Origin of the sequence: Granulicella tundricola MP5ACTX9, assembly GCF_000178975.2 — a bacterium.
In the GTDB taxonomy this organism is placed as follows: Bacteria; Acidobacteriota; Terriglobia; order Terriglobales; family Acidobacteriaceae; genus Edaphobacter; species Edaphobacter tundricola.
This window is the reverse complement of the sequence record NC_015064.1, coordinates 3,672,218-3,786,475: the sequence shown is the minus strand read 5'-3', so window position 1 is coordinate 3,786,475 and position 114,258 is coordinate 3,672,218. Positions and strand designations below refer to the sequence as shown.

Here is a 114,258-nt window from a genome sequence, read left to right as displayed (position 1 = left end):
AGCGGAAGACTCGCGAACCACGGCCCGAAGTTGCTGCGACGCATCAGTAATTGGCCGATGAGCAGTACGGGGCCGACGAGAGCGAGTTATGAAGGAATCGTCTGTGGCCCGCTGAAGGCTTGTGCCGCGAACGGGAAGAGGTAGCGCCTGATCATGAGCCACGCTACGGGGAAGTTGGGCGAGCGGAAGAGTATCCAGCAGAGGCAAACGAAGTTGAGCGTCAGGAACCAGCCTGCCAAATTGCGCCAGGGCTGTTGTCGTTCCGTGATTGGGAAGTGGCGTTTGAACTCCTGATGGATCACCTGTGAAGCGCCGTGCGCACCGCCCCACGCCACGAAGGTCCATGCCGCGCCATGCCAGAGACCGCCGGCGAGCATCGTGATGAGCAGGTTGCGATAGGTGAGGATGCGCCACTTCATGCGGCCGCCGAGCGAGATGTAGATGTAGTCGCGAATCCAGCTTGAAAGCGAGATGTGCCAGCGCCGCCAGAAGTCCTGGATGGAGACGGCGAGATACGGCGCGTCGAAGTTGAGCACAAGCTTGTACCCGAGCAGGCCGGCGACCGCAATGGCCATATCGGAGTAGCCGGAGAAGTCGCAGAAGATCTGGATCGTATACAGCCACGTCGCGTTGATGGAGGAGAAGGCGCTATAGGCGGCGGGGTGGTTGAAGACCTGATCGACGAACGGCGAAAGATTGTCCGCGATGCAGACCTTCTTGATGTAACCCAGAAGGAAGAGGTACATCATCGCCTTGACGTCAGTGAGCGAGATGCTGCGGAGACCGTCCATCTGCGGCACGAAGTACTTGGGCCGAACGATGGGGCCGGCGACGAGCTGCGGGAAGAACGACGAGAACATCAGGTAGTCGCGCAGGCTGGGGACGGCGGGGATCTCATTGCGGTAGACGTCGATGGTGTAGCTGAGCGACTGGAAGGTGAAGAAGCTCACGCCGACGGGCAGGATAATCTTCAGTGTCGGCTCGTCGAGATGGAACTTGAGTGCTTCCGCCAGCGCAATCGCTGAGCCGGTGAAGAAGTGGAAGTACTTGAAGAAGGCCAGCACGGAGAGGTTCATTGTCAGGCTGGCGATGACGTAGAGCTTGCGCGGGCGTCTGGCTTCAGTCTGCGAGATGCGCAGGGCGAAGAACCAGTCGGCCGCGGAGAGGGCGAGCAGCATGGCGGCGAAGCGCCAGTCCCACGACCCGTAGAAGTAGTAGCTGGCAAAGAGAATGAACCATTTGCGGTGGTCGTTCGAGCGCAGGGACCAGTAGATGGCCAGGACAACTGCGAAGAAGAGGAAGAAGCGGAGTTCGACGAAGAGCATTTAGGGGGTGCCCTCCGGGCCTGGTTTAGTTGCAGAAACGGAGCATGGGGGTGGGCCGCCGTGGGTGGCGTACCAGGCCTTGAGCTGTTGGGCCAGGGTCTGGCTGAAGGCGTCGGCGCCGGCCTTGCTCAGGTGGCCGATGTCATGGAACATGTCAGTCTGGAAGAGGGCGGGGAAGAGATCAGGGCGGCCGAGGTTGAGGATGGGGACGTCGCGGCCGGAGACGGTGAGGTGGTCGGGGTAGGTTTCGGCGAGGGCGAGGTCGCCGGTCACGGGAAGGGTGAAGTAGGCGAAGGAGAGGTTCCGGGTTGGGTTGGCGGCGATGAGGTCGGCGATGAGGTCGCTGTTGCCGGGGGTTAGGTTGCCGGGTGTCAGCTCCGGTTGTGCGGGCCGCTGGCGGAATCGCTCGTCGATGCCGGGCCGTTCGTGAGCGGAGAATGGGTCGATCTTGAGGCCGCGTTGGTTGTCCTTGAGTTCGTCTGCAAGGATGTCCTGGTCGAGTGGCGGGGTGAAGACTTCGTTGCTGATCATGCCGATGTTGAAGTAGTGGAGGGCGGTTGCGGCCAGGGCGAAGCCGGTGCGGCCGACGCGCTGGATGAGCGGCATCCGGGAGTTGCTGAGGTGGGCGATGAAGCGGGCAGTGGACCAGTCGTAGATGTTGATCGCGCGGGGGTGAACGAGATGCTCGTTCTGGAAGTTAGCGCCGGCGGTGAGTTCGAGGAGGATGAGGCAGGGGGTGCCGGGCTGGGGTTTGAGCTGGCGGGTGAACTCCAGGGCCATGGTGCGCTGCTCGGCCTGGCTGCCGCCTTCAATGCCGAGGTTCATGGACCGGGTGCCGAGGACGGCGTCGAAGGCTCGGGGGTCGAAGCCGTTGTGGACGCGGCTGGTGCCGAAGGCGGCGGAGGAGACGGGGCCGTGGAGGCGCTCCATCATGACCAGCTTCTCGCTGCGTACATCCGCGTGCAGGTGAAGGGGGTCGCGCAGCGTGAGGTGCAGGAGGCTGGCGACGAGGATAAAGCCTCCGCAGAAGAGCGCAACGGCACCCGTCAGGGCGCTTGCGTTCACTCTTTCTTGAGGCTGGGGATCCTGCTGGTTTTCGGGATCCGGCATCGTTTCCTCGGGTGGGTCTTTGGTGTCGATTATAGCAATCCGGCTGAGGTTGAAGGAGTTAGCAAGGATTCACGGGGAGAGGAGGTAAATCCACGGTAAAATAGGAGAAATATCATGATTTCCGTATCCAACGTCACAATGCGCTATGGCTCGAAGCTGCTCTTCGAGGATGTCTCCGTCACCTTCACCACGGGCCGCCGTTACGGCCTGACCGGGCCTAACGGCGCGGGTAAATCGACCTTCATGAAGGTTCTGACGGGCGAGATCGACGCGCAGAAGGGGACTGTCGTCCGTCCGCGCAAGTTCGGTGTCTTGAAACAAGACCAGTACGAGTTCGACGCCTACCGCGTCATCGATACCGTCATCATGGGCAACAAGGCCCTGTGGGCGGCGATGGAAGAGCGCGAGATCATCTACGACAAGCCGGACATGACGGATGAGGACGGCTCCCGGCTGGGTGAGCTGGAAGGCATCGTCGGCGACGAGGACGGCTACGAAGCCGAAGCCAACGCCGCCATCTTGTTGCAGGGTCTCGACATCCCGGATGAGTTGCATGACCGCAAGATGAGCGAACTGCAGGGCGGCCAGAAGGTTAGGGTGCTGCTTGCGCAGGCTCTCTTCGGTAACCCGCAGGCCCTAATGCTGGACGAGCCTACGAACTATCTCGACCTTGAGTCCATCCACTGGCTGCAGGACTTCCTGCTGCGCTATGACGGCACCGTCATCACCATCTCGCACGATCGTCACTTCCTCAATGCCGTCTGCACCAACATCGCAGACATCGACTACGAGACGATCATCACGTACAACGGCGGCTACGACGACATGGTGCTGCAGAAGACCAGCGTCCGCACCCGCATCGAGAGCCAGAACGAGCAGCGAGAGAAGAAGATCGCGCAGTTGAACGACTTCATCGCCCGCTTCTCGGCCGGTACCCGGTCCAGCCAGGTGAACAGCCGCAAGAAGGAGGTCGAGCGTCTCGCTACGAGTGAGCTCGCCCGCTCCAACATCGCGCGTCCGTTCATCCGGTTCGACATGCTGCGACCCTCCGGCAAGACCGTCATGGAGTGCGAGCTCGTCAACAAGAGCTATACCCAGAAGGACGGCAAGATCGAGCACGTCATTCAGAACTTCTCCGCCGCCGTGAACCGGGGGGACAAGGTCATCCTGATGGGCCGCAACGGCCAAGGTAAGACGACCATGCTCAAGGCGCTGCTGGCCAACGGCCCCGGAATCGAAGAGACGGACGTCTCGATCGACTCGGGTTCGGTGAAGTGGGGCCATGAGACCTCCATCGGGTACTTTGCGCAGGATCACAAGGGCTCCATCCAGCTCGGCATGACGGCCAGCGATTGGCTGCACCAGTTCGATCCGGCGGCGACCAAGGAAGACATCCGCGGCATTCTCGGGCAGATGCTCTTCAAGGGCGAGGAAGGCCTGAAGAAGACCGACGCGCTCAGCGGAGGCGAGGCGGCCCGGCTGCTGTTCTGCAAGATCATGCTGCAGAAGCCGAACATTCTGGTGCTGGACGAGCCGACGAACCACCTTGATCTCGAAAGCATCAACGCGCTGAATCAGGCGATCCAGAAGTACGAAGGTACCGTGTTCCTGGTGACGCATGACCAGGAGCTGATCGAAGAGGCCGGGACGCGCATCTGGCACTTCGAAGGTGGGCCGACGAACTTCAAGATCACGGACCACAAGGGGCCGTTCGAGGAGTATCAGCAGCAGTTGGCGATGTCGAGCAAGTAGTTTCAACCGAGCGCTCCGATCCTTATGATTGGGGCGCTTTTGCTTTAAGGGTTGCAGGGGGCCGTATGTCGGATCTGGATACGAAGGTGACGGGTAAGGGTAAGAACGTTTTGGGTCAGCCGCTGGCGGTGTGTGGGTGCGAGCCGATGACCGGGTTCTACCGGACGGGTTGCTGTGAGACCGGGCCGGACGACTATGGCGTCCATACCATCTGCTGCCTGGTGGACGCCAAGTTTCTGGAGGCCTCCAAGGCTCTGGGGAACGACCTTTCTACGCCGATGCCGCAGTACGGGTTCGCCGGGCTGAAGCCGGGGGATAAGTGGTGCGTCTGCGCGGCACGCTGGTTGCAGGTGCAGCAGGCTGGCGCGGGGTGCCCGGTGGTGCTCGAAGCGACGCATGAGAATACGTTGAAGATCGTTCCGTTCGAGCTGCTGATTCAGTATGCGGTGATTCCGGATCAGCTTCACTAAGGGTACCCCCCCCTCCCCCCTCGATCGATCCAAAGTATTCAAAATAAATGACTTAGGTCTGGACTTTGGTGTGGCCGAGATGCAAGATCTTGTCAACAAAGGATTTACGGGTGGAGGGTGCCGTAAAGTCTTCTCTTCATTGGGTTTATAGATTCTCTGATGCGAGAAAAATGATGGGCCACGACAATGCTTCGTCCTGACTTTTTCTCTGCTTCTATTTTACCAAGGCCGCAGGGGTAAAGACCCCAACTATTTTTGAGAGCTAAGTGTATTATTTTGTAGCTTTTAGGAGAATTTTTCCTTGCTCAGGGGCTTGACAGAGCATTTTGCTGGTGTTTTTGAGAAAAATAGTTGTAAGTTATTGTTTTAATTGCGTTTGGGATGAGCTTCCAAAGGTGCTATGCTCCCAAAACACGGAGCTTCCCCGATGCCTCTTCCTCGCCTTGCGATTTTTGTTCTTCTGCTGATCGGAGTCTTTCGTTCCTGCTTCGCCCAGGCTGCGATGCGCCCCTGTGCTCCCGCCGCCGAGCAAACCGACGATCCCGGCCCTGCCTGTTTCACGGCGAAGGAAGAGATCGGAGAGCTCCCAGGCGGCAGCTACTTCTGGCATCTCTACACCTTTCCGGATCGTGCCACGGCTGAGGCGGCCAAAGGACGTACACTCCACCGTCGTGCAGTCGTTTGGCAAGGTGTGGCTTTTTACGGTGGCTGAGTCGTCCTGGAAGTCGCCATCTGGAACCCTAGTTGCGAAGCTGGGACCGCTGACCACTCAAACCGGCGTGAAGTATGAGGCTGTTTACATGCAGTCTATTTTCTCGCCGGGGATGACTGCTCCGCTGCACACCCATTCGGGAATGGAAGCCTTTTATACCCTCACGGGTGACACGTGCCTTGAGACCTCGGAGGGTGTCACAAAGGCTCGCGGGCCAGGGAACGCCGTCCTCGTCCAAGGTGGGTTGCCCATGCTGCTGATGGCTACAGGAAAAGAGAAGCGCCGGGGAGTCGTCCTCATCCTTCACGATGTGGCGAAGCCACCGACCACCCTCAACCCGGAGTGGAAGCCGAAAGGTCTTTGTGTCCCCTAATGACTGATTCATTTGATCTTGGGTATGTTGCGATTGGAGTTGCCGATAACCCGACTTTCAAGGAGTCACCTAACGCCAGCCACAATGCCATAGGAAAAGGCATTTGACTGAGCGAGCTGAATTCTTTGAGATCGTCGCAGCATAATCACATGTTCCGATTGGTCGCTCAGTAATACTGATCGCATCGTCTGAATGAGTGACTTGCAGATACGTCGCTTTCTCGATGAAAGCGGTGGAAGACTCCTCGGCTGCTGGGCAAGGTCTAACCTCACCCAGTGTGTATTGCACGGTTACATGGGTTTGCGTTGTTGCCTCGTCGCAATCATGACAATCAAAACGGGCTTGCTGGACGGCACCTAACGCAGCCTGTCTGAGCATAGCGGGGCCACTAATCACATCAGCAGATTGAATCGTTCCATCGTGGCGAACCGCCAGGTCTAGTTTCACAACTCCCGATACATGCGCGGCGAACGCGAGTTGAGGATAAGGCGAAGGCTTTACATCGACTATGACGGGTGCGGGGCGCGACTCGCCGGTGAATGGTTGCTGCTGTCCCATCGCAGTTAGCGAACAAGCAGTTACGGCTAAATAAGAGAGCCTTCTTAGCATACGGGGAGTATAGGGTTCCACGGCAGCGCGTTCAAACGCCCGCAAATGTATGGTCCGCCGCACGACTGCAAGGGAAAAGCGAAGGGCGACATCGACAGGTCTGCGCAAATGTATTCGGCCTTTGGGTGGAGGGTCTAGTCTCCTGGCCATGATGAGTTGCGCTGCGTGCTCTACCTGATAAACGGCACGGTCATGGAAGACCATTTTCGGGAGCAGGTTTTGAGCACGCCGTTGGGAACTGTTCGGTCGTCTTAGCTGTCCAGTGCAGACCTTGGTGGGAACTCTAAATCGTCGTCGTGGTGCGGTAAAGTGGGAGCGCGATTCTGCGCTTCCAAGCCGAAGGCGTCTTTTCCGCGCCTGCTCAGGCCGGCATCGGAGCCGTTGCTGGGCGGTAGTCATTGCCGCTTGAGAGCACCGCCCAGGCCATACGAGCAAGCTTGTTGGCTGCGGCTGTAATGACGACCTTCACCGGTGCTCGTTGTTCCAGACCATCAAGCCAAGGCCCAAACGGGGAACGCGTCTCGCTTGACGATGAGAACTGCTGATCGGGCGCCATGGACGAGCAGCTTTCTCAGGTAGCGGTTACCTCGCTTGCTGATGCCGAAGAGTCTCGCCTTGCCGCCGGTCGAGTGCTGTCGGGGTACAAGTCCAAGCCATGCGGAGAACTCTCGGCCCTTATGGAAGGCTGCTCCGTTGCCGATCGCAGCGACGATTGCGGTTGCGACCAAGGGGCCGATGCCGGGGATTTGTCTCAGCCGTTGGCATGCGGGGTCGGAAGAAGCGATCTGCTCGACCTCTTCGTTCATCGCAACGATCTGCTGCTGAAGATCCTTCCACTCGCTCCAGAGCAGGCTGACAAGGTTGCGCATGCGTGGCGTCAGGTTCGACTCCGCGTTCTCGAGTATCTCTGGCATCGCTTGTCTCAACTTGATGGGAGTCTTGGCGAAAACCATGCCGCGCTCCAGCAGAAAGGCTCGCAGCTGGTTGATCACGGACGTCCGGCGAGCGACAAGCCTGTCACGCACACGATGCATGGCTTGCAGGTCGAGCTGATCGTCGGTCTTGATCGGAACGAAGCGCATGTTCTGTCGGTCGACGGCTTCAGCGATCGCCTCAGCATCCAGGAAGTCGTTCTTATTCGACTTCACGAACGGCTTTACAAACTGCGCTGGAATCAGCTTCACGTCGTGGCCTTGCGCTCGCAAAGCCCGGCCCAGGAAGTGCGCTCCTGAACATGCCTCCATCCCGATCAAGGAGGTCTGCATGTTCGCGGTGAAGGTGATCAGTTGCTTCTGAGTGAACTTCTTGCGCAACAGCACCTTGCCAGCTGCGCTCAGGGCTACGAGGTGAAAGGTCGTCTTACCCAGATCTATGCCAACCGAATGAATCTGCATGTCGATGATCCTCCTTGTACCTGCCAACACAATCGCCTACCTTCCGGGTGGAGATCAAGCGGCGGACCATCTCATTAACGGTGTTTTGGGAAACGTGGAGGAGAACGGTCGTTTGCTTCCGCAAACGATGCCCACCCTAACCGACGATAGAACCGTCGGTTAGGACGCCGCACACGGAGGTTGTGATTTGATCATATAAACGGGGTCTCCGGCAACCTGGAAGAAAGTGGTCGGGCTGCGCGCGATACCCTAGCCTTTCCGATGCGGCCGGAAGGAGTGGGCACCCCGGTTGAGGTTGGATCAGGCGATTTGGACTGAGTTCCCTTCGCTGTGCGGTGGAGGTTGTCCATCCCACGTCCCAGGTTCGGGACATGGGGCACCCGGAGTTGTGCGAGGTCCGGAGAACTGAGCTTATGGCACGTCTGGAAGCGTGCGCTGCGGGAAAGAGCTCCCGCGAAACGTGGGTTACGGCAATTGGGAGGGCGGTCGATTTCTACCGAAATCGATACCCCACCCTATCCGACGGTGAGACTGTCGTCTGAGGATGGGGCACCCGGCGGTGTGATGGATTAGTGGGCGGGTTTTGCGGTGGGGTCGTTGGCGTCGATGTGGTCGTCTGCTTCGACCAGAAGCGCCTCGACGAGATGGCGAATTGCCTTCTGCAGCCGGGACGAAACCTCGTCCGGGGCTGTGATCGCCAGACGCCATTGGCTTTCGATGGCCGGAGGCGTGGGTGGGCCGGAACGGCGGCTGAAGCAGCCGACGCGCTCCGTGCAATCCATGAAGAATGAGGTATGCTGCCCCTGCTTGGTCCAGCTTCCGATGCCGATGAGGTGCAGGCTGAAGATGGGAGCGGTCAACGTCTGGACGGTATCGCAGCTTCCGCCATCCACCGGCATCACCGACGTCTGCCTGATGATGATGCTGCGGCGGTCGTCGGAGATGGAGACGGTCTGCTCATCGCCGGGGCATCCGGATTTTACAAACTCCAGGGTTGGATATTTGTGCAGGGTCGTATTGATGAAGGCGACCGTGTCGTCGGCAGACAAGACCGGGGATTTAGCTTGGGCTTCGGCGGCCTGGCCGAAGCAGAGTGCGAGCGCGAGGAGCGCCAGGGTCTTGAACGATTGTGCCAATGCTCTTCTCCGCGGGAACAGAAATTCTAGGGACAGGAATTTTCATCAGGACTCTGGATGCAGCGTTCGATCCCTGAAGCTGGTTCCTACCGCTACGGCAATCGAAGCGGATTCTCCTAAGAATGAGCGCGGATGGACCACGCGTCCATACGTCCTGGGCGCGGGAAAGTACCACGTTCGTGTGATCGTGCCGGTTGCTACTTCTTCAGAGGCTCTGGGGTTGGGATACGCGGGAGCATCTCCGCGCGGGTGGCTGCATTGTAGGTGAACCAGGCTTCGATCATGGATCCCTGCATGACATCGTCCTGCTGGACGCGGTCGTAGAGATCCATGTTGGACTGGTGGGTGCGCGTGCCGTATTCCAAGCCGTCCTGCTGGAAGCCGATGCCGTTTAGGCCGATCCAGGAGAAGGCGCTGGAGTCCGTGCCGCCGGGTGTGAGGGTGGGGCGGAAGGTGTCGGCGTTGGAGACGGCGACGATGTGCTGGTCCTTGATGGGCTCGATCCAGGACTTGAAGATGGCGGCCATCTGCGGGCTGCCGCCGGCGGAGACTCCGCGGAACCTGCCGGAGCCGCCGTCGTCGTTGAAGTAGACGTCGAGCTTGGCGTAGTCGGGGGTCTGCTTCATGGTGTCACGCGGGGCAAAGTGCTGCTGGACGTAGGCTTTGGAGCCCCATTCGCCCTCCTCTTCGCCGCCCCAGAGGGCTACGCGGACGGTGCGAGCCATGGGCTGGTGCAAGGTGGTCAGGATGCGGACTGCCTCCATGGCGACGGAGGAGCCTGTGCCGTTGTCGGTGGCTCCGGTGCCGCCTTGCCAGGAATCGAAGTGACCGCCGAGCATGACGACTTCGTCTTTTTTGGTGGTGCCGGGGATCTCGCCGATGACGTTGTAGGCGCGCTGGTCATCCTTCTGGTAGTCCACGGCGACGTCGAAGGTCAGCTTGGGCGTGGTGCCGTGCTGCAGCAGGCGGACGATGCGGTTGTACTGCTCCGGCGTGATGGCCACGATGGGCGGGGGGACCGGGTCTTTGGGGTCCTGCGAGCCGCCGTAGGAGGAGAAGATGGTGCCGCCGTCTCCGTTATAGCCGGGCGTCAGGACGACTGCGGGGGCTTCGTCATGGAGGTAGGCGTTGATCTCGTTGCGGAGATCGTGGTTCTTCTCGTCTGCGAGGGCGAGGGAGGTCGGGGTGTACTCCCATGTTCCTTCGTCGACTCTGCCTCGACCGCGGGGGGTGGGGCCGCCGGGTGCAGCACCGCGCCCAGCGGGGGCAGCGCCGCCACGCGGAGCGTTGGCGCGGGCCAGGATCTCTTCGTCCGTGGGCGATTTCGTCGCATCCTGCGTGGTATGGAGCAGCAGATGGGGCGGGTCAAACATGAGAACGATCTTGCCCTTCAGCTTGCCGTGGTATTTGGCGAAGTCGTCCTTGGAGTGGATGGGCGCGTACATGGCATCTGCGGTGATGGGGCCGTTGGTGCCTGGCGTCCAGGCGAGCGGGAAGCCGATCAGCGCGGCGTAGGCTGGTGCTTCCATGGCGGCGTAAAACTTCTTGATCTGCCATCCGTAGCCGAAGTCGAACTTTTCCAGGTGGACGTTCTGCAGACCCCATGCCTTCAACTGCGTGACAGCCCACTCGGCTGCGGCGCGGTGGTTGCGGCTGTTGTTGACGCGGGGGCCGTAGACCTCGGAGATGGAATAGAGGTTTTCCATGACCTGCGAGTGGTCGTACGCCTGGCTCTTGATCTTTGCCAGAACATCAAGGTCAACCTTGTCGCCGGCCTGTTCCTGCGCGGGTGCGGAAGAGAGAAGGAACAGAGCCGTGGCGATTGCGGCAGCAGGCCTGAGGAGGGACCGATTCATGGGAGATACTCGCTTTCAAGAAGTAAGCCGATTGAGGGGACAGCAAGAGCGGGGCGGACACGGACAGGCAAAGCTGCGGTACGAGGCTGCCTGATCATGATTAGAACGGGGTGATGGCATAAAGCTATCGAAAGAGGGCTTACGACGCAAGACGATGTTGAAGGCATTGGCCTTTGCTGCTTGTGATCTGGTCGATACGGCAAGGGATGTGAGGTCGTTGCCGCGGGAGCTTCAGTTCTGCGAAATAAATTGTTTCAACAGCGAGCCAACGTGCGAATCCATTCGTCTATCGGGGAAACGATCAGAAAGAAGCACTTTGCAACCAACCTCCTTTGCGTCAGTGCGCGAGGAGGAGCCGGGTCGCTCCGCAGAAAGAAGGACTATGAACTCTTTGTTCAAGCTTGTATCTCTTCGCCGAACTTTCCTTATGGCCGCAGCTGTGGTGGTTGTTGCTCCTATCGCGATTCACGCCCAGGTCCCTCTGGGGCAGGCGGCTGCGTCGTACGATGTGGTCTCCGTCAAGCCGAACAAGAGCGGCCCGAACGGCATGAGCTGGGGTAGCACTGCCGACGGTTACAGGGCCACCAATGTCTCGCTGGGTATGCTGATCCAATCCGCCTGGAACCTGAAGACGGAGGATCTGATCTACGGCCTGCCGAAATGGGATCATGACGCGCGCTTCGATGTAGAGGGCAAGATGGACGCGGATGCGGTCGCAACGCTCAAGCAACTGCCGCCGAAAGAGGCTCGCGTTCAGCGCGACCTCATGATGCAGAATATGCTGATCGAGCGCTTCCATCTCCAGATTCACCACGACATCAAGCAGCTTCCGGTCTATAACTTGAATGTCGCCAAGGGTGGGTTGAAGGTCAAAGAGGCAGACCCTGCTAACGCTTACCCTGAGGTCAAGATGGGCTCGTCCAGGGTTGCGGGTGCCGGCAGCATGATGTTCGGTCCGGGGCAGTTCACGGGCAACGCGGTCACGCTGGCTGCGCTGGCCGACAACCTGTCCGGTACCCTGAGTCGCCTCGTGATCGATAAGACTGGCCTGACGGGGAAGTACGACTTCGCACTCAAGTACGCTCCCGACGACGCCCCGACCACGAATGACCCAGGCCCATCGCTCTTCACTGCGCTGGAAGAGCAGCTTGGTCTGCATCTGGAGTCCACGAAGGGGCCGGTCGACACGATCGTCATCGACCACCTGGAGCAGCCTACGGAGAACTAGCGCCGCTGCGGAGTGCTTTGGCTAAAATCGTCTTGCCTTGAGTGGGCGAGGGAAATAGGCTTGGTGGCATGAGCGGACGAACGAAGACTGTGGTGATGAATCCTGCGGTGGATGCTTATATCGACCGGGCGAAGCCGTTTGCGATTCCGATTTTGCTGCACCTGCGCGGGTTGATCCATAAGGCGTCCACTGAGGTGGTGGAAGAGATCAAGTGGTCGAGGCCGTTCTTCTCTTACAAGGGGGCGATTCTTTGTAATATCTCCGGGTTTACGAAGCATTGCAGCATAGGGTTCTGGGGGACGGAGATTGGCGCGGTGCTGCGGGAGGCCGGGGCGGTGAAGGATGAGGGGATGGGGTCGCTGGGGAAGATCACATCGTTGAAGGATCTGCCCAGGGATAAGGTGCTGGTGGGTTGGCTGAAGCAGGCGATGGGGTTTGTGGATTCGGGCGAGTATACGAGTCCGATCGCGGCTCGGCGACAGGTGGTGAAGGCCGCTAAGGCGGAGATCGAGGTGCCTTCAGATTTCTCCGAGGCGCTGGGGAAGGGGACGAAGACTGCCGGGGTCTGGGCGGGGTTCAGCCCGAGTTGCAAGCGGGAGTACCTGGAATGGATTACAGGGGCGAAGCGGGCGGAGACCCGGGCGGCGAGGATTGTGAGTGCCGTGGGGTGGATTGGGGAAGGGAAGCAGAGGAACTGGAAGTACCAGGGGTGAGGATGGGGGGCGAGTGTTCGTCTCGCCCCCGGGCTGGATGAGGGTTAGGGCTGCCAGCCTTTGCCGAGCTGCCAGGTGGAGAAGCCATGGGTCGCGGGGCTGTCGACGCCGTCGATGTAGAGGTAGTTTCTGGGGATGTTGCCTTTGTAGGCCCAAGCGCCGTTGGTGGAGGGGCCGCCTGGCGGCTTGTTCTGCATGGTGTCGCCTTTGAGTGTTCCGGGAAAGATGATGCCGGACTCGATCAACTTGTCCCAGCGAACTTTGACGGTGATGGTGTTGCCCGCATTGATGATGCCGAGGGAGCCGGTGATTCCCTTGATGCTGTCGTCCCAAAGGAAGATGTGCAGATGGTGCTCAAGGGCTACGGAGCCAGCGGAGAGCTGGATTCCACGGCTGTGTGCGGTTTCAAGTCCTGAGACATTGAGAGAGGTGCGCAAGGCATCCAATCCGACGCCCATTTTGTCGATGACGATGTGCTTATATTCCTTCACTGTTACCTCAAGGGCAGATTATAGAGGTCGGCCATTGTGGTAACAGGATTAGCTTTCGAGGAATGGGGCAAGCTGGGCTTCGGTGGGCTTGGATGTGAGGAGGCTCACCGCGAAGAGGCAGATGAGCGAGGCGATGAGCGCGGGGAAGATGGCGTCGCGCTCTGCGAGGGCCGGGGGCAGATGGGTGTGGACGATGTCCGAGGCCCAGAAGACGGTGACGACGGTTCCGGCGGCGATGCTGGAGACGGCACCCGCGGCGGTGGCCCTGCGCCAGAAGAAGGCGGCCAGGATGACCGGGGTCAGGGCTGCGCTATAGATGGTGTAGGCGTAGAGAGCTTTCTCAAGCACGGAGCGGGTGCCCAGCGACTGCGCCAGCGACCAGAGACCCAGGAAGACGACCATGAGGCGGCTGACGAGAAGGATGGTGCGGTTGGAGGCGTCGGGGCGGATGTAGCGGACGAAGACGTCGTTGATGAGATTGGTGGCGGGGGAGAAGAGGAAGTTGTTGGCGGTGGAGATGACCTTGGCGAAGATGGCTCCGACCATGATGGCGCCGATGATGTGCGGGAGGCCGTGGAGGGCGGTGTAGGCGAGGACCTCGCGTGGGTTGTCATGGACCTCTCCGGTGCGGAAGAGGGCTGAGCCTACGACGGCGAGGGCGACGATGACGGTCTCGAGGATGAGGATGCCGATGAACCAGCCGACGACGGCCCGGGTGGCGTCCTTCTCTGATTTGGCGGAGAAGAACTTCTGGTACATGGACTGGTTGCCGAGCATGAGGAGGCAGGTGGGGATAAGGAGCTCGAAGCAGTGCAGGAGGGAGAAGTCACCCATGAGCTGGAAGTGCGAGGCGGGCAGGACGGCGGCGACCTGGTGCCAGCCACCAGCGGACTTGGTAAGGATGGGCAGTGCGACGAGGAGGGTAACGGTGGCGAGGATGCCGATGGCGACGTCCATGTACGCGACGGAGCTCATGCCTGCGATGGCGGTGAAGACGATGACGAAGGCGGCGATGATCTCCTGGCCGTGGCGCGCGGAGATGTTGGGGAAGATGAGGTGAACGATATCGCCGCCGCCGATGAGCTGGTAGCTGGTGATGGCGGTATAGGTAAACAGTACCGCGATGACGCCGAGCACGCGCGCGGTCTGGGAGTAGCGTGCTTCCAGCAGATCCGGGATGGTGAACTGCGCGAACTTGCGGGCGCGGGGCGCGATGAAGTAGATGAGGATGAGGCCGGCCCATCCGCCGGCGGCTTGCCAGAGTGCGGCAAAGCCGTGCTTGTACGCGTTTTCCGCGCCTGCGAGGAGCGAGCCGGAGCCGATCCATGAGCTCAGCAACGTGAAGACGAGGACGAAAGCGGGGAGCGATCTGCCTGCGACGAGGTAGTCGGCTTTGGTCTTCACCTTGCTGAAGCGGGCGAGGGAGACGGTGAGCAGCGTGATGACGATGAGGCCGATGACGATCGCGTAAAGATTCATGAGTGGTGCGGACAGTTTACCGGACGGGGTATAAGGGAGGGGCTGGATTCGGCGGGGAGAGGAGTCGTTTCAATGAAGAAGCTGATGGTTGGGATGCTGGTTGCTGCGCTATGTGTAGGGTTTATGGGGGCTTCCGAGAGCCCTGAGGCAAACTTCAAAGTCTGGCGGTTGGAGATCCGGAAGGCGCTTTATGTGCCGGACAAGCTGCCGGCGCTGGAGGCGAAGACGTGGTCTACGTTTCCGGTGATGCCGGGTGTGGTGGCTGACCGGGTGACGTACCAGACGGCGGACGGAATGCTGGTGCCTGCGGTGGTGTATCGGCCTGAGCGGTGGGACGTGAAGGTGAAGGGCAAGCTGCCGGGGATCGTGGTGGTGAATGGGCATGGAGGCGACAAGTTCACCTGGTACGCGATGTACAGCGGGATGATGTTTGCGAAGGCGGGTGCGGTAGTGGCGACGTATGACCCGATCGGCGAGGGTGAGAGAAACGTTGAGCGGAAGAGCCATGCGGGTGCGCATGACAAGATCCAGGCAGCTCCGGCGGGGGTGGATGCGGATAAGTTTCACCAGGACTGGGGGCAGAGGCTGGCGGGGCTGATGCAGGTGGATGAGATGCAGGGGGTGGCTTATCTCGCTTCCAGACCCGAGGTGGATGCCAAGAGGATTGCGACGGTGGGCTACTCGATGGGTGCGTTTGTGAGCGGCATCACGGGGGCCATCGATCCGGCGATCCATGCCGTGGTGCTGAGTGGCGGTGGGACATTTGATGATGAGGCGGATGGAGGCAAGAGCTTCGATACGAGTGCGCTGCCGTGCCAGGGGCCGCCGTGGCATGCGTTGAGGGTGCTCGGGGACGGGCCGGATGAACGTGGGGCGAAGCTCTATGCGCTGAACGCCGCGCGCGGGCCGATGTTCGTCGTCAACGGGTCACTGGATACGGTGATGGATATCCCGCATCGCGGGCCGGATTGGTTTGTTCAAATACGGGCGAAGGCAGTGGCGCTGGGCGGGCCGGAGAAGACGATGTTCACGACGCATGTGGATGCCGGGATGAGCCACAGGACGGCCTGGGTGGAGAGGCCCGCGGTGGAGTGGCTGAACGAGCAGATACGCTTCGGGAGTTGGACGGCGGCGGAGATTGCCGCGATGCCCACGACGCATGTGAGCGAATGGATCACCGCGGGGAACGTGGATATTTCGAAGGGGTATATCCGGGAGGATCGGGAGGGTGGTCTGCAGGCGCTGGGGACAGGCTTTCCGGGTCTGCAGCGGCCGCAGCTTACCGTGCTCCCGGATGCGGACTGGGAGAGGCTGAAGGGGAGGCTGACCTATGAGGCGTGGGCGGAGAAGACAATGAAGGTGGCGGGGCGTAGCTAGAGGCGGTGGCGGAGGTAGCGGTTCCAGTACATGAGCAGGCCGGTGAGGGTCAGGACTGCGAGGGAGACGCCTAAGAGCGACCAGAGGATCTTGATGGGGGTGCCCCAGACGGTGCCGAAGTGGATGGGGTGCATGGCCCAGAGGACCCAGTCGCCGAGGGTGTGGTTCTGGCCGTAGTGCCAGTCGGTGAGGATGCGGGCGTCGCGGGTGGAGAGGGAGATGATGTCGCGGTGGGAGAAGTCTCCGGGGGCGCGGAGGTCTACGAGGGCGTAGACGGTGGGGGTGGTGAGGGCGGGGTCGCTGAGGGAGTAGAGGTGGCCTTGTGGGGCGGCTTGGTGGATGGCTTGCAGGATGGCTTCCAGCGAGGCGTGCTGGTTGGATGTCGGCCGGGGTGGGGCGATGGGGGCGGCCATGCCTCTGATGGGCGAGACGATGGCTACGGCGGCGGCGACCTGCTTGTACCAGGCGAAGTAGATGCCGGAGAAGGCCCACCAGGAGACGAGCAGGAGAGTCCAGAAGCCAATGGCGCTGTGGGCGTCGAAGTTGATGCGACGCCAGTTGTGGCGGAGGCTGATGCGGAGGCCGCGCGTCCAGAGCTTGAGGCCGGGCCACCAGAGGACGAGGCCGGTGATGCAGAGGAGCATCAGGATAGCCGCGCCGATGCCGTTGACCTGCATGCCGTGAGCGGTGCCGAGGAGGAGATAGACGTGGAGGTCGTAGGTCCAGTCGATCCAGGTGCGGTGGCGTGGGTAGAGGGTGGCGGTGGTGGGATCGGCTAAAAGGTAGAAGGAGTGGTGATCGGGGTTTTGTGCGGCGATGACGAAGGCGGGGGAGATGGACGACGGGAGGGTGAGGTCGGCGATGTGGGCTGCGGGGTAGGTGCGCTGAACTGCTGCTATGACCTGCGCGATGGAGGCTGTCTGAGATGGGTTGTAAGAGGTGAGGGTGGATGGGAGTTGAGCGCGGACGATCTCGCTACGGAAGACGAGGATGGAGCCAGTGAGGGCGATGACGATGACATACAACGAGAGCAGGACGCCCGCCCAGAGATGTACCTGGAAGAGCGCCCAGCGAAGGAAGAGCTTGCGTGGATGGTGGAGGAAGGTTTGAACGAAAGGCATGGCCAGGTCCGATTAGAACGGAGTCGGGGTGGGATAGAACAAACAACGGCAAATACAACGACAAATACGGAGGCTCTGAGCTTCGCTCAGAATGACGGCGATGTTTGTGGTGCGGCTTGATTAGAAATGGTATTTGGCGGTGCCGATGACGTTTCTGGCATAGCCGTAGTAGCAGTAGCTGGCACCGGAGCAGGTGGCGACATAGCGCTTGTCGGCAAGGTTGGTGGCGTTGATGCTGAAGAGCGTGTGTCGATAGCCGAAGCGTAGGCCTGCATCCGTCAGGGCGTAGTTGGGGATGAAGAAGCTGTTGATGCTATCGGCTGCGTTGGTCCCGACGAAGCGGACGCCGAAGTTTCCGCCAAGGCCGGCGAAGCGGCCGCCGCGCTGGGTGTAGTCGATGAGTCCACTGACCTGATTGCGTGGAGTCTGGGGGAGCCATTTGCCGATGTTGGCTTGGGTGATGTCCTGGACGGTGTTGGTCGCAGTCAGGGTGTAGCCGGCGTGGAGGTTGAGCCCGTGGGAGAGGCTGGCTACGCCTTCGATCTCGACGCCGCGTGAGCGAACTTCACCGGACTGATGGTTATTGAACGCGGCATCCGCGACCAGGACATTCGTCTCATTGATCTGGAAGACGGAGGCGGTGATGAAGCTGTTGGTCGTGCGGGGCTGAATCTTGACGCCGCCTTCCAGCTGGCGTGCGTCGGATGCCTTGGCCGGGTCCGTGGGGAGATTGGTGACAGCGTTGACGACGAAGCTGCCGGCGTTGGGCAGGAAGCTGGTGGAGTAGGCAAAGTACGGTGCGATGCCGGAGCCTGTGAGCCAGGTGACGCCAGCGCGGCCGGTGAAACGCACGTCGGAGTGCGAGGTGTTGGAGTTGGCGGCGAGGAAGTTGGAGATATCGTTGCGTGCGAAGTCCTGACGGCCGCCGAGGGTGAAGACGAAGTGCTGCTTGAACTTGATCTGATCCTGGGCGTAGAGACCGTGCTGCTGCAGAAGCGAATCGTTGTTCTGATAGAAGAACAGCGCGGGGATGGTGGTTACGCCGTAGACCGGGTGAAAGATGTTGAGGTCCGCGACGGAGCTGGAGCCGGCTTGCTGTTTGATGTCGATGTGCTGGTAGTCGTAGCCGAAGATAACGGTCTGCTGCCAGTTACCGGTGACAAAGCGGCGCAGAGCGCGCGTGTCGACGGTGTTGATGCGGTTGATGTTGGGCAGGGCGTAGGCAGTGCGTGTGACGAGGGTGGTGTTGTTGGGGATGGTGGTGTCAAAGCCGTTGCCGTAGATGGTGCGGCCCTGGAAATTGATGTACTGGTAGCGATAGTTGCTATGGACGTTCCAGCCGTCCGAGAAGAGATGATCGCCGGTGTACCCGACGGAGGCCTGGTTGCGATGGACACCGTCGAAGCCGGGCTCTCCGAGGAAGGTGCTGACGGGGATGATGCCGTTAGGGTTGGAGTTGAGGGTGCCCTGGGAGGGAAGAAACTGGCTCCACGCAGTCTTGTCGTGCTGATAGTCGGCGAGGAGGGTGAGGTTGGTGCGGTCGCTGGGGTGGAAGCTGAGGGACGGGGCGATGAGGCGGCGGTCGTCCGGGGTGAAGTTGGTCTGGGTGTTGCTGTTGCGGATGAGGCCGAGAAGACGGTAGCGGAAGACGCCGGCGCGGTCGATGGGACCGGTGGTGTCGACGGCTCCCTGGCGGCGATCGTACTGGCCGAACTGCCCTTCGATCACCGTGCTGCGCTCTGACGACGGGCGCTTGGAGACCTGGTTGATGAGGCCGCCGGGAGGGACCTCACCGTACAGGACAGAGCTTGGCCCCTTGAGCACTTCGACGGACTCAAGCTCGAACGGATCGAGCTTGCCTGCGAGCGAGTTGAAGCGCATGCCGTCGCGATAGACGCCGAAGGTCTGGGCGTCGAAGCCGCGGATCTTGAGCCAGTCGAAGCGCGGCTCGACGCCGTACTCGTCGGCCTGGATGCCGGGGGTGTAGCGGAGGGCCTCATTCATGGTGATGACGTTGCGTGCCTCCATCTCCTGCTGGCTGATGATGGAGATGGACTGCGGCACCTCGATGAGGAGCGCATTGGTCTTGGAGCCGGCGTTGGAGGCGTAGGGGACGAAGCCGGAGTCGCCGGAGACATTGATAGTGTCGGTGGCGGAGCCGAGAGGCATCTGGAGGTCGATGGGTGCGAGGACGGGAGCCTGCACGGGTTGCGTTACGTCAGCAAAGCCGGGGGCCTGCGCAGTGAGGATATAAGAGCCGGGATGTAGGCTGAGGGTGACGGAGCCGTCCTTGCCGGTGATGCCGTTGAGGACGGTGGACCCGCAGCGGAGTTCGATGGCGGCACGGTCCAGCATGGCGCCGGAGGGATCGGTGACATGGATGGTGACGGCGGTGACGGGGGAGTTGTTCTCGATGGAGCATGAGGTGGCCGGGGCCGCGGGCGTCGTGGCTGCGAGGGCGGGGATCGTGGCGGAGCAGAACAGGAGAACGGAGGCTGTGAGGAGCATCCGGAGAGTAGGGCAGGTCATTTCGGTGATGCCTTTCGTTGCACGAGGGGGCGTCTGCGCCAGAAGAGGCACATCGGCTGAGTTCACCAAGAGCTTTGGTTATCTTTGCGGCTGCTGAACGCGGCCTGATAGAAAAGGAGGCAGCGAAGGTTCAGACGGCCAGAAACGTATCTCCAATATACGACTGAAGTAGTCTGATATCAAGTTATGCGCGGAGATTTCTTTACGAAGAGAAGTACTTACGGGTGTTTTGAAAGTGAAGCGGAGGGTTACCAATCGTTCTTCTGGATCACGTTGGGCTGCTTGCCCTGGTGGCCGTTGAGGGCCCAGGTGAGGCGGGAGCGAATGTCTTTTTCACTGGCTTCGCCTTCGATCTTGCCGATGATCTCGCCGTCGGAGTCCAGGATGAGGGTGGCGGGAACCAGCACGCCGAGCTTGAGTTCGGTGAGCGTGGCGTCGGTTGCGCCGGTCCAGATGGGGAGATGGAAGTTGCGTTTCTGAATCACGGAGTCGATCCTGGAGCGGGTGTCCGGTGCATCCAGCGAGATGGCGATGAAGGCGACGTTCTGGGGCGCGTAGGACTCCGACAGCTTCTGCAGGCGCGGCATCTCCTCCTTGCAGGGACCGCACCAGGTGGCCCAGAAGTTGATCACTGCGGGATGGCCGCGGAGCTCGTCGAAGGTGTGGGAGTGGCCGGTGCGGTCCTGGAAGGTGAGCGAGTGCGCGATGGGCTCGGCTGTTACGGGGACGCAGAGCGCGGCGAGGAGGGCCAGGGCGGCGGGTTGAATAGGTGAGTGCATACGAGGCGCAAGTATAGGGTCGCGCGAAGGGATGCGCCTCCATCGTTGGATGGAGAGAAAGATCATCCGCGTGGACGTTGTTGCGGGTGCGGGGTGGGGCTAAGGTTCCGGCATCATGAAAACCTCCTTTTCCTCGCGCTGTGTTGTGGCGGTCGGCTGTGTCCTGTTCTCCGGTTCCTTCGTCTCCACGGTCTATGCCCAGGGCTGCCTGGCGGCGCATACCAGCAGCACGATCCAGAGCTGCATCACGTCGGGCGGGGTCAACGAAGGAGCGGGCGATGGAATGAGCTTTCTGCACAAGCATCCGCTGACGATGGAGGTGGACTGGCGTTCGTTCAGCTCGTTCCGGCACTTCAGCGGGGAGAAGGAGAACTTTGCGCGTGCGGCGGCGGGGCTCGATATTGAGAATCACCAGAACATCTACAGCATCAGCCTGGATATGCAGGTGACGCCGCGCTGGAGCGTGAACGCGTTTGTGCCGGTGCTGCAGGGGACTCGCGATCAGAAGTATGCGCCGGTGGGGAAGTTCGATATCGCGGGCATCGGCGACATGATCGTGGGCGTGCAGGGGTGGGTGTTGAAGCCACCTGCTGAGAACGGTGGCAATATCGCGTTCAGCCTGGGGCTGAAGCTGCCGACGGGGCTGAACAACGGCATGGGCACGGCGAAGCTGGCGAACGGCATGGTGCAGAAGGTGGTGGCGGACCAATCGCTGCAGCCGGGCGATGGGACGTGGGGCTTTACGGTTGGCGCGCAGGCTTACAAGCAGACTTACTTTCACACGGTGGGATACTTCCAGGGGTCGTGGCTGTTCAACCCGGAGGATACGAACGGCGTGCCGACGTTTCGCGCGTCGAAGCTGGAGGCTGTGATGTCTGCGACGGACCAGTATCTCTTCCGCGCGGGGCTGTCACGGCATGTACCAAGGGTGCATGGGCTGGCGGCGAGTTTTGGCGGACGCATGGAAGGAATTCCGGTGCGGGATGCGTTTGGGAAGAGTGATGGGTTCCGGCGGCCCGGGTACATCATCTCGATTGAGCCGGCGGTGCAGTACCAGCATCACCATGACATGATTTCGCTGACGGCACCGTGGGCGATTCAACGGAACCGCAGGGCGTCAGTGACCGACCTGGCTTCCGGGACGCACGGTGACGCGGCCTTTGCAGACTATGCGATCATCCTGAGCGCCTCGCACACGTTCTGACGCCTCACCAGCGCTGCTATTTCCCGCTAATTTCCGCCGCAGCGCCTTTGGTGATGGGATTGCCGTCGGCGGAGGAGATGGTGACGCCATCAAGAGTTACATTGGCGTAGCCGATTTGCATTCCCTTCTTCGCCTGAATGCTGACGTTCTTCAACGAGATATCCGTCACCGGCGACTCCGGTAGCCCAACGATGACGCCTGCCCAATCGCTGTTGACCGACTTCACGTTTTCGATATGGATGTCGTGAAAGTGCGGCGTAAGCCTTGTGATTGGCGCACTTGCGACCTCTCCCTCCGGCATGGCCTTCGGATAATACTCGCTGATCAGGATCGATGTGCGGACGTCGTCCATCGTGATGTCCTTGAAGGTCAGGTCGCTCGTATCGTTGCCGCGGTCACGGTTGGCCTTGACGCGAATCCCCTGGTCGGTGCCCTTGAAGCTGATCCGTTCCGCGTGAACATGGTGCACGCCGCCGGCGATCTCGCTTCCGATCGAAAGTCCATGCCCGGACTCGAAGATGCAGTCCGTAATCACGATATCCTCGCTGGGCGCATCCGGTCCGGGCGAGTTGATCGCGCCGGATTTGATCGCGATGTTGTCGTCGCCGACGCTCGAAAAGTAGTGATCGATCTTGATATGGCTGGAGCTGAACGGGTCGATTCCATCCGTATTCGGAGCTCCACGCTGCGGTGCAAGCACCCGCAGATGGCTGAAAACAAGGTAATCGGAGTAGTACGGCACCACCTGCCAGAAGCCTGCATTCTGGATCGTGATATTCTCCACCGTCACATGCTTGGAGTGGTCGATCAGCAGCCCCATGGGCCGGGGATGATCGTTCCCCAGCACCCCGGCGTCCTTGGCGCCCTTCACGTAGTCCCACCAGACCTTGCCTTGGCCGTCGATCGTGCCGCCGCCGGTGATTTTTACGTTGTCTGCGTTGACGATGTGCAGAAATGGTAGGACCGTAGGCTGGCGCATGAGCGTTGCGGCCTTGTAATCTGCACGATCCGTAGAGCCCAGGAGCATGGCCCCCGTTTCTACGTCGAGGGTCACGCCGCTTTTGATCTCAAGCGGCCCGCTCAGAAACTTGCCGCCGCTCAGCGTCACCACCGTGCAGGTGTCGATGGCCTTCTGGATCGCTTCCGTATCCTTGGTGACGCCATCGCCTTTGGCGCCCATGGTCTTCACATCACAGGTTTTCGCCAGCGCTCCATGCGCCCCCGCTACCAACAAAGCTGCTGCCAGCCATCCAGTTTTCATCGCACAATCCTCGGGCAAATTTGCACCCGGGCATCATACCCCACTGGTCAGACCACCGGCCAGTTAGTTCTCGCTTGCCCAGGAAAATGCCAGCTCTTCGTTGAAAGCAAAGCGTTTAACGTGTTCCTCGACCACCGTTTCCATCCGTTTCAGATCTCCATCCCCTGCCACGTCGAGCGATACCTTCAATGCAGCCGGCAAAACATCCAGGGTGCAGACGGTCTGGGGAAGCTCAATGCGGCCGTGCGTCTCGTCGAACTCGACGGTGAACTTGTGGCCCCAATGCCTGCAAAGCTGCTTCATGTACTTGACGCCGTTTTCGGTCGCCACCAGTGCCTCTGACCTCTTCATGGGAGATTCGACGTTCCAACAGGGATGTGGGATTCAGACATCCCCACCCTCCGTCGCGACATCGCACAAGGGGTACGCAAGGAGAACCAAATGGCTCAGCTTCCCCCGCACCAGGAACCACTGCTTTCAGAGCCGGAACACGACGGCAAGCACCACCACGCCCCATCCCACGCGGATGAGATCAATCCCAAGCTGGCGTCCGACATTCACTACTGGGCTCAGGAGTTCAAGGTAACCGGCCAGATCCTTCATGAGGCCATCCGCGTCCACGGCACGTCCGTCGCGAAGGTTCGCTCCGCCCTGGAACACCACCAAGTTAGCCTGACGTAACCACTGCAATGCAAAGAGGTCCGACCAAAGTCGGACCTCTTTCGTGTTTATGGTGAGTTGTGGTGAGTTTTACCTTTTGTTTCAGCATTTATGCCTGTTTCACCCGCGCGTGCAGGCAAAAACGACGGAAATCAGTGCCGAAACTGCACCACAAATGACCACAAACGAACCACAAAACACCACAAATGCACCATGACGAACTGTCATGAACTTTTACTTCGCAGCGGACTCGATCTCGGCCCACTCCGCGTCGCTGAGGCTGAGCTCTGAGGCCTTCACGTTCTCTTCCAGGTGGGCGATCGACGAGGTTCCAGGGATGGGAAGAATGACCGGCGAGTGATGGAGCAGCCAGGCGAGTGAAAGCTGGCTGACCGAAGCGCCGTGCTTCTTTGCCGCCTCGTCCAGCTTGCCGCCCGGCTTGGCGAGTTCACCGGCCGCGACCGGATACCACGGGATGAAGGCGATGCCGTGCTTGGTGCAGTATTCCACCACGTCCTCATGCTTGCGGTCGCCGATGTTGTACTGGTTCTGCACGCTGACGATATCGATCACCTTGCGGGCCTGATCGATCTCGTGCGGCTTCACCTCGCTAAGTCCGACGTGCTTGATCTTGCCCGCCTTCTGGAGCTTCTTGATCGCGCCGAGCGATTCCTCGACCGGCACCTTCGCATCGATGCGGTGTAACTGCCAGAGATCGATCACATCCGTCTTGAGGAAGCGCAAGCTCATCTCCACCTGCTGGGTCAGGTACTCCGGACGGCCTACGGGGAGCCACTTGTTGGGACCCTGCCGGGTCAGTCCGCCCTTGGTCGCGATGACCACGCCCTTAGCGTAGGGTGCGAGCGCGTCCCCGATCAACTGTTCGCTTACATCCGGCCCGTAGGCATCGGCTGTATCGATGAGGTTGACGCCCAATTCCACCGCGCGCTTCAAGACCATCTTCGCGCTTTCAGGGTCCTTCGGCGGTCCCCAGACGCCTTCGCCTGTGATCCGCATTGCACCAAATCCGAGACGGTTTACTTCGAGATCGCCGCCAAGCTTGAACGTCTTCGCTACAGTAGTCATGCGGAATTGGATGCGCCTGCATACAAAACGTCGCCCGCTTTAACCTCATCTTCATCCCCGCCGACTACTAACGTCTCCCCTTCGCCGAGCACTCTGACGCGGTCCTCGATCCCACGCCGTCTCGCCTCAGCCATCAATCGGATGGGAGGCTCGTCGAACGGCTCCCGGCCCAGCTTGAAGGTCCCGAAGTGCATGGGCACCATCCAGCGTGCGCCGACGTCCACGAATCCTTGCAGGCCCTCTTCAGGGCTGGTATGGACGGCACGATAGCTGTCCGGGAAGTACGCTCCAATCGGCAACAACGCCACGTCGATGGGCCCGAGCCTGCGCCCAATCTCCGCGAAGCCGGCGAAGTAAGCCGTGTCGCCGGAGTGATAGATGGTCTGGCCTCCACCCTCCACGACAAACCCGCCAAAGAGCCGGTGGGTATCCTTGAACATGCGCGCACCCCAGTGTTGACAGGGGGTCAGGGTAACCTTCAGGCCTGCGACCTGGTTCGACTCCCACCACTTCAACGTCCGCACCTCACTGAATCCCAGCCCTTTCAGCAGGTCCGCGACGCCGTCCGGCACGATCGCAATCGGTCCCTTGCCCGTCAGCCGCTTCGTCGCGCGAGCGACCTTGCGCAGCGTGGGGCGATTCAGGTGGTCCATGTGGGCGTGCGTCACGAGCACCACGTCGATGGCTGGAAGATCCTCAATCTCTACGCCTGCACGGCGTTGCCGCCTCAGCAGCACCAGCCGCGTGGCAAAGACGGGGTCCACCAGCACGTTCTTTCCGCCGATGCCCAGGAGGAACGATGAGTGGCCGAGAAACATCGCGCCGGCCTGCCCCTGCTGCAGTGCGATTGGCTTGCCGGCCTCACCCTTGAGGGGCTCGGCGTGGCTCTCCTGAACGAGCTTCCAGAGCTGTGCGATCTTTCTCATCCAAAACGGTTGTTGTGCGATCGAAAAACTGCTCATACAGAATGGATGCGAAAACAACCCTATGGATACATCGCACCGTGAATCCGCATCTATCCAACTCAAACGCAGCACCCGAGAACCTCATGAGCCCAACGCCCGGCAACACCTCAGCCAAGCTGGACCCTTCGCACAGCGACGCCGCACCGGTAGACCCTAAAGATCACCGCGTGGGAGCGACCCATCCGCTGGAGCAGCACATCTGGGACCGCGTCTCGTCCACGCCGCTGCATAATCTTTGGGACTTTCAGGGTGCCTCGCCGCTCGCCATCGCCAAGCGCACCTTCCACTCGTTCAATGAGGACAACCTTCTCTCTCGCGCGGCGGAGCTGGGCTACTACTTTCTCTTTGCACTCTTTCCGACGCTCATTACTGCATCTGCCATCCTTGGCCTGGTTGTCCGTAACAGCACGCTGTACCTCAAACTGCTGAACTACCTTGCCCTGGTGGTTCCGGCCGATGCGTTCAAGCTGGTGCTCGAGACCTTCACGCAGACGACGACGCACTCCTCCGGGAGCAAGCTGATCTTTGGTCTGGCCGCTGGGCTGTGGTCTGCGTCGGTGGGCTTCTCAGCGATTCAGGACACGCTTAACATCGTCTATAAGGTCAAGGAGACACGGCCTTACTGGAAGGTCAAAGGTGCGGCGATCCTGGTGACTGTGCTGCTGTCGATCATCGTCATCCTGATCCTTGGCAGCATGTTTACCGGCTCCTTTGTCGCTCATTGGCTGTATACCCACATCGCGCAGCATCAACTGGCGCTGGCTGTGAACGTGATCGTCCGGTTCATCGCGTGGAGCTGCGCGGCCCTGCTGTGTGTGCTGCTGTTTGCCGTGATCTACTACTTCGCGCCGGATGTGAAGAACAAGCATTGGCGCTGGTTTACGCCGGGGGCTGCGGTGGGGATCGGCGGCTGGGTTCTGGCGTCTGTCATTCTGCGTGTCTATCTTCACTACTTCAATAGCTACTCGGTGACTTATGGGTCGCTGGGCGCGGTGATTATTTTGTTGACCTGGTTTTATATGACGGGGCTGATGCTGCTGACGGGTGCGGAGATGAACTCGGAGATTGAAGCGGCGGCGGCGGAGTGCTGCCTCAAGGCGGAAGGTAAGATTCCGGAGCAGGCGACGACGGACGCATCCGCGCCTATCAGGAAATCAGCCTGAGCTATCCTGCCTTCAGCGCCAGCAACTCCCGGTAGGAGTGTGAAATACGGCAGAGCAGGTCGAAGAGACCACGATACTTCGCGTACTGGTCCGTCTCCAATTCGATCTTCCCTCCGGAGACAGACCGTTCATTCAGCAGCCAGAGGAATACGGACTTCGAATCGTCAAACAGGCCAAAGTCCAGCGTATCGAACTTATCCGTTTGCACATGCTGCTTGATCTCTTCGAGTAAGACATAGCTGACCTCGACGCCGGCAGCCATCTGCTTGGCGATGTGCGGGCCGATCAAATTCAGCTCATTTTCGCTCTCGACGATAAAGATCCGGCGGATACGAGCCTTGGCTACCCGGACCTTGGCCTCCTGGATGGCGATGCCAAGGTCCGGATACGACCGCATATAGTCCGACGGCTTCACATAGCTGGTGGCGTCAAAGTTGCCGCGCATGGACCACAGCATCCGCTCCCAGGCGTTGGGCATCTCGTCGCGGTCAAGGTTCTTGTTCGTGAATCGCAGCGCGAGCGTGTAGCGATCGATATGATCCGCAAACTCACCATGCACTGCATTGATGCTGCTTCGCAACTCCTTGATCTCCGCCTTCACCTCAGAGACCTTGTGGTTCAACTGGTTCGTCAGTCGCTTCTGCTCGAACGGCTCAAGGATGAACGCGGTGGCGATCACCGTGAGCAAGCCGACCGCGGTATCGTCCACAAACGAGTGGATATCCGTCTTTTTGCTGATGATGGATATGGCCACAACGACGGCCACGCCAAATCCCACCTCAAAAACCCTCCGTGCTATATCCCGGCCCTGGTCCGAAAGCGCCATAAGCGACTCCAGTCGATTCGCAATGAGATGTACGTGATTGCTTGCAGCCTAGATCATGCGCATTTCCTTCGCAAGAAGATTTTCGGCTCGTCGATGAAGCGCTTGAAGCCGCGTGCTACCCTGACCACTAAAGCCACCAGAGGTCAGACCCCATGAACGTATCCCGGCTCCTCAAAGCCGCAGCCGCCGCAGCCTTCTTCGCCTCCACCCTCTTCGCCCAGTCCACCGACGCGGAGCGCGGCCAGCAATGGTGGCATCACGTCCAGGTTCTCGCGGACGATTCCATGAAGGGGCGACTGACCGGCTCAGACGATTATCTGCGCGCTGCCGCGTATGTGGTGGAGCAGTTCAAGTCTTACGGACTTCAGCCTGCGGGGCTCTCAGTCAATGGCAAGGCCGGGTTCTATCAGCCTGTCCACTTCGATGTGCAGCGGGTGATCGCCGCCAAGTCTTCGCTTGCGCTCGTCGAGAAAGGGACTACGACGCCGCTTACTCTGGGGCAGGATGCGATCCTCGGGACTCGGTCTCCGCAGCCTAAGACGATTACGGCGCCGCTGGTGTTTATTGGGTACGGGCTGCATCTGCCGGAGTCTCATTACGACGACTTCGACTCGTCCGAGCTTCCGATGTCTGGGCTTAAGGGCAAGATCGTCGTCTACCTCAACGGTGGGCCAGGCGATCTTCCCACGGCGCTCAAATCTTTTGCACGCACCAGCCCCTTTGCGAAGGCGCTGCGGGATGCGGGGGCAGTGGGCACCATTTCGATTCCTACGCCGAAGTCCATGGACTTTGGTTGGGAGCGTGTGGCTTCGAGCGCGTCCCAGCCTGGGATGCGGCTTGCGGAAGACCCGCAGGCGGCGAAGGTTGCGGCGCTGCATCCGGCGCTCGCAGACGAGCACGGCCAGATGTTCTCCGCCACCTTCAACCCCGCGCAGGCGGAGAAGCTCTTCGCCGGGACGGGGTATACGTTTGCGGATCTGCTGGCGCTCGCCGATGCGCAGAAACCGCTGCCGCGGTTTGCGCTGAACAAGTCGATTACGGCGACTGTCGCGACGGAGGTGACGCAGGTTGTTTCGCCGAATATCGTGGCGAAGCTCGCGGGGTCCGACCCGAAGCTTGCTGCTGATTATGTGCTCGTGTCTGCGCATCTCGACCACCTTGGCGTAGGCGAACCTATCCACGGCAAGACCATCTACACCGGGGCGATGGATGATGCGTCGGGCGTGGCGAGCGTGCTTGAAGTGGCGCGGTCGTTTGCGGCGAATCCCACGCGTCCGAAACGCTCTATGCTCTTCGTCATCTTTACCGCGGAAGAGAAGGGGCTGCTGGGCTCGCGGTACTTTGCCGGCCACCCCACCGTGCCTGAGCAGGACATCACTGCAGACTTCAACCTGGATATGTTCATGCCGATCTTTGCGCTGAAGAAGCTGCATGTGCAGGGGCTCGAACAGTCCACGCTGCAGGAGCAGGCGAAGACCGTCGGGGCGGCGCATAACATCCAGATTGCCGTGGACCCGGAGCCCGACCGCAACTCCTTCATCCGCACCGATCAGTACAGCTTCGTGCAGGCCGGCGTTCCGGCGCTGGCGTTCAAGTTTGGCTGGACCGCCGGCTCACCCGAGTACAAGGCTTGGCGTGCGTGGCTGGCGCAGCGGTATCACTCGACAGACGACGATCTCAAGCAGCCGGTGGATTACGCCGCGGCCGCACAGTTCAACGCCTACCTCGCGGACCTGGCACGCACTGTAGCCAACGACCCAACAACCCCGCACTATCTGGATACCAGCTTCTTCAAACGCTTCGAAAACAAAAAATAGTTCTCGCACAAAACGAAATGCCCGCAGAGGTCTGCGGGCATTTCGTTTCTTATTGGCTGCCGTTTATTTCACCATCGGCTTCAGGATTTCATCCAGCCGATCCGGCACTCCGCTCACCCGCTCGAACACGGGGAACTTCTCTCCCTGGTGATAGTCCATCTTGATCACCTTGTAGAAGCCCGTGTTCTCCACGATGAACTCCGTTGGTGCCTGCGACTCCTTGGCATCGACGATTGCCGCGCGCAGGACCGGGGTGGAGAACGCGCGTCCGTTGACCGCGACGATCGTCATACCCGGGCCGAAGCCAGCCTTATCACCGAGGCCGCCGACCAGTACATCGCGTATCTGGCCCTTGCCGCTGACATGCAGCCCCAGCGAATACCAGAAGTCCACGCCGCCCGAAGCCTCAGACCATGCGCTCATCTTGTCCTTGTAGACGAGCTTGTAGCCGCCGTTGGTGATGCCGCCCAGCGGAGCCGCGGCCTGCAGCATGTGGAGGCGCTCGTTCAGGAAGCCGGCCCAGTCCATGGGGACGACAGCGTTCAAGCCGGCGACCACATCCTCAAAGGTGTACGGCACCACCTTCGGCCCCGTGTTCCCGCCCAGGCCATGGAAGGCCGCGACAAAGTCGTTCAGGGTCTTCCTGCCGTTGGTCTTGCTGCGGATGGTGGTGTCGACATCCAGCCAGACGAGCTCGCCCTCTTCATAGAAGTCCGTGCCCAGACGCCAGTTGTCGTACGGGCCGCCGACGGTATAGAGCACCTGCGCCATGCGGGCCGTGTCCTGCAGGTCGCGCCAGGTGCGGCCGGGACGGTTGTCATACTTTGCGGCGATCTCTGCGAGGCGATCGCGGAACTGCTCTGGCGTCCAGATGCCGCAGCGAGCCGCGAGCACATCTCCCAGATACTCCGTCAGCCCCTCATAGACCCAAAGGCCATCGCCCACCATCGGCACCTGGTAGTTGGGTGTGGCGAGGCCGGCGGGCCGACGATACTTTCCGTTCCAGCTATGCGTGAACTCGTGCGGCAGCAGGTCGCCCGCCTCAACGAATGTATGGTCGTTGGTGAAGGTGTCGGGCGGAATGCGGTCGTCTGAGGACTGATGATGCTCCAGCCCAAAGTGCAGGGTCTCATCGCTCAACGTCACCAGGAAGTGATAGGCCGTGAAGTGACGGCTCTGATACAGCGCACCCGTCTCCCGCACCAGCTTGCTGAAGTCATCGATATGCGCCTGGTTGATCGCGAGGTCCTCCGGACCATCGGCCACGATGTCGAGATAGTGCTTGGGCGTGACCTCAGGAGCCAGCGGAATCTCCTTGAAGAAGCGGCCCGTCAGCACGGGTGAATCGATCAACTGCTCGAGCGACACCGTCTTGAAGCCGACCTGATCGCCGGGCGCGCTGTTGCCGCCGCCTGTGGGCTCCAGTGCCGTCCCATAGTGCCAACCCTCCGGCAGGGTTACGCTTGGTGCGATCATCACATCGCTCGCCTTCATTGTGGGGCCGCTGTAGGGATAGACGACCAGGGTGTTCCAGCTCAGGACTGCGAGATTCGCGCTCGTCGAGCCACCCGCGGTGAAGCTGCCGCCGTTCGGAGTAGCCAGAAAGTCCATCTTCACCGTGAGCGACGTCACACCTGCAGGCACCGTCAGGTGATAGGCAAACATATCGATGGGATCGCGCTCCCACCGGATCGGCTGGCCGTTTCCGGTAATGAGAAAACCTGCCTGGTCGTCGATCGGCCCACTGGGCATATGCTCGCCGGGAATCCACTTTGGATAGGCGAGCGTCATCGCGCCGGGCTGCACAGGAATCGTTTCGGTTGCGTGCAGAATCTTCTTCGGTGCATCCCGCAGATCCACACTCAACGTGATTGGAGCACCCTGCCCCCAAGCCAATCCAGCACCCATCACAAAAGCCGATACCGCCGCAATTCCAACCTTCATCAAATCTCCTTGCGCATCCAAGCGCTCATAAGCAGTCTATAACTTCAGATACGACGCACTCTCGATCCAGGTTCCCTCATGTCCCCAGCAGATAATCTTCACGCCTTCCAACTCGTCTTCCTGCTGCTGCTGATCTTTGTGGCGGCCTTCACGCTGCTGGCCCGGCGGCTGAACATCGCTTACCCCATCGTTCTCGTGGTGGCCGGACTTCTGATCAGCTTTGTCCCGCACATCCCCGTGGTGCCGCTCAACGCTAACCTTATCTTTCTCATCTTTCTGCCGCCGCTGCTCTTCTCCTCCGCCTACGCGACCTCGTGGCGGGAGTTGCGCGCCAACGGCCTGAGCATCGGCTTCCTGGCCTTCGGTCTGGTTGCGTTCACGGTCTTCGCGGTGGCCGAGTTCTCCGACCGCTTCATCACTGCGCTGGACTTCAAATCCGGCTTCATCCTCGGCGCCGTCGTCGCCGCCACCGATGCGATTGCGGCGACCTCCATCGCCAGCTCGCTCGGCCTGCCGCGGCGGGTCGTAGACATCCTGGAAGGCGAGTCGCTGCTCAACGACGCCACCGCGCTGCTTGCGCTGGAGTTCGGGCTGCAGATGCTGCTGGACGGCACCACCCCAACCGTCAGCCACGCTCTCGTCCGTCTCCTCTGGCTTACCGTTGCCGGTTCGGCCATCGGATTCGTCATCGGCTTCCTCGTCGCCAAACTGAACGACGTTATCGACGACGGGCCCATCCAAATCGTCATCTCCCTGATCACGCCTTACGCGGCCTATCTCGCCGGCGAGTCCGTGCATGCGTCGGGAGTCTTCGCGGTGGTGGCGGCCGGACTTTATATCAGCCGCCAGCATGCCACCATCTTCAGTCCGCAGGTACGGATCCAGTTGCACAGCGTTTGGGATGCCCTGACCTTCCTGCTCAATGGAGTCGTCTTCGCGCTGATCGGCCTGCAACTGCCGGTCATCATGGGCTTCATGCACCCGAACTATACGTGGCCGCAGCTTCTGGGCTACGGTGCAATCTTCAGTCTCATCCTGATCGCACTGCGGCTTATCTGGGTGTTTCCGGTCGCGTGGATTGCACACCAGATCGATCTGCGCATCTCCAGACATCCCAACCCGACGCCCAACCCCAAGAGCGTCTTCATCATCGGCTGGACGGGCATGCGCGGCGTCATCTCGCTGGCCGCCGCGATCTCCCTGCCGCAGACGCTGGGCGACGGCAGGCCCTTCACGACGCGCAGCCTGATTCTCTTCCTCACCTTCTCCGTCATCCTGGTCACGCTTGTGCTGCAAGGGCTCACGCTTCCTCCACTCATCCGGGCGCTCAAGCTCTCCACACCCCACCGCACGGATGAAGAGGAGTACGAAGCGCGGCGCACCTCCCTCAATGCCGCCATCGCTTATCTCGAGCAGGATCAGGCGTCACAGGGCGACCGCTTTGCGCATATCTATGAAGATCTGATTCACCGGTATCGGCACCGCCTGGCGGCTGTAGGGGGCCCCACCGAAGACGACCCGAATCACCGGCTCGACGGCGCAACCTACGAGCGTCTTCGCCACATAGCCGCCGGAGCGATCCACGCTGAACGCAACACCATGATCACGCTCCGGAACCAGGGCCACCTGTCCGACGAAGCCCTCCGCAAGATGGAGCACGAACTGGACCTGCAGCAGAGCCGCTACGAAGCAGCCAACGACTAGGCGTTTCGTAACGGCGGGATGGGTATCCGCTTCTATGCGGAGGCTGGCGCTCGTTTGCCGAAGATGGCGGTGCCGATGCGGATGCAGGTGCTGCCCTCTTCGATGGCGGCGGCGAAGTCGTTGGACATGCCGATGCTGAGGCCGGTGAGGGTGGGGATTGTGCGCTGGGATTGGTCGCGGAGGCGGCGGAGTTCGCGGAAGTAGGGGCGGGCTTCGTCTCCGGCCTGGGCGATGTCGGCGGGCCAGGGGGGGACGGTCATCAATCCTGTGGGCCGAAGGTGGGTGAGGGACGGGAGGGCTTCGATGAGGGCGGGAAGATCTGCGGGGGCGAGACCGTGCTTGGACTCTTCGGGGGAGAGCTTGACCTCGATGTAGATGGGGAGCTTTTTGCCTAGGGCCCCGGCTGCGGCGTTGAGGCGCTGGGCGAGTTTGAGGGAGTCTACGGTGTCGATGGAGTGGAAGAGCTCGGCGGCGCGGGTGGACTTGTTGGACTGGAGGGGGCCGATGAGGTGCATGTCAAGGTCTTCCAGGGTGCCGGCGATCTCTGATTTGCCTTGCCACTCCTGGACGCGGTTTTCCCCGAAGAGGCGCTGGCCTGCGGCGTGGGCTTCCAGGAGGAGATCCACCGGGTGCATCTTGCTGACGGCCATGAGGGCCACGTCCGCGGGATTGCGGTTGGCGCGGGCGCAGGCGGCTAGGATCTGGTCGTGGAGGTGGGCTAGGTTTTCGGCTATGGACACAGGTTGAGTTTATCGTCTGCGGGGGCGGATGAAGATCTCAGCGTGATGGGTCGGCGATGCGGCTGCTGCAGAGTCGAGCGGCGCATGATCCGGGCCAGCGAGTAGATTCCAAAGTTGTTCGATGAGAGCGGGCGAAAGACGAGCGGATGGGTTGATGATGCTTCACCGTGCGTAGGCCACCCTCCACTGTCCTACTTGTTGGTAACTAAGTGAACTCTTTAGTTTTGGCTCTGCTGGCAGGCTGAGGAAACGTCTTCCGACGATGGTCCGGGTATAAGACTGGCGGCCTAGTCCAATCTGGATATCGAAGACCAGCAGCAGATCCGCATCGTGAGAGCCCCAGAAAGCATTACTGACTCGATTGAAGCTACCGATGCCATCCATCATGTCCGTCGGAAAATCGCCGGGAAGATCATTTGAGATACGCATCAGGTGATACCTGTCCGCCAGGTTTTGGAGCGATTTCAGCCTCAAGGACATGATGCGGAAATGCACTGCAAGTGCGGCACTAAAGAAGCAGATGGGGATGATGATATCGGCGATAGAGTTGCTGGAGGCGGATACTTGCATGGTTGGATTGGCGTCCATGATAGCTGAATTGAGAGAGTCAGCCAGCATTGAAAAGAGCGGTCGATTTCTACCGAAATCGATACCCCACCCTATCCGGCGACGAGGCTGTCGTCTGAGGATGGGGCACCCGAAGTTGCCGACTCATCGGCAGGAGTTCGATCCCGCATTCTTGTGCGTGGACTTTTTGCTCTTACGCGTCTTGAGGTGGTCAGGTCTTGTACACGTCTTTGCGATGGCCAATGCCGACTACCAAAACTGTGAGCCGATCTTGCTCGATGTTGCAGAGAATTCTGTAATCTCCGACGCGGTAGCTCCATAGGCCACTGAGAGCGTGGCCTAGCGGTTTACCAAAGTCTCTTACATCTGCTGCGGGAGCTATGCGAGTGCGGAGATATTTGATGATGGTTCGTTGAACGGATTTGTCGAGCCGAGCGAGATCGCGCTCGGCGTCTTCATCCAACTCAATCAGCCAGGCCAAGGTGGCGCTCGACCTCATCGAGCGTAAAGCGGCGACCGGGGCGGCTTATACGTTCCTTGGCCAGGGCAAGGTCTTCTGCATCTTCAAGGAGATTGCGGACAGCCTCAGAGACGTAGGCTTCTTTGGAGCCGCCGGTTTGACGGACGAGTTGATCGAGGTTGGCATCTAGTTCGTCCGAGATTTGGATTGCTGGCATGGCTGGCCTCCGTGCATCCTTTTGTAGGATATACCCGCGAGGTCCGAGTCAGTCGAAGAGGGTGGACTGATCGTCGGGGTCGGCTTCGGGGTTGCGGAAGAGGTCTTCGAGCATTTGGGTGCGGTCGGTGAGGAAGCGGCGGATGATGAGGTAGGGGTAGGTGCGGTCGTAGTCGATTGGTTGGAGGCGGCCTCCGTCGAAGGAGACGATCTGGGCGCCGGGGTAGCCGAGCAGGAGAGGGGAGTGGGTGGAGATGATGAACTGGGCATCCTTGTAGTCGCGCAGGGTGGCGTGGATGAGGACGAGGAAGGCGAGCTGGCGCTGGGGAGAGAGGGCGGCTTCGGGTTCGTTGAGGAGGAAGAGGCCGGAGCGGCGGAACTTGTGGTCGAGGACGGTGAAGAAGGTTTCGCCGTGGGAATGATCATGGAGCGAGACGCCGCCATAGGAGTCGCGAATCTTGCCTCCAAAACTGGAATCGCTGTCCCACTCGTCGATTTGCGTCGCGACGCTAAAAAGTGACTCGGCGCGGAAAAAGAAGCCTTCTCCTGTGCGCTTGTCGAAGCCGAGCCTGAGGGCTCGTATGAGGGGCTCCGTCGCAGCAACAGACTCGGATGTTTCGAAACGCATGTCGCGGTTGCCGCCTTCGCGGCCGAAGCCGATGTGGGCTGCGATGGCTTCGAGGAGGGTGGACTTGCCGGTGCCGTTTTCTCCGGCGAAGCAGAGGACGCGGGAGGTGATGTCGAGACGGCGGAAGGTGGAGATGGCCGGGACGGAGAAGGGGTAAGCAGTGGGGTTGGTGATGCGTTCGGGGAGGAGGGTGATGGATTTGAGCATGGGCTCGGGGGTGCGGTCAGGTGGTGCGTTGGGACATGATGGCGGTCTGGTCGCGGGCTCCGTGGAGGATGGCGATGATCTCGGGTGGGCTGGTGGAGAAGTAATAGATGCGATAAGAGGCGACGAGTAGGCTGCGGACTTCCTGGCCGTGGAGGGTAGTAAAGCGTGAATGGGCTTGCCCTAGATACGGGAATTGAACGATCAGGTTGAAGGCCCTTTGAATTTCTTCCGCGATCCTGAGCGACGGGCGGGCGGGAAGGAAACCCAAATACTCAGAGATCTCATGGAAGTCTGCCTCAGCTCTACGGGAAAAGAGTAAGGCTTTCATCGGGTTGCGACAGAAGCACTTTGCTCCTCGATCTTTGCTCGAGCTTCCAGCTCTTCCAGGAGCTTCTCCAATTTTGCTTCGATCACTTCACCGGGGACGAACTCGCCTCGCCGCAGCTGAGCGACTCCTTCATCGAGATGGGCTAGTTGGGCTTCTGTGAGTTCTGGCTCTTCTTCGTACTGAGCGACGCGCTGTTCTACGGCGTCGCGGATGAAGTCGTCCTTGGTGAAGCCGTGGCGGGCTGCCAGTTGGTCGACGGACTGCTCAAGCTCGGCGGGGAGGTTGATGGCCATGGTTGGGATTATATGCCCCGATCACCCATGTCCCAGAGGCGGGACATGGGGCACCCATGGTTCTGCTTTGTACAGGTTTAGGGTTTGGCGGGGGTGGCTGGGTTGGATTGGCCTGCTGCTGCTGCGGCGGCGTCTCGGGCGGCCTGGGCGGCGGCTTTTTCGTGGTGGAGGCGGACGTAGTGGGCGGCTATGTCGGGGTAGAACTCGCGGATGGAGGAGAATCCGATGTCACGCATGGCGGAGTAGGCGAACTTGGTGGCGAGGACGCCGAAGTCGGAGGTGCCGGCTGGGTAGTAGTTGCGGGAGATGAGCTGGGTGAGGACTTTGCCGCCGAGGCCGGCGATGTTGGGGGTCTGGCGGCCGCCGTAGGTGCGGGCTACGCCCTGGCGGGAGATGACGTAGAGGGCTCGGATGGCGATGGAGTGGCCGGGACCGAGGGGGTAGTAGCGGGTGTCCTCGTGGAGGAGGCTGGGGAGGAACCATGCGCCGAGGTAGGTGCCGTCGGTCTTGTCCAGGAAGCCGCGCCAGGTGTAGGCGTAGAAGCCGGGGACGCCTTTGCCGAGGGCGGGGTGGGAGTTGATGGCTTCGGCGGTGAGGGAGGTGATGCCGAGGAAGATGAAGGAGGAGTAGTCGAACGACTGGCGGGTGGCGACGGAGAAGTTGTACTTCCAGCCGGGGGGATGGACCGCGGAGCCGACCGAGACGGAACGGTAGTTGGGCATGAAGCCGAGGATGCGCTTGGGCTGGTGGCGGTTGAGGGGGATGGGATTGCCGTTGGCGTCGAGGTCTGGTTCGTCTGCCCAGCCGGGCTTCTTCTTGTTCTGATCGCTTTGTTTGGCGGCCTGGGCTGCGGCGTCCTGGGGGTAGCCGTCGGGGTAGAGGGTGTAATCGTAGATGTCGGCGGGAGCCAGGGAGCTGGAGAAGCCGGTGGCGACGGGGGTATCTGAGGACTCGGGGAGCTCTGGGGCCGGGGTGTTAGCGGCGAGGAGGAGCTGGGAGGGTGCGTCGGGGAGGGACGAATATGGGGCGGCGGACTGCTGGGCGCAGGCGGCGGATGCGGCGAGGAGCAGGGCTGCAGGTGCTAGAAGGCGCAAAAAACACTTCCGATCAGGCGAAGAGGATGGGATGTTGTGAGGATAGACGTGATTTGGCGGCGGGAGTTGCGAAATCGGCGGCGGGAATATGAAATCTCTATCGGCAAAGTGCGCGGGATCAAAGAGTGATCCAGCGCACTTTGCGGGGAGAGAGTTTAGCGGCCGTGCTCTTCGAGGTACTTTTCTACTTCCAGGGCGGCCATGCAGCCGGAGCCGGCGGCGGTGATGGCCTGGCGGTACTTGCGGTCCTTGATGTCTCCGCAGGCGAAGACTCCGGGGAGGATCTCGCCGTTCTTGGTGCAGTAGACGTCGTCCTTGCAGAGGATGTAGCCGTCGTCGTCGAGATCCATCATTCCGGCGAAGGCCTTGGCGTTGGGCTCGTGGCCGATGCCGAGGAACATGAAGGAGACGGGGAGGGTGGACTCGTCGCCGTTGGCGCGGTTCTTGAGGCGGAGGCCCTTGACGTCCTTTTCTTCGACTCCGAGGACCTCTTCCACGATGGTGTTGTGGAGGAAGTGGATCTTATCGTGGGCCTGGGCGCGCTCCAGCATGATGGGGGAGGCGCGGAACTTCTCAGTGCGGTTGATGAGGGTGACCTTGCTGGCGAAGCGGGTGAGGAAGAGTGCTTCTTCCATGGCGCTGTCGCCTCCACCGATGACGGCGATGTCCTTGCCGGAGGCGAAGAAACCGTCGCAGGTGGCGCAGGAGGAGACACCGTGGCCGATGAGAGCCTGCTCGGAGGGGAGGTTGAGCCAGCGGGCGGAGGCACCGGACGCGATGATGAGGGTGCGGGTGTGGACGATCTCGCCGCCGATGTTGAGCTTGATGGGGCCGCCGGGGGTGAACTCTGCGCTGGAGAGGTGGGCCATGCGGAGCTCGGCACCGAAACGGGTGGCCTGCTGCTTCATGTTCTCGATGAGTTCGGGGCCCTGGATGCCCTCGGGCCAGCCGGGGAAGTTCTCGACGAGGGTGGTGATGGAGAGCTGGCCGCCGGGCTCGTGGCCCTCGAGGACGAGGGGCTTGAGGTTGGAGCGGGCGGCGTAGATGGCGGCGGTGAGGCCGGAGCAGCCGGAGCCGAGGATGACGGTGTCGCGCGTTTCGATGGCGGCGGGGATGGAGGATTCGGGAGTCATATAGTCCTATTTAGTGTAAATGCCGAGGGGGCGGAAAGGATTCAAGGCGGGGTTTGGGGTGGATTGGGTGAAAGAATATGGGAATGGCAAATCTTGTGTTGGTTTATGGAATGCGTCTGCTTCCGGCAGATGAGGTGGTTAAGGTTGGGTCGGCTCCGGTGGAGCTTCAGAATGGGAATGAGGCGCATGTGACGATGCATGTGCTGGAAGGCAGCCGGGAGGAGATTGAGGCGCAGTTGAAGTTGAGCGTGGATGCTTTCTTTGATTTTTATCCGGAGATTTAGTGGGGCTTGGTGGGAGTGCGGGGAGCGGATTTGGTGTTGTGTTCGGACGAGTGGCCGGGAAAGCAAGGCCGGGGCTAAAGCCCCTTCTCTTATTTAGGCCCGTTGACGGGGGGCTGAAGCCCCCCTCTAATCCGAACGGCAACGGCAACGGCAACGGCAACGGCAACGGCAAGTGCAAGTGCAACGGCAAATACGGAGGTTCTGGCTTCGCCAGAATGACGACCTCTTTATACGTATGACGACCTTTTACGTATGACGACCTTTTACGTATGACGACCTTTTACGTATGACGACCTTTTACGTATGACGACCTTTTATGTATGACGGCCTTTTTACTGTGACGAAGGTAATGGCGGCTTCGGGGCGTGGTGAAACGGGGGTTGCAGGGGGCGTTTCTTTTGCGTCATTACCTTGGTGCGGGAGCGGTGTTCCAGGTTGACGCAGTGTAGGAAAAGCGCGAATGCATTGACGAAAACAGGGGTACGGAGGAATTTTACCCTTGTTGAATTTGAGCTTGAAACGGTGGACGCTGCGGTTGGTTCTGATGGGCTTTCTGGCGCTCGCGGGCGGGGTGGGTTTCGGACAGGCTGCTTCAGGACAGGCGGGTGGGCTCGATGTGCCGGCGGGGACAGTGGAGGGGGTGCTGCTGGGGATGGCGAACCAGGCGGGGGTGATCTTTGCGGGGCAGGTGGTGTCGGTTACCCGTGCGGATGGGAATGGGTATGTGGATGTAGCCTTCCGGGTGGATCAGGCAGTGCGCGGGTGTGACACAGGCGGGACGTACACGGTTCGGGAGTGGGCGGGGCTTTGGGTGGGGCAGACGGAGCGGTATCGGGTGGGGCAGAGGTTGCTGATGCTGCTGACGGCGAAGGGTGCGGGTGGGATGAGTGCGCCGGTGAATGGGATGGATGGGGCGATTCCGGTGGTGGCGAATGTGGCTCCTCCGCTGATGCGGAATGGGGTGGTGCCGGCGGATACGGGAGTGGATGAGGCGGGTGGGCTGGTGGATTTGAGATGGATTCGGGCGCGGGTTACGCGGGGGATTGGGAGCGGGACGAGTGCTGCCTCCGGGAACGCGGTGCAGGCGCAGGTGACGGCTTCGTGGGTGCCGGTTACGGGAACGCCGTTTCAGCCGATAAGTGATTGGGTAGGACCGATTGCGCCTATGCCGCCGGGCGGTCCTGGCAGCACGACGGAGCCGAGCCTGAGCTCGGTGCTGGTGCTGCTGGCAGGTCAACACTGAGGGACTTTTTTGAAGCGCACTTGTCCATGTTTGAAGCGCACTTGCACATGGCTTTTGGTGATCCTGAGCTTGCTGGTCTGGACCCAGGCTGGGCTGGGGAGTGGGCCGCGTTATGTGACGGGGCGGCCGTACTTTTTGAATGAAGGGCGTCCGATCCCTTGGGCGCAAAGTAACGTTCTTTACTACACGGACCCGGGCGGGCTGAGCGCGGCGGTGAATCACCAGGCGGCGGATGCTCTGGTGGCCTCTGCGGCGGGGGTGTGGAGCAATGTTGCGGTGGCGAATATTGCGTTGAGCAATGGGGGCTCGCTGGCGGAGCATGTGAGCAGTGGGAATGCTTACCTGGGGCCGGGTGGGATGGTGTTTCCGGCGGACGTGCAGAGCACGAACTATGGCTCGGTGCCGATTGCGGTGATCTACGACACGGATGGGTCTGTGACGGATATGCTGCTGGGCGCGGGTGCGAGCAGCCCGAGTAGTTGCCGGCAGAACGGGGTGACGGAGAGCGTGGACCGCTTCGATCCGGTGGGGTATATCCAGCACGCGATCATCGTGCTGAACGGGCGATGCACGGGTGCGGCTCCGCAGCTTCAGTTGCAGATGCAGTATCAACTGGAGCGTGTGTTTGGGCGGGTGCTGGGGGTGGCGTGGTCGCAGACGAACGACAACGTGCTGATGGGTGCTCCGACGCCTACTTATAACCAGGCGTTGAACTGGCCGATCATGCATCCGATCGACATTATCTGCGGGGCGTACACGTATCAGTGCCTGCCGAATCCGTTTACGCTGCGGCCGGACGATATCGCTTCACTGGTGCTGCTTTACCCGGTGACCGGGACTCCAGGGACTGGTAAGCAGGCGAGCTATCAGACGGCGCAGGGTGTCGCCGGGACGATCTCGTTTCCGACGGGGCAGGGGATGGCGGGGGTGAATATGCTGGTGCGGCGGAAGAGTCCGCAGGGTGTGCAGGAGGGTTGGTACGAGGGGTCGGGAGTGAGTGGGGGGATGTTCAAGACGAATAATCTTTCACCGTTTGTGGCGGCGGATCCGAGCGTGCAGGGGAGCCAGGGGACGAGCGACCAGGGCGCTTTGGGAAATTATTCCGTTGCCTATATTCCGGTGCAGACGGGCGCGATCTGGCAGGACCTGGTGATTTCGACCGAGGCGGTGAACCCGCTTTACTTTGGGCCTTATAGCCTGCAGCCGTTTGCGGCGGGCAGTGTGAGTCCTTCTGGGTCTGTGGCGATCCAGACAGCGGCGTTTGCGTATGAGGGCGGAACGGCGCTGGAGAGTTTCACGATCGGCGACGCCGCGGCCCAGTGCGGGACGGGGATGGATGGGACCGCCTTCGCGCCGGTGCCGGTGGCGGCTACGGGGTGGTGGAACGGTCTGCTGTGCGGGCAAGGTCATGCCGCGTATGGGAGCCTGGCGGTGCAGCCGGGTCGGACGCTGACGGTGGAGGTGACGGCGCTGGATGAGCAGGGCTATGCGACGACGGTGAAGGCGATGCCGGTGATCGGGGTGTTTGCGCCGGGGGATGGGGCGGGTGCGCTGCCTTCGGTGGCTTCTGCTCCGAGTGCGTTTCAGGCGAGGGGGCTGGGGACGACGACGCTGCTGGCGTCGACCGGGGCGCTGACGCAGGTGCGGGTGGGGATTGCGGATCAACGGGGCGCGGGGCGGCCGGACTTTGGGTACCAGGCTCGGGTGTTTTATGCGGATAGTCTGTCGCCGGCCACGGTGCCGGACGCGGGTGGGACGGTGACGATCAGTGGCACGGGGTTTCGGCAGGGGAACCAGGTGACGGTGAATGGAGTTGCGGTGCCGGTGGTGAGTGCGGGGGCTAATGCGATTGCGGTGTCTGTGCCGGCGATGGCTGCGGTGAATGCGACGGGTGGGACGGGCGTGGATGTGGTGGTCGCGGACCTTTCTACGGGGGCTGTGAGCACGATGACGGGTGCGCTGGTGTATCAGGCTATTGCACCGAACCAGATGAAGCTGGTGACGGCGCAGGCGGGCAGCGTATACGACGGGGATGCGACCAGCGTGCCGTTTGCGGTGCAGGTGGTGGCTGGAGATGGCGTGACGCCGGTGGCGGGGCAGACGGTGGTGTTTGGGACGAGTGCGGGGACGGTGAGGTACGGGGCTTGCGGTGGTTCGAGTTGCAGCGTGGCGACGGATGCGAATGGATTGGCTTCGACCGCAGTGACGCCGCAGAGCGCGGGTGCGGTGACGATGACGGCTACGGCGGCCCAGACGACGGGGGCGGCGCTGGTGCAGAGTGCGGGGTTTACGGCGGTGGCACAGGATGCTGCGTTGAACGTGGTGAGTACGCCGGGGGCGAGCGTGACGGTGGGGAGCGCGTCGCAGATGCCGTTTGCGGTGCAGGCTGTGAATGGGGGTGGGGGCTGGTCCGGGAATCGGCCGATTACGTTTTCCGTGACGGGGGGGGCGGCTACCTTGAGTGGGTGCAACGCGGCGCAGTGCGTGGTGACGGCGGACAATACGGGGACGGCGCGGATCAACGTGACGGCTACGGCGACGGGAACGATTACTCTCCAGGCGAAGGATGGGGATCTGACGCAGAGTGTGAGTCTGCAGGCGGTGAACGTCAGCGACGTGATGAAGCTGGGGAGCGGGCCGACGGGCACGAATCCTCTGAATCAGTGGGGGGTTCGGCTGAGTGCGCAGCTTCTGCAGGGGGATGGAGTAACGCCGGACCCGTTTGAGCAGGTGATCTACAGCGCGCCGGCGGGGCTGTTGTTCCAGGTGTGTGGGGGCTCGGTGTGTGCGTTGACGACGGATCTGGGGGGGTACGTGGGGACGTCGATGATGGCCACGCAGGCGGGGACGTATGGGATCACCATCGCGTATGGGGCGGTGAAGCAGACGTACACGGTGACGTTCGCGGTGCCGGCGCCGACGATGCGGCTGGTGAGAGTGCCGCTGGGGGCGCAGAGGGTGGGTTCGGCGACGAATGTGCCGTTCAGCGTGCAGATGCTGCAGGCGGATGGAGTCACGCCGATGACTGGAACGTATGTTGCGTTTGCCGGACCATCAGAGGCGGGAACGATTGCGGAGTGCGATCGCGATCGGCCGGCTTGCTCGCTGGTCACGGACAGCAACGGGATTACAGGTGCGAGTTTTATTCCCAACCGGCCTGGGCCGATTACGATCAGTGCTACGTTTGGGACGCTTACGCAAAGCGCGACGTTTTCCGTGGTGGGGACTACGGATGTGATGAGCGTGATTGCGTCGCCGGGAGCGGGGACGCTGACGGGCGATGCGGAGGCGTTTGTGGTGCAGGTGCTGGGGTCGAATGGGGTTACCCCGGCTGCCGGGAGAACTGTAACCTTTTCGGTTACGAATGGTTCTTTTGTGTTTTCGGGGTGTGGTTCGGCTGTGTGCAGCGTGGTGACGGATGGGAGTGGCAAGGCGGGGGTGAGCGGGGTCGCGACGGCGGCGGGGAGCGTGTCTGTGATGGCTGCGGATGGGGTGGTGACGCAGACGATGACGTTTTCTACGACGATGCGGCCGGATGTGATGCGGGTGGTGAGCGGGCCGGCGGGGTCGATGATGAGTTCTTATGCGGCGAGTCCGGTGTTTGCGGTGCAGGTGCTGGGGCCGGATGGCGTGACGCCGGCGGTGGGGCGGACGGTGACGTTCGCGGTGACGGGGGGGAGTGTGTCGTTCGGGCTATGCAATGGGGCTCCTTGTACGGCGGTGACGGATGCGATGGGGATGGCTTCGACGACGGTTACGGCGCTGAGCGCGGGGGCGACGAGCGTGCTGGCGGCGGATGGCGCGGTGTATGTGAGCGATGCGTTTACGGCGGTGCTGCCGGATGTGGTCAAGGTTGTGTCGGCTCCGGCGTCTGGGGGGTATGTGGGGGATGTTGCGGCAACCCCGTTTGTGGTGCAGGTGCTGGGTGGGGATGGGGTTACGCCGGCTGCGGGGAAGAGTGTGACCTTTTCGGTTACAAATGGGTCGGCGGGGTTTGGGCGGTGTGGGAATGCGGTGAGCTGCACGCTGGTGACGGATGGGAATGGAATGGTGAGCAGCGCGGTGACTCCGCTGGGAGTGGGGAATGTGACGTTGTCGGCGGCGGATGGGCCGGTGAATGCGACGGCTAGCTTTGGGGCGGTTGCCAAGCCGGATGTTTTGCGGATTGTGACGGCTCCGGCGAATGGGGCGTTTGTGGGGGATGTGGCGGGTGTGCCGCTGGGTGTGCAGGTGATGCTGGAGGATGGGGTGACGGCGGCGGTGGGGAAGCAGATTACGTTGGCGGTGGTGAGTGGGGCGGCGCAGCTTTCGGCTTGTGGGGTTGTTCCGTGCGTGCTGGTGACGGATGGGAATGGGATGGTGTCGACGGGCGTGACGCCGTTGGGGGCGGGGACGATTACGCTTTCGGCGGCGGAGGGTGCGATTGTGCAGAGTGCGAGCTTTACGGCGGTAACGAAGCCGGATGTGATGGTGTTGGTGGGTGGGCCGGCGGATGGGTCGATTGTGGGGAGCGTGGCGGCTGCGAGCTTCAGTGTGCGGCAGATGTTGGCGGATGGAGTGACGCCTCATGCAGGGCAGGCGGTGACGTTTGTGGGAGTTGGTGCGACTTTGACGGCTTGTGGGGGCTCGACTTGTACGGTGATGACGGATGCGAGTGGGGTGGCGCAGACGGGGGTTACGCCGGGGGTGGTGGGGATGGTTCGGTTGACGGCTACGGATGGGAGTTTGCAGCAGGCATATGGGTTTGTGGCGGCTCCCAGGCCGGATGTGGTGAAGGTGTTGAGTGTGCCGGGGGCGGGGTCGCCGGTGGGTGATCCGGCTGCGGTGGTGTTTGGGGTGCAGGTGCTGGCGGGGGATGGGTCGGGCGGGATGGCGGGGAAGACGGTGGTGCTTTCTGTGACGCAAGGGGTGGCTATGTTGACGGCTTGTGGGGCGGCGACGTGCTCGCTGGTGACGGATGGGAGTGGGATGGTGTCGACGGGGGTGATTCCGAGTGCGGTGGGGTTGGTTGGGCTGCTGGCGGCGGATGGGGCAGTGACGCAGGGGGCCAGCTTTGTTGCAGGGGCGCAGCAGCCTCATGTGTTGAAGGTGCTGAGCGTGCCAGCGGATGGTGCGGTGGCGGGGAATGCTGCGGGGACGTTTGGGGTGCAGTTGCTGTTGAGCGATGGGGTGCGGGTGGTGGCGGGGGCTTCGGTGACGCTGACGACCGCGAATGGGAAGTTGAGTGTTTGCGGCGCGGCAAGTTGCGTGCTGGATACGGATGCTGCGGGGATGGTTTCGAGCGGGGTGACGCCTGCCAGTGCGGGGGCGGTGGTGTTGAGCGCGGTGAGTGGCGGGGTGACGCAGACGGCGAGCTTCATGGCTGTGCGGGCTCCGGACAGTGTGACGGTGGTGAGTGCGCCGAGCGGGCAGGGATATGTGGGGGATGCGATGGCTGCGGCGTTTGGGGTGAAGTTGACGCTTGGGGATGGGGTGACTGCGGATAAGGGGCAGATTGTAACGTTCACGGTTACAAGTGGGAGTGCGGTGCTGGGGGCCTGCGGGGCGGCTACGTGTGCGGTGACGAGCGATGCGGGTGGGGTTGCGTCGACGACTGTAACGCCGAACGCGGTGGGGATGATGACGGTGACGGCCACGGCGAGTGCGGTGGCTGAGGGGATGGTGCAGGCGAGCTTCAAGGCTGTCCCGAAGCCGGATCTGATGGTGGTGATGGGTGCGCCTGCAGCGAATGTTTATGTGGGGGCTACGACCGTCTCGCCGCTGGCGGTTAGGGTGCTACTGGCGGATGGGAAGACTCCGGTGGTTGGGGTTGGGGTTACGTTTAGTGCAAGTGGCGCGGGGCAGGCGCAGTTTGCGGCGTGTGGGGCGGCGGTGTGCAGCCTGGTGACGGATGCGGGTGGCATGGCTTCGAGTGCGTTGGTGGGGGTTGCGCCGGGGGCGGTGACGCTGACGGCTGCGGCGGATGCTAGTACGGGGGCTCAACCGGTTTCAGCGGGGTTGGTGGTGGTGGCGAATGTGTACAAGCTTGCGGCTACGACGCCTTCGCTGTTTGTGGCTCAGGGGACGAGCTTTGCGGCGAATGTGGGGGCGCTGGCTACGATCAATGGGGATGCGGCGGGTGGAATCGGGGTGACTTGGACGGGGAACGGGGCGACTCTGCCGGGTGGGATGAGCGGGGTGACGGATGGGGCGGGGATGGTGCAGGCGCAGGTGGTGTTTGGGCCGCTGGGGGTGGGTGTGACGGGGACGGCGAAGGTGTGTGCGTGGGGGACGCAGTGTGTTTCGTTTGGGGCGGTAGGGGTGGCTTCGAGCGGGCTGGTGCTGAACGTGATGAGTGGCGGGGCGCAGGCTGTGAGCGGCGGTGCGGGGTTTGTGCCGGTGGTGATGCAGGTGACGGACCTGGCGGGGAACGCGGTGGCGGGGGCGGCGGTGACGATCTCGCAGACGGTGAGTGCGATGACGGTGGCGTGTCCGGTGCATGGGCGTTGCCCGGCGGCTCCGGTGCTGGCTTCCTCTGCCAAGACGTTGGTTTCAAGCGCTTCCGGGATGGTGAGTGTCATGCCGATGACGGTTGCGGGGACGGCTACAGAGACGAAGCTGGTGATGACGGTGGGGACTCAGGCGGAGGCTACGGCGGATGCGAAGAGTACGCCTTGAATTGGTGTGCTCGTGAAGCCGGAGGGGGATTTCAAAGAGCGAAGGGCGGTCTGGCGCATCCAATGGGGTGAGAAACGAATCAAGGAGTGCGTCTGATGGCAGTTGCAGCGGCGATGGGTGGTCATGTGCGGAAGCGGGTTGTGGTGGTGGGGGCTGGATTTGGCGGGCTGACGGCGGCGCAGGGACTGGCTCATCTGCCGGTGGATGTGACGATCGTGGACCGGCGGAATCACCATACGTTTCAGCCGCTGCTGTACCAGGTGGCGCTGGCTGTGCTTTCGCCGGCGGATATCGCGCAGCCGATCCGGTCGATTGTGCGGGACATGAAGAATATTGAAGTGCTGATGGACGAGGTGGTGGGGTTCGACACGACGGAGCGGCGGGTGAAGCTGAAGACGGGGTCTGAGCTTGAGTATGACTACCTGATCGTGGCGAGCGGTTCGACTCACTCCTACTTTGGCAACGACAAGTGGGCTGCGACTGCTCCGGGTTTGAAGACGGTGGAGGATGCGATCGAGATTCGGCGGCGGGTGCTGCTGGCGTTTGAGCTTGCGGAGCGGCAGACGCTGGAGGTGGGGTCGCATCCGGCGTTGAATTTTGTGGTGATCGGCGGGGGGCCGACGGGGGTGGAGCTGGCGGGGGCCATCTCGGATATTGCGAAGCTGTATATGGCGCGGGACTTCCGGCATATCGATCCATCGAGCGCGCAGGTGATGATTTTGGAGGGGTCGCCGCATATTCTGGCGGCTTATCCGGATGATTTGCAGGAGAAGGCGCTCGAGCAGTTGCGGGAGCTGGGAGTCAAGGTGCGGACGGGGGCTCGGGTGACCGATGTGCAGCCGGGCTATGTGATGGTGGAGGATGAACGGATCGACTCCGTCTGCACGCTTTGGGCGGCGGGAGTGCAGGCTTCGCCTCTGGGCAAGCTGTTGGGCGTGGAGACGGATAACAAGGGGCTGGTGATGGTGGATCAGTTCCTGAATCCGAAGGGGATGCCGGAGGTGTTTGTGTGCGGCGACCTGGCGCATGTGATGCAGGACGGCAAGCAGGTTCCGGGGGTGGCGCAGCCGGCGATGCAGATGGGGACCTACGCGGCGAAGCGGATTGGACATGCGATTGAAGGGGCGGCGGACAAGAAGGGGTTCCGGTACTTCGACAAGGGGGATATGGCGACGATTGGCCGGTCAGCCGCAGTGGCGAATATCAAATGGCCGTTCAAGGGGCATTGGAGCGGATTCCCGGCGTGGATGACGTGGTTGTCGGTCCACATCTTCTTTTTGATTGGGTTCAGGAACCGGTTCTCGGTGTTTCGTCAGTGGGCGTGGACGTATGTGGCGCTGTCGGATGGGGCTCGGCTGATTACGGGGTCCCAGGTGCTGCCGGGGTGGGAGATTCAGGGCGATGTGCATGACACGCTGACCACGAAGGCGTTTGAGCCGCCGCAGAAGCCGATGGACATGGGGTCGCCGAAGACGAACGAGGGTTAGGCGTTGCCGGCTTCTTCGCTGGAGGAGCTGTGCTGCTTGAACTTGCCGCGTTTTCTGGCGCTGAAGATGTGGCGGCAGTCGCCGCACTCCCATGGGAAGAGGTTGAGCGGGGGAGGATGTAGGACTGCAGAAAACCTATCCTTTTAACGCGTGAGCAGCTTTTTCCATCGCAGCGGGGGCAGACTGGACTCATGGCGCTTCTCCTGTTCGTCCTGGTTTCCAAACTTCTCGGGAGGGGAATGGTTCAAGGCTACGCTTTTGGCGGCGAAATGGAACTTTAATCGAAGGAGTTTCGGAGCATCATCTCGTTGGTGTCTTCGAACCCGTTTTTGGCGTAGATGGGCTTGCCGAACTTTGAGGCGTGGAGCGAGACGACCTGGATGCCGCGGGTGCGGGTCTCGGCGAGGGTGGCGTCGAGGAGTTGTTTGGCGAGGCCACGGCCGCGATGCTCGGGGTTGACGTAGAAGTTGAGGAGATAGGCGCGGATGGGTTGGGCGTCCATCCAGTGCGGGGGGAAGTCCATGAGCCAGATGCCTGCGCCGGCGATGGGCTCGCCGTTTTCTTCAATGATCCAGCCGAGGTAGCGGCCGTCGGCGAGGCGGGGGTGGACCCACTCGACGAAGTTGGTGGCCATGTCTTTCATGGCGGGTGCGTCGGGCTGGCCGGCGTCTTCAAACATGCGGTGACGCTGATGGGCGATGAGGACGGCGTCGGCGGGGGTGGCCATGCGCGTGAGGAGGGTTTCTGTGGAGGACATTCTGCATTATAGAAAACCTGCGGGGAGCCGGCGGCGTCGGAAGGCGAGAGGTTGCTGTTATGCGTTGGAAGGGTCTGATTGCGGGGTTGGTGATGGTGGGGGGTATGGTGCCAGTGATGGGTGCGCAGGAGAGTGCTTCAGGGCCGATGTTGCTGGTGCTGGCGAAGCATGACGAGATGCTTTCGCTGGTCGATCCGGGGACGTTGAAGGTGGTGGCGAAGGTGCCGACGGGCGGGAATCCGCATGAGGTGATTGCCTCTGCGGACGGCCGGACGGCGTGGGTGACGAACTATGGGAATGGATCGCTGCACTCGATCCGGGTGATCGACCTGATGGGGCGGAGGGTGGAGAAGGTGATCGAACTAGGGCCGATCTGGGGGCCGCATGGGCTGGCGTTCGCGGATGGCAAGGTCTGGTTTACGGCGGAGCGGGAGAAGCTGATCGGAAGGATCGATCCGGCGACGGAGGGTGTGGACTGGCTGATGGGGACGGGGCAGACCGGGACCCATATGCTCTGGGTGGCGAAGGATGCGAGTGAGATTGTGACGGTGAATGTGGGGTCGGGGACTATGAATCTTTTCACGCGCAATCCGGTGGGCACGCTGCAGAAGGCGGGTGGGCCGCCTTCAAAGGCCGGGGCTACGACGATGCATGGCGATGATCCTGCGCCGGTGCCGGACTGGGAGCAGAGGATCGTGAAGGTCGGTGGGCTGCCGGAGGGGTTCGATGTGATTCCGGACGCGGAGGGGCATGCGCAGACGGTGTGGGTGGCGAATGCGAAGGAAGGGACGGTGTCGGTGATCGACTTTGCGACGGGGCAGGTAACGGCGACGATCGAGGCGGGGGTGCCGACGGCGAACAGGCTGAAGTTCACGCCGGATCATCGGATGGCCTTGATCTCTCGGGAGAAGTCCGGGGAGCTGACGTTTGTGGATGTGGCGAGCCGGAAGGTGCTGAAGCGGGTGATGATCGGGACGGGTGCGGCGGGGGTGCTGGTGGCTCCGGATGGGAAGCGGGCTTATGTATCGTGCTCGCCGGATAACGATGTTGTTGTGGTGGATCTGGCGAGTATGCAGGTGGTGGGGAAGATTGAGGCGGGGATGGAGCCGGATGGGTTGGCATGGGCGGGGCGTTAGCTTGATGCCCATGTAAAAACCCCAGGTCTCAGAAGCGAGACCTGGGGCACCCAGTCGTGATTTGGTGAGCTGTAGTTAGACGGCTACGGGCTCTTCTACCTTGACCTTGACCGGGGTGAGCCAGTTGTGGCGGTCGGCTTTCTTGCCGTTGACGATGGCGAAGAACTCGTCGTGGATGGCGGTGGTGACGGGGCCCATGGTGCCATCGCCGATGAGGATGCGATCGACGGAGCGGAGATGGGTGACCTCCGCGGCGGTGCCGGTGAAGAAAGCCTCGTCCGCGATGTAGATGAACTCGCGCGGGATGGGGGCTTCGACGACGTCGATGCCGAGGTCCTTGGCGAGGGTCAGGATGGAGCTGCGGGTGATGCCGTTCAACACCGAACTGCCGAGGCCGGGGGTGTAGAGGACGCCGCCACGGACCAGGAAGAGGTTCTCGCCGGAGCCTTCTGAGACGAGGCCGTTTACGTCGAGGCCGATGCCCTCGTCGTAGCCGTTGATCTCAGCCTCCATGCGGATGAGCTGCGAGTTCATGTAGTTTGAGCCGGCCTTGGCGAGGGTGGGCATGGTGTTTGGCGCCAAGCGATTCCAGCTTGAGATGCAGACGTTTGCGCCTTCATTGCCGGGGACGTACTTGCCCCAGGGGAAGTTGGCGACGTAGACCTCAACCGGCGACTTGAGCGGGTTGACGCCGATCTCGCCGTAGCCACGGAAGGCAATGGGACGGATGTAGCAGGGAGCCACGCCGTTGGCTTCTACGACGTCGATGACGGCCTGGGAGAGCTCGTCGACGGTGAAGCCGAGGGGCATGCGGTAGATGTGGCCTGAATCGCGGAAGCGCTGCATGTGCTCCGGCAGGCGGAAGATTCCGGCGGCACCGGGCTGGGTGTAGGCACGGATACCTTCAAAGATGGATGAGCCGTAATGAACGACGTGCGACATGACGTGGATGTTGGCGTTTTCCCACGGAATCAAATTTCCGTTGTGCCAGATGCTTTTGGTGGTCTGTAAAGGCATGTTCGCGCTCCTGAATCGCTGACTGGGATTATACCGGCGTGAGCAGAGACCTTTCCTCCGTGTTTGTACGGGTTTATTGACCGAGCGGGTGGTTTTGGCATGAAAGAATGGGGTGTGACCCCGATCCTGCACATGATGATGACTGCCGCTGAAAACCTGCCGACGCAGGTGACGCTGGCGGGTCTGCAGGAGTCGGCTTATGTGCGGTTTTCCGTGCTGGCGCTGAGCTCGATCTTCTTCCTGGTGGACCCGTTTGCGGCACTGCCGACGTTTCTGGCGGTGACTGCGGGGGCCGATCCGCAGCGGCGGAGGCGGATGGCGTGGAAGGCGAGCGTGACGGCGTGGCTGGTGCTGTCGCTGTTTGCGCTGGTGGGGCATCTGCTGTTCAAGCTGTTTGGGATCACGCTGCCGGCGTTCGAGATTGCAGGCGGGATTATTCTGCTGCTGATCGGGCTGGATATGCTGGAGGCGAAGCGGTCTCCGACGCAGGAGACGGGCGGCGATACCGAGGCTGCTGCGGCGAAGGAAGACGCGGGAATCGTGCCGCTGGGGATTCCAATGCTGGCCGGGCCGGGCTCGATCACGAGCGTGATGGTGCTGGTGGGGCAGACGCAGGGGCATTGGGGGATGATCGCGGTGATTTTGGCGGCGATCTTTACGACGGCGGTGATCTGCTACCTGGTTCTGGGGAACTCCGACCGTGTGGCGAGGACGCTGGGGGATACGGGGATCCGCATCCTGGTGCGGGTGATGGGTCTGCTGCTGGTGGCGCTGGCGGTGCAGTACTTCGTCAACGGGCTGGTGGATCTGGGTGTAATCGCCAAGTATGCACGTTAGAACAGGTATGGGATAGGGAACAAAAGACGTAGACCATCGTAGGCAACTTTCATGCGGGTTCAGGAGTCTTCTGTGATATACCGACTACCTGAAGGTCTTATCTGATGCGACTCACCAGCAAAATTTTACTGCTCGCCGTAGCCCTGGTCGCCGTCGTTCTGGCGGTTCGCCACGGGGGTATTGCGATGCAGGCTTCCCTGCCGAAAGACATGCCGGAGAACGCCCATTTTCTGCAGTCCGGGTATGACGTCAATACGAATGAGGCGAAGGGGAACTGGATTGCCTGCCGCGTGGACTCCGAGCAAGGCGTGAACTGGTGCCGTGTCACGGACGCCCATGGGATGGTGGTGTACGAGGGGAACTATCTGCCTGTCGATTCAAGCTCCCCTGTGCCCGAGTCTGAGTTGAAGATTGTGGCGGATAGCCCGTCCAAGCTGTGGGTGAACGGGCCGGTGGAGTCGTCTCCTGTGCCGGTGATCAAGCTGGCGAACGGTCGACTGCTGGTGCCGAGCGCGGATCGTGGACCGCTGGCGGAGCGCTGGAAGATCGATCCGTCTGAGTACGACCAGATTATGGATCGCAATAACTAAGCAGGCTAAGCGCGGATGAGGAAGGCCGAGGCTGCGAAGAGCAGGCCGACGGCTCCGATGCTGACGCCAAGGAAGAAGTAGAGCTTCCGGCGCGTGAAGAGCGTGATGGAGCAGAGGACGACTGAGATCTGGAGCATGGCTTCGCCTAGATCGAAGTGGCTGGCCTGGGCTTCGGCGTGGACGACGTCGGCTTCAAACTCCTTGGCCTTCTTCTGTTCTTCGGCGAGGTCTTCCTTCCATTTTTCGAGGTGTGCGGTGTAGTCCTCGATCTTCTTTTCGACGGCGGCCTGGTTGGGGTTGGCCTGCAGGCGGAGCATGTCGATGGCGACCTGGGTGTTGTCTGAGCGGATCTTTTTGGCCTGGTACTCGTTCCATTGGTCGGCGGCGCGGGCCTGCTGGAGGACTGCCTCAGTGTGGGTGCGGTGGCCGAGAACGGTGACCATGGCGACGAGGACGGCGAGGATGGAGATGGCGAGAGAGATGGTGGTGAGGGATTCGCCACCGTGCTCGCCTGCTTCCTTCAGGTGTTCGGAGAACTCCTGGATTTCGTTGGGTTCCATGGGGAGGATTCTAGCGTGTCCTCGCAATTCCGGTGGACGGGCGTCATGATTTGCCTGTCTTTACTGGGGCGAAACAGCTTTTCAACCATTTCAAGGTGTTTATAACAGGGCTTATATTTGCGTGAATTGTGGATCGTTGCTATTCTTGGGAAGTTGCAGGGATTGGTTGTACAGCCGGAAGCGCGTTAGCAAGCTCAGCTTGCAAGTAACCGGATGATGCGCTACTCTGAATAGGCAGTAAGGAAACAAGCTTCGCACTTCGGCTCTGGTTGTAAAGAGTGAGGGACGACGGAGCGCAGTCCAAGCGTTGATCGCGGTGTCTGAGCCTTTAGTTTTGGCCGGCCGAATCCTCCCAAGCACTGTTTTATAGGATTCAGTGAGGGTTTTACCTTTGCTTCTTCCGGGTTTGATCGAGCCTTCTATCGATTGCAAGAGCTGAGTGCTCTGCGGCGTTATCGCCGTTACGGTGTTTTGATATTTTTGTGCTGCGTGGATGAGTTGGTCTTGAGCTTCTTCGGTGAAACGAAGAGAGAAGCGAAAAGGTTGACACGAGAGTGAAAGGTTGATACTCTTAGAAAGTTCGCGGTAAACGTCACGAACTGCTGAGCGAGTCATAAACGGGTTGAGTTGAACACCTTGAGTATGTGATTCCGGTAGGCAGGCTCCCAAGTCAGTCGAAAGACTCCAAGAGACGAAAGCGCAATACAAGTTCGAGGACACGGACTGTGGCTTTATGCCCGGTTGGTCCTTGATCCAAAGCTCACGGCTTAGGCCTGATGAGTTCGGATCTTTGACAACATAGTTGAACATGCCAGTCGTGAGATGATGCGGAATTTGGTTTAGTCATTCTCACTAGTTATAAACCTCCGGAACTTTCGAGTTCGGGGGCGCATGGTAACTCTCCCCACCCCTGTGGTTGGAGAGCATGCAAACCAAGATTAAACGAGAGTTTGATCCTGGCTCAGAATCAACGCTGGCGGCGTGCCTAACACATGCAAGTCGAACGAGAAAGGGACTTCGGTCCTGAGTATAGTGGCGCACGGGTGAGTAACACGTGAATGATCTACCTTCGAGTGGGGAATAACTGAGAGAAATCTTAGCTAATACCGCATAATACCTACGGGTCAAAGCAGCAATGCGCTTGAAGAGGAGTTCGCGGCAGATTAGCTAGTTGGCGGGGTAATGGCCCACCAAGGCGATGATCTGTATCCGGCCTGAGAGGGCGCACGGACACACTGGAACTGAAACACGGTCCAGACTCCTACGGGAGGCAGCAGTGGGGAATTTTGCGCAATGGGGGAAACCCTGACGCAGCAACGCCGCGTGGAGGATGAAGTATCTTGGTACGTAAACTCCTTTCGATGGGGAAGATAATGACGGTACCCATAGAAGAAGCCCCGGCTAACTTCGTGCCAGCAGCCGCGGTAATACGAGGGGGGCAAGCGTTGTTCGGAATTATTGGGCGTAAAGGGTGCGTAGGCGGTTCAGCAAGTCTCGTGTGAAATCTTCGGGCTCAACCCGAAGTCTGCACGGGAAACTACTGGGCTTGAGTAATGGAGAGGTGAGTGGAATTTCCGGTGTAGCGGTGAAATGCGTAGATATCGGAAGGAACACCTGTGGCGAAAGCGGCTCACTGGACATTTACTGACGCTGATGCACGAAAGCTAGGGGAGCAAACAGGATTAGATACCCTGGTAGTCCTAGCCCTAAACGATGATTGCTTGGTGTGGCAGGTACCCAATCCTGCCGTGCCGAAGCTAACGCGATAAGCAATCCGCCTGGGGAGTACGGTCGCAAGGCTGAAACTCAAAGGAATTGACGGGGGCCCGCACAAGCGGTGGAGCATGTGGTTTAATTCGACGCAACGCGAAGAACCTTACCTGGGCTCGAAATGCTAGTGAATCCGGCAGAAACGTCGGCGTCTCGCAAGAGACACTAGTATAGGTGCTGCATGGCTGTCGTCAGCTCGTGTCGTGAGATGTTGGGTTAAGTCCCGCAACGAGCGCAACCCTTATCTTCAGTTGCTACCATTTAGTTGAGCACTCTGACGAAACCGCCTCGGATAACGGGGAGGAAGGTGGGGATGACGTCAAGTCCTCATGGCCTTTATGTCCAGGGCTACACACGTGCTACAATGGCCGGTACAAACCGCTGCAACCCCGCGAGGGTGAGCTAATCGGAAAAAGCCGGCCTCAGTTCGGATTGGAGTCTGCAACTCGACTCCATGAAGCTGGAATCGCTAGTAATCGTGGATCAGCATGCCACGGTGAATACGTTCCCGGGCCTTGTACACACCGCCCGTCACATCACGAAAGTGGGTTGCACTAGAAGTCGGTGCGCTAACCGCAAGGGAGCAGCCGCCCAAGGTGTAATTCATGATTGGGGTGAAGTCGTAACAAGGTAGCCGTAGGAGAACCTGCGGCTGGATCACCTCCTTTCTAAGAGAGAACACTCTCGGTAAGTTTGAAGCGCCCTGCGAATGCAGGCGGGACCGATCTCACGATCGACCGAGCCAGAGCTTGACCGAGTACCATTCGGACCTCACTTCGGTGAACCGGATGAGCCTGAACTAAACCTTCTCTTTTCTGCATTTTGATCCCAATGAAATGGGATCTCTGTCAACAACGATGGTCCCGGATGGCGTAGCCGTCCTGCATGTTCAACTGTGTCCTCGAAACCTTTCGAGAAAGATTAGCCGGTGCGCCTCCGGTCCTTCGGGACTGGGGGTTGCAAGCTAAAAGCTGCCTTACCCCGGGCCTGTAGCTCAGTTGGTTAGAGCGCACCCCTGATAAGGGTGAGGTCGGTAGTTCGAATCTACCCAGGCCCACCATTCCTTCGGCTAAACTGAGTAGTTTCGGTTATACTGAAGAGCGATGGGGCTGTAGCTCAGTTGGGAGAGCGCCTGCTTTGCAAGCAGGATGTCATCGGTTCGATCCCGGTCAGCTCCACCATCCTCCTCTCGATAAGGAAAAGAGTAACAAGTAGGAGTCTTCCTGCTTCAGGTTGAACCTGTGTGCAAAGCACTGGTTGAACCTTGAGCTTGAACGCTCAAGCCGGCTTAGAGCCGCGATAGCAATGCCGCACAACTAGCAATAGTGAATGCGAATTGCTCTACGATTTTTGACAACTGAATAGATTGGGTAAATATAACTACAAGGCTGAGCAGCAATCATGCTTTCCAGGTTGTATCTGGTGAGTAACTGCTGTCAGTTATTGAGTGTCTTTAGAATATTCGAGCAGCGAATAAGTAGGTCTGGCCTAGTAATAGGTTGGGCTGAGTCTTATATCGACTGCTCCGGCGAAATATGTGGACTAACACATGCAACACACACACAGAGACTACGATTCTCTTTGCGTGGTAGTGGTTGAATCACTGCTGCGTGGGAGTAAATTCTATGGTCAAGCTACTAAGGGCGCACGGTGGATGCCTTGGCAGAAACAGGCGATGAAGGACGTGGCAAGCTGCGATAAGCTTCGGGGAGCCGCACACAGGCGTTGATCCGGAGATTTCCGAATGGGGAAACCCACCTGGGCAAAACCCAGGTATCACCAACTGAATACATAGGTTGGATGAAGCGAACGGAGGGAAGTGAACCATCTCAGTACCTCCAGGAGAAGAAAGAAACCTCGATTCCGAGAGTAGTGGCGAGCGAAATCGGATGAGCCCAAACCCGTACTATTAAGGTAGTTCGGGGGTTGTAGGGCCTGCAACAGTAGAGTTACCAATCTGGTCGCTAGCTGAGTCCTCTGGAAAGGGGAACCAAAGAGCGTGACAGTCGCGTAGGCGAAAGTGATCCAGACTCGAAGCAGGTACCTGAGTAAGGCGGGGCACGAGAAACCCTGCTTGAATCCACGGGGACCATCCCGTAAGGCTAAATACTCGTTTCTGACCGATAGTGAACCAGTACCGTGAGGGAAAGGCGAAAAGCACCCCATTGAGGGGAGTGAAAAGTACCTGAAACCGTGTGCCTACAAGCAGTGGGAGGACTATGGCTCTTCGGAGCAATGTCTGACCGCGTGCCTATTGCATAATGAGCCGGCTAGTTATTCTTGTCAGCAAGGTTAAGCGTGAGCGAGCCGCAGCGAAAGCGAGTCTGAATAGGGCGTTAAGTTGGCAGGAATAGACGCGAAGCGGGATGATCTACCCTTGGCCAGGTTGAAGGTGAGGTAACACTCACTGGAGGACCGAACCGGTGTTTGTTGAAAAAAGCTCGGATGAGCTGAGGGTAGGGGTGAAAGGCTAATCAAATTCCGTGATAGCTCGTTCTCTCCGAAATAGCTTTAGGGCTAGCGTCGTGTGATTTGGATCGGTGGTAGAGACATGGATGGACTAGGGGGCTTTCCGGCTTACTGAATCCAACCAAACTTCGAATGCCGATCACAACCAGCACGGCAGTCAGACTGTGGGGGCTAAGCTTCACAGTCGAGAGGAAAACAGTCCAGACCGCCAGCTAAGGTCCCAAAATTACAGTTAAGTGGGAAAGGAAGTCGGAACCCTCAGACAGCCAGGAGGTTGGCTTAGAAGCAGCCATCCTTTAAAGAAAGCGTAATAGCTCACTGGTCAAGGGGTCCGGTGCCGACAATACAACGGGGCTAAAACTGTATACCGAAGCTGCGGATGCAACCTTTATTGGTTGCGTGGTAGGAGAGCATTCTCTCGTGGATGAAGCGTAACTGGGAAGATACGTGGACATTAGAGAAGAGACCCTGCCGGCATAAGTAGCGATAATGAAGGTGAGAACCCTTCACGCCGAAAGTCTAAGGTTTCCTGAGGAAGGTTAATCCGCTCAGGGTTAGTCGGTCCCTAAGCTGAGGCCGAAAGGCGTAAGCGATGGATATCCGGTTAATATTCCGGAACTCCCGATTTTTCGTTATTACGATGGGGTGACGCATAAGGATAAGCTGGACCTCCTATGGCTATGGGGTTCGATACGCGTAAGCTGGTTTCTCTAGGCAAATCCGGAGAGGCTTAACAGTGAGGCGTAAAGCAGTAAGCCGAATGGCTGAAAGCAGCTGATTTCATGGTGCCAAGAAAAACCTCTAAGGAGAGAGATTGGGAACCGTACCACAAACCGACACAGGTAGACGAGGAGAATATCCAAAGGCGCTCGAGTGAAAGCTTGTTAAGGAACTCGGCAAATTAGACCCGTAACTTCGGGAGAAGGGTCGCCCACAGTAATGTGGGCCGCAGTGAAACGCGAACGGCGACTGTTTAACAAAAACACAGGTCTCTGCAAAGTCAAAAACGACGTATAGGGGCTGACTCCTGCCCGGTGCCGGAAGGTTAAAAGGAGAGGTTAGCCGCAAGGCGAAGCTTTGAATTGAAGCCCCGGTGAACGGCGGCCGTAACTATAACGGTCCTAAGGTAGCGAAATTCCTTGTCGGGTAAGTTCCGACCTGCACGAATGGAGTAACGATCGTTCGACTGTCTTAACGAGTTGCTCGGCGAACTTGTAGTACCGGTGAAGATGCCGGTTACCCGCAGCTAGACGAAAAGACCCCGTGCACCTTTACTATACTTTTACTATGGTTTACGGCCATTGCTGCGCAGGATAGGTGGGAGGCTTTGAGACCAGACTTTCGGGTTTGGTGGAGCCAACGGTGAGATACCACCCTGCGATTGTTGTGAATCTAACCTGCTTCCATTATCTGGAAGAGGGACATAGTAAGACGGGTAGTTTGACTGGGGCGGTCGCCTCCTAAATTGTAACGGAGGCGCGCGAAGCTACACTCAGGCCGTTTGGAAATCGGCCGTCGAGTGCAAAGGCATAAGTGTGGTTAACTGCGAGACCTACAAGTCGAGCAGATGCGAAAGCAGGCCTTAGTGATCCGGTGGTTCTGTATGGAAGGGCCATCGCTCAACGGATAAAAGGTACGCCGGGGATAACAGGCTGATCGAAGCCAAGAGTTCATATCGACGCTTCGGTTTGGCACCTCGATGTCGGCTCATCACATCCTGGAGCTGTAGAAGGTTCCAAGGGTTAGGCTGTTCGCCTATTAAAGTGGTACGTGAGCTGGGTTCAGAACGTCGCGAGACAGTTCGGTCTCTATCTGCTGTGGGCGTAGGAGATTTGAAGAGGGCTGTCCTTAGTACGAGAGGACCGGGATGGACGAACCTCTTGTGTTCCAGTTGTCCTGCCAAGGGCACGGCTGGGTAGCGAAGTTCGGTTGTGATAACCGCTGAATGCATATAAGCGGGAAGCACGCTCTAAGATGAGATCTCCCAACCCAAAAGGGAAATGAAGGGCCCAGGAAGACCACCTGGTTGATAGGCTGGAGGTTGAAGCGTGGTAACACGTGTAGCTTACCAGTACTAATCGCCCGTTCGGCTTGTCCATAGAATTTACTCTGCGCAGTGATGAACGTAATAGTCCACATTGTTCTAGAGTCATTCAATAACAAGCTTTGTAGTTATATCCTTTTGGATAACGCAACAACGTAACAAACGTCTGGGAATACCCAATCTATTCAGTTGTGAACGATCGCTGAGCAATCAGCTTTGAGTTCAACGCTTTGCCGGTGAGTTTACCGCGAGGGTCACACCCGTTCCCATCCCGAACACGGAAGTTAAGCCTCGTTGGGCCGATGGTACTGCACGCGTAAGTGTGTGGGAGATTAGGTGATCGCCGGCATAATCTATGTAACAACACAACAAGCCCATCCAAAGGATGGGCTTTTGTGCGTGCGTTGCCTGTTTCATGTCTTCCCTTGTCCCAACCGCCGCCGGCAAGTAAGCTCAGGGCGAGGACTCCCACGCCATGAAGCTTCAACTTCTGCTTCGCTCGCTTTGTTGCGCCAGCATCTCCGCTGCGGCCTTCGCTCAGACCCCGCAGGCAGGGATGCTTTCTGCAGATGCCTCCGCGGCAGAGATGAACGGCTTTCTCAGGGATCTTGTGCGCATCGACACGCGGAATCCCCCTGGTGACGAGTCCAAAGTTGCAAACTACATCGCCAAGGTCTTTCAGCAGCAGGGAATTCCTTATGAGTTGCTGGAACCCGTTCCTGGGCGGGCGAGCCTCGTCGCACGGCTCAAGGGAGATGGCTCGAAGAAGCCGGTGTTGCTTCTAGCCCATGAAGATGTCGTGCCGGTCGATCGAGCTCATTGGACGGTCGAGCCATTCGGCGCGGAGACCCGAGACGGTGTGCTTTACGGACGGGGCGCCTCTGACGATAAGAGCCCGCTCGCCGCGCATCTGGAGACCATGCTGCAACTACACCGGAGCGGCAAGACCCTCACCCGCGATGTGATCTTTCTTGCGGAGGCCAGCGAGGAACAGGATTCGGCTGCGGGAATGCATACGATCGTCGAGCGCTACTGGGACAAAGTCGCCTGCGAGTTCGCGATCAACGAAGGCGGTGCAGCCGAGGTGAAGGATGGCAAAGTCGCCTATCTCGGCGTGGCCACTGGAGAGAAGATGCCGCGCGGCGTGCGGCTTGTGGCTAAAGGGAAGAGCGGCCACGCCTCGGTGCCGGTCCTGGATAATGCGGTCACGCATCTGGCGCAGGCTGTTGCGCGGCTTGGAACCTGGGAGACGCCCGTCCGCCTGAACGAGACGACGACGGAGTTCTTCTCCCGGTTGGCTGGAATCTCAACACCGGCCGATGCGAAGCTCTTCCGCAGCCTCAATGATCCGAAGACCCAGATGACCTTGCACAAGGATATGCCGCAGTTCTATTCGATGCTCCATACGTCCGTGGTTCCGACTGTCTTGAAGGCTGGCTTCAAGAGCAACGTGATCCCCTCAGAGGCTGAGGCGCAGATCGATATTCGTGCGCTCCCCGATGAGAATATGCCGGCGTTTTACGCGCAGATGGCGAAGATCATCGACGACCCTTCCATCACGATCGTTCCGCCGGATCTAACGGACGCGATGCCTGCGGCTCCTGCCAGTTCGCTCCGGACTCCTATGTTTGAAGCGTTTGATGCAGCGCAGAAGGACGTCCTGCCGGAGGCAATCACGATCCCGGTCATGAGTACCGGCGCCACGGATTCAGCATTTCTGCGGGCAAAGGGTGTGAATGCTTATGGCATTCGTGTGCCACGCACCTTTGCGGAGAACGAGGGTGTGCACGGGAATAACGAGAGAATCCAACTGAAGTATGTCGCGGTATATCAACGTTTTGTTCAGGCAGCGGTGGAGAAGGTCGCCAGGTAGCTGCCGTGTGGCCTTCTCAGGCGGTTCTGAAGATTGCCTCTATTTTGGTATCTGATATCTCAAACAATTCATTCTCCTGTAAAGTGGAGGTATTCTTCAAAAGCCCTTTGCGGCCAGCACGAACGTGCCAGCCGTGAATCTGCTTCCGTAACGCCCGGCCGATGTTCAGAACTACAGGGTGACAGGAGGCGAGCAGAACCCACCACTTCCAGGAGGTTTCAGATGAAATCCACACGATCTGTGTTTCGAGGTTTAGTTCTCTCCGCACCCTTTGTGCTGGGCGCCAGCGTGGCGTTCGCACAATCCACATCCAGCGTCGCCGGCACGGTAACCGATACGACCGGCGCTGCCGTTCCGGGAGCTTCCGTATTGATTCACGGCATTGCGACCGGCGCGGAACGCAAGACGGTAACCGATGGCTCGGGTAACTTCAACGCGCCTTCGCTGCAGCCCGGCAGCTATACCGTCACCGTGACTGCACCGGGATTCAGCACCTTCACGCTGCAGCAGGTGACGCTTGAGGTTAATGCAAGCGCAACTGTGAATGCGAAGCTCACCGTCGGTGGGTCAGCCGAAACGGTTCAGGTTGAGAGCACGCAGGCTGTGATCGAGGCTCAGACCTCGACCGTCGGACAGGTTATCGACAGGGAAGTCGTGCAGCAGATTCCTTTGAATGGCCGCCATTTTCTGGATCTGACGAATCTGACTCCTGGCACGGTCGTTCCGCCGAACAACGGAAGCCTGACGGCTCCCAGCCGCGGCCTTGGTTCGAACGGGTTTGTGACCGCCGGCGCTCGCGAAGACTCGAACAACTTCCAGATCAACGGCATCAACCTGAACGACATGACGCAGAACCAGATCACGTTCCAGCCGTCGATCAATACGACGTCCGAGTTCAAGATCATCAACTCGACGTTCAGCGCGGAGTACGGGCGCAGCTCGGGTTCGATCGTCAACGTCTCGACGCGCTCCGGTACGAATCAGTTCCACGGTGAAGGCTTCGACTATCTGCGCAACAACTACTTTGACGCGCGTAACTTCTTCAACCGCAAGGGTACTCGCCAGAACCAGCTCGATCGCAACAACTTCGGCGGAGCGCTGGGCGGCCCGATCCTCAAGGACAAGACGTTCTTCTTCATCAGCTATGAAGGACTTCGTCAGAAGCAGGCGATTCTGCTGACCAGCAACGTACCCACCACAGCACAACGCGCAGCGTTTGCAACGAGCGCCGCCGGTACGGCCTATGCACAAATCATCAACCTCATCCCGGTTGGCACGCAATCGACCAACGCGGCAGGACAGGCCGTGGCGACGGCGAGCGGCTCCGCCCCGGGACCAGTGAAGACGGATCAGTTCAGTGGGGATCTATTCCATAACATCTCGAAATCCGACACGCTTCATCTGTACTATGCATGGCAGCAGGATGCACGCACTGAGCCTAACCTGCAGGGCAACACGATTGCTGGCTTCGGAGATCATCGCGGAGCTCACCGTCAGATCGGTACGATCAATGAGATTCACGTTTTTTCGCCAGCAATTGTGAATGAGGCTCGCATCGGATTCAACCGTATTGCGATCTCGTTCAATGAAAATTTCCTGGGGAATTCAAGCACCTATGGAATCAACAATGGAGTTACGCTTCCCCTAGGTCTACCTCAGATCTCTGTGACCGATCTTGGCTTGAACTTTGGTGGTCCGTCCGGATTTCCGCAAGGGCGCTTTGTGACTACAGGTGTTTTCTCCGATACGTTGAACATCTTGAAAGGCAAGCATTCGATCAAGGTCGGCGGCGAGTTTCGCCGGTTCGAGGGGAACAACTTCTCTGAGACCGCTGGAACGATCGCGTTTTCGACGACCGCTAACTTTGCGAATGGACTGGCAAATACCTTCAGTGCGAACTCGTCGAATGTCGTCAGCCGCATCTTCGACAGTTCGGTGGCAGGCTTTGTGCAGGACAATTGGAAGCTGACTCCAAGGCTGGTTGTTGAGCTCGGTCTGCGCTTTGAGTGGAACGGAACGTTTACGGAAGGCGCACATCGATTCGTGAACTTCCTTGCCGCTTCCGACACTTTGCAGCAGGTGAACCAGCCGTATAACCAGAACTACAACTACGATCCTCGCGTCGGCTTTACATACGATCTGCTCGGCAACAGCAAGACTGTGTTGCGCGGAGGGTTCGGCATACTGGCGGATCAACCGAACGAAGGTGTTGCATCTGGTTTGGCGGGTAACCCACCGAACTCGAGTCCTGTCAGTCTGACTGGAGGCACGAGTTCTACGGGCGTAGGCGGCTTCGCCGTTGGTAGCCTGTACACGGCGGCAGCATTGGTCGGACTTACCCCGAGCGCTGTCAGCCCGAATCTGAGAAACGCTTACATGGAGTCCTACAACCTGAACCTGCAGCAGGATCTCGGGTTTGGAACTGTGCTGCAGGTCGGTTACATCGGATCTTCAGGTCGGCACCTGCGCGATCCGCTCAACATCAATCAGTTCAACCATCCAACGCCTACGACCAACGTACGTCCATTCGCGGCTCTTTCCACCGCAAGCCTGATTCGGCCGGGCGCATCGTTGGGCAACATTACGCAGGTTGCAAATGCGTCAATGTCTAACTACAACGCGCTTTGGGTGACGGCACGCAAACAACTGCGGGGCGGGCTAGATCTCAATGCAAGCTACACGTTGTCGAAGTCGCTGGACGATAACTCGCTGGGCACCAACGGGCATCAGGACAGCACGAATCCCGCAGGGGACTACGGGCGTTCAGACTTCGATACGCGCCATCACTTTGTCTTCAGCGGCGTCTGGACGCTGCCATTCCATGGCAACCGCTTCAAGGAAGGCTGGTTGTTGGCGAACATCACTCAGGTTCAGTCGAACAACCCAATCAACGTTGTGACCTCGAATACCTCCTACACGGGTAGCGGAAATATTCGCCCGACCCTGATTGGGAAGTATTCCACTGGCCGCGGCGCACTCCTGACAAGCGGGAACATTCCCTGGATCACAGGCTCAGTCTGCACGACGCCGACCGCTGGCTGCACCTTCTATACGCAGGCAACCGGGTTTGGGAATTTGAGCCGCAATGCACTCAACGGCCCCGACTTCTCTGACACGGATCTTTCCTTGCAGAAGACGACGAAGATCGCGGAGTCAGTCAACCTTGTGCTTCGTCTCGATTCGTTCGACCTGCTGAATCATGTCAACCTGGCTAACCCCAACCTGACTGGTGCCACCACTGGAACGTTCGGACAGATTACGGCGACTCGTAACCAGGTGGGCGATGCCGGCTCATCCCGTCAACTGCAGTTCGCGGGGAAGATCACCTTCTAACGCTTTACAACCCAAACAAAAGTCCCCTTCGTGAGCGATCACGAAGGGGACTTTTCATTGCGTTGAACCAGGTTATTTGCTGGCTTTGCGGGCAGCCGCGAACTCATCGCCGGCCTTCCACTCAATCGGCGGTGACGTGACCGACTTCCAGCCCAGCTCAATGCCAAGCCGGCACAGCGTGGCGTTGCCGACGAAGTCCCACTCCGGCTTAAAGTTGTCGGAGACGTTGTGGTAGTCGTTCTTGTTGTACGCCGCGCCCTGAGCCTGGGACCAAGCCGCATCATGACCCTTGTAGGTGCCACCCTGCCCGACGGAGAACGCCGGCACACCCGCGTGCGCAAAGGAGAAATGGTCCGAGCGGTAGTAGCCTCCGCCGGTATCCGGCCGTGGTGCGGGAACGCTATAGCCGAAGCGCTTGGCTGTCGCCTCCAGCGTTGGATAGAAGCTCGTACGTTGCGAACCGGAAGCATGAAGCTGGTCGCCCTGCCCGAACGGGAGGATCTCATCGAAGTTGAGATCGAGGTTGATCTGGCCGATGGGGAGCGGTGGATGCTGTGACAGATAAGCCGAGCCCAGCAGGCCCTGCTCCTCCGCCGTCACCGCGGCAAAGATCATCGAGTGCGGCGGTGAGAGCTTCGCGCTCGTCACCGCACGCGCCATCTCCATGATCATCGCGGTGCCGGTGCCGTTATCGCCTGCACCGTTGAAGATGGCGTCTTCACCGGGCTTTGCATCGGCCTTTACACCCAGGTGATCGTAGTGGCCGGTGTAGATGACGGCCTGGTCCGGTGCTGGCGACGTGCCGGGCAGAATGCCAATGACGTTGGGCGATTGAAAGTTACGCACGGTGCTGATGACCGTTGCATCCAGCTTGACCGGAAGCTCACGCGCTTTGAAGCCATGCTTGCCGGCGGCTGCAAACTCCGTGTCCAGGTCGGTCCCGGACGCGGCAAAGATCTGCTTGGCCACGTCGAGCTGAATCCAGCTCGCAGCCTCAAGGCGTGGGTTTGCGTCGTGCGCCAGAAAGGTCTTCTCGGCCGAGTTGGAGTTGCGCACCACATCCCATCCATACGCCGCCAGGTCTGTGCGATGGATGATCAGTGCGCCCACGGCTCCCTTACGCGCGGCCTGCTCAAACTTGTACGTCCACCGGCCGTAGTAGGTCAGGCTCTTGCCGCCGAAGAAGTTGGGATCGTCCGAGGGCGGATCGTTGACGATGCACAGGATCACCTTGCCCTTGACGTCGATGCCGGCGTAGTCGTCCCACTGAAACTCCGGCGCGGTGATGCCGTAGCCCATCCACACGATCGGCGCGTTGATGGTCGCGGACGGCGTCAGTTGCGAGTTGAAGACGACGAAGTCATCCGCGAACTTCAGCTTGATGGGCGCGCCGGACTTGGGGACGAGAGTAAAGGTCGTCTTGATCGGGTCAGCCTTGACGCTGGTGAAGTCCACCTGCTGGAAGTAGGTGCCGTGGTCGCCGCCGGGCTTGAGGCCGTAGCTCTCAAACTGGCTGGCAATGTACTTGGCGGCAAGCTCCCCGCCGCGCTGACCGGGGTAACGGCCTTCCAGAAGATCATCTGAAAGGTACTTGTCATAGGCACGGATGGAATCGGCCGAGACATTGGCTTCCGCGGCCGTGACGGCGGGTGGCAGGTCGGTTTGGGCGGCAAGAGGCAAGGGAAGGGCGAGAAGGGCGGCAGCAAGAAAAGGACGAGGCATTATGTCTCCGTTTGGTGAAAGTTTATCCTGAACGACTGTTCCTGAGCGGACCCGATCCGCACGCACACCCGGGATTTTTTATAATGGATCTCTATGTCGAAGCGTGAGTTTCAAACAGAAGTCAGTCAGCTGCTCCAGCTGATCATCCACTCCCTCTACTCGCACCCTGAGATCTTCCTGCGTGAGTTGATCTCCAACTCGTCCGACGCGCTGGATAAGCTGCGTCACCTGACCCTGACCGACGACGTCTACAAGGCGCTGCCCTTCGATCCGCGCATCGATCTTGAGCTCGACGAAGAGGGCAAGACCCTCACCATCTCGGACACCGGCATCGGCATGAACGAGGAGGATCTGGTCTCGCACCTCGGCACCATCGCCCGCTCCGGGACGAAGAACTTCCTCTCACAGCTCTCCGGCGACGCCAAGAAGGATTCGAACCTCATCGGCCAGTTCGGCGTTGGCTTCTACAGCGCGTTTATGGTCGCGGACAAGATTGAAGTCGTCTCCCGCAAGGCTGGGGAAGAGCTTGCATGGCGCTGGATCAGCGATGGCAAGACCGGCTTTGAGATCACTCCGGCGGAGCGCCTCGTCGCCGGAACCACCGTGCTGCTGCACTTCAACGAAGAGGGCGCGCAGTACGCCAACAGCTACCGTTTGCAGGAGGTGGTGAAGAAGTACTCCAACCACATCGCCTTCCCCATCTTCCTCACGTATGACAAGAGCGAGTGGAACGAAGAAGAGAAGAAGTCTGACAAGAAGCGCACCACGGAGCAGGTCAACGCGGCCAGTGCGCTATGGCGTCGGCCCAAGAGCGAGCTCAAGGACGAGGACTACAAGGAGCTCTACAAGTCCGTCTCCGGTGACTGGGAAGACCCGCTCTTCTGGTTCCACACCAAGGCCGAAGGCAGCCTGGACTACACCACGCTGTTCTATATTCCCGCCAAGGCCCCGCTCGATCTCTATCAGGCTGAGTACAAGGTCGGCGTGAAGCTCTACGTCAAGCGCGTCTTCATTCTGGACGACTCCAAGGACCTGCTGCCGCAGTATCTGCGCTTCGTTCGCGGCATCATCGATAGTGAAGACCTGCCGCTGAACGTCAGCCGCGAGATCCTGCAGCAGAACCGCGTCCTCACCAGCATCCGCACCGCCAGCGTCAAGAAGATCCTGTCCGAGCTGAAGAACATTGCAGCGAATCAGCCTGAGAAGTACGAGACGTTTATCGCCGAGTACAACCGCCCGCTGAAGGAAGGTCTGCACAACGACTACGCCAACCGCGAGACGCTGCTCGACCTCATCCGCGTCAAGTCCACCAAGGTGGAAGGCCTCACCAGCCTTGCTGAAGTGAAGTCGCGCATGAAGGAAGACCAGAAGAGCATCTACTACATCACCAGTGGCGCAGAGTCTCTGCTGCGGACTTCCCCGTTGCTTGAGATCTATAAGAAGAAGGATCTTGAGGTGCTCATCCTTGACGACGACATCGATGAGATCGTCTTCTCCGGCGTGGACAAGTACGGCGAGATCGACCTGAAGGCAGTCAACAAGGCCTCCACCAGTGAAGACCTCAAGGATGAAGCCGAGCCCGATCAGGCCGAAGCCTTGAAGCCCTTGCTCGACAAGCTGAAGGCTACCCTGGGCGATCGCGTGAAGGATGTACGTGCTTCGGTGCGGCTTGCGGATAGCCCGTCGTGCATCGTCTCCGATGAAGAGGAGCCCTCGCTCAAGATGCAGCAGATGCTGCGCGCCATGGGCCAGAAGGACATCCCCGTCATGCGCCCGACGCTCGAGATCAACCCCGATCACGAGATCGTCAAGAAGCTGCTCGCCCGCCCTGACGATGCCACGGCTGAGGATGCCGCATGGCTGCTCTTCGATCAGGCGTTGCTGATGGAGGGCGTTCCGCTTCAGGACCCGGCCAACTTCGTTCAGAGGCTCAACCGCATCCTGAATCTTTCCATCTAGCTTGAAATGAAAAAGGCTGCGTGAGAGATCACGCAGCCTTTTTCATTTAACGTGAGGCGAGCTAAAACTCTACAGTCTTAGCCGACGGCGCATGTGGCGCAGGCTTGACGTGCGGTGCTGGTGGAGCGGGCGGTGCAGGCGGGGCCGGTGGCGCAGTCGGCTTCATATCTGCCTTATGAATGCCCAGGTCCGCATGGTTGGTGCGCAGGATGATCTTCGCATGGCCGTCTCCCACCGTGCCCGTCAAGGTGTGATTGTCGTCTCCATCCCTGGAAGGCATGTCGAAGTCGTTGTCGATATCGCCGTCATGATCATCGGCCTGGATGCTGAAGCCGCCATGTGCGGGCAGCGTCACATCCACCGCGCCGTTCTTGTTCTGAATCGTAATGTTGCCCAGCGGCGAGGCATTGCTTACGTCGACCGTGCCGTTGCTGTTCGTGACGGAGAGGTCCCCGGCGATTCCATCCACGGCAATGTTGCGGCTGCGTGTTGAGAGTACCGATGGGCCCACAACGCTGCTCGCCGTCAGCTCGGACTCGGAGCTCATATCGACCGCGCCCTCCAGCCCGGCCAGCGTCCATTGCGTGCGGCTCGTCTTGAAGGAGACAGGCCCGTGCAGATGCTCCAGATGCGTATCACCGTAGAAGTCGCCTTCCAGCGTCGTCTGACCGGAGACGTCCGTGATCATCAGGTTCTCAGCGTGACCCTTCAGGGAGAGATCGCCGGTGATGTTGTGCGCTGTGAACGAGGAGCCACTATGCTCCATGCGCGCCATGACCGGCCCGCTCACCTCATTGAACTCCACATCGCCGTAGGTCGCCGAGACATTCACCGGAGCCTTCATGCCGGAGACATGCACGTCGCCGTGGTTGGCCGTTACAGTCGCCTGCCCGGAGTCCGGCATCTGGATGCTCAGGTCCGCGGTCGTGCCGTCGAGTGAAGGCATCGTCACGCTCAGCACGTTGCCGGAACGATCGATCCGCGGCGACAACTGCTGCGCCTTCTCATCGGCCGCCGAATCAGAGTTGCTATAGATCTGCTTGTTCACCGTGACATGGATCTGGCCGTCCTCGCTGTGTCCGACGATCGTGACATCACCATGCGGATTCACCACGTTGAGCGACGTGCCGGCGGTAAAGGTCTCGTCCACCTGCTGCTCACGGTCGTGCTTTTCTCCAAAGAACTCCGCAAAGTTATCAGGCCCCATGTGCATGCTGTCGATCCACTCATGGCCGCGGCTGATCTGGTGCATCATCCCGCCTGCCAGCGCCAGCAGGATCAGCAGGAAGATCACGCCGCCGCCCACGCCTCGCCGGACGTAGGGCACGCCGTCGCGCTGCCGTGACTGGTCGAACGTCCACTCCAGCACCAGGATCACGCCTGCGATCACCAGCAGCGCCGGCCACCACTGCCCGTACTCGGCGGCAAAGTGCTCGAACGAGATATGTCCGCTGCGGATCAGCAGCAGCACCACACCCACGCCCACAATCATCAGGGGTCCCAGGATGGAGCCACGCCGCATGGCACGCGTCTGCTGGCGATAGAGATCACGCTGCGCCTGGTAGGCGTTCTTCTGGGCGCGTCGCTGATCTTTCTCGAAACGGCGCTGCTGGCGCGGATCGTAGTTGAACGGAGGTCCGACGGGAGGAGGCGGGTACGGCGGCGGATAGCTTGCCATGTTAGTTGCCTCCTTCGTGTTGGTCGTTGGTGGCCGTGGGGACGATGGACGTTCCCGCATAGGCCGCTGGTGCCGGGGGCATCGCCGCATACTGTGAGGCGGCTGCGGCTGAGTTATACGCGAAGCGTTCGATCAACATCATCAGCCCCGCCAGCACTACCAGCCACGGCCAGCTATGCACCCAGTACACGACGTGCAGCCGGTCCAGCACGATCAGGAACCCGATGAGAAACAGCCAGGAGGAAGGCCGCAGAGCACGCATCACACGCAGCGGATAGTTCGCGGACCCGTCGCTGGTGAGGCCGTAGCCGGAGTCCAGCATGCGCTTGATGAAGATCCATACCGCCAGCGCGATCAAGCCAAACCCAACCAGAGACTCGCCGAACATGCCTTCGAAGATCCCCGTCGTCGCCAGCAGGAAGACGATGCCCAGACCGATCAGCCACACAGCTCCGGCAGGGAAGCGATTCTTGCGAATCAAGCCAGGTGCTGCCAGCGGATCTCCACCCGCAACCGGGCTGTAAGGCACACCATACGGCGGTACAGGAGGCACCGGCTGAACCGGAGGATAGTAGCCCGCGTTCGCGGCGTAACCCTGGTTATAAGACGCGGACCCGAACTGCGATCCAATGCTGTTCGCATAGGGAACGTCGCGCTTCGCCTGCTCGACCTCCGCATGCCAGGCAGGCGGCGCGGCATCGATCGGCGCACCCCAGTTGGAGACCGGCGGAGCCGTCTCGACCGGAACCTCGCTCGCAGCCGTAGGCACAGGTTGTGGAGCGGGTGCAGGCGGGTTAGGCCATGCCCCAGTTCCCGGAGCAGAGGGCGCGCCCCAGTTCTTGCCAAAGCCCAGCCGCTCGCTCAGGTCATTCAGGCCAAAAGGATTCGGCAGTGGTGTACCGTCACGCCGGGCGCGCGCCGTGTGATGCGCCTCAATCACCATGTACGCAATCCATCCGGCAGCAATCAGTCCGAAGAGATCCGTCGCATGGGAAAGGCTGATCAGCATCGCAAACACCAGCAGGTGAACGATGCCCTTGGCATACTGCTCGTTGTACATCGCACCCACGCCTGGGATGAAGCCCAGCAGTGCGGCCAGCCCGGGATTCGGGGTAGAGCGCGTATACGGCGGTACCGCCCAGCTCGTCGTACCGCCCACCGGTGTATATACGGTCGAGGTATAGCTATAGCCCGCACCCTGACCGGCGGCGCTACCCGGGGCTGTTCCTGAAGAAGGAGGAGGTACAGCGCCCCCAATCCCCAGCTTCGCAGCCAGGCAAGGTTCACAGTAAATGGCAGGTCCTACAACGCGCATCGTGGAGGGATCGAGCGGCTTGCCGCAGTTCTGGCAAAAGGCCGTCGGCTTCTGTTCGGTCTGGTCGTTCACATTGTCGAAGCTCATGTCCAGCTCCCCGTGCGCTTGTCTGTGTTCTTATCGTTCGCACTCGCACTTACACCGGTCCAGAAAGCTCCCAGCCGCTGCTTCCCGTTGGGTACCGTGGCGTTGGTCATGACGTACCGAGCCTTCTCAGACAGAGGAACCTCACGCCGGCTCGTCCCGGGACCTGGCTCCTGCTTCTTCTCGTCCTTCTGCTCGGGCTGCGTATCGTTCTGCGGTGCAGCAGGCGACTCCCGCCGCATCTGCTCACGCTCTTCGTTCTGCTGCCTCAGATCCTCCACCCGAGACTCCATCACATGCACCACGCGGAGGCTGTCGAAGTACCGCACCGCCTGCGCATTGGTCACGTAGAAGCTGCGCTTCAGGTTGGTGGGCTTCAGGTCGGCGGTATGCAACTCGTTCAGCCGCACGCCCATCAGGTTCAGCGTCAGCGCAATCGAGAAGAATGCCATCGCCGCCGTCATTGCGAGTCTCGGCTCCAGCAGCATGCGTCCAAAGGCACTCCGGTTGTTGGACCGAGGCTGGAACTCCAGCAGGTTCCCCGTATGCACGGGCAGAACGATCGGTGTAGGCACCAGGAACGGCGTCGCCCCGGTGTTCCAGACATCGCCCGAATACTCTGGCACGCTGTCCGCTTCAACCCGCACCGGATTACCGCTGGTCTGGGCCATGATGCGGCTGATCAGATCCGTAGACGGTTCAGGGCGCGGACTTTTCAACATCTCGAGCCAAGCCGCACCTCGCTGCGCATCCGCGTACATCTCGCTGCACGTCACGCAGCTTGCAATGTGCCGGTCGAACCACGTCTGGTCCGGAGCGTTCAGCGTGCCGTCCACAGCGTCCATCAGCATCTCTTCACAGGCAAGGCAGTGGGTCCCAGACCTTTTGTTCCCGTCAAAACCGTCGAATTGGATCATGTTCGCCATTTACATCACCTGCCTATCTATACGTTGCAACATCCTGGCTAGTTCCGCTCGTCCCCTGCTTATTCGGCTTTTTACCGTTCCTTCGGGGATCTTCAAAACCAACGCAATCTCTTTGTAATCCATATCTTCCAGGTCGCGGAGAATAACTGCCTCACGCAGCTCGGGAGAAAGTTTGCTCAGCGCATCCTGGATCTTCGCCTTCAGCTCCAGCCCGGCGTAGTTCTGCTCCTGGCTGGGCCGGGTATCGGGCAGACGCTCAAGCTGCGTCGGGCCGTCTTCTTCGCCCGTCGCGCTCACGTCCATGGAGTCGGTCGCACGCTCCAGCTTCGTCCGGCGGAACTGATCGACGAGCATATTCCGCGTCATCGTCGTGATCCACGTCTGAAAGCTGCCCTTGTCGGGGTCGAAGCTGCCCAGGTTCCGGTAAATCTTCAGGAAGACGTCCTGCGTCATATCCTCGGCGTCGGTCTGGTTGCCGCTGAACCGGTAGCAGATGCCGTAGACTCGCTTCTGCTGGCTGGTCAGCATCAGGTGCCACGCCCGCTGGTCCCCCGCCATGCACTGGCGGACCAGTGCGGCGAGTGCGTCCTGCTCGGCCTGTTGTTCCGGCGTACGCTGCAACCTTGCCTCGGGCACCCTGCTCTCAGGACTCTGGGGTGTAGGCAGAAGTGTACCGCCCGGCAGCCTTCCGGCATTCGCCGGAGGCTCCTCACCCCCGCCGCCACTGCCCGGCCGGGACCGCGGCATCCATCCGCCGAGCAGCTTGCCCTGTGTCGGCAGAGTCTGGAGAAACGGCATCGTCATGTGCAAAACGCCCATGCATCCCTGTACGCATGGGCGTTTTGATTTGTTCCGTGCCGTTGTAACCGTCTGTTTACAGGAGTTACTTGCCCGGAGCCGGCTCGATGATGACGCCGCAGGCGATCCGGCCGCCCGCATTGCCCGTCGGATCGGTCTTCATGTCGTCCGCCTTCTCGTGGATCATGATCGACGTCCCGCCGTTCGCCAGGATGTTGTTCGGAGCATCCAGCACGATCGAAAGATACGGCACCTTGAAGCTGACGTTTGCTGTGCCATCCGGCCCAACCGTCACATTCTGCGGCAGATCGCCGGCGTGGTGGCCCATGGGGTTCAGGGTTCCATGCTGCTTCATCTCCGGATTGAAGTGGCCGCCGGCAGACTTGAAGTCGGGCGCATCGCACAGGGGCTTCTGGTGGATGTGGACGGCATGGTCGCCCGGGGGAAGGTTCTTCAGGGCGAGCTTCACCGTCAGCGTCCCCTTCTTGTTTTCGTTGAAGCTGGCCGTGCCGGCGTCGTCGCCCGTACTCGTCTTGATCGGCACCACTACGGAGCCTTTATCGTGCTTCTTGGCCATCGCCGGAACTGTCAGCGCACACATGAGTAAAGCAACTGTCGCAACCCGCATCGTTCATTCTCCATGGATCTAAAAATCTGGTGATGCTCCATAGGATGCCATCGACGCGCAAACTTCAATGTAAAAACATCGCTCCGGCTGTTCGTCCGGCACCCGTTCCGGCAGAATTTTCTATTTCCGTTGCAGTCATGTGGGTTAGCATGAGCGCGGGCCTCCCATCCTTCGCACCGGAATTCAAAATTCATCGGAGCATCCATGAAAATCACAGAGGTAACCGAACAGATCGAAGCCGTCCACGACGATCTCACCGGCTCCAGCTTCATAGACGTCAACCTCGCCAGCGCCACCTTCAGCAACGTCAACCTGGCCTGCGCGGACTTTGAATCAGCCTGCCTGAACGACGTCAAACTCCACAACGTCACCTGCCTGCGCATGCAGATCTACGACGCGGACCTCAGCGGCGTCACCATCGCGGAGTCCAACACGGAGACCATGACCATCGACGGCATCACCGTCGCCGCCCTCATGGCCGCCTACCGCAAGTGCGGCCCCAACCCCACACCCCCAGGCGAGTAGCTTTCACCTACATCCCGGGCATTTTTATAGCTTGCAGTCTATATTGATTGCAGGCTATATTTTTATCAATGGCAACCGAGGTCATTGTCACCACCGAGTTTGCCGACTGGTTCGAGCATTTGGACGAAGCGGAGCAGAGGTCGGTCGGCCGCGTCATCGGTCTGCTGGAAGAGCGCGGCGCGATTCTCGAGTTTCCATTCAGCAGTGGAATCAATGGGTCGAAATTCTCTCAAATGAGGGAGCTTCGTATTCAGCACGCAGGAGAGCCTTACCGGGTTCTTTACGCCTTCGATCCGATTCGCCAGGCTGTCCTGCTGGTGGGTGGCGTCAAGACAGGGAAGGGCAATCGCTGGTACGACGAGGCGATTCGACTGGCTGATCGGCTGTTCGATGAATACCTGCGAGGGGTTTAACGTCATCGCATACTAAGGCGCAATTTTCGCAGGACTTCGCTGGGGCATTATGGCCCTTCTGTAGGTGAGCAAGATGCAAACTTTGAAATGGAACGATCTGAAGCACAAGGTTTCCGCGAAAGAGCGGGAACGAATCAAGCAGGAAGCCGTGGCGGAGCTCGATGCCATGGGCTTTGCCGCTCTTCGCAAAGCAAGGCAGCAGACGCAGGTGGAGCTTGCAGAGAAGCTCGGTATCGATCAGGCGAGCGTCTCTGCCTTGGAGAATCGCAGCGATCTTCTCTTGAGTACCCTCGCCAAGTATGTCCGCGCGCTTGGGGGCAATCTGGAGATCCGTGCGGTGTTTCCGGAAGCAGCATTTAATCTGGAGCCCTTACTTGCACTCGAACCTGCAACCCAGACAAAGGCTCTCCAGACCAAGCGTGCCAGACGGGGAGCCAGTGCTGCGTAACTTGGTCAGATGATAGGTAAGTCTGCTTGATAGGAAACTAGGGGGTATCCCTGCCGTCCCCCATGTATTCTCAGCACATGAATTGTTCGCGCATCGCCCTCGCCCTCACCCTCCTTGCCGCCGTCCCCGCGCTCCACGCGCAGGGCAAGCCCGACCACGCCCCCGAAGAAAAACCAGACGCCGCCAAGCCCATGGCGAACCCCCTGCCGCCCGACGCGCACGTCGCCCAGACTATCCAGCTCAACGGCGCGCCCCTCAAGTACACCGCCACCGTCGGCACCCTGCCCGTCAAAGCCACGGACGGCAAGCCCACCGGCGAGGTCGTCTTCACCTCCTACATCGTCGACGGCCCCAACCGGCCCGTCACCTTCGCCTTCAACGGCGGCCCCGGTGCCGCTTCGGTCTATCTCAACCTCGGCGCCATCGGCCCCAAGCGCGTCGCCTTCGGAGCTGAAGGCCAGAGCCCATCCGACCCCGCCACCCTCACCGACAACCCCGGCACCTGGCTTGACTTCACGGATCTCGTCTTCATCGACGCCATCGGCACCGGCTTCAGCCAGTCCCTCGTCAATGAAGCAGAGACCAAGAAGCTCTTCTACGGCCCCGACCAGGACATCGCCTATCTCTCCCGCATCATCTATGACTGGCTCGTCAAGAACGGCCGCCTCCAGTCCCGCAAGTACATCGTCGGCGAGAGCTACGGCGGCTACCGCGCTCCCCGCCTGACCGCCTATCTGCAGTCCAACATCGGCGTCGCCATGAACGGCGTCATCATGGTCTCGCCCGCGCTCGCACCCAACGGCGGCTCCCCGGACATCTCGCCCATCCCCTGGATGACCACGCTGCCCAGCATCGTCGCCGCCAACTATGAGCGCAAGGGCATGCTCACGGACGAGGCCATGGCTCCCGTCATCGCCTACACCCGCGGCGAGTATGCCGAGGACATCCTCAAAGGCACCTCAGACCCGCAAGCCACCCCGCGCCTCGTCAAGAAGGTCACGGAACTGACCGGCCTCGACGCTACCTTCGTCCGCCAGTCCGGCGGCCGCCTGGAAACCCAGGCCTTCCTCCGCGAGGAGTTCCGCGAGACCGGCAAGCTCGGCAGCCGTTACGACCCCAACGTCACCGCCTACGATCCCTTCCCCTACAACCCCACCCAGGAGACCAACGACCCCATTCTCCTCAGCATCATCGCCCCCACGACGACAGCCATGGTGGACTTCGTCACCCGCACGGTCGGCTGGAAGACCGACCTCCGCTATGAAGCCCTGTCAGAAAGCGTCAATCGCAATTGGGATCACAGCAGCCGAAGCGGAGCTTTCACCGGCTCTGCCTCCGCCACCGACCTGCGCGTAGCCATAGCCACCGACCCCAAACTCCGCGTCCTTGTCGCTCACGGCTGGGCGGATCTCTCCTGCCCCTTCATGGGCTCGGTCCTCACCGTCAGCCAGATCCCCATCATGGGTGACCCCACCCGCGTGCAAGTCCACATGTACCCCGGCGGCCACATGTACTACGCCCGCACCGCCAGCTCCCTGGCCCTCCGCAAGGACGTCATGGACCTGGTGGCAAAGCACTAAAACGGACCACTGACCACAAAAAACGGGCGGCCCGGACACTCCGGTGCCGCCCGTTCTTCATTCCAGCTTAAAATCTGTAAGCCAGCCCGGTCGTCACCATGATCGGCGTCAACCCATTTGCCCCAAAGCCGGGCCACCGCTGATACTCCAGATCGACGATCCGGAAGTTCAACCGGTGCGGCAGCGCGTGCTCCACGCCTCCGCCAAAGTCGTAGATCTTGTAGGTATGGCTGCTCGGCACGTACGTGGTGGATTGAAAGTTGAATGTCCCAAGCCCAGCCTGCACCTTTGCGTAGGGATGAAACCCGTTCACATTGAACTTGTACCGAACCCCCAGCAGGTACGACGTCTCACCCAAGTCCTGCGGCGTAAAGATCGACGTGTCGTGAATATCCCCTTCGATCCCGAAGTGGTTCTTGAAGTCGATGGTGCCAAAGAGAGTGGCGCCCTTGATGTAATCGTAGCTGTAGTCGTTATTCGCAAGGCTCAATCCCCCGCCGACCTGAAAGGTGATCGCACGCGTGGCCGTGGGGACCGCCTGCCCGTAGGCGGACGCACAGGGGAACAGAGCCGCGCAGGCAACTGCCGCGCTCAACAAGGAACCTAGCTTAAACATTCGTCATCTCCGGTCGAACAAGTGGGGCAGGAGCAAGCACATCAGAGCCGCATACCAAATGAGATGCCGAAGCGCGGCTCAGGTCTGTCCGCACTTCATCGTCCCTTCCTTCTACCCGCATTCAGCCGGAATGTTCCTGTTCAGAGAAGAATGATTCCGCAGCCGCTAATCGCCCAAAACCGATTCACCCCGCCGCAACCACCGCCGGCAGCTCCAGTTGCGCAGCCTCCGGCTCATCCAGAAACGGCCTGAAGCATCCCCGGCACCGAGCCTCATACATCCCGGCCGCGCCCACCACCACCAGCTCCCGGCTCATTCCCAGCCGCTGCGTATGGATCGCCGGAGCCCCGCATACCATGCACACGGCAGACAGCTTCGCCACCTCATCCGCAATCGCCATCAACTGCGGAATCGATCCAAACGGCTCACCTGCAAACGTCGTATCCAGCCCCGCGAGCACCACCCGCTTGCCCCGGTGTACCAGCTCCAGCACCAGCCCCACGATGCTCGGGTCGAACCACTGCACCTCATCCATCCCCACCACGTCCACGCCATCCAACTGCGGATAAAGCTCCTCCCGCAGCCGTTCGACGTTCGCCACCGTCACCGCCTCGTAGGTCTGCGAGCTGTGCGACGCAATCGCCGTCCGGTGATAGCGCAGATCGATATCCGGCTTAAAGCAAGCTACCCGCTGCCGGGCGATCCGCGCCCGCTTCAGCCGGCGGATCAGCTCCTCGCTCTTGCCGGAAAACATCGGCCCCACCACTACTTCGATACGTCCCGGCACGGCAGCATTCATCGCAAGAACCCTTTGACTTGAGGTATCTCGCTATCCTAAAGCTCCGCGCCGGTGGATTTCCCGGGTCTAACTTATTTCAGAGCCCTTACTTAAACTGTCTTCTCGCTCTTAGCTACCGGCTGCCAAAGCTCCACACGGTTGCCCTCAGGATCGGTAATCCATCCAAACTTCCCGAACTCCCCATAGTTCTCGCGCTTCGGGTCGACCACGACGCCATCCTTCTCCATCTGCGCCAGCAGGCCGTCCAGATCGTCCACACGATAGTTGATCATTGCCGTCTGCGGCCCGCTGCCAAAGTTCTTGGTCGTTTCGGGGAACAAGGCCCACGCGGTCGCCCCGCTCGTCGCAGGCACCTCATCGGACCAGCGAAACGTGATGCCGCCGTAGTCACTCAATGCCACGTTCAGGTGTTTGGCATACCAGACCGCCAGCGTCTTCGGATCTTTCGCCTTCAGAAACACCCCGCCGATCCCCGTCACACGAGCCATGCAGCCTCCTAAGATTTCTCAGCCAAAGCGTACACCAGCCGCGTCACCTTGCCATCATCAATCGTCGCCTGCGCCAGCTTGACGCCGTCCTTCATCCCTTGAGCCATCCCCGCCGTCACCAGCACCGCCGCGGCATTCATCACCACCACATCCCGACGCGCGCTCTTCTCTCCCGCAAAGACCGCCTGCAGAATCCCCGCATTCGTCTCCGCGTCCCCGCCGGCCAGCATCGCGATCGGCGCCAGCTTCAACCCAAAATCATCCGGCAGCACCGTCGAGTACCAGACCTCGCCATCCCTCACCTCACCCACCGCCGTCGGCCCGCACACCGTAAACTCATCCATCCCCGCCCCATGCACCACAAACGCATGACGAGTCTCCAGCCGAGCCAGCGTCCGCGCCACCACCGGCACCAGCCTCTCCGCGTAAACTCCCAGCACCTGCGCCCGCGCGCCCGCCGGATTCGTCATCGGCCCCAGGATATTGAACGCCGTCCGCACCCCAATCGCCCGCCGGATCGGCATCACCGCCTTCATCGCCGGCTGCAGCGAAGGCGCAGGCAAAAACGCAAACCCATGCGTCCGTAATGCTTGCGCTGCTGATTCGGGAGACTGATCCACCGGAATCCCCATCGCCTCCAGAACATCCGCACTCCCGCACCGGGACGTCACCGCCCGGTTCCCATGCTTGGCGATCCAGACTCCCGCAGCAGCCGCCACCAGGCCCGCCGCGGTCGATATATTGAACGACCCACTCAGATCCCCACCCGTCCCGCATGTGTCGACCAGTCGTTCGCGCTCATCGTCGTTCAACGGAATCGTAGTAGCCCGCGCCCGCAGTGCATCCACAAACCCGGCCAGTTCCTCCTCGGTCTCGCCCCTCGCCGCCAGCGCCCCCAGCAGGGCCGCCACCCGCAGCTCAGACCCAAAATCATCCACATCCAATATGTAGTCCAGCACCCGCGCCGCCTCATCGCGCGTCAGCGCCTCACGAGTCTCCAGCACTCGTTTCAACGAAGAAAACAGAACATTTTGCGTTTCAGCCATATCGCCCCAAGGGTAGCACCCGCCTAAACCTCGTCCAACCCGCATGACGTAAATCGGACAAGTGTGCGATTAGCGGTCATTTCGATTGCGGAACGTCCCCGCACTTCGCTACCATGACCCCGACGCTGCGAAAGCCGAACAAGAGGGAAAGCCCGCCATGAAGATTCACGAGTACCAGGCCAAAGAGATCCTCCGCAAGTACAACGTGCCCGTCCCGGGCGGCGAGATGGCCACCACCCTTGAAGAAGCAGACACCGCCGCCAAGGCGCTCTTCGCAGCCGGAAACACGGTCGTCGTGGTCAAAGCGCAGATCCACGCCGGTGGCCGAGGCAAAGGCGGCGGCGTCAAGGTCGCCAAGTCGCTCGACGATGCCAACACCGCGTCCAAAGCCATCCTCGGCATGCAGTTGATCACCCACCAGACCGGCCCCACCGGCCAGAAAGTCCAGCGCCTCCTCATTGAGGAAGGCTCCCTCATCGACCGCGAGCTCTACCTCGGCCTGGTTCTCGACCGCGCGTCAGCCAAGGTCGTCTTCATGGCCTCGCAGTCCGGCGGCATGGAGATTGAGGAGGTCGCCCACGCCACCCCGGACCTCATCTACAAGGAGTACGTCGACCCCGTCGTCGGCCTCCAGCCCTGGCAGGCACGCTCCCTCGCCTTCAAACTCGGCCTGACGACCGCCCAGATCAACCCCGCCGTCTCCTTCATGATGGGCCTCTACAAGGCCTTCATCGAGACCGACTCCACCCTCATGGAGATCAACCCCTTCATCACCACCAAAGACGGCAAGCTCATGGCGCTCGACTGCAAGATCAACTTCGACGACAACGCCATGTTCCGCCACAAGGACCTCAAGGAGCTTCGCGACCTCGCCGAGGAAGACCCGCTTGAGGTTGAAGCCAGCAAGTTCGCCCTCAACTACATCAAGCTCGACGGCAACATCGCCTGCATGGTCAACGGTGCCGGCCTCGCCATGGCCACCATGGACATCATCGAGTACGCCGGCGGCAAGGCAGCCAACTTCCTCGACGTAGGCGGCGGAGCCAATCAGGAGCAGATTGAAAACGCCTTCGGCATCCTCCTCTCGGACCCCAACGTCAAGGCCATCTTCATCAACATCTTCGGCGGCATCCTACGCGTAGACGTCCTCGCCACGGCAGTCGTAGCCGCTGCCCGCAAGCTCAACGTCCAACTCCCCATCATCCTGCGCCTTGAGGGCACCAACGTAGAAGAGGGCCGCAAGATCCTCGCAGAATCCGGCCTCAAGTTTGAAGTAGGCACCACCATGAAAGAAGCCGCAGATTTAGCCGTGAAGGCAGCAGCATAGGCCATTCCAACACTTGGAGAGCATCACATGGATGGCGAAATCATACGAGCTGACTACGTCCTTGCTCAAAATACGCTCAGCGATCTTGCATCACGGAACCTGCAGGCAAAGGCAATCATACGAAAGTTTGCTCAGCGTCATGCTGTGATGGACGTTGCGATCGGTGCTGCTGGTTTCTGGGGGCTGGCGGTCCCAGCACTTCTAGTTGCCATTGCAGCGCAAGCACCAATTATTTACCAACCGATGGCGAAGGAACTAGCTGCAATCTACAACGTAGAGCCCGATGGCAACACGGGCCTTGTGGTTTCGACAGGCGTTATAGTCGGGGGCGTTGCTGACATAGCTGGGGAGTTTTCGACCGAGTTTATTGGGATGATTGCAGCCGAACTCATCACGGAAGCCGGGTTTGGTGTAGTTGCAGGGTTCATTCCGTTTATAGGTGGAGTCGTTGGCGCTGCGTTGGATTACATAATCGCAACCGCCATGACTTGGCGAGTCGGGACGATGGTCTCGATTTATTACCAAAATGGTGGGAAGTGGGTCGGTAGTCGTAAGAATACCTATGCCTTAGCCAAAGAGATGACAGGTGGGCTCAATTTTGGATTAGAGGACCTTGCCGCAAAATTTACTGGTGCTAAGAAACCTGAATTGAACGTCAACTTCGACGAAATTCCAGTTAAGATTCCACAGGTTCGTGACACTCAAACTCAAGCTGCAAAGCAAATGCTTGGTGTGTTGCTTAAGGTAGTAACGTCGAGTCAAGCGCGTAGCGCACTACGCGACAAAGGATTTCCTGAGTTCATCATTGACGCTGCATTTCTAGCGATGTCAAATGCCGCCACACGTTGAAGGAGAAATATGGCAGTTCTCGTAGATAAAAATACCCGCCTCATCGTTCAAGGCATCACCGGCCGAGAGGGTCTGTTTCATGCCCAGGGCTGCCGCGATTATGGAACGAACGTAGTTGGTGGAGTAACCCCCGGCAAGGGTGGGACTACCGTTGACGGATTCCCGGTGTTCAACACCGTGGCCGAGGCGGTCGCCTCCACCGGCGCAAACGTAACCGTCATCTTCGTCCCCCCACCCTTTGCCGCCGACGGAATCCTTGAAGCTGCCGCAGCCGAAATCCCTCTCGTCATCTGCATCACCGAAGGCATCCCCACGCTCGACATGGTCAAAGCCTGGGACATCGTCAAAGCCTCCAAGTCCCGGCTCATCGGCCCCAACTGCCCCGGCGTCATCTCCCCCGGCAAGGCCAAGGTCGGCATCATGCCCGGCCGCATCCACAAAGAGGGCTCGGTCGGCATCGTCTCCAAGTCCGGCACCCTGACCTATGAAGCCGTGTACCAGCTCACCACCCGCGGCATCGGCCAGTCCACCGCCATCGGCATCGGCGGCGACCCCATCATCGGCACCACCCACATCGACGCCCTCAAGCTCCTCAACGAGGACCCCGAAACCGAAGCCATCATCATGATCGGCGAGATCGGCGGCTCAGCAGAAGAAGCCGCAGCCAAGTACATCAAAGAAAACGTCAAGAAGCCGGTCGTAGGCTTCATTGCCGGCCAGACCGCACCTCCGGGCCGCCGCATGGGCCACGCCGGAGCCATCATCTCGGGCGGAGAAGGCACCGCCGCAGAGAAGATGAAGGCCATGGCGGAGGCCGGCATAACCGTCGTCAAATCCCCCGCAGAGATTGGCGAAGCCATGGCCCTCCTTCTCGGCAAGGCCTAGTCCGACGCTGCTTCAGACGCGGCTCGCGCTCCCTGAGTGCGAGCCGTTTTCATGTGGCTGTCGCAGCCTTCAGATACACTTAAGCAACAGCTTTTATAAGGGAGAATCACGTTGTCACAGCGCACCTTCAGCATCATCAAGCCAGACGCAGTCAAAGCCGGCAACACCGCCGCCATCCTCGCCGAGATCCAGAAGGCCGGATTCAAGATCGTCGCCATCAAGCGCATGTCCATCTCGCTCGCGCAGGCTGAGGGCTTCTACCACGTCCACTCCGCACGCCCCTTCTTCGGCGAGCTCACCCAGTTCATGAGCTCCGGCCCCATCTTCCCCATGGTCCTTGAGAAGGACAACGCCATCGCCGACTTCCGCAAGCTCATGGGCGCGACCAATCCCGCTCAGGCGGAAGAGGGCACTCTCCGCAAGCTCTTCGCAGCCTCCATCGGCGAGAATGCAGTCCACGGCTCCGACGCAGAAGACACCGCAGCCTTCGAGATCGGCTACTTCTTCGCCGGCATCGAACTCAAGTAAAAGCCTCTCAGCAAAAAAGAAGGGTGCGACGAACCACGTCGCACCCTTCCGCATTTAACTCGTAACTCGCGACTCGAAACTGGTCAAGGCCAAGCCGTTGCCTGTTCTAGTTCTTGCCCGTGAATAACTTCAGATCGATCGCATCCCCCATAGCCTTATAGCCAGCATCGTTCGGATGCAGGTGATCGGCCTTGTTGAACGCGGGCGAAAACGCCGGAAACGTAGCGGGAGAAGCCGGGTCCATCACCACCTTCTCAAAGTCGATGAACCCATCCAGCGCCTTCGTAGTCCTGATCCAGTTGTTATAGGCCTGCCGAACCGCCTCACCCGCGGGCGAAGCATACTTGGCACCGCCGTAAGGCGTCAGCGTAGCCCCATACACCTTGATCCCCATCACATGCGCCCGCTCGGCGAGCTGCGCCAGCGCCTGGATGATGTCGTCCGCCGTCACCACGTCGTAGGCCTTCACCGGATCATAGGCATGGCCAATGTCGTTGATCCCTTCGAGCACCACCAGGTACTTCACCCCTGGCCGTGACAGTACATCCATATCGAACCGCCGCAGCGCACTCGGCCCGGCGTTATCGTGCAGCAGCCGGTTCCCGCCGATGCCTTCATTCAGCACCCCCAGGCCCTTCGTCTTCTTATCCCCCTGCAGCCGCCGCGCGAGCTCATCCGGCCACGTAGCATTCGCATCCACCGTACTCTGCGCCCCATCCGTTATGCTGTCCCCCAGCGTCACGATGGCTCCTGTATCCCCCGTCGTCTTAACATCCACGCCCTTCAGAAAGAACCATGAGGTAGAAGTCTTCACCCCATCCGCGGATGAGATCGTGCGGCCGGAAAGCAGGTTCCCCGGAGCAAGGTAATTCGTCTGAAACGCCGACCCATGAAACGTCACCTTCGTCATCGGCTGCGCCGGAACAAACAGCGTCACGGCCAGGTCGCTCAGCGGCGGCAGCGTCAGTGCAAACGGATCGCTCATCGCCGTCGCGCCCGCCGGAATCGTGATCCCGTCCTTGCCGCCAAAGGTCAGCGCATTGGACGTCACCAGCGAGACATCCCCGCGCCCAGTCGTCAACGCCACATGCGCCCCGCCGATCGTCAGCGGCTCAACCCCATGCTCGTTGGTCAGCTCCACCCGCAGCAGCGGCCCGCCCAGCGACACATGCACGATCTCCCGGATCGTCATATCCGCCCCGCCCATCGTCCCGGCGGCGTTATCCATCTGGTAGGGAGAGGTAGCCCACGTCCCCACCCAGTGATCCTCAAGCTTCGGCTTTGCAGCAGACGCCGTCCCGGCCAACCCGAGCACAGCACAGACACACACAAGGAGGGAGCGTTGAATCGAGCCAGCAATCATCATCACGCCTCCATCATCCTCCAGCCAACGCATCCCCGCAAGACGCTCGTCACCGCGCCGCGCTATCCTTCTACCGATGCCTCATTCAACGGCCAGCCTCTTCACCCTCCGCAATGACACGCTCCGCGTCACGCTCACCAACTACGGCGCACGCATCATCAGCATCCTCGCGCCGGACCGCACCGGCCATCAGGCCAACGTAGTCCTCAGCCACGCCTCACTGGAGGCCTACGAAGCCGACCGCACCGCCTACCTGGGGGCCACTATAGGCCGCGTTGCCAACCGCATCGCAAAGGGCCGCTTCACCCTCGATGGAGTCGAGTACCAACTCCCCATCAACAACGCACCCAACAACCTCCACGCCGGCCCGGAAGGCTTTGACCGCCGCCTCTGGACAGCAACCGAATTCCCCGACGCAGTAGAGTTCACCCTCACCTCCCCCGCCGGCGATCAAGGCTTCCCCGGCACCCTGACCGTCACCGTCCGCTACACCCTGACCGCCTCAGCCCTCCAGATCGAATTCACTGCCACCACGGACGCTCCCACCATCGTGAACCTCACCAACCACGCCTACTTCAACCTCTCCGGCAATGCCTCAACCTCAATCGAGGACCACATCCTCCAAATCGCCGCCACCCACTACACGCCCAAGAGCGCCGCCAACGTCCCCACCGGCGAGCTCGCCCCCGTAGCCGGCACTCCCTTCGACTTCCGCCAACCCCAGCCCATCGGCAGCCGCATAGAAGACCCCATCCTCAGCCTCTACGAAGGCATAGGCTACGACCACAACTTCGTCCTCACCCCGGCCCCCGTCGCCCCCGCAGCAACCGTCACCCATCCCCCCACCGGCCGTACCCTCACCGTCCACACCACGGAGCCCGGCGTCCACTTCTACACCGGCGACTTCCTCGCCCAGAACGGCACCCATCCCAACCGCACCGGCTTCTGCCTGGAAACCCAGCACTTCCCGGACTCCCCCAACCACCCCCACTTTCCCTCAACCATCCTCCGCCCCGGCGAAACCTTCCGCAGCGCCACTACCTTCACCTTCACCACAAACGAGTAAGCTGCCCCCATGCATAAAGTAGTCGAAACTCCGGAAGCGGCACTGGATGGACTTACAGACGGCATGACCCTCATGCTCGGCGGCTTCGGCCTCTGTGGCATCCCGGAGAATCTCATCGCCGCGCTCGTCCGCACCGGTCTCAAAGGCTTCCACACCATCAGCAACAACATGGGCGTCGACGGCTTCGGCATGGGCCTCATGCTGGAGGCCGGCATGATCGCCTCGCACATCGGCTCGTACGTCGGGGAGAACCGCCGGTTGGAGCAGCAAGTCCTCGCCGGCCAGCTTGCCCTCACCCTCGTCCCCCAGGGCACCCTGGCCGAGCGCATCCGAGCCGCCGGCGCAGGCATCCCCGCCTTCTTCGTCCCCGCGGGTCTCGGCACCGTCGTCGAAGAAGGCAAGGAAACCCGCACCATAGCCGGGCGCAACTACATCCTGGAGCAAGCCCTCCACGCAGACGTAGCCCTCGTCAAAGCCTGGCGCGGCGATACCCACGGCAACCTCATCTACCGCAAGACCGCACGCAACTTCAACCCCATCATGGCCACCGCCGCCCGCCTCACCATCGCGGAGGTGGAGGAGCTGGTCCCCGCCGGCACCCTGGACCCAGACCACATCCACACCCCCGGCATCTATGTGCAGCGCATCGTCCAGGGCCCCGCCTACACCAAACCCATCGAATCCGCCTACCTGAAAGCCCGCAAGGAAGCTGCCCTATGAGCCCCCTGATGAACGCCAAAGAACTCATAGCCCGCCGCATCGCCCGAGAGTTCCGCGACGGCTTCTACGTCAATCTCGGCATAGGCCTCCCCACGCTCGTCGCCGCCTACGTCCCCGCCGGAATCGAGGTCATCTTCCAATCAGAAAACGGTATGCTGGGCATCGGTCCCCCACCCACACCCCAGCAGGAAGACCCCGACCTCATCAACGCCGGCAAGCAGACCGTCACCGCCCTCCCCGGCACCAGCTTCTTTGATTCAGCCGAGTCCTTCGCCATGATCCGCGGCGGCCACATGGACATGAGCATCCTCGGCGCCATGCAGGTCTCTTCCGCGGGCGATCTCGCCAACTGGTCCATCCCCGGCAAGATGATCAAGGGCATGGGCGGAGCCATGGACCTCGTCGCCAGCGCCCGCCGCGTCCTCGTCGCCATGGAGCACAACGCCAAGGACGGCACCCCCAAGATCCTCGACCAATGCACCCTTCCCCTCACCGGCAAAGCCGTAGTCCACGACATCGTCACAGAACTAGGCTGGATCAAAGTCACCCCGCAAGGTCTGACATTGATCGAAATAGCCGAGGGCCTCACGCCTGATGAAGTTCAGGCAAAGACGGGAGCTAAACTGAACATCTCGTCTGATCTGCGGACGATGCAGTCGTAATCTATAGCCACATAGAACGAGGAGCCCACTTGCTGTCGAACTCCCGCACCCAGCCCCACCGCCGTTACAACCCGCTCCGTCGCCAATGGGTTCTCGTCTCCCCCCAGCGCACCGCCCGCCCCTGGCAGGGCCAGCTCAACAAGCCCGTAGCCCCGGATCAGCAACCCTACGATCCCACCTGCTACCTCTGCCCCGGCAACCCGCGCACCAGCGGCGACGTCAATCCGCAGTACCCTGGCGTCTTCGCCTTCGATAACGACTTCCCCGCGCTCCTCCCACCTTCTGCCACGGACCTCCCAGCCGAGCACAACGGCCTCCTCATCGCCGAGCCCGAAAACGGCCGCTGCCGCGTCCTCTGCTTCCACCCCAACCACTCCCTCACCCTCTCGCAGATGACCCCGCCCGACATTGAAGCCGTCATCAACGTCTGGGCGCACGAGACCCTCGTCCTCGGCTCCGATCTCGCCATCCAATACGTCCAGATCTTTGAAAATCGCGGTGCCATGATGGGCTCCTCGAACCCCCACCCGCACTGCCAGATCTGGGCCACCGGCCACATCCCGGAGGAGCCCGCCGCAGAAGCCGAATCTCAGCTGGCCCACTTCCAGCAGCACAACCGCACCCTCCTCGCCGACTACCTGACTCAAGAACTCAAAGAAAAAGTCCGCATCGTCTCAGAGAACGAAACCTTCGTCGCCGTCGTCCCCTTCTGGGCCGTCTGGCCCTTCGAGACCCTCATCCTTCCCCGCGATCCCATCGCCAGCTTCGTCGATCTCACCCCCGCCCAGACCACCGGCCTCGCCGACATCCTCAAGCGCGTCACCACCCGCTACGACAACCTCTTCGGCGTCTCCTTCCCGTACACCATGGGCTTTCACCAGGCACCGACGGACGGTGAACCTCACCCCGAGATCCACTTCCACGCCCACTTCTACCCGCCCCTCCTGCGCTCCGCCGAGATCCGCAAGTTCATGGTCGGCTTTGAGATGTTAGGCATGCCCCAGCGCGACATCACCCCAGAAAAAGCCGCAGAAATGCTCCGCGCCGCCCCCGAGCTCTAACCCGACCTCCGAAAGCAGATCATGACCGACACCGCACGCATAGCCGCTCTCCGACAGGCCCACCCCGTCGCCCGCATCTTCCAGGCCCCCGGCCGCGTCAACCTCCTCGGCGAGCACACCGATTACTCCGGCGGCTTCTGCCTCCCCGCCGCCCTCACCTTCAACACCCTCATCGCCGCCACCCCCCGCGCCGACAGCATCCTGACCCTCCACTCCCTCGACTTCAAAACCCACGCCGAGTTCGACCTCACCGCCCTCCCACCCAAAGGCGATGGAGCATGGACCGCCTACCCCGCCGGCGTCGCCTGGGTCCTCCAGCAGCAGGGAATCGCCCTCACCGGAGCCGACCTCACCCTCTCCGGCAACGTTCCCCTCGGCGCAGGCCTCAGCTCGTCGGCCTCAGTCGAAGTAGCCACCGCCACCGCCCTCCTCGCCCTCGCCAGCCACACTCTGCTCAAACCGGAGGTAGCCCTCCTCTGCCAGAAGGCGGAAAACCAATACGTCGGCGCAAACTGCGGCATCATGGACCAGTTCATCTCCGCCAACGGAGTCGCCGGCAACGCCCTCGCGCTGGACACCCGCGACCTCACCTTCGAGCTCGCCCCCATCCCCGCGCACCTCACCCTCGTCGTCGCCAACTCCATGGTCAGCCACTCCGTCGCCGGAGGCGAGTACACCACTCGCCGCCGCGAGGTCGAAGAGGCCGCCGCCGCCATCGGCGTCCCATATCTCCGCGAAGCGACCCTCGCAGACCTGGAAAACTCCCGCACCAAAATGAGCGACGAAGCCTTCCACCGCGCACGTCACGTCATCACAGACTCCCAGCGAGTCCTCGACGGCCTCGCCGCCCTCCGCGCAGGCGACACAACCCGCTTCGGCCGCCTCATGACCGAAGCCCACGTCAGCTACCGCGACGACTTCGCCGCAAGCTGCGCTGAGTGCGACACCCTCGTAGACCTAGCCCTCAAGCTGCCCGGCTGCCTCGGCTCCCGCCTCACCGGAGGAGGCTTCGGAGGCTGCACCGTCTCGCTCGTCGAAGCGGATCAGGCCGAGACCTTCGCCGCCGCCCTCAAATCCGCCTACTTTGAAGCCACAAAAATCACCGCCGACGTCTTCCTCTGCGCCACCGCAGACGGAGCCGGAGAAATCGTATGAACTTGGGTTTCATAGGCACCGGAACAATTTCAGCCGCCATCGTGGAAGGCCTCGCGCCCATCCAGCCTGACACCCGCATCACGGTCTCCCCCCGCAACGCCGCCCGAGCCGCCGCCCTCGCAGTCCGCTTCCCCAACGTCACGATCGCCCCAACCAATCAAGCGGTCCTCGACGCCTCAGACACAATCGTCCTCGCAGTCCGCCCCCAGATCGTCACAGAAACCCTCGCCGCCCTCAACTTCCGTTCCGATCACCACATCATCAGCGTCATCCCCACCGTCACCCTCGCCTGGCTCCGCTCCGCCACCGCGCCAGCGACCCACATCACCCGAGCCATCCCGCTCCCCTCCGTCGCCCACCGCCACGGCCCCACCGCCGTCTACCCTGCCTCGCCCGATGTCAGCGCCCTCTTCAACCTCCTCGGCACCGCCATCACGCTTGACCGCGAGGAAGAGTTCGACGCCTTCACCGTCGCCACCTCCGCCATGTCCAGCTACTTCGGCTTCGCCGCCACCCTCACCACCTGGATGGAGCGCCAGGGCGTAGACCCCGACAAATCACGTATCTTCGCCAGCCAGATGTTTCAGGGCCTCTCCGCGACCGCCTCCGCGGAGCCCAACCTCACGTTCGCAGAGCTCGCCAAAGAACACGAAACCCCCGGCGGCCTCAACGAGCAGGTCCTCCGCACCATCTCCACCGCTGGCCTCCTCACACAGCTTGACCAAGCCCTCGACGACATCCTCACCCGCATCCAGTCCGGCCCCACCAAGTAGCCCCGGCCCCCCGCCCCGCGCATCCTACGGCGTATGTCCACCCCTTACGACGCAATCGTCATCGGCACCGGAGCCGGCGGCGGCACCCTCGCATTACACCTCGCCCAGGCCGGCAAGAACATCCTGATCCTGGAGCGCGGCCCCTTCATGCCCCAGGAAAAGCTCAACTGGGACACCTCCGCCGTCTTCCTGGACAACCGATACCACACCAAGGAAGTCTGGCAGGATAAGGACGGCAAGGACCTCCACCCCCAGCAGGCTTACTTCGTCGGCGGCCAGACCAAGGTCTACGGCGCAGCCATGTTCCGCATGCGCGCGGAGGACTTCGGCGTCATCCAGCACAAGGGCGGCATCTCCCCCGCGTGGCCCATCTCCTACGCGGATCTGGAACCCTATTACACCCGCGCAGAAGAGCTCTTCCACGTCCACGGCGATCTCGGCTCCGCACCCACCGTCCCCGGCGGCTTCGGCTCCTCCTTCGACCCCACCGAGCCTTTCCATTCCACCAAATACCCGTACCCCGCCTTCACCAACGAGCCCCGCATGCAGTCCATCCAGGACGACGTCCGCAAGCTCGGCATCAACACCTTCCCCATCCCTCTCGGCCTCAAACGCAATGAAGCCGACCCCCTCGCCGCGCCGTGCATCCGCTGCGACACCTGCGACGGCTACCCCTGCCTCGTCCACGCCAAATCCGACTCCGACATCAACTGCATCCGCCAGATCATGCACCTCCCCAACGTCACGCTGATGACCAACTCCCGCGTCGTGCGCCTCGTCACCAACGCCGCCGGAACCGCTGTCACCGCCGTAGAGGTCCAGCACTCCGGCAAATCCCAGGCATCCGACAACATAGCCACCTACACCGCCGGCTTCTTCGCCGTCTGTGCCGGGGCAATCAACTCCGCAGTCATCCTCCTCGCCTCAGCAAACGAGAAGCACCCCAAAGGCCTCGCCAACTCCTCCGACCAGGTCGGCCGCAACTTCATGTACCACCAGGCCGACGCCCTCCTCGCCCTCTCCACCGACCGCAACGAAGACTCCTACACCAAGACCTGGGGCACCAACGACTTCTACCTCAAGGACTCCGACCCCGCCTACCCCTACCCACTCGGCCAGGTCCAGCCCGTCGGCAGCTTCCACTACGAGATGATGAAGGGCGACGCCCCACCCCTCACCCCCGGCTTCGTCCTTGAAACCATGAAGCACCACGCCGTCCCCTGGTGGCTTACCACGGAGGACCTCCCCGCCGCAGAGAATCGCGTCACCCTCCACAACGCCACGCCCCTCTCCGTCGCCAACGTGCAGCCCGGCCTCCCCGGCGCTCATCCCTCCGGCGACACCGGCCGCACCAACCAGTCGGAGCCCGTCAACGACCACGCCCCCCACCGCGTCCAGCTCTCCTACACCCCCAACAACGTCGAGTCCTTCGACCGCCTCAAGGATCGCTGGGTTGACGTCCTCAAGCGCGCCGGCCACGCCACCACCCACATCCCACTCCACGCCTACTTCAAGAAGCGCATCCCGCTTGAAGGCGTAGGCCATCAGAACGGCACCTGCCGCATGGGCTCCGATCCCACCCAGAGCGTCCTCGACGCCCATTGCAAAGCCCACGACCTCGACAACCTCTACGTCGTGGACGCCTCCTGCTTCGTCTCCGCCAGCGCCGTCAACCCGTCCCTCACCATCATCGCCAACGCCATCCGCATCTCAGACCACCTCCTGCAGGAGCGTTTGAAGTAGCCGGAAGGAGCCTCACTGCCGGCTCAACCCCAGCAGTTGAAACTCTCCGTCATAGCCCTCCAGCTCCTCCTCTTCCACCTCAGGCCCTGGGCGCAGCGCCACGATCAACCGATGAATCAACGCTGTGCCCAACACCACCATCAGCAGTCTCACGGGCCTCTTCTCCATCGCCTCATCCAACTGCATCATCCACAGGATGAACGCAGGAAGCACGCCCACGTATAGGGTCAGCACCAGCGGGAGGCTCGTCCGCCCCGGCATCCTCGCCTCGTTGAACGGAATGCTCTGCCCTGAGAAGAAGAACCCATCCGTCAGCAGCACGCACAGGCAGGCTCCCAGCACGCCTTGCACAACCAACTGCCTCGCATCCCATCCCGCCGCAAACAGCACCGCCAGCACAACCCCCAGCACGCCCACCGAACAGAACAGCGCCCACTGCCGCCCCGCATCCGCGCATACCTGCATCGTCACCCCCGCCATCCGGAACACCCACCGAGCCAGCAGGTTGATCGGGATCGCAAACGCCCCGCGCAACCCTGCCACCATCCAGAACAGCAGCAGCGGCGTCAACGCCCGCAGCCCGTCCGTTGCCAGCGCCGCCCTCGGCACGCCCGAGCCGTCCAGCCGGTACGTCACCGCGCAAGCCACCGCCAGCGCGAACCCCGTCCCGCAGTACATCGCCAGGTAGACCTGGTAGCGGCTGCTCCGCCGCATCGTCTGCCCGATGAAGTGAAATACCCCCCGCGTCTCCGCCCGCCGAACCACCCAGTGCTGCACCCGCGTCATCCATCGCGAAGGCTCCCCATACCGCCCACCGCTCCCCTCCATCGCCATCCTCTGCATCCTCACCCACGCCAGCGGATACGTCACCGCAACGGCCACACTCACCACCAGGGTCCCCCGCACCGCATACTTGGTCATCTCCGCCGCAAACGCAGGCGCACCATCCCCCCGCAGCACAGACTCATATACCCCCAGGAACCACATCGGCGGCAACCACCGCAGCATCCCCGGCTCATGACCCAGCATCGCCTGCATCGCATCGCCGCACTTGAAGTAGTGCAGCATCGCCAGCAGCAGCGCCGTGATTGAGAAGGTCTGCACCACCGGCAGCGCCACCCTGAACCAACTCGCACTCAGCACGCAGATCAACCCGCCGCCCACCGCCAGAAACAGCAATGAAGCGAACACTCCAGCCATCAGCACCGCCGTCGCATGAGCCATCATCTGCCGCGGAAAATCCCCCTTGCTCACCGCCGGCAGCACGATCGCACCAAACACACTCGAAGCAAACAGAAACAGCCCCAGGAACCCCGCCAGCGCCGCCAGCTTCGTCCCCAGCATCTTCACCGGATTGATGGAAAGCGGAGAAAGAATCAGAAAGTCCAGCCGGTCAGGAAACAGCATCTCCCACTCGAATACCGCCACCGCTCCCAGCACCACAAACGTCAGCAGCACAAAGAAGTAGTGGTCCTCAATTGATCCCCACAGCGACCTTCGCGGATACTGATTCTGCAAAAAGAAAGCCGCCATCAGCCCCGGCGCGGCAGCCATCGAGACCGCCCTCACCACCGTCGTCACCGTATCCCCCTCCGCGCTCACCGTATCGCTGTCGAAGAACCGCCGGAAGAAATGCCGCACCAGCACCCCGCTCACACCGTTCGCCTTAGTCATGCAGCACCTTCATCGTGTCCACCACGTCCCGTGCGACCGTCATAGTGTCCGTCTGCTTCACCAGTTGCGCAAACACGCTCTCGAGCGTCGGCAGCTCCATCAACTGCGTCAGCTCCCGCGGCGCGGCATCCGCCACCACCTTGCCCTTCGCCAGCACGATCACCCGGTCGCACACCCGCTCCACCACCTCCATCACATGCGAGATGTACAGAATTGCCTTCCCCTCCTCCGCCAGCACCACCAGCAGATCCTTGAACAGCCGCGAAGTCACCGCATCCAGCCCGGACAGCGGCTCGTCGAACACCAGCAGCCTCGGATCATGCAGCAGCGCCGCCGCGATCAGCACCCGCTGCTTCATCCCCTTCGAGTAGCCAGACATCGGCGAGTACTGCGCCGCCTCCAGCGACAGCAGCTGCAGCAGCGTCCTCGCCTTGTCCTCGAGCGGCCCCTCCCGCATCCCCCTGAGTCGCCCGATCAACTGCAGATACTCCAACCCGGAAAGATGCGTATAAACCTGCGCCTCCTCCGGCACATACCCCAGCTGTGACCGGTACTGCGCCAGGTCATGATGAATCTCCCGTCCGTCGAACAGCACCTCACCCTTCGTCGGCCGGATCATCCCGATCACCATCTTCACCGTCGTCGATTTGCCCGACCCATTCGGCCCCAGATACCCCAGCACCTCGCCCTCCTTCAGCAGAAAGCTCACATCCTCCACCGCCGGAATACTGCGGTAGGTCTTCGACACATTCCTGAGTTCAAGCATCCGTCACCCCTATGTAGCAAACTACTTTCTCGATCTGCGTGCTAGCATACTACATAGCAGGTCCACCATGGCAACCCCCCGCCTCTCCCACACCGCCGCCCTCATCCTCAAGGCACTCAGCCTTGGCTACTGCTTCGGCTTTGACGTCATGGAGATCACCGGCCTCCCCAGCGGAACGGTCTATCCCGCCCTCCGCCGCCTGGAGCGAGACGAGCTCGTCGAGTCAAAATGGGAGCCGGAAGCAGAAGCCACCGCGCAGCAGCGCCCCGCGCGCCGTTACTATGAGGTCACCCGGCAGGGCAGGGAAGCAGCCGTCGCCGTCACCGCACGCTATCCCCTCCTCGCGCAGCTCGTCACGGAGAAGCCCTCATGACCCTCATGCCTGCTTTACCCAAACCAGACCGTCGAGTCCTGAACCTGGTGGCCCCGCTCGTCCCCGCCGCCGACCGCCCGGACTGGCTCCGCACCTGGCAGGCCGAGCTCTGGCACCTCCACAACCGCGCCAACCGCCGCCGCCGCCCCGCCACCCTCGTTCCCGACCACTACATCGGCCTCACCCGCGACGCCCTCTGGCTCCGCACCGACGCCTGCCGCACTGCCCTCGAAGGCACCCCCACCCTCTGCCTCGCGAGCCTCCTGGCCTGCACCGTCGTCGCCACGCTGGCCGGCCTCATCCTCGCCGGCAGCCGCCAGGCCCTGCTCGCCTACCTCAGCGGCCCGCTCAACCGATCCCTGGTAGCCGCCGTCATCGTGACGGTCGTCGCCCTGGCCACATCCTCCACCCGCCACACCCGCCCGGACGCCGCACCCGAGCCCTTCATCTGGCTCCGTCGCCAGCTCTTCTTCGCCGCCAAGATCCTCACCACCCTCGTCACCGTCTTCTTCCTCAGCGCCGACCTCTGCCTCCCCATCCACCCTCTGCTCCCCAACACCGCCGACCTCCTCCAGGTCCTCTCCTTCGTCCTCCTCGCCCTCGTCGGCATCCGCTGGGCCGTCCACGATCAGCAGCACCGCTGCAAGCGTTGCCTGCACATCCTCGCCACCCCTGCCCGCGTAGGCCGCCCCTCCCACAACCTCCTGGAGTGGAACGGCACAGAGCTCACCTGCAAGCACGGCCACGGCCTCCTCTCCGTCCCCGAGATGGAAACAAGCTGGTGCAGCACCAGCCAATGGATCGAGACGCTAGCCTCCTAGGTCAGACCACTGGAACCGCGCCGCCACCCTCTAAGTTCTTTCCGGCAATCCCACCCGAACCCGCGTCCCCACCCCAACCTCGCTGACCACCGTCAGCTGCCCTCCATGCCTCTCCACAATCTCCTGCGAGATGTACAGCCCCAACCCATTTCCCAGATCTCCCTTCGTGCTGTAGAACGGCTGGAAGATCTTGCGCAGCATCTCCTCGGTCATCCCTAAGCCTGTATCTCCCACCTCCACTTCCATGCCACTCCCGGAAGCCTTCGCACTGATCCAGACCCGCCCGCCCACAGGCACCGCATCCACAGCGTTCGAGACCAGGTTCGCAAGCACCTGCTGCAACTGGCTGATCACTCCAAACAGCGGCGTCCCACCCCCACTCACCGTCAAGGTCACCTCCCGATTGCGGATCTTTCCCGCCAGCAACCGCAGCACATCGTCGAACAGCATCGCAGCCGTCCCATGCTCAGCCTTCTGCGTACCGTCCCGCGACCAACGCAGCGTCTGCTTCGTAATCCCTGAAATCCTCTGCAACTCACTCTCCGCCATGGCGATGTAGCTCTTCGCCGGCCCGTCTCCATCCACCTCATCCCGCAGCAGGTAGAGCAGATTCGTAATCGCCTCCAGCGGATTGTTGATCTCATGGGCAATGACGCTCGTCATCCGCCCGGTCAACGCAAGCTTCTCCGTCAGCTTCAAAGCCAGCTCTCGCTCGTGGCGATCCGTCAGGTCCGTACATGTCCCCACCCAACCCGCTCTCATCCCGTTCGCCCGTACAAAGGGGGCCGCTCGCACCAGGTTCCACCGCTCCACGCGATCCGTTCCGCACAACAGCCGCACCTCTGCCTCAAACGCCGTTCCCTCGCGAACCGCTACAGCCCACAGCTCCATGCACCGTTCCCGATCCTCCTCAAACACTCGTCCCTGATCGAACCATCGGCCCTCATCGCCGAGCCCCTGATCGCGCCACCTTTCGTTCACATAGTTCAGCAGCCCATCATCGTTCGTAGTCCACACCAGGTTCGGCAGCGCATGAGTCAGCTGTTTGAAGCGAGATTCGCTCAGCTCCGCGGCCTCTTCAGCGCGCTTCAGGCTGATCGTCATCACCGCCGCGCGGAACTCCCGCGCCGATTCGATCTCCATATCGCTCCACGGCTCGCTCTGCCCCCGCACCAGTACCTTCCACGCCTTGAACGATGTTCTCGGTTCCAGCCCCCGTTCCTCCTGCTCGATCTTCAGCGGTTCGCCCGCCCAGCTCACCGCACGCACCAGTTCAGGCCGAAACCAGATCACATAGCTCTGCTTGACCGTCGAAATGCGAATCGCCAGCATCCCACTCGCAACGCCTTGAATCGCCTCGGCCCACTCCACCGCAAGCCCCAGCTCGCGGCTGGAGTAAAGCTCCATCTCCGGCTCCCGGTTCATCCACTCCGCCAGCCGCAACACATCGCCCATCGCCGGTGTATCGCCCGCCAGCTCACACACCCCGTCCACGATCAGCGCCACACCGGACGCGTCCGTCACCTCCACCATGCTCGTCATCTGTGCCTGCATGGCGGCCACATAGTCGTTTTCCGCGGCCATCTGCGTCAGGATGCGCCGCTGCACCGCATGGAAGTGAACCATCTTCACCAGCCGATCCGTCGTTCGCAGACCGGTCAGCAGGGTTCCCACCAGCTTCGTCAGCAGGTCGCAGGCGCTCCGCACCAGGTAGGGAACCACGCGCGGCGACGCGTGGTGGCAACTGATCAAACCCCACAGCTTGCCCTCGCACACAATCGAGATGGACATCGAGGCCGCCGTGCCCATGTTCTGCATGTACTGCAGGTGAATCGGAGACACGCTCCGCAGCAGGGCCATTGAGAGGTCCACCGGCGTTCCCGCCTCGCTGCTCAACACATGCAGCGGCGAAGGAATATACGAAGAGTCCGGAATGATTCGTACGGTGTTCAGCAGGTACAGATCCCGAGCCTGCTGCGGAATGTCCCCGTCCGGGAAACGCAGCCCCAGGTAGCTCGGAAGCGTGCCGTCGCTCTCCTCCGCCATCACCGTACCGTGTCCAGCTTCGTTGAAGCTATAAAGCATCACGCGGTTCACCCCGGTCAGATCCAGCACCTGCTTGGTGATCGCGCGGCAAAGCTCGTCTTCCGTCTTCAGCTTGCTCAACTGCCCCACAAAGTTCGTGATCACCACGTTCATCAGTTCAGGCCGAACCAGCCGGTCGATCCGTTCGAACTCCAGGGCACGCCGTGTTCCTGTCCGATGCGTCACCACGCTGTAAAGCTCATGCCGCACTGGAAACGACCCCAGGTACGTCACCGTGCCCAGCTGTTCCTCGTCGAGCCCCGGCGCACGCAGCGCAGCCAGTACCTCGCGCTCCAGGATCGTCTCCACCGGTGTCCCCAGGATCAGCTTCCACGGAACCCCAAGCATCTCCTCTACATTCTCGCTGGCACCCACCACCAGCTTCGCTCCTTCGTCCAGCAGCAGCAGGAAACCGTGCCGCTGAATGCTGCCCGGAATCCGGATCGGTTCATCCTCACAGGCAACGGTGCTCACCGTTGTCTCGTCGACTGAAGCGTTCCCGCTTAGATCCTGTTGTCCCGTAGTCGAAACATCGTCTTGCCTATCAACTTCCCGCGTGCTCTTGATCATTCCGGCCTCTTCGTCGCACGTCGGCTCGCAAGCCTTTACGGCTTGCTGCCTTGCATCCAGGCCCCGAACATCTGAAACATCGCCTTGGCGGCCGCCACCGTCGCATCGCCGTCGGTCTCCGGAATCTCGGCCTCAAGAACTCCGCAGAACTCCCTCCACATCGAGCCGGTCAACTCCCGGTGGCCATGAAAATAAGCGCTGCCTTCGCCATCCACCAGACCCAGCACTCGGTCCACATGCCGGCCGATCAACTGTCCGCCGAGCGTCGATCCTTCCATCACGTACATGGCACCCAGAAGGCTGGAGATGCTCTGAAACTCCGGCAGGACCGGTCCTCCGGCACCTACATTCATCACGTTGAAGTGAGCCAGGTCACGCTCCAGCATCGGACGACGCAGACGCTGCTTCACCACAGACCTCAGCCACTCTGGTCTGATTGCATCGCCAACATGTCCGGTTGCTGCTTTCTCCCACGCCGCCACCACCCCGTGCAGACGTTGCAGGCAGAACACATACTCGCTGCGGCCCAGTCCCATCCGCATCAGCGGAAAACTCGCCTCGACTGCTTCATGGTCCGCTTGGGTCTCAAGCCTGAGTCGCCGTACATCCACGGGTCACGCTCCGGGGAAGACCCCTGAGAAGCGTCTCTATCCACCTCTGGTTATACGCTCATTGGCCAGAAAGTTCGGTCGCTTCTCTTGCTTGGAAAATGGGAAGCATGAGCCGAGGGCTCGTCGGTTCCTCTCTGTCTGTGCCCGACGGGTGGTATCGGATGAAAAATTGCTTCTTATCTGCCACGATGCGGACAGACGAGTTCTCACGAATTCACTACGCTGAACATGCGACAGAACGTTATCTCAGCTACAAGGAAAATACATGGCCGTTGAACACAAGCACATCGCCATCCGTTCGGCCGAGCTCTCGGGAAATGGCCTTATCATCCATTTCTCGGACGGCACGACCACATTATTTCAAACGCACTTTCTATACGAAGTACGCGAGCAAAACGGTAACGTTGCCCTCACGGATCTGAGTGAGGATGAGCTCATGAAGGGCTTTGATGACTGAGAGAGAGCTGCCGCCAATGGCAGAAACCAGCGGCGTCGCCGACAGATCGTTGGCAACGCCTGATTTCAAACAAATGTGCTGGCACCGTCGAACTGTCGGTGGCCCCGGCTCCTCAGCGCTTCGGAGCATAGTAGTGCCACTGCTTGACGACCTCACTGACAACCCCCTCCGGCGGGACGTCCAGCGTCGAGATACTCGTATTGAAGACATCGCCACCCAGCTTCTTGTTCCACGCCGCCATGGCACGTTTCTGGATCGGCAGATTCGCCACCCGTTGCGCCTCATCGGCAAGCCGCACGGTGATGTAGCCGGACTTCTTCACGTGACTGATATCCACTTCAAGAATGGATTGCCAGGGGATCACGGGAGTACCCAGCGAGCGGTCAAACAGACCTTCGCCACTGAGCACCATCTTCGGCCCGGAGCTCAGGAGTTCCTTGAGTAAGACCACTCCGCCCAGAGCACACACAACAAGGCAGAGCCAGCCGCCCGCTTGTTCAGGTCCGTCACCCACCCGCACCTCGTAGAAGCCACCTGCAGCAAAAGCAACAGCCACACACAGCCACCCGATCAGCTTCAACTTCTTCGAGAAAAACTCACGTCGTTCCATGCGCCCTCGCTTGCTGCCAAGATAAATGCGGCCCGGGCTTTTGCCCACCATAATCCGCCCGTCCAGGCAAGATTCATCCCCTCCCTTGCTTAGACCGTCGGGGAAGCATTAGCCTTGGGTTTTGTCGGGTACCCTCAGCAGCCGTCCGCTCTGATGACCCAGCCATTCTCACCTCTTCGGGGTTACAACTTGCCAGACTCATCCTCCATCCGCATAGGCATCGACCTGGGCGGCACCAAGATTGAAGCCCTTGCCCTCGACCACGCCGGCAACGAACTAGGCCGTCACCGCGTCCCCACCCCACGCGACGACTACAAGGGCACCCTCCAGGCCATGGCAGACCTCGTCTTCCGCCTCGAGACCGAAACAGGCCGCAAGGCCACTGTGGGCGCCGGCATCCCCGGCACCATCTCCGGCGTCACCGGCCTCGTCAAAAACGCTAACTCCACCTGGCTCAACGGCAAGCCCCTCCAGGAAGACCTCGGCCAGCTCCTCTCCCGTGAGGTCCGCATCGCCAACGACGCCAACTGCCTAGCCGTCTCCGAGGCAACGGACGGCGCAGCCGCAGGCAAGGCCGTCGTCTTCGCCGTCATCCTCGGCACCGGCTGCGGCGGCGGCGTTTCCTTCCAGGGGCACGTTCACTCCGGCCCCAACGGCGTCTCCGGCGAGTGGGGCCACATGCCCCTGCCCTGGCCCTCCGTAGACGAGAACCCCGGCCCGTCCTGCTACTGCGGCAAGCACGGCTGCATGGAGCAGTGGGTCTCCGGCACAGGCGTCGCCCAGGACTTCCGCAACGTCACCGGCAAGAGTCTCACCACCCGCGAGATCGTCGCTATCGCAGAAGCCGGCAGCGCCGAAGCTCTGGACACCATGCACCGCTTTGAAGACCGCCTCGCCCGAGGCCTCGCCCAGGTCGTCCACATCCTCGACCCCGACATCATCGTCTTCGGCGGCGGCCTCTCCCAGTACAAGGGCTTCTACCGCACCCTCGGCGAGCGCATGATCCCCTACGTCTTCGGTGGCGAGTTCGACACCGCCCTCGTCCCAGCCCTCCACGGAGATTCCAGCGGCGTCCGAGGCGCAGCCTGGCTCTGGCCTTTGACCCGTTAAAGAGGCGCGCGAAGGTATCGCAAAACGTGGTGCATTTGTGGTGAGTATGTGGTGATTTGTGGTGCAGAAGTGCGCGTGGTGAACTGCCCCGTTTTCGCTACAATCAACCTCATGGGTCTATTCAAAAAGAAGCTGAAGCAGGAGCATAAAGTCATGCTCCAGGCTGAAAAAGCCGCAGGAAAGCTGCTTCCTGAGTACCACCGAGCCACCCCCGAGTGCCCCCACCCGGAGCGCTGGCACATGTACGACTCCATGACCGCGGAAGCCGAAGTCCTCGAATTTCTGCGCACGTTGATCACCACACTCAAACCCGAGCTTGTGGTGGAAACCGGTTCTTTTCTAGGAGTTAGCACCCTCTGGATGGCTGAAGGCATGCGCACCAACGGCTTCGGAAAAATAGTCTCCTGCGAATTCGACCCCCTCGTCTACAAAAAAGCCAAAGAAAAAATAGCCGCCTCCGGCCTCGAAAACTTCATCGAACTCCGCAACGAATCCTCGCTGGAGATGCACGTCTCAGGCACCATCGATATCCTCTTCTCGGACTCCGATACGGACATCCGAGCCGCTGAAGTACGCCGCTTCCTGCCCCAGATTCGCTCCACCGGACTCATCCTCATGCACGACGCCAGCAGCCACATGAAAGTCGTTAGAAATGCAGCATTTACGCTCGAAGCAGAGGGTTTGGTGAGTTGCATCTTCCTCCCCACCCCCCGCGGCCTGGTGCTAGCGCAGAAGCGCGAAGGCCGAGCCTAAACCCTATAGATTGAACAACTCCCGCAGCCTCTTCGTCTGATTTCGGCTCACCGGAATCTCCGTCTTTTTAGGGTCGTCCATGCGCAACTGATAACTGGACTTGAACCACGGAACAACCTCCCGTATGTGCTGTATATTCACCACATACGAGCGATGTGCCCTCCAGAAAGCCTCTGGATCGAGCTGCTCCATCAACTCCTCCAGCGTCCGGCAGTTTGACTGTCCCTCCATAGCTGGAGTCACCACGGAAATGGCTCCGTCCTCGATGGAAACGAAGCATATCTCCTTCTGATCCACCAACATAAGCCGGTTCTGCGCCCTCAAAACGATCTTCCCACGCTGCACCTTCGGCGTCTGGGAAGCCTCCTCCACCAGCCGTAGAAGCGCGTCCAGCTTGGCCTCCGCACTATCGGGAGCGATACTCGCCTCCACCAACGCAACCCGCTCCCGCGCCTTGGCGATAGTGCGTTCTATACGACTCTTATCAAAGGGTTTAAGCAGGTAATCAACCGCATTCACCTCAAACGCGCGGACCGCATATTGGTCATAGGCCGTCGCAAAAACAACCTGCGGCAAGCGAGCTTTCTTCTCCAATAGCTTCTTAAGCACGCCAAAGCCATCAAGCCCAGGCATTTGCACGTCCAGGAAAACCAGGTCAGGCTTGTGTTTGTGAATGAGATCGACGGCTTCGATACCGTTGCTGCCAAGTGCCAATACCTGCACATCTCCAGCATTTTCAACCAGATACTGAAGTTCCTGGCGGGCCAGCAACTCATCGTCGACGATTACAACTTTCAGAGGCATCGAGAGTAGTTAACCACGAATCGCGCTCGCCTAGTCGCGAAACGCCCGCAACCGCGCCGGAACATTGTCCTCTTCCAGATCGTGGCCGCACTGTTTGCAGTAAACATCTGTGATCTCAACGCCACGGAAGCACTGACCGCACACTGGAGCCATCTGAAACTGGCATTGAGGGCAAAAGTGGGTGGTGGAAGCGATCTCAGTCGAGCAATGAGGGCAACGCGAAAGCATGGGCTGACGCAGCAGAAAGTAGACCACCGCGCCGATCCCACCCGGCATCATGATGACGATCAACATCCACAGTGCGGCCGGCATGTTGCGGCGCTTCACGTCACGGCTGACATAGCCAACAAGCAAAACGTAGCTAGCTACCAGAGTGCCGTAGGTATAGCCCATGAGAAGCCGCATGGGCAGCATCTCATGCTTATGGTGCGGCAACACTCCATGGAACAGAAACTGCATGGCAGCAAAGGCCACAATCGCGAGCAAAACAGACCACCACGGAATCATCCGCAGTTCGTTATCATCCTGGGTCTGGCGATCGATTTCGCCACTCTTGTTTCGGCTCCATGGAGTGGTCACTGGATACCCCCGCCTTCGATCCTCGTGCCTGCTCGCCGAAACCAGACAAGCGCGATCAGCACCGCCGAAAGGGGCAGGCACCACATCAGCAGGACGAACATCTGCTGGCTGGCATCCGGCATTCCAGTAGGGACAAGCTCGTACTCATCCAGCACGCTCCAGATTGCTGCACAGATGACGACGAGCAGTCCAGAGCAAACAGCTAATGGTAGCCACAGGCTGCGAACCCTGCTGCGCCGAGCCTGGATGGTGCGGGCGCGTTCACGCACGATTCTATGTGTGCGGTTCACCATGGCCGCAGAGGCTGCGGCATGAGCGCCGGAAGCAGACGCCGATTGCGCAAAGCCTTCTTCCACCGGAAGACCTACTCGGCGCTTCAGCTCTTCGGTCCTTGAATTGGCCAGCCCCTGGGGGAAGTTTTGTCTCACGCTCATGCCCGAACGCTCCCGCCCTCATGGGCTTTCCGCAGTTGTTCGACCTCAGGCTTCAAGGCGGCCAACCCGCGGTAGAGTCGTGACTTCACTGTCGAGAGGGGAGCCTTGGTAAAGCTGGCAATCTCTTCGAGTGACATCTCCTCATGAAATCTCAAAACCAGCACTTCACGGTAGTTCGGCTCGAGTTTTAGAAGAACCTCAGCAACCTCAGCCCGATCTTCGCGAACGGCGAACTGGTCCAGAGGTGAGGGCTCGTCGATGGCGACTTCAAACGGCCGTTCATCATCGCCGGCCTCGCTCATCTCATCCAGGCTGGCCATCTGGCGCTTGCGGGAGAGATCAATGACGAGATTACGGGCGATCGTGAAAAGCCAGGTATCGAAACGGGCTTTGCCGTTGTATTGCGCGCCACGCAGCAGCACGCGCATCCAAGTCTCCTGGAAGAGATCCTCTGCAACTTCACGCTTGCCGGTCAGGAATAGGAGATAACGCAACAGGCGGTGTTGATAGAGCTCAATCAGCTGATCCAGCAACTCGGGGTCGTTTCGTTTCAGACCACGGGCGATCGCGAGATTTTCGCGTTGCGTCTGCTCGATCATCGCCGCGGAAAGTGTCTGCGCCAAACCCATGCTCCTGAATACGTCCGTTGTGAAGGAAAGTTGCAGCGGTGGATCGAAGATCGTCTTTTATTCTAGGCGGTAAACTATGAGTTATGGAAGTTCTTTATGGTCTGCACCCAGTGGAGGAGGCGATTCGCTCCGGCGGGCGGCGGCTTGAATACGTACTTATCTCCCGTGATCGCCGCGATAAGGGGGACGATCGGCTGACGAAGCTGGTTGAACTCTGCAAGTTGGCAGGCGTCCGCGTGTCTATCGAGCCGAAGGATCAACTGACGCGTGTGGCGGGAACGGATGCGCATCAGGGAGCGGTCGCGGCGGTTCGGGAGCGGCAGTTTCTCGCGATCGAGGATTTGCTTGCAGCCAAAGGCAACTTCGATAAGCGCTTTTTTCTCGCGCTCGATGGAGTGGAAGACCCGCATAATCTCGGGGCTTTGCTGCGGTCTGCGGATGGAGCCGGGGTGGATGGCGTAGTGCTACCGGACCGGCGATCCGCGCCGCTCTCAGGCGTCGTGGCGAAGACCAGCGCAGGTGCGAGCGAGCATGTGAAGATTGCGCGTGTGACAAACCTCGTACGGTCGCTGGAGCAGATGAAGAGGGCGAATATATGGGTGCTGGGACTCGATGAGCGTGGGACGCCCGATTACACAGCCTTCGATTTCAATAGCGATTGTGTCCTGGTGCTTGGGTCTGAGGGTACTGGACTGCACGATCTGACGAAGAAGACGTGCGACCACCTGCTAAGGATTCCCATGGCGGGTAGCGTGTCCTCGTTGAATGTGTCGGTGGCGGGGGCGGTCGTGATGTATGAGGCTCTGCGGCAGCGGAGTCAGCCTTTGCCTTCCGCGCTTAAGCCGGTGAAGCCGCGCAAGGGGCTAGGCTCTTGAGCCGGTACTCGCTCCCCGTACTGACTGCGCTTCTTGCCGGACAGATGCTCGTTGCTCAGGATGTACCGGCTGCCCCGCAGGTTCCCCAGGGGAAGGTGCTGTTTTCGACTGATCATCCGCCTAACGAACAACAACCGGCTATCTCCAGTTCCAGTGGAATTCCGCTGCCCGGACCGCCAGACTCTCTGCCGAAGGTTGCAGTGACGGATCTCGAGAGGAGCGGAGTTGTCATTGATTCCTACGATCTAGATCTCCATCTCATTCCTGCCGATGCGCGGGAGGAGATGCACGCGACGCTGGTGATTCGTAACAGTTCGGCTACTTCGATTTCACGCATTCCGCTTCAGGTATCGAGTACATTCCGGTGGCAGGGGGTGTCACTGGTTGGGACCGGGCTGAAGCCAGTTGCGTTTACGCAGTCGCCAATCGCGACCGATGCCGACCACACCGGCTATGCCCAGGAGGCGATCGTCACTCTGCCGGAGCCGCTTGCTCCGGGTGCTACGGTGACGCTGTCTGTCTTCTACCTGGGTGAGGTTCGTCAGTCGGCTGCACGGTTGGAGATTCTGGGGACGCCGACGGATCGGGCGGACCACGCGGAGTGGGATGAAATTGCGCAGACCGACGATGATTCGGCTACTGCGCTGCGTGGGTTTGGGAACGTGATCTGGTATCCGGTGGCGGCGCCGACTGCGGTGCTGGGGGATGGGAACAAGCTGTTTGAGGTGATCGGCCACCAAAGGGTGCAAGACTTGACCGCGAAGATCCGGCTGAATTTGACGGTGGAGTATGTGGGAGATCCGCCAGTGGGGGTGGTGTTCGATGGGGAACTGCAGCCTCTTGCCGCTACGGTCGACGACAAGGATGAACTGGTGGGGAACGCACATGGACTGGCTACGGCTGAGTTTCCGGTACGGCCGATCGGCTTCCGGATCCCCAGCCTTTTCCTGACGGCGCAGCAGCCAAGTGTGACGGATGGGCAGATGCTTTCGGTGATTACGCCTCATACGGAGACGATTCAGCCTTACGCGGAGGCTGCGGCGAAGGTGCAGCCGATGCTGGTGGACTGGTTTGGGGCTACTCCGATTGAGCCGCTGATTTTGCTGGACCACCCGGGGGAGCCCTATGAGGATCATGCGCTGGTGGTTGGGCAGCTTGCGGGGGATGCTCAAGCCGATGACATTGCGCCGACGCTGGTGGGAGGGCTGAGCCATGCGTGGTTCCACTCGAGCCATCCCTGGATCAGCGAAGGGCTTGCTCAATTTATGAGTCTGCTGTGGATCGAGCGGACTGCGGGGCGGCAGGCAGCGATGGGCGCGTTGGCCCATGAGGCAAATCTGATTGCGCTTTCGGAGCCAGACTTTAGTTTGGCGGTGCCGGGTGGGGGGGAGGCGCTGACGGAGGCGTCGTCCGAGGTGTATTACCGGTCCAAGGCGGCGGCCGTCTGGTGGCAGTTGCGGGACATTCTGGGGGAGGATGTGCTGCGGCAGGGGTTGGCGGCTTACCGTAAATCGGTGGCGCTGAACGCCTCGTTCGATAGCGATCCGAAGGCGATGCAGAAGACTTTGGAGAAGGTGTCGCATCGGGAGTTGGGGTGGTTCTTTGACGATTGGGTTTACCGGGACCGGGGGCTACCTGACCTGGCGGTGGTGGCGGTAAACCCTCGGCTGCTGCCTGCGAGGCCGGGGAAGAACTCCGGGTATCTGGTGGCGGTGGAGGTGCGGAACGATGGGGATGCGGTGGCGGAGGTGCCGGTGACGGTCCATTCCGGCCGGCTGACGTCTACGGAGCGGCTGCGGATTCCGGGGCATGGGACGGCGTCTACGCGCATCCTGTTCGAGGACACGCCGGAGACGCTTCAGGTGAACGATGGTAGTACGCCGGAATTGCGGACCTCAGTTCATAATCGGGATATCCAAATTACGCACTAAGGGCCCCCACCCTCCCCCTAAAAGAGTGCAAAGTCTTCATTTAATTGAGGTTAGGTCTGGACTGGCTCTTGTAAAGTCTTCAAAACAGGGGACTTGAGCTCACCTGTTAACGCCGGCGAATTCGACCGTGCGGAGCGGGATGAACTGCGGCGGTCGACCAGGTCTGGGGTTGGCCCCAGGTGCGGTTGGAGAGGAGATCGACGCGGATGGGAGCGGGCGGCAGAGGGGTGGGTAGGAGGGCTTCGAGGCCGTCCCCGACTTGGGGGAGAGCCTTGGCCAGTTGAAGCAGGCGGCTGGAAAGGACGGTTCCGGAGAGGTGCAGGGTGTAGCCGGCTTCGTCGAGCTTGAGGTCAAGGCTGGCGGGTTCGCGGCTGGCGGGTGCCAAAGCGAGAGGAATGGGGGCCAGCGTGAGCTGATTTCCCGTGAGGGTGCCGGTGAGGTCCTGATCGAGGAGCGGCTTGTTGTCGCCTAGGTCCAGGGTGGCGTGGGTGATGGTGAAGTTTGGAGCGGCGGGGAGCTTCTCGTGCAGCGGGGTGGGCTGGGCGGTGTAGACGTAGGTACCGGAGATGCCTCCCGCTACCTTCAGGGTGGGGGAGACACGGTTGCTGGCGACGCGGAGGGCATCCAGGAGGCTGGCGGCGGGAATGTCCTTGAAGGTGGCGGTGGCCTGAGCGGTCTGGAGGTTGCGGAGGTCGGGTAGCTCGCCGGTGACCATGAGGCCTCCGTCCGAGGTGCCTGAGGGCCAGGCGCAGCGAACGTTGTGAAATGCGTGGAAGACATCTCCTACACGGGCCTTGCAGGTGAGCTCGGCGTCCAGCGTGTGTTCCGGGACGAAGTCTGCACGGCGGACGCGCTGCAGGGTGAGATGGGTGTCCAGGTTGTTGCTGCCGACGGTTCCGGTAACGGCGGCGGTAAGGTTCATTTCGCCGCGGAGGCCGGCGTCACGGCCCATGAGGACCCAGCTTACGGCTCCGAGCGGGGCTGTCTCCCAGTCGGCATGGAGATCGACAGGGACGGCGGCGAGCGTGGAGGCGCGGCCGAGGGTGCCTTCTACGCGGAGGATGCCGGTGTCGGTGGGTGGGGCGTCAGTACGGACGAAGTGGGTTTTGAGGCGGAGGTGCCACTCGTTGGGCTCAGGGAGGAAGAGGGCGAAGTCGGCCTCGGTGAGCGAGATGGGCATCTTTTCCAGGCCCATTTTGAGGTTGACGCGTGCTCCTGTGGCCTCAATGTACGGGAAGCGGGGGGCTGTGCCGGCTTTCTTCTGCGCGGTGGGCGCAGCGGGCATGCGGGAGGCCTGGAGGAGGATGGATTCGAGGTTCCAGCGGCCGTCCGGGAGGTGGACGAGATTGACGCTGGGGGAATCGAGCGCGATGCGGGAGAACTCGACGCGGCGACGCCAGAGGGAGCTGACGCGAAGGTTGGCGCGGACCTCGTTGGCCTGGAGGACGGGTTCGGCACCGAAAGCGGGATCTTCACTGATGACGAAGTTTTCCAGCGTGAAGCTGGGGAGGGGCAGGAGGTTGAGGGAGACGGAGTCAATGTGGACAGGGCGTCCGAGGCTGGTGCTGATGCTGGTGACGATCTGGCGCTTGTAACGATTGACGTTGAGGAGTGGGGGCAGAAGGGCCAGGAGGACGAGGACGGCGAGGACCAGAACGACTGCGATGGCTCGGCGATGGGTGATGGCGTGGAAGGGCGGAGGGCCGAAGTCGTCGTCTCCGCCGGTGTCGCTGAGGTGGTCTAGGTGGGGGTCGTTGATGGGGGTTTGTTCGTTCATCTGGGCGATACTTGGCGGTGTTGCGAGAGCGCTCTGCGTTCGCGGCGCGTTGGAGAGAGGTACCCCAGAGGCTAGGCCCAATTCATGGGTGGGTGAAAATGCCAAGGCTAAAGCCTTGGCTTACCGGAGGCAAGAACAAAAACCAGGAATGGGCACGCCCGTCGTGGATTACTTGATGAGGTGGAGGGTGCGCTTCCAGCGGGTTTTATCGAAGAAGTGGAGGGCGGTGTGGCCGAGGGAGCCGATGCGGGTGCCCATGCCGGCTTCCTGCTCCATTTCATCTGAATTGGCTTCAAAGGACCAATAGTTGAAGAGGGGGCGGCCGAGGATGTTTTCACGGGGGACGAAGCCCCAGAAACGGCCGTCGAGCGAGTGGGTGCGGTTGTCGCCCATAGCGAAGACCTTGCCGGGAGGGACGACGAGATCGCCGTTCTGAATGTGGGAGGCGAGGTCTTCGTTCCAGACCTCTGTGGAGCCGGCGGGTGCGCCGTTGGCGGGGAAGTCGTCGCGGGCGGGCTGGTAGGCGTCGTCTGCATCACCGTCCGAGCGAACCTTGGCGGCGGTGGGTTCGTCCTGAGCTACGCCGTTGAGGTAGACGGTGCCGTGCTGGAGATGGATGTGGTCGCCAGGGATACCGATGGCGCGTTTGACCAGGACCATGTCCGGGGTCTCGGGATTGGGCTTGAGGAAGACGATGACGTCGCCGCGGCGGATATCGCGGTAGTGGACGAAGGGCGCCCATCTGGTCTCCGGCGCGAAGGTGACGCGGTCCACGAGGACGTGATCGCCAACGAGGAGGGTCTTTTCCATGGAGCCGGAGGGGATGACGAAGTTCTGGGCGATGAAGGTCATGACGAAGAGACCGACGACGAGAACGGTGGCGATGGAGGCGATGGCCTCTGCGAGGTTTTCCTTGCGGATCTCGGGCTCGGCTTCGTTCTGGGCGGCGAGGGGCTCGAGTGCCGGGTCGTTAGTGGTTTCTACAGTCTGCATCTGCCGTCTCCAGAGGGCGTTTGGGTTCGCTTTGTCAGTGTACCGCTATGGACGGCTGAGATTGTGCCCGGGTTGGGGAAAGACTGAGTTGATCAAGATTGATAAAAGCGATCAAGACTGATTTATAGACGCGGCGAGTTGAACTTTGTGGAAACCCACGTCCCAGAATCGGGACATGGGGCACCCAGTTTGCTGGTGGTGGAGTTAATGGACTACTTGGAAGGTTCGGTCCCAGCGGGCGAGGTGGGAGAGGGTGGTCAGGAGGCCGGACCTGGCGGTTGGGTCGGCGGGGCGAGTGTCTGGGTCGGCGTCCGGATCTGTGTTTGGGTCGGGCTGCTTCCAGGAAAAGTAGATGATGAAGGGTTTGCCGACGATGTCGGCGCGGGGGACGAAGCCCCAGTAGCGGGAGTCCTCGCTGTTGTTGCGGTTGTCGCCCATGACGAAGTAGCTGGCGGGGGGGACGGTGATCTCGCCGCCGTGGATGAGGGTGCGGAGGCGAATCCACCAGTCTGGGTTGACGTTGGTGTCCATGGCGGTGAGGAGGGGGAAGTTATCGCGGAAGACGTCGGATGGGGCGGGGCGGTGGACGGCGTAGGGCTCACGGAGGGGGTGGCCGTTGAGGAAGACGATGCCGTTGCGGAGGTGGAGGCGATCGCCGGGGAGGGCGATGATGCGCTTGACGAGATGGACGGAGGGGTCGTCGACGGGATCGTGAAAGACGACGATGTCGCCGCGGTTGAGGCTGGTGGGCGGCAGGAAGGGAAGGTCCGCGTCGGAGCTGGCGGTGGACTGCTTGTTGAGGAGGAGGAAATCGCCGACGAGGAGGGTGGGCTCCATGGAGCCGGAGGGGATGCGGATGGGCTGGACGGTGAAGGTGATGAGGAAGAGGGCAACGACGAGGACGTAAAGGAGCGACTGGATGGCGGGGAGGGTGCCGACGGGATGATGGTGGTGATGGTCCTGGTGGTGCGGGGTTTCGGGCCGGGGCAGAGGGCGCGGGAGGCGGTCTGGATCGTCCGGGAAGACGGGGGCGGGGCGGCGCTGGAGTTCAGGCATGGGCAGCCGTCTTTCTGCCTGCGAGCGCGGCGACGGCGAGGCGGGCGGCCTCCTGCTGAGCCTGCTTTTTTGTGGGTCCTTCGGCCTGCGCGATGGCTTCAGAGTCTGGACCTTCGATCAGGACCTCTACGCTGAAGAGGCGTTTGTGGTCGGGGCCGGATTCAGCGATGAGGCGGTATTCCGGTCGTCCAAGGCCTTCAGCCTGAAGCATCTCCTGGAGGGCGGACTTGTGGTCGCCTACGGCTCCGGCGAAGCGCTCGCCTTCACCGAGGGACTGCTCGAGTGCGGGGATGGCGGGGGAGACGATCTCGTCTTCTACGAAGCGGCGTGCGACTTCCAGGCCTCCGTCGAGGTAAAGGGCGGCGATGAGGGCCTCGACGGCGTTGGCGAAGAGGGCTGCGTTGCGGCGGCCATCGTTTTTTTCTGCCGTGTGGCCAAGGCGCAGCCAGCGGCCGAGGTCAAGGCGGGTGCCGACCTCTCCGAGATGCTTGCGGCTGACGATGGAGGCGCGGAGGCGGGTGAGTTCACCCTCACGGGAGGCGGGGAAGCGGCGGCAGAGGGATTCTGCGGCGAGGAGGCCGAGGGCGGCGTCGCCGACGAACTCAAGCTGCTCGTTGTCGCGGGCGGGGTCTGCGAGGTCGTTTTCGGGCGCAGTCTGGCCGGAGTCGTAGACGAAGGAACGATGCGTGAGGGCGAGGGTGAGGAGGTTGGGGCGGGCGAAGCGATGGCCGAGAAGAGTCTCGAGGTCTCGGGAGGAGGCGGTGGGGGGTGCTTCGGGTTGGGATTTCCGCCGTTTCATCGCGCTCCTGGATTATTTAGAGACATGATCCCACTTTACCGGCTGGAGCGGTGGAGGGTTTCGTGTTGTGAGATGCGGCGTTAACTCTAATGGGGCTTTGCGGGGGGATCTGGCTCGTCCGGCTTGTAGGCGTCTTTTTCAGCTTTGCCGGTGGGATCGACGGGTTCTTCTTCGGTGTGGGTGGTTTTGGGGACGATGAAGGCGGTCTTGAGGCCGGCCTGGGCGGCGGCGCGGGCATCGGGCTGAACGCCGGGGACGTTGGTGGCGGCTTTGTACTCGGCGATGGCTTCCGTGCGCTCGGGCGGGGTCTTGATGTCGAGGAGACGGCCTAGGTAGATGTGAGCCCAGGCGAGGGTGCGTGGGTTTTTGGAGGTGGCCAGGACGTCCTTGAGACCGGCGAGGGAGGTTTCGGGGTCGCCCTCCATGAGCTCGACGCGGGCTACGACAAACTCGGCTTCGGCGTGGTCCTGCTTGGGGTCGGTCAGGGCTTTCTGGGCCAGGTCTCGTGCGCCGTCGAGGTCACCCTTCATCATGAGCTCTTCCGCGAGCATCATGCCGGTGGGCTGGGGGCGGACGCGGCGGACAAACTCACCGGAGCCCTCGGGGAGGAAGGCGATCTGCTCGTCGTGATGCTGCTCACGGCCTACGTCCATGCCGTAGACCATCTCGCCCATCTCTTCCTTGAGGCTGGCGGAGTCGTGCTCGCGCTGGGCCATCTGGCCGTAGAAGTAGTCGGTGAGAACCCAGCCCTGACGCATGTCGAGATCGACCTGGCGGCGGCGGACCTGCTCGGCCTGGCGCTCGTAGACGCCGAGGGCGGCGTTGTACTGGACCTCTTCGGCGCGGACGTTGCGGGTCTTGGGCTTGGCGGGTGGGGTGAAGCCGGTGTCCATGGTGCGGGCTTCGATGGCCTTGATGAGGCACTCAGTGAGGAGGGCGACGATGTCCGATTTGTAGATGAACTCGAGTGGCGCGGCCTGGACGGGCTTGAGGAGCGGGGTGAGGCGCTGCATGGAGGAGGCGCTGGAGTAGACGAGGGGCTCGATGGCGTAGTGGAGGTAGAGGTGGCGGACCTGCTCGAGGCGGATGTTGCCGGCGGTGTCCGGGGAGGTGACGATGTCGTAGTCGGTGGCGTAGATGCGGGCGTTGGGGGCGCTGGGGGCGAGCATGGGCTCGACGAGAACCTGGAAGGTGCGGCCGTCGTAGGTGCTGACGGGGACGCGGATGTAGATGTTGGCGTCGAGGATGATGCGGGTGAGGGGATCGTGGACGCGGGCGGTGATGGCCTCGTACTCCGGGCGGTGCTTGATCCAGATGGAGTGGAGTGCGGTGTCCTCTGCAAAGGTGCGAAGGAGCGGGAGGACGTTGACGACTTGAAGGGCGTCTGGGGGCATGTCAAGCTGGTCCGCGGTGGGGGCGAGAGCGGGCGGCGGTGAGAGATAGAGGCCGAGCGAGACGTACTGGGCGACCTGGCGGCCGAAGTCGTTGAGCTGGTGCTCTGACATGTAGTTGCAGAGGGCCTGGCGGCTTTTGGCGGCGGCGGGAGAGGCCTGGATGGCGGCTTCGACGTCGGCACGGATCTCGATGCGGACGGGGTTGGAGTTGGCGAGGTCGTCGTCGTAGCCGCAGGCGTTGAGGCCGGTGGCGACGGTGAAGAGAGCTTCGTTGGTCTCGAGCGTGACGGCAGCGCCGGCGGCTTCGGCGCGGCGGGTCCGGGCGGCAGAGGACGAGGACGGCTGCTGCTGAGTCTGCTGGCGGATCTCGCTGTTACTGGAGGAGGAAGAGCCCTGAGCGAAGGCAGAGAGAGGGGCGAGGAAGACGGCGGTACAGAGCGTGAGGATGTGTCGCGTGGTTGGCAAGTAAAAGACCCGTGTGGAAGCCATCAATGCGTTCGACGCTCCCCAGCAAGGATAAGAGAGCGGAGCAGAAGGCGCAAACGGCTTGGAGTGAGTTGGTTGCGGATCAGCCGCGGACGGAGACGCCGGCGAAGGTGATCAGGACTCGGCCGCGGACGGGCTCGCCGAAGACGCGAGCGGGCTCGTAGACCTGGACCATGAGCTGATCGCGGATCTGGGCGAGGGTGACGAGATCCTGCGGGCCGGAGAGGATGGCGTAGTCGTAGACGCGGCCATCGGAGTTGATCTTTGCCTCAATGACAATAGGGGCGTCCTGCCCGGTGACGACTGGCTGAGGGAGAACGGCCGAGTAAAGGTAGTGGGGTGAGCTTAGGGCGCCTAGGGGTTCGTCGTTGGCCTGGACGGCCTGCGGAGCGGCGACGACGCCGATCAGGCCGGCGATGCCGCCGACCAGGACGACGGTGCAGGCGATGCCGGCTGTGACCTGCAGGAGCGCGGGGCGGAAGGCGTTGGACCAGCGCAGGGAGATTCCGTCCCACCAGTTGCCTTGGCGGCGTGCGTTTTCATGGGAGATGGCGACGCGCAGGCGGACGCCGAGATCTTCAGGAGCCTTGGCGGTGCCCACGGCGGAGAGTACACCCTGCATGCCGCGCCAGGCTTCGAATTCAGCGTGGCAGGAGGTGCAGGTTTCCAGGTGCGAGGCCATTGCCTGCATCTCGCGACCGTTGACC

The 114,258-nt window shown here is 60.9% G+C and carries 100 protein-coding genes, 2 tRNA genes, 3 rRNA genes and 1 pseudogene (2 of these 106 only partly in view); 49 read left to right on the top strand and 57 right to left on the bottom strand.

The features are described from left to right. The 3 genes in view from ACIX9_RS25950 to ACIX9_RS16430 are tightly spaced (at most 42 nt apart) and all read right to left on the bottom strand, a layout consistent with a single transcriptional unit that may run on beyond the window. Positions 1-44, bottom strand: partial view of a hypothetical protein gene (locus ACIX9_RS25950; RefSeq protein WP_013581620.1) — the 5' portion only. The gene continues 94 nt to the left of window position 1, outside the view; the window shows 44 of its 138 coding nt (coding positions 1-44); the start codon lies at positions 42-44; its stop codon lies off the left edge, out of view. A 42-nt stretch (positions 45-86) separates the two neighbouring features. Beyond that, entirely contained in the window at positions 87-1,325 is a 1,239-nt protein-coding gene (locus ACIX9_RS16435; RefSeq protein ID WP_013581619.1) for an MBOAT family O-acyltransferase, read from the bottom strand. Then, positions 1,326-2,390, bottom strand: a complete 1,065-nt coding sequence (locus ACIX9_RS16430; RefSeq protein WP_157477636.1) for a hypothetical protein — start codon at positions 2,388-2,390, stop codon at positions 1,326-1,328. It abuts the gene before it with no gap. Between the two features lie 159 nt (positions 2,391-2,549). Between ACIX9_RS16430 and ACIX9_RS16425 the strand changes: the two genes are divergently transcribed. From ACIX9_RS16425 to ACIX9_RS16410, 4 genes are all read left to right on the top strand, one after another. Further along, positions 2,550-4,187, top strand: coding sequence for an ABC-F family ATP-binding cassette domain-containing protein (locus tag ACIX9_RS16425; protein WP_013581617.1), 1,638 nt, complete (start codon positions 2,550-2,552; stop codon positions 4,185-4,187). Positions 4,188-4,252: 65 nt separating this feature from the next. Further along, on the top strand, positions 4,253-4,657 hold the full coding sequence (locus ACIX9_RS16420) for a DUF2237 family protein (RefSeq protein ID WP_013581616.1): 405 nt from the start codon (positions 4,253-4,255) through the stop codon (positions 4,655-4,657). Between the two features lie 427 nt (positions 4,658-5,084). Further along, positions 5,085-5,369: a hypothetical protein gene (locus tag ACIX9_RS16415; protein WP_013581615.1), complete on the top strand. Its 285-nt coding sequence runs from the start codon at positions 5,085-5,087 to the stop codon at positions 5,367-5,369. After that, positions 5,329-5,742 carry a cupin domain-containing protein gene (locus ACIX9_RS16410; protein WP_013581614.1) on the top strand — a complete coding sequence of 138 codons (414 nt, stop codon included), beginning with the start codon at positions 5,329-5,331 and terminating at the stop codon, positions 5,740-5,742. Before ACIX9_RS16415 ends, ACIX9_RS16410 begins: the two co-directional genes overlap by 41 nt. A gap of 69 nt (positions 5,743-5,811) precedes the next feature. On the opposite strand, the gene ACIX9_RS27765 is transcribed toward ACIX9_RS16410, so the two are convergent. From ACIX9_RS27765 to ACIX9_RS16395, 4 genes and pseudogenes are all read right to left on the bottom strand, one after another. Beyond that, on the bottom strand, positions 5,812-6,300 hold the full coding sequence (locus ACIX9_RS27765) for a TonB family protein (protein ID WP_157477632.1): 489 nt from the start codon (positions 6,298-6,300) through the stop codon (positions 5,812-5,814). Positions 6,301-6,712: 412 nt separating this feature from the next. Further along, positions 6,713-7,745: pseudogene (locus ACIX9_RS16405) on the bottom strand (IS110 family RNA-guided transposase). Between the two features lie 569 nt (positions 7,746-8,314). Then, positions 8,315-8,881, bottom strand: coding sequence for a hypothetical protein (locus ACIX9_RS16400; RefSeq protein ID WP_013581611.1), 567 nt, complete (start codon positions 8,879-8,881; stop codon positions 8,315-8,317). A 197-nt stretch (positions 8,882-9,078) separates the two neighbouring features. Continuing rightward, positions 9,079-10,737 carry a M28 family peptidase gene (locus tag ACIX9_RS16395; protein ID WP_013581610.1) on the bottom strand — a complete coding sequence of 553 codons (1,659 nt, stop codon included), beginning with the start codon at positions 10,735-10,737 and terminating at the stop codon, positions 9,079-9,081. A 427-nt stretch (positions 10,738-11,164) separates the two neighbouring features. Between ACIX9_RS16395 and ACIX9_RS16390 the strand changes: the two genes are divergently transcribed. After that, positions 11,165-11,965 (top strand): TIGR03435 family protein, encoded by an 801-nt coding sequence (locus ACIX9_RS16390; protein WP_013581609.1) that lies wholly within the window; start codon positions 11,165-11,167, stop codon positions 11,963-11,965. 68 nt (positions 11,966-12,033) lie between these two features. Next, positions 12,034-12,678 carry a YdeI/OmpD-associated family protein gene (locus ACIX9_RS16385; protein ID WP_013581608.1) on the top strand — a complete coding sequence of 215 codons (645 nt, stop codon included), beginning with the start codon at positions 12,034-12,036 and terminating at the stop codon, positions 12,676-12,678. Positions 12,679-12,722: 44 nt separating this feature from the next. Here ACIX9_RS16385 and ACIX9_RS16380 read toward each other — a convergent pair whose 3' ends face one another. After that, positions 12,723-13,169: a hypothetical protein gene (locus ACIX9_RS16380; RefSeq protein ID WP_013581607.1), complete on the bottom strand. Its 447-nt coding sequence runs from the start codon at positions 13,167-13,169 to the stop codon at positions 12,723-12,725. Between the two features lie 48 nt (positions 13,170-13,217). Next, entirely contained in the window at positions 13,218-14,648 is a 1,431-nt protein-coding gene (locus ACIX9_RS16375; protein ID WP_013581606.1) for a sodium:solute symporter family protein, read from the bottom strand. A 72-nt stretch (positions 14,649-14,720) separates the two neighbouring features. Here ACIX9_RS16375 and ACIX9_RS16370 point away from each other — a divergent pair, with 72 nt between their 5' ends. After that, positions 14,721-16,025, top strand: coding sequence for an alpha/beta hydrolase family protein (locus tag ACIX9_RS16370; RefSeq protein WP_013581605.1), 1,305 nt, complete (start codon positions 14,721-14,723; stop codon positions 16,023-16,025). Here ACIX9_RS16370 and ACIX9_RS16365 read toward each other — a convergent pair. The 3 genes from ACIX9_RS16365 to ACIX9_RS16355 form a co-directional block, all read right to left on the bottom strand. After that, on the bottom strand, positions 16,022-17,146 hold the full coding sequence (locus ACIX9_RS16365; protein ID WP_013581604.1) for a PepSY-associated TM helix domain-containing protein: 1,125 nt from the start codon (positions 17,144-17,146) through the stop codon (positions 16,022-16,024). The genes ACIX9_RS16370 and ACIX9_RS16365 overlap by 4 nt on opposite strands. Before the next feature lie 120 nt (positions 17,147-17,266). Next, positions 17,267-19,654, bottom strand: coding sequence for a TonB-dependent siderophore receptor (locus ACIX9_RS16360; protein WP_013581603.1), 2,388 nt, complete (start codon positions 19,652-19,654; stop codon positions 17,267-17,269). A 269-nt stretch (positions 19,655-19,923) separates the two neighbouring features. Further along, positions 19,924-20,454 carry a TlpA family protein disulfide reductase gene (locus ACIX9_RS16355; protein ID WP_013581602.1) on the bottom strand — a complete coding sequence of 177 codons (531 nt, stop codon included), beginning with the start codon at positions 20,452-20,454 and terminating at the stop codon, positions 19,924-19,926. A 115-nt stretch (positions 20,455-20,569) separates the two neighbouring features. Between ACIX9_RS16355 and ACIX9_RS24010 the strand changes: the two genes are divergently transcribed. Next, positions 20,570-21,658 carry a hypothetical protein gene (locus tag ACIX9_RS24010; RefSeq protein ID WP_013581601.1) on the top strand — a complete coding sequence of 363 codons (1,089 nt, stop codon included), beginning with the start codon at positions 20,570-20,572 and terminating at the stop codon, positions 21,656-21,658. 16 nt (positions 21,659-21,674) lie between these two features. On the opposite strand, the gene ACIX9_RS16345 is transcribed toward ACIX9_RS24010, so the two are convergent. Together ACIX9_RS16345 and ACIX9_RS16340 are read right to left on the bottom strand one after the other, a co-directional pair. After that, complete coding sequence (locus tag ACIX9_RS16345; RefSeq protein WP_013581600.1) at positions 21,675-22,919, bottom strand: glycoside hydrolase family 28 protein; 1,245 nt, start codon at positions 22,917-22,919, stop codon at positions 21,675-21,677. 63 nt (positions 22,920-22,982) lie between these two features. Then, positions 22,983-23,249 carry a DUF2218 domain-containing protein gene (locus tag ACIX9_RS16340; RefSeq protein ID WP_198152115.1) on the bottom strand — a complete coding sequence of 89 codons (267 nt, stop codon included), beginning with the start codon at positions 23,247-23,249 and terminating at the stop codon, positions 22,983-22,985. Between the two features lie 111 nt (positions 23,250-23,360). Between ACIX9_RS16340 and ACIX9_RS16335 the strand changes: the two genes are divergently transcribed. Further along, positions 23,361-23,600 (top strand): DUF3606 domain-containing protein, encoded by a 240-nt coding sequence (locus ACIX9_RS16335; protein WP_013581598.1) that lies wholly within the window; start codon positions 23,361-23,363, stop codon positions 23,598-23,600. 213 nt (positions 23,601-23,813) lie between these two features. Here the strand turns inward: ACIX9_RS16335 and ACIX9_RS16330 are convergent, their stop codons facing one another. Then, entirely contained in the window at positions 23,814-24,665 is an 852-nt protein-coding gene (locus ACIX9_RS16330; protein WP_013581597.1) for an aldo/keto reductase, read from the bottom strand. Continuing rightward, positions 24,662-25,591 carry an MBL fold metallo-hydrolase gene (locus tag ACIX9_RS16325; protein ID WP_013581596.1) on the bottom strand — a complete coding sequence of 310 codons (930 nt, stop codon included), beginning with the start codon at positions 25,589-25,591 and terminating at the stop codon, positions 24,662-24,664. The genes ACIX9_RS16330 and ACIX9_RS16325 overlap by 4 nt, the downstream gene beginning before the upstream one ends. Before the next feature lie 122 nt (positions 25,592-25,713). Here ACIX9_RS16325 and ACIX9_RS16320 point away from each other — a divergent pair, with 122 nt between their 5' ends. Beyond that, positions 25,714-26,793 carry a YihY/virulence factor BrkB family protein gene (locus ACIX9_RS16320; protein ID WP_157477629.1) on the top strand — a complete coding sequence of 360 codons (1,080 nt, stop codon included), beginning with the start codon at positions 25,714-25,716 and terminating at the stop codon, positions 26,791-26,793. 1 nt (position 26,794) lies between these two features. On the opposite strand, the gene ACIX9_RS16315 is transcribed toward ACIX9_RS16320, so the two are convergent. Continuing rightward, a complete protein-coding gene (locus ACIX9_RS16315; RefSeq protein WP_013581594.1) occupies positions 26,795-27,619 on the bottom strand; it encodes a hypothetical protein in 825 nt (274 codons plus the stop codon). Between the two features lie 152 nt (positions 27,620-27,771). Here ACIX9_RS16315 and ACIX9_RS16310 point away from each other — a divergent pair, with 152 nt between their 5' ends. Continuing rightward, positions 27,772-29,436: a M28 family metallopeptidase gene (locus ACIX9_RS16310; RefSeq protein ID WP_013581593.1), complete on the top strand. Its 1,665-nt coding sequence runs from the start codon at positions 27,772-27,774 to the stop codon at positions 29,434-29,436. A gap of 63 nt (positions 29,437-29,499) precedes the next feature. Here ACIX9_RS16310 and ACIX9_RS16305 read toward each other — a convergent pair whose 3' ends face one another. Further along, positions 29,500-31,380, bottom strand: coding sequence for a M61 family metallopeptidase (locus tag ACIX9_RS16305; protein ID WP_013581592.1), 1,881 nt, complete (start codon positions 31,378-31,380; stop codon positions 29,500-29,502). A gap of 78 nt (positions 31,381-31,458) precedes the next feature. On the opposite strand from ACIX9_RS16305, the gene ACIX9_RS16300 reads away from it, so the two are divergent. Then, positions 31,459-33,084 carry a Na+/H+ antiporter gene (locus tag ACIX9_RS16300; protein WP_013581591.1) on the top strand — a complete coding sequence of 542 codons (1,626 nt, stop codon included), beginning with the start codon at positions 31,459-31,461 and terminating at the stop codon, positions 33,082-33,084. 32 nt (positions 33,085-33,116) lie between these two features. Here ACIX9_RS16300 and ACIX9_RS16295 read toward each other — a convergent pair whose 3' ends face one another. The 9 genes from ACIX9_RS16295 to trxB all read right to left on the bottom strand — a co-directional run bounded on the left by ACIX9_RS16295 (position 33,117) and on the right by trxB (position 38,750). Further along, positions 33,117-33,824: a YggS family pyridoxal phosphate-dependent enzyme gene (locus tag ACIX9_RS16295; protein WP_013581590.1), complete on the bottom strand. Its 708-nt coding sequence runs from the start codon at positions 33,822-33,824 to the stop codon at positions 33,117-33,119. A 162-nt stretch (positions 33,825-33,986) separates the two neighbouring features. Continuing rightward, positions 33,987-34,442 carry a hypothetical protein gene (locus tag ACIX9_RS16290; protein ID WP_013581589.1) on the bottom strand — a complete coding sequence of 152 codons (456 nt, stop codon included), beginning with the start codon at positions 34,440-34,442 and terminating at the stop codon, positions 33,987-33,989. Positions 34,443-34,602: 160 nt separating this feature from the next. Further along, positions 34,603-34,890: a type II toxin-antitoxin system RelE family toxin gene (locus ACIX9_RS16285; RefSeq protein ID WP_232298736.1), complete on the bottom strand. Its 288-nt coding sequence runs from the start codon at positions 34,888-34,890 to the stop codon at positions 34,603-34,605. After that, the gene (gene relB / locus ACIX9_RS27910) at positions 34,856-35,068 is read right to left on the bottom strand and encodes a type II toxin-antitoxin system RelB family antitoxin (protein WP_013581587.1); all 213 of its coding nucleotides are present in this window, start codon (positions 35,066-35,068) and stop codon (positions 34,856-34,858) included. The genes ACIX9_RS16285 and relB overlap by 35 nt, the downstream gene beginning before the upstream one ends. Positions 35,069-35,116: 48 nt before the next feature. Next, a complete protein-coding gene (locus tag ACIX9_RS27425; RefSeq protein ID WP_013581586.1) occupies positions 35,117-35,902 on the bottom strand; it encodes an AAA family ATPase in 786 nt (261 codons plus the stop codon). A gap of 16 nt (positions 35,903-35,918) precedes the next feature. After that, entirely contained in the window at positions 35,919-36,230 is a 312-nt protein-coding gene (locus ACIX9_RS16275; RefSeq protein ID WP_013581585.1) for a type II toxin-antitoxin system RelE/ParE family toxin, read from the bottom strand. Further along, entirely contained in the window at positions 36,227-36,523 is a 297-nt protein-coding gene (locus ACIX9_RS16270; protein WP_013581584.1) for a ribbon-helix-helix domain-containing protein, read from the bottom strand. Before ACIX9_RS16270 ends, ACIX9_RS16275 begins: the two co-directional genes overlap by 4 nt. A 77-nt stretch (positions 36,524-36,600) precedes the next feature. Continuing rightward, a complete protein-coding gene (locus ACIX9_RS16265) occupies positions 36,601-37,617 on the bottom strand; it encodes a hypothetical protein (protein ID WP_013581583.1) in 1,017 nt (338 codons plus the stop codon). Positions 37,618-37,772: 155 nt separating this feature from the next. Beyond that, positions 37,773-38,750: a thioredoxin-disulfide reductase gene (gene trxB, locus ACIX9_RS16260; protein ID WP_013581582.1), complete on the bottom strand. Its 978-nt coding sequence runs from the start codon at positions 38,748-38,750 to the stop codon at positions 37,773-37,775. A gap of 83 nt (positions 38,751-38,833) precedes the next feature. Here trxB and ACIX9_RS16255 point away from each other — a divergent pair, with 83 nt between their 5' ends. The 4 genes from ACIX9_RS16255 to ACIX9_RS16240 all read left to right on the top strand — a co-directional run bounded on the left by ACIX9_RS16255 (position 38,834) and on the right by ACIX9_RS16240 (position 48,421). Continuing rightward, a complete protein-coding gene (locus ACIX9_RS16255; RefSeq protein ID WP_041597878.1) occupies positions 38,834-39,034 on the top strand; it encodes a hypothetical protein in 201 nt (66 codons plus the stop codon). A 508-nt stretch (positions 39,035-39,542) separates the two neighbouring features. Further along, on the top strand, positions 39,543-40,277 hold the full coding sequence (locus tag ACIX9_RS16250; protein ID WP_198152114.1) for a hypothetical protein: 735 nt from the start codon (positions 39,543-39,545) through the stop codon (positions 40,275-40,277). A 57-nt stretch (positions 40,278-40,334) separates the two neighbouring features. After that, a complete protein-coding gene (locus ACIX9_RS16245) occupies positions 40,335-46,934 on the top strand; it encodes a beta strand repeat-containing protein (RefSeq protein ID WP_198152113.1) in 6,600 nt (2,199 codons plus the stop codon). 95 nt (positions 46,935-47,029) lie between these two features. Then, the gene (locus ACIX9_RS16240) at positions 47,030-48,421 is read left to right on the top strand and encodes an NAD(P)/FAD-dependent oxidoreductase (protein ID WP_013581577.1); all 1,392 of its coding nucleotides are present in this window, start codon (positions 47,030-47,032) and stop codon (positions 48,419-48,421) included. 277 nt (positions 48,422-48,698) lie between these two features. Here the strand turns inward: ACIX9_RS16240 and ACIX9_RS16235 are convergent, their stop codons facing one another. Further along, positions 48,699-49,178, bottom strand: a complete 480-nt coding sequence (locus tag ACIX9_RS16235; RefSeq protein ID WP_013581576.1) for a GNAT family N-acetyltransferase — start codon at positions 49,176-49,178, stop codon at positions 48,699-48,701. Between the two features lie 59 nt (positions 49,179-49,237). Here ACIX9_RS16235 and ACIX9_RS16230 point away from each other — a divergent pair, with 59 nt between their 5' ends. Next, entirely contained in the window at positions 49,238-50,314 is a 1,077-nt protein-coding gene (locus tag ACIX9_RS16230; RefSeq protein WP_013581575.1) for a YncE family protein, read from the top strand. A gap of 75 nt (positions 50,315-50,389) precedes the next feature. On the opposite strand, the gene ACIX9_RS16225 is transcribed toward ACIX9_RS16230, so the two are convergent. Beyond that, on the bottom strand, positions 50,390-51,331 hold the full coding sequence (locus ACIX9_RS16225) for a branched-chain amino acid transaminase (RefSeq protein WP_013581574.1): 942 nt from the start codon (positions 51,329-51,331) through the stop codon (positions 50,390-50,392). 114 nt (positions 51,332-51,445) lie between these two features. Between ACIX9_RS16225 and ACIX9_RS16220 the strand changes: the two genes are divergently transcribed. Together ACIX9_RS16220 and ACIX9_RS16215 are read left to right on the top strand one after the other, a co-directional pair. Beyond that, entirely contained in the window at positions 51,446-52,168 is a 723-nt protein-coding gene (locus ACIX9_RS16220) for a MarC family protein (protein ID WP_232298734.1), read from the top strand. Between the two features lie 104 nt (positions 52,169-52,272). After that, positions 52,273-52,758: a hypothetical protein gene (locus tag ACIX9_RS16215; RefSeq protein ID WP_013581572.1), complete on the top strand. Its 486-nt coding sequence runs from the start codon at positions 52,273-52,275 to the stop codon at positions 52,756-52,758. A 5-nt stretch (positions 52,759-52,763) separates the two neighbouring features. On the opposite strand, the gene ACIX9_RS16210 is transcribed toward ACIX9_RS16215, so the two are convergent. Beyond that, positions 52,764-53,318, bottom strand: a complete 555-nt coding sequence (locus ACIX9_RS16210; RefSeq protein WP_013581571.1) for a DUF4337 domain-containing protein — start codon at positions 53,316-53,318, stop codon at positions 52,764-52,766. Positions 53,319-53,429: 111 nt separating this feature from the next. Next, entirely contained in the window at positions 53,430-53,933 is a 504-nt protein-coding gene (locus ACIX9_RS26505) for a hypothetical protein (RefSeq protein ID WP_198152112.1), read from the bottom strand. 323 nt (positions 53,934-54,256) lie between these two features. Here ACIX9_RS26505 and ACIX9_RS16205 point away from each other — a divergent pair. From ACIX9_RS16205 to ACIX9_RS16175, 7 genes are all read left to right on the top strand, one after another. Further along, positions 54,257-55,756: ribosomal RNA gene (locus ACIX9_RS16205) — 16S ribosomal RNA — on the top strand. A 315-nt stretch (positions 55,757-56,071) separates the two neighbouring features. After that, positions 56,072-56,148, top strand: a tRNA-Ile gene (locus ACIX9_RS16200). 45 nt (positions 56,149-56,193) lie between these two features. Next, positions 56,194-56,269, top strand: a tRNA-Ala gene (locus ACIX9_RS16195). A 446-nt stretch (positions 56,270-56,715) separates the two neighbouring features. Beyond that, a 23S ribosomal RNA gene (locus ACIX9_RS16190) occupies positions 56,716-59,656 on the top strand. A 177-nt stretch (positions 59,657-59,833) separates the two neighbouring features. Further along, positions 59,834-59,950: ribosomal RNA gene (rrf, locus tag ACIX9_RS16185) — 5S ribosomal RNA — on the top strand. The 16S, 23S and 5S rRNA genes sit together here with 2 tRNA genes alongside, the layout of an rRNA operon. 126 nt (positions 59,951-60,076) lie before the next feature. Continuing rightward, the gene (locus tag ACIX9_RS16180) at positions 60,077-61,474 is read left to right on the top strand and encodes a M20/M25/M40 family metallo-hydrolase (RefSeq protein ID WP_013581569.1); all 1,398 of its coding nucleotides are present in this window, start codon (positions 60,077-60,079) and stop codon (positions 61,472-61,474) included. Positions 61,475-61,696: 222 nt separating this feature from the next. Beyond that, a complete protein-coding gene (locus ACIX9_RS16175; RefSeq protein WP_013581568.1) occupies positions 61,697-64,807 on the top strand; it encodes a TonB-dependent receptor in 3,111 nt (1,036 codons plus the stop codon). Positions 64,808-64,879: 72 nt separating this feature from the next. On the opposite strand, the gene ACIX9_RS16170 is transcribed toward ACIX9_RS16175, so the two are convergent. After that, complete coding sequence (locus ACIX9_RS16170; protein ID WP_013581567.1) at positions 64,880-66,529, bottom strand: M28 family peptidase; 1,650 nt, start codon at positions 66,527-66,529, stop codon at positions 64,880-64,882. Positions 66,530-66,622: 93 nt separating this feature from the next. Between ACIX9_RS16170 and htpG the strand changes: the two genes are divergently transcribed. Then, positions 66,623-68,488, top strand: a complete 1,866-nt coding sequence (gene htpG / locus ACIX9_RS16165; RefSeq protein WP_013581566.1) for a molecular chaperone HtpG — start codon at positions 66,623-66,625, stop codon at positions 68,486-68,488. A gap of 61 nt (positions 68,489-68,549) precedes the next feature. Here the strand turns inward: htpG and ACIX9_RS16160 are convergent, their stop codons facing one another. The 5 genes from ACIX9_RS16160 to ACIX9_RS16140 form a co-directional block, all read right to left on the bottom strand. Further along, complete coding sequence (locus ACIX9_RS16160) at positions 68,550-70,166, bottom strand: DUF4097 family beta strand repeat-containing protein (RefSeq protein WP_013581565.1); 1,617 nt, start codon at positions 70,164-70,166, stop codon at positions 68,550-68,552. 1 nt (position 70,167) lies between these two features. Beyond that, complete coding sequence (locus tag ACIX9_RS16155; RefSeq protein WP_013581564.1) at positions 70,168-71,568, bottom strand: hypothetical protein; 1,401 nt, start codon at positions 71,566-71,568, stop codon at positions 70,168-70,170. Further along, on the bottom strand, positions 71,565-72,491 hold the full coding sequence (locus tag ACIX9_RS16150) for an anti-sigma factor family protein (protein WP_013581563.1): 927 nt from the start codon (positions 72,489-72,491) through the stop codon (positions 71,565-71,567). Before ACIX9_RS16150 ends, ACIX9_RS16155 begins: the two co-directional genes overlap by 4 nt. Next, positions 72,492-73,295, bottom strand: a complete 804-nt coding sequence (locus ACIX9_RS16145; RefSeq protein ID WP_157477619.1) for an RNA polymerase sigma factor — start codon at positions 73,293-73,295, stop codon at positions 72,492-72,494. A 79-nt stretch (positions 73,296-73,374) separates the two neighbouring features. Next, a complete protein-coding gene (locus tag ACIX9_RS16140) occupies positions 73,375-73,917 on the bottom strand; it encodes a superoxide dismutase family protein (RefSeq protein ID WP_013581561.1) in 543 nt (180 codons plus the stop codon). Between the two features lie 204 nt (positions 73,918-74,121). On the opposite strand from ACIX9_RS16140, the gene ACIX9_RS16135 reads away from it, so the two are divergent. From ACIX9_RS16135 to ACIX9_RS16120, 4 genes are all read left to right on the top strand, one after another. Then, positions 74,122-74,442: a pentapeptide repeat-containing protein gene (locus tag ACIX9_RS16135; protein ID WP_013581560.1), complete on the top strand. Its 321-nt coding sequence runs from the start codon at positions 74,122-74,124 to the stop codon at positions 74,440-74,442. 68 nt (positions 74,443-74,510) lie between these two features. Beyond that, on the top strand, positions 74,511-74,855 hold the full coding sequence (locus ACIX9_RS16130; protein WP_013581559.1) for a type II toxin-antitoxin system RelE/ParE family toxin: 345 nt from the start codon (positions 74,511-74,513) through the stop codon (positions 74,853-74,855). A gap of 73 nt (positions 74,856-74,928) precedes the next feature. Beyond that, on the top strand, positions 74,929-75,303 hold the full coding sequence (locus tag ACIX9_RS16125; RefSeq protein WP_013581558.1) for a helix-turn-helix domain-containing protein: 375 nt from the start codon (positions 74,929-74,931) through the stop codon (positions 75,301-75,303). 77 nt (positions 75,304-75,380) lie between these two features. Beyond that, complete coding sequence (locus ACIX9_RS16120; protein WP_041597873.1) at positions 75,381-76,883, top strand: S10 family peptidase; 1,503 nt, start codon at positions 75,381-75,383, stop codon at positions 76,881-76,883. 67 nt (positions 76,884-76,950) lie between these two features. On the opposite strand, the gene ACIX9_RS16115 is transcribed toward ACIX9_RS16120, so the two are convergent. The 4 genes from ACIX9_RS16115 to trpD all read right to left on the bottom strand — a co-directional run bounded on the left by ACIX9_RS16115 (position 76,951) and on the right by trpD (position 79,832). Next, positions 76,951-77,478 carry an outer membrane beta-barrel protein gene (locus ACIX9_RS16115; protein WP_198152111.1) on the bottom strand — a complete coding sequence of 176 codons (528 nt, stop codon included), beginning with the start codon at positions 77,476-77,478 and terminating at the stop codon, positions 76,951-76,953. Positions 77,479-77,683: 205 nt separating this feature from the next. Beyond that, the gene (locus tag ACIX9_RS16110) at positions 77,684-78,298 is read right to left on the bottom strand and encodes a thymidine kinase (protein ID WP_013581555.1); all 615 of its coding nucleotides are present in this window, start codon (positions 78,296-78,298) and stop codon (positions 77,684-77,686) included. An 89-nt stretch (positions 78,299-78,387) separates the two neighbouring features. Then, the gene (locus tag ACIX9_RS16105; RefSeq protein WP_013581554.1) at positions 78,388-78,786 is read right to left on the bottom strand and encodes a VOC family protein; all 399 of its coding nucleotides are present in this window, start codon (positions 78,784-78,786) and stop codon (positions 78,388-78,390) included. Positions 78,787-78,794: 8 nt separating this feature from the next. Continuing rightward, the gene (trpD, locus tag ACIX9_RS16100; protein WP_013581553.1) at positions 78,795-79,832 is read right to left on the bottom strand and encodes an anthranilate phosphoribosyltransferase; all 1,038 of its coding nucleotides are present in this window, start codon (positions 79,830-79,832) and stop codon (positions 78,795-78,797) included. A gap of 157 nt (positions 79,833-79,989) precedes the next feature. On the opposite strand from trpD, the gene sucC reads away from it, so the two are divergent. The 4 genes from sucC to ndk all read left to right on the top strand — a co-directional run bounded on the left by sucC (position 79,990) and on the right by ndk (position 83,421). Next, positions 79,990-81,159 (top strand): ADP-forming succinate--CoA ligase subunit beta, encoded by a 1,170-nt coding sequence (gene sucC / locus ACIX9_RS16095; protein WP_013581552.1) that lies wholly within the window; start codon positions 79,990-79,992, stop codon positions 81,157-81,159. A 27-nt stretch (positions 81,160-81,186) separates the two neighbouring features. After that, entirely contained in the window at positions 81,187-82,008 is an 822-nt protein-coding gene (locus ACIX9_RS16090; protein ID WP_013581551.1) for a hypothetical protein, read from the top strand. Positions 82,009-82,017: 9 nt separating this feature from the next. After that, the gene (gene sucD, locus ACIX9_RS16085; protein ID WP_013581550.1) at positions 82,018-82,893 is read left to right on the top strand and encodes a succinate--CoA ligase subunit alpha; all 876 of its coding nucleotides are present in this window, start codon (positions 82,018-82,020) and stop codon (positions 82,891-82,893) included. A 111-nt stretch (positions 82,894-83,004) separates the two neighbouring features. Continuing rightward, positions 83,005-83,421 carry a nucleoside-diphosphate kinase gene (ndk, locus tag ACIX9_RS16080; RefSeq protein WP_013581549.1) on the top strand — a complete coding sequence of 139 codons (417 nt, stop codon included), beginning with the start codon at positions 83,005-83,007 and terminating at the stop codon, positions 83,419-83,421. Between the two features lie 106 nt (positions 83,422-83,527). Here the strand turns inward: ndk and ACIX9_RS16075 are convergent, their stop codons facing one another. Further along, positions 83,528-84,787, bottom strand: a complete 1,260-nt coding sequence (locus tag ACIX9_RS16075) for an SGNH/GDSL hydrolase family protein (RefSeq protein WP_013581548.1) — start codon at positions 84,785-84,787, stop codon at positions 83,528-83,530. A gap of 73 nt (positions 84,788-84,860) precedes the next feature. On the opposite strand from ACIX9_RS16075, the gene ACIX9_RS16070 reads away from it, so the two are divergent. The 7 genes from ACIX9_RS16070 to ACIX9_RS26500 are packed head-to-tail and all read left to right on the top strand — an operon-like array spanning position 84,861 to position 91,964. After that, the gene (locus ACIX9_RS16070; protein ID WP_013581547.1) at positions 84,861-85,850 is read left to right on the top strand and encodes an aldose epimerase family protein; all 990 of its coding nucleotides are present in this window, start codon (positions 84,861-84,863) and stop codon (positions 85,848-85,850) included. A gap of 9 nt (positions 85,851-85,859) precedes the next feature. After that, on the top strand, positions 85,860-86,570 hold the full coding sequence (locus ACIX9_RS16065) for a CoA transferase subunit A (protein ID WP_013581546.1): 711 nt from the start codon (positions 85,860-85,862) through the stop codon (positions 86,568-86,570). Next, positions 86,567-87,232: a CoA transferase subunit B gene (locus ACIX9_RS16060; RefSeq protein WP_013581545.1), complete on the top strand. Its 666-nt coding sequence runs from the start codon at positions 86,567-86,569 to the stop codon at positions 87,230-87,232. Before ACIX9_RS16065 ends, ACIX9_RS16060 begins: the two co-directional genes overlap by 4 nt. A gap of 29 nt (positions 87,233-87,261) precedes the next feature. Then, entirely contained in the window at positions 87,262-88,293 is a 1,032-nt protein-coding gene (locus tag ACIX9_RS16055) for a UDP-glucose--hexose-1-phosphate uridylyltransferase (RefSeq protein ID WP_013581544.1), read from the top strand. Positions 88,294-88,314: 21 nt separating this feature from the next. Continuing rightward, complete coding sequence (galK, locus tag ACIX9_RS16050) at positions 88,315-89,448, top strand: galactokinase (RefSeq protein WP_013581543.1); 1,134 nt, start codon at positions 88,315-88,317, stop codon at positions 89,446-89,448. Further along, positions 89,445-90,221, top strand: coding sequence for a pyrroline-5-carboxylate reductase (locus ACIX9_RS16045; protein ID WP_013581542.1), 777 nt, complete (start codon positions 89,445-89,447; stop codon positions 90,219-90,221). The genes galK and ACIX9_RS16045 overlap by 4 nt, the downstream gene beginning before the upstream one ends. Before the next feature lie 33 nt (positions 90,222-90,254). After that, positions 90,255-91,964 carry a GMC oxidoreductase gene (locus tag ACIX9_RS26500; RefSeq protein ID WP_013581541.1) on the top strand — a complete coding sequence of 570 codons (1,710 nt, stop codon included), beginning with the start codon at positions 90,255-90,257 and terminating at the stop codon, positions 91,962-91,964. A 12-nt stretch (positions 91,965-91,976) separates the two neighbouring features. Here the strand turns inward: ACIX9_RS26500 and ACIX9_RS16035 are convergent, their stop codons facing one another. After that, positions 91,977-93,638 (bottom strand): hypothetical protein, encoded by a 1,662-nt coding sequence (locus ACIX9_RS16035; protein WP_013581540.1) that lies wholly within the window; start codon positions 93,636-93,638, stop codon positions 91,977-91,979. Then, positions 93,631-94,404, bottom strand: a complete 774-nt coding sequence (locus tag ACIX9_RS16030; protein ID WP_013581539.1) for an ABC transporter ATP-binding protein — start codon at positions 94,402-94,404, stop codon at positions 93,631-93,633. Before ACIX9_RS16030 ends, ACIX9_RS16035 begins: the two co-directional genes overlap by 8 nt. A 67-nt stretch (positions 94,405-94,471) precedes the next feature. Between ACIX9_RS16030 and ACIX9_RS16025 the strand changes: the two genes are divergently transcribed. Together ACIX9_RS16025 and ACIX9_RS16020 are read left to right on the top strand one after the other, a co-directional pair. Next, positions 94,472-94,777 carry a PadR family transcriptional regulator gene (locus tag ACIX9_RS16025; protein WP_013581538.1) on the top strand — a complete coding sequence of 102 codons (306 nt, stop codon included), beginning with the start codon at positions 94,472-94,474 and terminating at the stop codon, positions 94,775-94,777. Next, positions 94,774-95,598, top strand: a complete 825-nt coding sequence (locus ACIX9_RS16020; RefSeq protein WP_013581537.1) for a hypothetical protein — start codon at positions 94,774-94,776, stop codon at positions 95,596-95,598. Before ACIX9_RS16025 ends, ACIX9_RS16020 begins: the two co-directional genes overlap by 4 nt. 30 nt (positions 95,599-95,628) lie before the next feature. Here the strand turns inward: ACIX9_RS16020 and ACIX9_RS16015 are convergent, their stop codons facing one another. Next, positions 95,629-98,157, bottom strand: coding sequence for an ATP-binding protein (locus ACIX9_RS16015; RefSeq protein WP_041597872.1), 2,529 nt, complete (start codon positions 98,155-98,157; stop codon positions 95,629-95,631). A 131-nt stretch (positions 98,158-98,288) separates the two neighbouring features. After that, positions 98,289-98,864, bottom strand: coding sequence for a biliverdin-producing heme oxygenase (locus ACIX9_RS24005; RefSeq protein ID WP_083808466.1), 576 nt, complete (start codon positions 98,862-98,864; stop codon positions 98,289-98,291). 265 nt (positions 98,865-99,129) lie between these two features. Here ACIX9_RS24005 and ACIX9_RS16005 point away from each other — a divergent pair, with 265 nt between their 5' ends. After that, the gene (locus ACIX9_RS16005; protein WP_013581534.1) at positions 99,130-99,321 is read left to right on the top strand and encodes a hypothetical protein; all 192 of its coding nucleotides are present in this window, start codon (positions 99,130-99,132) and stop codon (positions 99,319-99,321) included. 112 nt (positions 99,322-99,433) lie between these two features. On the opposite strand, the gene ACIX9_RS16000 is transcribed toward ACIX9_RS16005, so the two are convergent. Further along, complete coding sequence (locus ACIX9_RS16000) at positions 99,434-99,982, bottom strand: STM3941 family protein (RefSeq protein ID WP_013581532.1); 549 nt, start codon at positions 99,980-99,982, stop codon at positions 99,434-99,436. Positions 99,983-100,120: 138 nt separating this feature from the next. Here ACIX9_RS16000 and ACIX9_RS15995 point away from each other — a divergent pair, with 138 nt between their 5' ends. Further along, entirely contained in the window at positions 100,121-101,041 is a 921-nt protein-coding gene (locus tag ACIX9_RS15995; protein WP_232298733.1) for an ROK family protein, read from the top strand. 111 nt (positions 101,042-101,152) lie between these two features. Next, positions 101,153-101,794 (top strand): O-methyltransferase, encoded by a 642-nt coding sequence (locus tag ACIX9_RS15990; protein ID WP_157477617.1) that lies wholly within the window; start codon positions 101,153-101,155, stop codon positions 101,792-101,794. Between the two features lie 3 nt (positions 101,795-101,797). On the opposite strand, the gene ACIX9_RS15985 is transcribed toward ACIX9_RS15990, so the two are convergent. The 4 genes from ACIX9_RS15985 to ACIX9_RS15970 are packed head-to-tail and all read right to left on the bottom strand — an operon-like array spanning position 101,798 to position 104,240. Further along, positions 101,798-102,598, bottom strand: coding sequence for a LytR/AlgR family response regulator transcription factor (locus ACIX9_RS15985; RefSeq protein WP_013581529.1), 801 nt, complete (start codon positions 102,596-102,598; stop codon positions 101,798-101,800). A 30-nt stretch (positions 102,599-102,628) separates the two neighbouring features. Next, complete coding sequence (locus tag ACIX9_RS15980) at positions 102,629-103,177, bottom strand: double zinc ribbon domain-containing protein (protein WP_013581528.1); 549 nt, start codon at positions 103,175-103,177, stop codon at positions 102,629-102,631. Next, a complete protein-coding gene (locus ACIX9_RS15975; protein ID WP_013581527.1) occupies positions 103,174-103,611 on the bottom strand; it encodes a hypothetical protein in 438 nt (145 codons plus the stop codon). The genes ACIX9_RS15980 and ACIX9_RS15975 overlap by 4 nt, the downstream gene beginning before the upstream one ends. Beyond that, on the bottom strand, positions 103,608-104,240 hold the full coding sequence (locus ACIX9_RS15970; protein ID WP_049789341.1) for an RNA polymerase sigma factor: 633 nt from the start codon (positions 104,238-104,240) through the stop codon (positions 103,608-103,610). Before ACIX9_RS15970 ends, ACIX9_RS15975 begins: the two co-directional genes overlap by 4 nt. 83 nt (positions 104,241-104,323) lie before the next feature. Between ACIX9_RS15970 and rlmB the strand changes: the two genes are divergently transcribed. Then, positions 104,324-105,115: a 23S rRNA (guanosine(2251)-2'-O)-methyltransferase RlmB gene (rlmB, locus tag ACIX9_RS15965; RefSeq protein ID WP_013581525.1), complete on the top strand. Its 792-nt coding sequence runs from the start codon at positions 104,324-104,326 to the stop codon at positions 105,113-105,115. After that, complete coding sequence (locus ACIX9_RS15960) at positions 105,112-107,046, top strand: M1 aminopeptidase family protein (protein ID WP_013581524.1); 1,935 nt, start codon at positions 105,112-105,114, stop codon at positions 107,044-107,046. Before rlmB ends, ACIX9_RS15960 begins: the two co-directional genes overlap by 4 nt. Before the next feature lie 106 nt (positions 107,047-107,152). Here the strand turns inward: ACIX9_RS15960 and ACIX9_RS15955 are convergent, their stop codons facing one another. From ACIX9_RS15955 to ACIX9_RS15930, 6 genes are all read right to left on the bottom strand, one after another. Next, positions 107,153-108,823: an AsmA family protein gene (locus ACIX9_RS15955; protein WP_013581523.1), complete on the bottom strand. Its 1,671-nt coding sequence runs from the start codon at positions 108,821-108,823 to the stop codon at positions 107,153-107,155. 168 nt (positions 108,824-108,991) lie between these two features. Continuing rightward, positions 108,992-109,816 (bottom strand): signal peptidase I, encoded by an 825-nt coding sequence (gene lepB / locus ACIX9_RS15950; protein WP_013581522.1) that lies wholly within the window; start codon positions 109,814-109,816, stop codon positions 108,992-108,994. A gap of 204 nt (positions 109,817-110,020) precedes the next feature. After that, positions 110,021-110,872 carry a signal peptidase I gene (lepB, locus tag ACIX9_RS15945; RefSeq protein WP_013581521.1) on the bottom strand — a complete coding sequence of 284 codons (852 nt, stop codon included), beginning with the start codon at positions 110,870-110,872 and terminating at the stop codon, positions 110,021-110,023. Next, positions 110,865-111,671: a ribonuclease III gene (gene rnc / locus ACIX9_RS15940; protein ID WP_013581520.1), complete on the bottom strand. Its 807-nt coding sequence runs from the start codon at positions 111,669-111,671 to the stop codon at positions 110,865-110,867. The genes lepB (ACIX9_RS15945) and rnc overlap by 8 nt, the downstream gene beginning before the upstream one ends. Before the next feature lie 86 nt (positions 111,672-111,757). Next, positions 111,758-113,530, bottom strand: coding sequence for a hypothetical protein (locus ACIX9_RS15935; protein ID WP_157477615.1), 1,773 nt, complete (start codon positions 113,528-113,530; stop codon positions 111,758-111,760). Positions 113,531-113,633: 103 nt separating this feature from the next. Then, positions 113,634-114,258: the 3' portion of an anti-sigma factor family protein gene (locus tag ACIX9_RS15930; RefSeq protein WP_013581518.1), read on the bottom strand. 59 nt of this gene lie beyond the right edge of the window; 625 of the gene's 684 nt are visible here — the last part of the coding sequence; the start codon falls outside the window, past its right edge; its stop codon occupies positions 113,634-113,636.

Bases quoted from the DNA above. Each gene is read 5' to 3' on its own strand.
- ACIX9_RS16435 (WP_013581619.1), bottom strand. From the start codon at position 1,325: ATGCTCTTCGTCGAACTCCGCTTCTTCCTCTTCTTCGCAGTTGTCCTG.
- ACIX9_RS16425 (WP_013581617.1), top strand. From the start codon at position 2,550: ATGATTTCCGTATCCAACGTCACAATGCGCTATGGCTCGAAGCTGCTC.
- ACIX9_RS16420 (WP_013581616.1), top strand. From the start codon at position 4,253: ATGTCGGATCTGGATACGAAGGTGACGGGTAAGGGTAAGAACGTTTTG.
- ACIX9_RS16415 (WP_013581615.1), top strand. From the start codon at position 5,085: ATGCCTCTTCCTCGCCTTGCGATTTTTGTTCTTCTGCTGATCGGAGTC.
- ACIX9_RS27765 (WP_157477632.1), bottom strand. From the start codon at position 6,300: ATGGGACAGCAGCAACCATTCACCGGCGAGTCGCGCCCCGCACCCGTC.
- ACIX9_RS16395 (WP_013581610.1), bottom strand. From the start codon at position 10,737: ATGAATCGGTCCCTCCTCAGGCCTGCTGCCGCAATCGCCACGGCTCTG.
- ACIX9_RS16390 (WP_013581609.1), top strand. From the start codon at position 11,165: ATGGCCGCAGCTGTGGTGGTTGTTGCTCCTATCGCGATTCACGCCCAG.
- ACIX9_RS16385 (WP_013581608.1), top strand. From the start codon at position 12,034: ATGAGCGGACGAACGAAGACTGTGGTGATGAATCCTGCGGTGGATGCT.
- ACIX9_RS16375 (WP_013581606.1), bottom strand. From the start codon at position 14,648: ATGAATCTTTACGCGATCGTCATCGGCCTCATCGTCATCACGCTGCTC.
- ACIX9_RS16370 (WP_013581605.1), top strand. From the start codon at position 14,721: ATGAAGAAGCTGATGGTTGGGATGCTGGTTGCTGCGCTATGTGTAGGG.
- ACIX9_RS16365 (WP_013581604.1), bottom strand. From the start codon at position 17,146: ATGCCTTTCGTTCAAACCTTCCTCCACCATCCACGCAAGCTCTTCCTT.
- ACIX9_RS16360 (WP_013581603.1), bottom strand. From the start codon at position 19,654: ATGCTCCTCACAGCCTCCGTTCTCCTGTTCTGCTCCGCCACGATCCCC.
- ACIX9_RS16355 (WP_013581602.1), bottom strand. From the start codon at position 20,454: ATGCACTCACCTATTCAACCCGCCGCCCTGGCCCTCCTCGCCGCGCTC.
- ACIX9_RS24010 (WP_013581601.1), top strand. From the start codon at position 20,570: ATGAAAACCTCCTTTTCCTCGCGCTGTGTTGTGGCGGTCGGCTGTGTC.
- ACIX9_RS16345 (WP_013581600.1), bottom strand. From the start codon at position 22,919: ATGAAAACTGGATGGCTGGCAGCAGCTTTGTTGGTAGCGGGGGCGCAT.
- ACIX9_RS16335 (WP_013581598.1), top strand. From the start codon at position 23,361: ATGGCTCAGCTTCCCCCGCACCAGGAACCACTGCTTTCAGAGCCGGAA.
- ACIX9_RS16330 (WP_013581597.1), bottom strand. From the start codon at position 24,665: ATGACTACTGTAGCGAAGACGTTCAAGCTTGGCGGCGATCTCGAAGTA.
- ACIX9_RS16325 (WP_013581596.1), bottom strand. From the start codon at position 25,591: ATGAGAAAGATCGCACAGCTCTGGAAGCTCGTTCAGGAGAGCCACGCC.
- ACIX9_RS16320 (WP_157477629.1), top strand. From the start codon at position 25,714: ATGAGCCCAACGCCCGGCAACACCTCAGCCAAGCTGGACCCTTCGCAC.
- ACIX9_RS16315 (WP_013581594.1), bottom strand. From the start codon at position 27,619: ATGGCGCTTTCGGACCAGGGCCGGGATATAGCACGGAGGGTTTTTGAG.
- ACIX9_RS16310 (WP_013581593.1), top strand. From the start codon at position 27,772: ATGAACGTATCCCGGCTCCTCAAAGCCGCAGCCGCCGCAGCCTTCTTC.
- ACIX9_RS16305 (WP_013581592.1), bottom strand. From the start codon at position 31,380: ATGAAGGTTGGAATTGCGGCGGTATCGGCTTTTGTGATGGGTGCTGGA.
- ACIX9_RS16300 (WP_013581591.1), top strand. From the start codon at position 31,459: ATGTCCCCAGCAGATAATCTTCACGCCTTCCAACTCGTCTTCCTGCTG.
- ACIX9_RS16290 (WP_013581589.1), bottom strand. From the start codon at position 34,442: ATGCTGGCTGACTCTCTCAATTCAGCTATCATGGACGCCAATCCAACC.
- ACIX9_RS16285 (WP_232298736.1), bottom strand. From the start codon at position 34,890: ATGAGGTCGAGCGCCACCTTGGCCTGGCTGATTGAGTTGGATGAAGAC.
- relB (WP_013581587.1), bottom strand. From the start codon at position 35,068: ATGCCAGCAATCCAAATCTCGGACGAACTAGATGCCAACCTCGATCAA.
- ACIX9_RS27425 (WP_013581586.1), bottom strand. From the start codon at position 35,902: ATGCTCAAATCCATCACCCTCCTCCCCGAACGCATCACCAACCCCACT.
- ACIX9_RS16275 (WP_013581585.1), bottom strand. From the start codon at position 36,230: ATGAAAGCCTTACTCTTTTCCCGTAGAGCTGAGGCAGACTTCCATGAG.
- ACIX9_RS16270 (WP_013581584.1), bottom strand. From the start codon at position 36,523: ATGGCCATCAACCTCCCCGCCGAGCTTGAGCAGTCCGTCGACCAACTG.
- trxB (WP_013581582.1), bottom strand. From the start codon at position 38,750: ATGACTCCCGAATCCTCCATCCCCGCCGCCATCGAAACGCGCGACACC.
- ACIX9_RS16255 (WP_041597878.1), top strand. From the start codon at position 38,834: ATGGCAAATCTTGTGTTGGTTTATGGAATGCGTCTGCTTCCGGCAGAT.
- ACIX9_RS16240 (WP_013581577.1), top strand. From the start codon at position 47,030: ATGGCAGTTGCAGCGGCGATGGGTGGTCATGTGCGGAAGCGGGTTGTG.
- ACIX9_RS16235 (WP_013581576.1), bottom strand. From the start codon at position 49,178: ATGTCCTCCACAGAAACCCTCCTCACGCGCATGGCCACCCCCGCCGAC.
- ACIX9_RS16230 (WP_013581575.1), top strand. From the start codon at position 49,238: ATGCGTTGGAAGGGTCTGATTGCGGGGTTGGTGATGGTGGGGGGTATG.
- ACIX9_RS16225 (WP_013581574.1), bottom strand. From the start codon at position 51,331: ATGCCTTTACAGACCACCAAAAGCATCTGGCACAACGGAAATTTGATT.
- ACIX9_RS16215 (WP_013581572.1), top strand. From the start codon at position 52,273: ATGCGACTCACCAGCAAAATTTTACTGCTCGCCGTAGCCCTGGTCGCC.
- ACIX9_RS16210 (WP_013581571.1), bottom strand. From the start codon at position 53,318: ATGGAACCCAACGAAATCCAGGAGTTCTCCGAACACCTGAAGGAAGCA.
- ACIX9_RS26505 (WP_198152112.1), bottom strand. From the start codon at position 53,933: ATGACTCGCTCAGCAGTTCGTGACGTTTACCGCGAACTTTCTAAGAGT.
- ACIX9_RS16180 (WP_013581569.1), top strand. From the start codon at position 60,077: ATGAAGCTTCAACTTCTGCTTCGCTCGCTTTGTTGCGCCAGCATCTCC.
- ACIX9_RS16175 (WP_013581568.1), top strand. From the start codon at position 61,697: ATGAAATCCACACGATCTGTGTTTCGAGGTTTAGTTCTCTCCGCACCC.
- ACIX9_RS16170 (WP_013581567.1), bottom strand. From the start codon at position 66,529: ATGCCTCGTCCTTTTCTTGCTGCCGCCCTTCTCGCCCTTCCCTTGCCT.
- htpG (WP_013581566.1), top strand. From the start codon at position 66,623: ATGTCGAAGCGTGAGTTTCAAACAGAAGTCAGTCAGCTGCTCCAGCTG.
- ACIX9_RS16160 (WP_013581565.1), bottom strand. From the start codon at position 70,166: ATGGCAAGCTATCCGCCGCCGTACCCGCCTCCTCCCGTCGGACCTCCG.
- ACIX9_RS16155 (WP_013581564.1), bottom strand. From the start codon at position 71,568: ATGAGCTTCGACAATGTGAACGACCAGACCGAACAGAAGCCGACGGCC.
- ACIX9_RS16150 (WP_013581563.1), bottom strand. From the start codon at position 72,491: ATGGCGAACATGATCCAATTCGACGGTTTTGACGGGAACAAAAGGTCT.
- ACIX9_RS16145 (WP_157477619.1), bottom strand. From the start codon at position 73,295: ATGACGATGCCGTTTCTCCAGACTCTGCCGACACAGGGCAAGCTGCTC.
- ACIX9_RS16140 (WP_013581561.1), bottom strand. From the start codon at position 73,917: ATGCGGGTTGCGACAGTTGCTTTACTCATGTGTGCGCTGACAGTTCCG.
- ACIX9_RS16135 (WP_013581560.1), top strand. From the start codon at position 74,122: ATGAAAATCACAGAGGTAACCGAACAGATCGAAGCCGTCCACGACGAT.
- ACIX9_RS16130 (WP_013581559.1), top strand. From the start codon at position 74,511: ATGGCAACCGAGGTCATTGTCACCACCGAGTTTGCCGACTGGTTCGAG.
- ACIX9_RS16125 (WP_013581558.1), top strand. From the start codon at position 74,929: ATGCAAACTTTGAAATGGAACGATCTGAAGCACAAGGTTTCCGCGAAA.
- ACIX9_RS16120 (WP_041597873.1), top strand. From the start codon at position 75,381: ATGAATTGTTCGCGCATCGCCCTCGCCCTCACCCTCCTTGCCGCCGTC.
- ACIX9_RS16110 (WP_013581555.1), bottom strand. From the start codon at position 78,298: ATGAATGCTGCCGTGCCGGGACGTATCGAAGTAGTGGTGGGGCCGATG.
- ACIX9_RS16105 (WP_013581554.1), bottom strand. From the start codon at position 78,786: ATGGCTCGTGTGACGGGGATCGGCGGGGTGTTTCTGAAGGCGAAAGAT.
- trpD (WP_013581553.1), bottom strand. From the start codon at position 79,832: ATGGCTGAAACGCAAAATGTTCTGTTTTCTTCGTTGAAACGAGTGCTG.
- sucC (WP_013581552.1), top strand. From the start codon at position 79,990: ATGAAGATTCACGAGTACCAGGCCAAAGAGATCCTCCGCAAGTACAAC.
- ACIX9_RS16090 (WP_013581551.1), top strand. From the start codon at position 81,187: ATGGATGGCGAAATCATACGAGCTGACTACGTCCTTGCTCAAAATACG.
- sucD (WP_013581550.1), top strand. From the start codon at position 82,018: ATGGCAGTTCTCGTAGATAAAAATACCCGCCTCATCGTTCAAGGCATC.
- ACIX9_RS16075 (WP_013581548.1), bottom strand. From the start codon at position 84,787: ATGATGATTGCTGGCTCGATTCAACGCTCCCTCCTTGTGTGTGTCTGT.
- ACIX9_RS16070 (WP_013581547.1), top strand. From the start codon at position 84,861: ATGCCTCATTCAACGGCCAGCCTCTTCACCCTCCGCAATGACACGCTC.
- ACIX9_RS16065 (WP_013581546.1), top strand. From the start codon at position 85,860: ATGCATAAAGTAGTCGAAACTCCGGAAGCGGCACTGGATGGACTTACA.
- ACIX9_RS16060 (WP_013581545.1), top strand. From the start codon at position 86,567: ATGAGCCCCCTGATGAACGCCAAAGAACTCATAGCCCGCCGCATCGCC.
- galK (WP_013581543.1), top strand. From the start codon at position 88,315: ATGACCGACACCGCACGCATAGCCGCTCTCCGACAGGCCCACCCCGTC.
- ACIX9_RS16045 (WP_013581542.1), top strand. From the start codon at position 89,445: ATGAACTTGGGTTTCATAGGCACCGGAACAATTTCAGCCGCCATCGTG.
- ACIX9_RS26500 (WP_013581541.1), top strand. From the start codon at position 90,255: ATGTCCACCCCTTACGACGCAATCGTCATCGGCACCGGAGCCGGCGGC.
- ACIX9_RS16035 (WP_013581540.1), bottom strand. From the start codon at position 93,638: ATGACTAAGGCGAACGGTGTGAGCGGGGTGCTGGTGCGGCATTTCTTC.
- ACIX9_RS16030 (WP_013581539.1), bottom strand. From the start codon at position 94,404: ATGCTTGAACTCAGGAATGTGTCGAAGACCTACCGCAGTATTCCGGCG.
- ACIX9_RS16025 (WP_013581538.1), top strand. From the start codon at position 94,472: ATGGCAACCCCCCGCCTCTCCCACACCGCCGCCCTCATCCTCAAGGCA.
- ACIX9_RS16020 (WP_013581537.1), top strand. From the start codon at position 94,774: ATGACCCTCATGCCTGCTTTACCCAAACCAGACCGTCGAGTCCTGAAC.
- ACIX9_RS16005 (WP_013581534.1), top strand. From the start codon at position 99,130: ATGGCCGTTGAACACAAGCACATCGCCATCCGTTCGGCCGAGCTCTCG.
- ACIX9_RS16000 (WP_013581532.1), bottom strand. From the start codon at position 99,982: ATGGTGGGCAAAAGCCCGGGCCGCATTTATCTTGGCAGCAAGCGAGGG.
- ACIX9_RS15990 (WP_157477617.1), top strand. From the start codon at position 101,153: ATGGGTCTATTCAAAAAGAAGCTGAAGCAGGAGCATAAAGTCATGCTC.
- ACIX9_RS15985 (WP_013581529.1), bottom strand. From the start codon at position 102,598: ATGCCTCTGAAAGTTGTAATCGTCGACGATGAGTTGCTGGCCCGCCAG.
- ACIX9_RS15975 (WP_013581527.1), bottom strand. From the start codon at position 103,611: ATGAGCGTGAGACAAAACTTCCCCCAGGGGCTGGCCAATTCAAGGACC.
- ACIX9_RS15970 (WP_049789341.1), bottom strand. From the start codon at position 104,240: ATGGGTTTGGCGCAGACACTTTCCGCGGCGATGATCGAGCAGACGCAA.
- rlmB (WP_013581525.1), top strand. From the start codon at position 104,324: ATGGAAGTTCTTTATGGTCTGCACCCAGTGGAGGAGGCGATTCGCTCC.
- ACIX9_RS15955 (WP_013581523.1), bottom strand. From the start codon at position 108,823: ATGAACGAACAAACCCCCATCAACGACCCCCACCTAGACCACCTCAGC.
- lepB (WP_013581522.1), bottom strand. From the start codon at position 109,816: ATGCAGACTGTAGAAACCACTAACGACCCGGCACTCGAGCCCCTCGCC.
- lepB (WP_013581521.1), bottom strand. From the start codon at position 110,872: ATGCCTGAACTCCAGCGCCGCCCCGCCCCCGTCTTCCCGGACGATCCA.
- rnc (WP_013581520.1), bottom strand. From the start codon at position 111,671: ATGAAACGGCGGAAATCCCAACCCGAAGCACCCCCCACCGCCTCCTCC.